This is a genomic window from Sphaerisporangium rhizosphaerae, from assembly GCF_042665155.1.
In the GTDB taxonomy this organism is placed as follows: Bacteria; Actinomycetota; Actinomycetes; order Streptosporangiales; family Streptosporangiaceae; genus Sphaerisporangium; species Sphaerisporangium rhizosphaerae.
Map to the genome: position 1 here is coordinate 1 of NZ_JBHTCG010000024.1, position 110,780 is coordinate 110,780.

A 110,780-nucleotide genomic window follows, 5' to 3' on the forward strand; every position below is an offset into this window, starting at 1 on the left:
CAGCGCGTTGCGCAATGCGATGATCAACCACATCAACGGGGTGGTGGGCCACTACAAGGGCAAGATCTACGCCTGGGACGTGGTCAACGAGGCCTACGCCGACGGCAACTCCGGTGGGCGGCGCAGCAGCAACCTGCAGTCGACCGGCAACGACTGGATCGAGGTGGCGTTCCGCACCGCGCGCGCCGCCGACCCCGCCGCCAAGCTCTGCTACAACGACTACAACATCGACAACTGGACCTGGGCCAAGACCCAAGGCGTCTACAACATGGTCAAGGACTTCAAGGCGCGGGGTGTGCCGATCGACTGTGTGGGGTTGCAGTCGCACTTCAACAGCGGCAGCGCCTACAACTCCAACTACCGCACCACCATCTCCAGCTTCGCCGCCCTCGGCGTGGACGTGCAGATCACCGAGCTGGACGTCCAAGGCGCCTCGGCGACCACCTACGCCGCCATCGTCAACGACTGCCTGGCGGTGTCGCGCTGCGCGGGCATCACCGTGTGGGGCGTGCGCGACCAGGACTCCTGGCGTTCCGGTGACACCCCGCTGCTGTTCAGCGGCAGCAACAAGAAGCCCGCCTACGACGCCGTCCTGAACGCGCTCAACAACGCCACCCCCAACCCCACACCCACGCCGACGCCGACGCCGACGCCGACGCCCACGCCGACTCCGACTCCGACGCCCACCCCCACTCCGACGCCCACGCCGACCCCGACGCCGACCCCGGTGCCGGACGGATGCGTCGCGACGATCACGACGACCAACAGCTGGCCGGGTGGCTTCCAGTCGACGGTGACCGTCCAGGCGGGCAGCGCGGCGCTCAGCGGATGGACCGTGCGGTGGACCTGGCCCGGCGGGCAGAGCATCAGCAGCCTGTGGAGCGGCACCCAGAGCACGTCCGGGTCCAGCGTCACCGTGCGTAACGCCGCCTACAACGGCTCCGTCGCCGCCGGCGCCTCCACGACCTTCGGGTTCACCGCGAACGGTACCGCGGCCACCCCCACCGCCACCTGCACCAGCCCCTGACGGGGGCCGGACAAGATGATGAGGAGAATACAGATGCGTCTGCCCTGGCGAGCGCGATCACCGCGCCCCTCCGCCGCCACGACCGCGGCGCCGCCCCGGCGGGCCGCGCGCCGCGGCCTGATGATCGGCGCCATTCCGGTCCTGCTGGCCGGAGCCGGCCTGGTGGGCACCCAGCCCGCCCAGGCGGCCGTCGCCTGCCGGGTCGACTACACCGTCAGCTCGAACTGGCCGGGCGGCTTCGGCGCCAGCGTCACCATCAACAACCTCGGTGACGCCGTCAACGGCTGGCGGCTGACCTGGTCCTTCGGCGCCGGTCAGAGCATCACCCAGATCTGGAACGCCACCCAGACGCAGTCCGGCTCGTCGGTGACCGCCACCAACGTCTCCTACAACGCCGCCATCCCCTCCGGGGGCAGCGTCAACTTCGGCTTCAACGGCTCGGCGACCGGCAGCAACCCCAACCCCACGTCGTTCTCCCTGAACGGCGTGGAGTGCACCGGCACCCCCGGCACTCCCACGCCGACGCCGACGCCGACGGTCACCCCGACCCCGAACCCGACGCCGACGCCGACTCCCACCCCGACGCCCACGCCGACTCCCACCCCCACGCCGACGCCGACCGGCACGTGCAACCTGCCCTCGTCGTACCGCTGGACGTCGACGGGCGCGCTGGCGCAGCCGAAGTCGGGCTGGGTGTCGCTGAAGGACTTCACCAACGTGGTCTACAACGGCAAGCACCTGGTGTACGCCACCACGCACGACAACGGCTCCAGCTGGGGCTCGATGGGCTTCAGCACGTTCACCAACTGGTCGGACATGGGCTCGGCCACCCAGACCAAGATGAACTCCGGCACCGTGGCGCCCACGCTGTTCTACTTCGCTCCCAAGAACATCTGGGTGCTGACCTACCAGTGGGGCGGCACGGCGTTCTCCTACCGCACCTCCAGCGACCCCACCAACCCCAACGGCTGGTCGGCGCAGCAGACACTGTCCACCGCGAGCATCTCCGGCTCGGGCACCGGGCCGATCGACCAGACGCTCATCGGTGACGGCCAGAACATGTACCTGTTCTTCGCCGGCGACAACGGCAAGATCTACCGCTCCAGCATGCCCATCGGCAACTTCCCGGGCAGCTTCGGCTCCAACTACACCCAGATCATGAGCGACTCGACCAACAACCTGTTCGAGGCGGTCGAGGTCTACAAGCTGCAGAACCAGAACAAGTACCTCATGATCGTCGAGGCGATCGGCTCGCAGGGCCGGTACTTCCGGTCCTTCACCGCCGACAGCCTCAGCGGCTCCTGGACGCCCAACGCCGCCAGCGAGAGCAACCCCTTCGCCGGCAAGGCCAACAGCGGCGCCACCTGGACCAACGACATCAGCCACGGTGACCTGGTCCGCAACAACCCCGACCAGACCAAGACCGTCGACCCCTGCAACCTGCAACTGCTCTACCAAGGCCGCAGCCCCAGCTCCAACGGCGTCGACTACGGCCTGCTGCCCTACCGCCCGGGCCTGCTGACCCTCCAGCGGTAACCACCTGACACCGGTCCGGCCGAGTGCTCTCGGACGCTCACCGCCAAGGCACGCGCCTTGGCGGTGAGCCTCCCCACGGCACGCGATCAGGCCCCGGATGGAACTGGACGGGCGGGCTCGGCGCAGACCGAGCCCGCCTTATCCATGTACGAGCTCAGGGGGTGCGCCGGCATCACCAGAGGCGTCGACCGTCACGTGTCGCCAGACGAACTCACGAAGTCGCCGCCCCGGCACGGCGTCTCACCTCGAGAACCCGCCGGACCTGCTCCAGCGCAGCGTGGAGGACCCGCGTCTGAAGGTGATCTCTTTCCCGCCATCGACCGCCGAGACCTTCTCCCAGCCGTCGAAGCTCCTCGTAAGGTGGTGATCCCACGTGCGCAGGTTCCCCACCCCCACGGCCGCGATGGACTCCATCGGCGGCTCGCCGTCCGAACAGTAGCGGCCGAAGTCCGCCGTGGCCGTGACGGTCTCGCCGAAAGCCCGCAACCGGATCCCCTGGCACGCCTCGGTGGTCGTGCCGTAGATCAGGCTCGGCCTCGTCCACCCGCCGGCCCCCGGGTCGGAGTGCTGCTCATAGAGCCCCTTACCACGCCGGTAGTGCATGGCCACCCGCCGCCCGTCGCCCAGTCCGACCATGGCGTTGTACGGATCTCCAGCGCCACGCCAAGGGATGTCGCTCTTCCGTAGCTCGTACGAATAGCCCCTCACGGGAGTGGCGGCCGACCGAGAGGCCGATGGGGCAGGCCGAGAGGCTGATGGGGCAGGCCGAGAGGCTGATGGGGCCGACCGAGATGTCGATGGCGCCGGCTGGGATGCCGATGGGGCAGGCCCCGTCCGCGTGCTCGTCGACCCTTGACCTCCGCACGCCGCCACCATCGCCAACAGCAGCATTCCGGCCGACGCCGGCGGACGCTTCATGCGCACACCTCGCTTTCTCGACGCTCACCCGCGCTGTCACCCGGCGCGACCTCAACGGCTTCGTACCATCCTTTCCGATCGACCACGTCCGCGGAGACCGGAGGGTTCGATCGAAAGGCCGCTACGCGGCCGCGGCGCACGGCGGCCGGGGCCAGATCCGCCAGGCGTACCGCGAAGGCCAGGAGGACCAGTTGGCCGCTCTGGGGCTGGTCCTCAACGCCGTGGTCCTGTGGAACACCCGCTATTTGGACGCCGCTGTGGCTCGGCTCCGCGCCGAGGGGCACGACATCAGGGACGAGGACGCCGCCCGGCTCTCCCCGCTCAAGGACCGGCACATCAACTTCCTGGGCCGGTACCTCTTCAACATCACCGCCAGCGGCCCAGGCCAGGGACTGCGACCCTTCCGCGATCCGGACGCACCCGAGGACGGTGACTAGGAGGCATAGCCCCGGAATGTGTGGCCAAGTCCTGTTCGCCTACGGGGTGGTGCGGTACGGGGGAGCCAGCCATCACGCTCTCCCCGCCGGGCACGGGTTATCCGGGTCAGCCGGTCGTGATGGCGAAGGGCCCGTTGTTCGCGAAGACGAGCTTGGCGAAGTTCTCGCCGATGCGGCGGTGTCCTTCGGGGCTGGGGTGGATCGCGTCCGGCAGGGGGAACTCGTCGTGGTCGCTCTCGCCGTAGAGGTCGAGTCCGTCGAGGTAGTGGAGGTTGGGGTCTTCGGCGGACCGCTGTTTGACGGTGTCGGCCAGGACGTCGCGGACGATCGTGAGCGTCAGCCGTCCGGCGGCGGTCTCGGCCGGATCACCGGTGGCCTTGAACTTCAGGGTTCCACTGGAGAGGTCCGGCATCAGAGGTCCGGGGGTGTTCTCGTGGGTCGGACACAGGATGGGGGAGACCAGGAGCAAGGGGGTTGTGGGGTGGCCCTCGCGGATGGTGTCGAGGAAGCCGTGGATGGCGGGGGTGAAGGCGCGCAGGCGCATGGCGTCGCTGTTGACGACGTTGATGCCGAGCTTGAGGCTGATCAGGTCTGCGGGGGTGTCGCGCATCGCGCGGGCGGTGAACGGGTCGACCAGTGCGCTGCCGCCGAATCCGAGGTTGATCAGCTCCACATCGCCTGCGGAGGCGGCCAGGGCGGGCCAGATGGTGCTGGGGAAGACGGCGTTGGATCCGTGGCTGATGGAGCTGCCGTGGTGCAGCCACACCCGCTGCCCCTTGTCCGGGGCGGGCTCGACGGGGGCGTCGGTGCGCAGGGCGATGACCTCGGTGATCTCCGCGTGCGGGAGCCAGATCTCGATGTCTTTCTCGCCGGTGGGGAGGTCGGTGAAGTGGGCGGTGCCGGTGGGGCCCGGGGTGAATTCCGCAGTCTGGGTCTGCATGTCAGTGATGGTGCGCAGGTTCCCGCCGTCCACGGTGGCCTGGGCGGTGAGGCGGCCGTCGACCAGGAGGTCGTAGATGCCGTCCGGCAGGGGCGGGAAGCCCCGGTAGACGCGTTTGGTGGGCAGGGTCTCCAGGCGGATGGTGGTGGCGCTGGTACGGAAGGCCAGCCGGACACCGGAGGGCTGGGCCTCGGCCACGGCCAGCAGGTCGTCGGGGATCTGGCGGCGCGCCCAGGCAGGCAGCCGGTGCGGCAGCAGGCCGTGGGCAGTCTCTTCCACGTCGAGGTGCCCGCGCAGGTAGTCGGCGGTGATGGGGGTGGTGATCAGGTTCTGTTCGGTGCTCATTGCCTCAAACTTTTGATTCTGGGGTGGGGCGGCCGGTCAGGGGGTGGACCGGCTCCCCAATGCGGTGTCGAGGCAGTCCAAGGTCCAGGCCCAGGACTGCTGAGCGGCGACGTCCGTGTGGTCGAAAGCGCCGGCCGCCTCCAGGGAGGCATAGCCGTGGAAGACGCTGCCCAGCATGCGGACCGCGTGCGTCTGGTCCGGCTCAGCCAGGTCGTAGCCGCGCAGGATCGCCCGTGTCATCTGTGCATGCCGGACGCCGGCGCTGGCCGCGGCAGTCCGCGGGTCGAGCCGGTACCGCGCTGCTTCGTACCGGCCGGGGTGCGCCCGGGCGTAGTCCCGGTAGGCGTTCGCGAAGGCTGTCAGGGCGTCCTTGCCCGCGCGCCCGGCCACGGCGTCGGCGACCCGGTCGGCGAGTTCCTCCAGTGCGAACAGCGTGATCCGGGTCTTGAGCTCGCGGGAGTTCTTCACATGCGCGTACAGGCTCGCCGGCTTCACGTCGAAACGCCGGGCGAGCGCGGACAGGGTCACCTGGTCGAAACCGGCCTCATCGGCGAGTTCCGCACCAGCGAGCGCCAGCCGCTCCGGGCTCAGTCCTGCCCGAACCACAACCATCACCTACTCTCAGTACGTCTATGTCCAGTATGCATCTACCTACAACCTATAGGCAAACGCTGTACTCATTAAGGTTTGGCGACTCTATCGATGAGGGCGAGCGAGACGGCAGGTCTGCGAAGCCGCACGAGCACCCCCACCTTGATTCGCACAAACGGCCCTTTGCCCGAGCAAGATCAAAAGTGACGGCCCGGCGACCGCGAAGCGCCGTTCCGGTTCGCAGAACTCGTTCTCACTCAAAGACGGGTTCGGGGCCCTTCTGAGAATGGTTGTGACGGCATCCGGGGCATGACGGCCCCTCAAGAAGCCTCCCTGAGCGACGCGGACGACGTCGAGCGCCACCCTGCCCACGCTGCCGGGCCGAACCTGGCTCGCCGGTTCTACCTCAGGAGCTTCCTCGTGGTGCCGATCTCCGCCGACTGGCTGGTGATGATGGAGTCGGCCATCCGCCTGGCCGGTTCACAGATGCCGGCCCAGATGACGTCACCGAACTCGATCTCACGCATGGGACGCTCCGATGGTGGCCAGGATCAGGTTGGGGTCGGTAGCGGTGATGTAGGCGGCGTTGAGCACGTAGAGGGTCCGGCCGCGTACCGCCACCGAGGTGGGGTTCTGGAGTCCGGCGGTGAGAAGGGTGACGGTACGGCCGTCGGTGCCGATGCGCACCACCTTGTTCGGGGCGTTGAGGGCCGCGATGACCTGGTCGTCCTCGCCACCGGTGAAGGCGATGTCATCGATGCCGGCCAGGCCGGTGGCCTTGACCTGGACGGGTCCGGGGCGCCCCTGCCTGATCGGGATTCGGAGCAGGGTGCCCTGGTCGAGATTCGTGGCCCAGATCGCGCCGTGCCGTACCTTGATCCCGTTGGCGCCGAGGAATCCGGCCGCGGCGAGTTCCGGTGCCGACGACCAGATCCGGGCGGAGCCGCCGTGCAGGGGGACCGTGACGATGGAGCCGAGGACCGAGTCGGTCAGGTAGAAGGTCTTCGCCGGTTCGTCATAGGCCAGGCCGTTGGGCAGGCCGTTGGCCGGCAGCGCGGCGATGCGCTGCGGTTGCCGGCCGGGACGCAACCGGTAAAGGCCGGTGGTCGCGGGGTCGCCGCTGGCGTACAGGAAATAGAGCGTGCCGTCGGCGGTGCGGACGATGCCGGTGGTCAGGGGGAACCCGAGGGCGGGTGCGCCGCCGTCGGCCGGGGCGGGGAGGGTGGCCAGGATCCGGATCGTGCCTTCCGGGCTGATCGCGGCGACCTGACGGGCGGCGGCGAAGGTGACATAGGCCGTGCCGTCCGGGGCAAGGGCGATGTTCTCCGGCTGCTGGCCCTTCGCCAGATCGAAGTGCACCGCTATCCGGGACGTCGCGGCGCTCGACGGCGATGCGGTCATCAAGCCGATGCCGGCGGCGAGCGCGAGGGCGAGCAATCTCGTGCGCATAACTGGTCCTGTCTCCTTGAGGCGTGCGGCATCAGGCGCTCCGGTAGGAGCGCCTGGGGAACGTGCGAGGTCAGCTGGTGATTCGGGTGCGCCGGGACGCCTGCCCGGTCAGCACGCTGTGGACGAGCAGCGTCATCGCCGCGTGCGAGGGCGAGCCGGGTTCGGTCGTGGCGACGACCACCGCCTGGTCATCGGTGGTCCGCAGGGTCTGCTGGGTCACGCGCATGGTGCCCACCAGCGGGTGCCGCATCTCGTAGACCGCGTCAGCGCCGGTCTTGACGCGGTGATCGGCCCACATGGTGGCGAACTCCTGGCTCTTGACGGTCAGCTCTCCGACCAGTGCGGTCAGCAGCGGATCGTCCGGATGGCGGCCGGAGGCCGTGCGCAGGGTCGCCACGACGCCCCTGGCCTTCGCGGGCCAGTCGGCGTACAGGTCGCGAGTGTGCTCGTCCAGGAACACCAGGCGGGCCATGTTGGGCCGCCGCCCGGGTGTGTCCGGGGCCTCCCCGGCCAGATGACCGGCGTACAGGGCGTGGCCCGGCGTGTTCCACTCCAGCACGTCACCGCGCCGGCCGAGCACCAGCACGGGCACGTCACCGAGCACTGCGACCAGTTGACGAGTCGCGGGACTGACCCGCTCGGGCGCGGTACGACGTACGGCGCTTCGGCGGCGGCCCCCGGCGGCCAGTTCATGCAGGTGCCGGCGTTCCGCCTCGTCCAGGCGCAGGGCCCGGGCCAGCGCATCGAGCACGTCGGGCGAGGCGTTGAGCGCCTGGCCCTGCTCCAGCCGTGAGTAGTACGACGCGCTCACACCGGCCAGCAGCGCCAGCTCCTCCCGGCGCAGCCCGGGGACCCGGCGGCGGTCACCGTAGGTGGCCACCCCCACGTCCTCGGGTCGCAGCTGAGAGCGCCGTGTCTGGAGGAACTCCCCCAGCTGTCGTCTGCTGTTCATGGCTCACAGTATTCGCGCCCGGTTCGCGAGTCGGCCACACTCTGCCAGGGATAGGCACGGCCTCGCCCTGGCCGGACTGCGGACCGAAAATCAAAAAGGCCACTTGCGATGATCGCAAGTGGCCTTTGAGCTGGGTCGGGGTGGCGGGATTTGAACCCACGGCCTCTTCGTCCCGAACGAAGCGCGCTGCCAAGCTGCGCTACACCCCGGTGCACGAGCGGGTTGTTCGTGCTCGCATGAGTCTAGCGGACTTTGGCACTAGGTGCGTCATCCAGATCCGGCCGAGCGGGCAGGGGGTTTGGAAGATCAGGAGTGGCCGGGGCGGCGGGGGACGAGGGTGAGCAGGGTGGCCTCGGGGGGGCAGGCGAAGCGGACCGGGGCGTAGGGGGAGGTGCCGAGGCCGGCGGAGACGTGGAGCCAGGCCGAGTCGTGGCGGTGCAGGCCCTTCACCCGGGCGCGGTCGATGCCGCAGTTGGTCACCAGGGCGCCGTAGAAGGGGATGCAGAGCTGGCCGCCGTGGGTGTGGCCCGCCAGCAGGAGCTGGTAGCCGTCGGCGGCGAAGCGGGACATGTTGGCGGGATCGGGGGAGTGCATCACGCCGAGGCGGAGGTCGGCGTCCGCGGGGGCCTGGCCGGCGATCTCGTCGTACCGGTCGCGGTTGATGTGGGAGTCGTGGATGCCGCCCACGTGCACGTCGAGGTCGCCGACCTTGACCCGCGCCGTGGTGTTGTTCATGTCGAGCCAGCCCGCGGCGGTCATGCCCGCGCCGAGCTCGGGCCACGGGAGGTTGGGGACGGACTGCTTGGGGCCCTTGGAGGAGCTCCAGAGGTAGCGGGCGGGGTTCTTGGGCCGGGGGGCGTACAGGTCGTTGGACCCGTAGACGAACAGGCCTGGGCGCGACAGCAGGGGCTCGACGGCGCTCAGGTAGGCGGGGACGGCGTCGGGGTGGGCGAGGGTGTCGCCGGTGTTCACCACGAGGTCGGGGTTGAGCGCGTCCAGGGACCTGACCCAGTTGATCAGGCGGGTGCGCCCTGGGGTGAGGTGCAGGTCGGAGATCTGGAGGATGCGTACCGGCCGCTGGCCGGGGGCGAGCACCGGCACGTCGAAACGGCGGAGCCGAAACCAGTTTCGCTCGATCACCGAGGCGTAGCCGAGCCCGGCGACGCCGAGACCGAGCAGGGACAGGGGTACCGCGGCAGCTTTCCTCACCCCTCAATGATGCCCGAGCCCGGTCCCTGGTGCTCGCCGATGTCCGAGTGCGGACCGTGGGGGCCCGTGCTGGGCGAGGCTTGACGGGGGAGCGGGGAAATGGCGGTGATCGTGGTGCGGGGACACGGCAAGATGGTGCTCATGAGTGCTTTGAAGGACAAGCTGAAGGCCGACCTCACGACGTCGATGAAGGCCCGTGACGAGGTGCGGACCCGGACGCTGCGCATGGCCCTCGCCGCCGTCAGCACCGAGGAGGTCGCGGGCAGGTCGGCGCGCGAGCTCAGCGACGACGAAGTGGTGAAGGTCCTGGTCAGGGAGGCCAAGAAGCGCCGGGAGGCCGCGGAGGCGTTCGCGGGCGCCGGCCGGGCCGAGCAGGCGCGGGCGGAGCAGGACGAGCACGCCGTGCTCGAGGAGTACCTCCCGGCGCAGTTGAGCGACGAGGAGCTCGACCGGCTCGTCCAGGAGGCCATCGCCGAGAGCGGGGCCGAGGGTCCGAAGGCCATGGGGCAGGTCATGAAGGTCCTCAACCCGAAGGTCGCCGGCCGCGCCGAAGGCGGCCGGGTGGCGCAGGCGGTCCGCGCCCGGCTGGCCTCCTGAGTGAGATCCGAGATGAGGAGCGCCCTCCGCCGGTGACCCGGGGAGGGCGCTTCGAGGGATCGCCGGCGGCTCAGTTGCCGGGCAGCACGGGGGTGACGGGGGTGATGTCGGCCCCGCGGTTGCCGCCGCCGCGCTTGCCCTTGCCGCGGTTGTTGTCCGGACCGCCCAGGTTCGGGTCCGGCTTGTGGTCGTCGGGCACCGGGTAGCCGGTGCCGTTGTTCTCGATCGGGTCCTTCGGAGGCTTGGGCGCGCAGCCGCCGCTGCAGCCGCCGAAGCGGCTCATGTCCGGCGGGGTGAAGGACGAGGGCGCGATGTCGGACAGGGCGTCGAGCATCGTGGCCTTCCAGATCTGGCCCGAGATGGTGGCGCCGAACACCTCGCTGTAGTAGCGCCCGCCGATGGTGATGCTGCGCAGCGGGTGGGTGTAGGAGCCGCGCGGGTCGCCCAGGCTGACCGCGCCGGCGAGGTCGGGGGTGTATCCGGCGAACCAGGCCGTCATCTCGCCGTCGGTGGTGCCGGTCTTGCCGGCCGCGTCCCGGCCGATGCCGCCGACGCCGCGCATCGTGCCCTTGGTGAACACGCCGGACAGGATGCCGGAGACCGCGTCGGCGACCTTCTCGTCGATGGCCTGCTTGCACGAGGGCTTGAAGTCGGTGGTCTTGCCGGTGCGGTCGGTGATCGAGGTGATCGCCATCGGCTCGCAGTACTTGCCCCGGGCGCCGAGCGCGGCGTAGGCGCTGGCCACGGTGACGGGGTCCATCTCGTTGACGCCGAGGGTGAAGGTCTCGACCTCCTGGAGCTTGCCGCCGTCGGAGCGCTTGATGCCGAGGTCCTTGGCGGTCTTGACCACGTCGCAGAGGCCGACCTTCTTCTCCAGGGCGAGGAAGAAGGTGTTGACCGACCCCCAGGTGCCGGTCTGGAGCGTCTTGAAGCCGCCGCCGCCCTCGGCGTTGTGCGCGACGTGGCTCGGGTCGCCGACGTTCTCGCCCTTGCAGTTCTTGAAGTCGCTGTAGCCGTTGGCCTGGAAGCTGCTGCCGGAGTTGATGCCGTCGTGGAACTTCATGCCCTCTTTGAGCGCCGTGGTGAGGGTGAAGACCTTGAAGGTGGAACCGGCCTGGAAGCCGGTGCCGCCGCCGTGCGCGGCGTCGGCGACCAGGTTGTAGGTGGACTGGTTCTTCTTCTTGCTCCGGCCGTACTTGCGGCTGGCGGCCATGGTCTTGATCTCACCGGTGCCCGGCTCGACCAGCGCCTCGGCGGCGACGGGCTTGTCGGAGGCGAAGACCCACTTCTTGATGGCCTTGTCGGCGGCCTTCTGCATCTTGGTGTCGAGCGTGGTCTTGATGGTCAGGCCGCCGCGGTTGAGGAACTCCTCGCGGGCCTTCTGGGTCTTGCCGAACTGCGGGTCGTTGCGGATCTCGTTCTGCACGTACATGCAGAAGTACGGGTACTTGCTCTCTTCGCAGCCGCCCGGGATGTCCTTGTCCTTGAAGACGAGCTTCTTGGCCTTGGCCTCCGTCGCCTGCTCGGCCGTGATCTTCTTCAGCTCGAGCATGCGGTCCAGGACGGTGTTGCGGCGGGCCAGCAGGGCCGCCTTGTGCTGCTTGCCGAGGTTCGGGTCGGTGGCGTTGGGGTTCTGCACCGCTCCGGCGAGCGTGGCGGCCTCTTCGAGGTTCAGCTTGGAGGCGGGCTTGTCGAAGAACCGCTTGGCCGCGGCCTGGATGCCGTACGCGCTGGCGCCGAAATAGGCGATGTTGAGGTAGCGCTCGAGGATCTCGTCCTTGGTGTACTTCTTCTCGATGCCCATGGCGTAGCGCAGCTCGTTGAGCTTGCGCGAGACCGTCGGCGCGATGGCCGCCAGCTGTTCTTCCTTGGTTTCCGCCTTGTTCAGCAGCACCTGCTTGACGTACTGCTGGGTGATCGAGGAGCCGCCCTGGGAGACGCCGCCCGACTGGAAGTTCTTCATCATCGCGCGGGCGAAGCCCTCCAGGTCGAGGGCGCCGTGCTCGTAGAAGCGGAAGTCCTCGATGGAGATGATCGCCTGCCGCATGACCGGGGCCACCTTGTCCAGCGGCACCGATTCGCGGTTCTGGTAGTAGAACTGTGCGATCAGTTTGCCCTTGGAGTCCTTGATCTCCGTCTTCTCCGGGAGATCGGGCTCCTTGAGGTCTTCGGGCTTGAGATTGAGCACGTCGGAGGCGCTCTTGACCCCTATGCCGGCCCCGCCGACGGTGGGCAGCGCGACGGCCGCGGCGAGCACGCCCGCGGCGACGGCGGCCGCGATGAGCCGCACCAGGTTCGCTACTACGGATCCCAGACCCTTGCGTTGAGCTCGCACGAGACCAAGGGTATGTCGAACCACTGACTCAATAGGTACCCAAAGTCCATTTCGCATTGACTCGGGCGCTACCCGGCGAGGGGAGGACTAGTCATTCCCGGCCACATGGCCTGACATGACCATGCGGGAAATTGACCCGCCCGGGGTCTGTCGGTCCCAACGTCTGGTTGCGTACGTTCTCCTCTGCGGCAACTGAATAAGGAGGCTCGACGCCCGCGCCCGTCGGCCGCCAAGTGACGACTGACCACCTATAGGGGAGTGGGGTCGAAATGTGGATCACGGATTGGACCTCCCGTGCCGCCTGTCGAGGTGCGGATCCTGACGCGTTGTTCGTGCAGGGTGCCGCCCAGAACAGGGCGAAACTCATCTGCCGAGGGTGCCCGGTCCGTACGGAGTGCCTCGCGGACGCACTGGACAACCGCATCGAGTTCGGGGTCTGGGGCGGGATGACCGAGCGAGAGCGGCGTGCGTTGCTGAGGCGCCGGCCGGATGTCACCTCATGGCGTGACCTCCTGGAGGTCGCGAAGGAAGAGTACGAGCGGACCAACGAGTTGATCGCCGGCTGAGTTCAGGGGCCGGGGCGGTCGCCCCGGGCCCACCAAGGCGCCGGGGGGCTGGTCACGGCCCCCCTCAGTCATCTCATCGGGGGCGATCGAAGCGTCGTCCGGACGGTCGTGGAGCACGCCGCCGGACGACATCAGGAGGCGAGGAGTTCGCCGATCTCGCGCAGGCCCGCGAGGTCGTGCACGTCCTCCGGCATCGCGAGCACTTCGGCGATCGGCACCGTGGGGTGGGCCGACGCGAAGTGCTCCTGCTCCCGGTGCTCCCGCGCGGCGAGCTGCATGCGTCCGGCGTGAAGCCGCAACACGGCGGCCGTCAGTTCATGCTCGCCGCGCGACTCCAGGTCCTCGGCGGCCGCGGTGCTCCGTGCGGCCGACAGGGACGGCGCCGATGAGCGGTGCACCCGGTTGATCACCAGACCTGCCAGGGGCATGCTCTCTTCGGCCAGCCGCTCCACGAAGTACGAGGCCTCCCGCATCGCGTCCCGCTCGGGCGCGGCCACGACGAGGAACGCGGTGCCGGGAGCCTGGAGCAGACGGTAGGTCTGCTCCGCCCGCTGCCGGAACCCGCCGAAGACGGCGTCGAGGGCGGCGACGAAGGTCTGGATGTCCTTGAGGAACTGCGCCCCCAAGATCTTGGTCATCGCGCCCGCCACCAGGCCGAACCCCGCGTTGAGCAGCTTGAACGCGCTCCTGCCCCCTGCCTTGGCCGGGGCCATGAGGATCCTGATGAGCCGCCCGTCGAGGAAGCGGCCGAGCCGCTCCGGCGCGTCCAGGAAGTCCAGTGCCGACCGGGACGGCGGCGTGTCGACGATGATCAGATCCCATTCGTCCGACCGGCGGAGCTGGCCGAGCTTCTCCATCGCCATGTACTCCTGCGTGCCGGAGAAGCTGGACGACAGAGACTGGTAGAAGGGGTTGGTCAGGATCTGCCGGGCGCGCTCGGGGTCGGCGTGCGCCTCGATGATCTCGTCGAACGTCCGCTTCATGTCGAGCATCATCGCGTGCAGTTCGCCGGGGCCCTCGACCCCGGCGACCGGGCGCGGGGTGTTGTCCAGCTCGGTGAGCCCCATCGACTGCGCCAGCCGGCGCGCCGGGTCGACGGTCAGCACGACGACGCGCCGGCCTCGTTCGGCGGCCCGCAGCCCGAGGGCCGCGGCCGTGGTGGTCTTGCCCACGCCGCCCGAGCCGCAGCACACGACGATGCGCGTGTGCGGATCGTCCAGGACGGCGTCCATGTGCAGGACCGGCGAGGTGTGGCGCGGCGCGTCCCCGGGATGGCCGGTGGCGGCCGCGGTGGAGGCGGTCATGTGAGGGTCCCCCCTGGGCGAGAGTTCACAGGTGCGCAGGCCTTCGCCGAGGTGCCCGGAGAGGGTTTCACGCCGCTCCCTGGGAGCACAGCGCCTCGGCCAGCTCGTACAGGCCCGCGAGGTCGGCGCCCTCGGGCAGGAGCGGCAGCTCGTATTGCGGGGTCCTGGCCAGGGCCAGGGACTCCCGTTCGCGGCGTTCGAGGGCGGTGCGCCGCGCGTGCTCGGTCACCTCGGCGGCCAGCGCCTCGGCGATCTCGGACGCGCCGGCGGCGCCCTCGGCCAGCCCGGCGGCCTTGAGCCCGAGGGCCAGCTCGCCGGGATCGACGCCTCCGTCGGCCGCGGCGTCGAGGGTCGCCTCGGGCAGCAGCTCGGGCCGGACCATGTTGACGAAGACGCCGCCGACGGGGAGCTCGGCCTCGTGCAGGCTCTCGATGCCGTCCAGCGTCTCCTGGACCGGCATCTCCTCCAGCAGGGTGACGAAGTGGACGGCCGTCTCGGGCGAGGCGACGACCCCGCGGACCAGGTCGGCGTGGTTCTTCACCGGGCCGATGCGCGCGAGCCCCGCCACCTCGCTGGTCACGTTCAGGAAGCGGGTGATGCGCCCGGTGGGCGGCGCGTCCATGACGACGGCGTCGTACACGCGCCTGCCGGCCCTGTCGCGGCGGCGCACGGCCTCGCTGGTCTTGCCGGTGACGAGCACGTCGCGCAGCCCGGGGGCGATGGTCGTCGCGAAGTCGACCAGCCCGATCTTGCTGAGTGCCTTGCCGGCCCTGCGCATCCCGTAGAACATCTCGACGTACTCGAGCATGGCCTCTTCGGGGTCGATGGCCAGGGCGTACACGTCACCGCCGCCCGGGGCCACGGCGATCTTGCGTTCTTCGTACGGCAGGGGCGGGATGTCGAAGACCTGGGCGATGCCCTGGCGTCCCTCGACCTCGACCAGCAGCACCTTCCTGCCGCCCGCCGCCAGGGCGAGGGCCAGCGCGGCGGCCACGGTGGTCTTGCCCGTGCCGCCCTTGCCGGTGACGACGTGCAGTCGTACGCCGTCCCAATCGGTGTCGCGAGCGCTCACCCTCCGAAGGCTACCCAACGGTCACTTTTCGATTCGCCGTCCGCCCTCTTCAGGGCGCACCTGGGACGCAGGTCACACTGCCGCGCGGCCGGTCGTCCACAGGGGCGGCCGTCCGCGGCGGAGTTGTCCACAACCGTGGCGGCCGGGCCGCCTGGACTGGTCCGGCCCGTCTACAGTGCCACCATGAAGCGCTACGAATATGCGACGGTCCCTCTGCTGACCCATGCCACCAAGCAGATCCTCGACAACTGGGGGCAGGACGGCTGGGAGCTCGTCACCGTCATCCCGGGTCCCAACCCGGAGCAGCTTGTCGCCTATATGAAGCGGGAGAAGGCGTGAGCACGCCCGAGGAGCGTCTGAAGGAGCTCGGGCTCACCCTGCCCGAGGTCGTCAAGCCGCTGGCCGCGTACGTGCCCGCCGTCCGCACGGGCGACTATGTGTACGTCTCGGGGCAGATCCCGCTGGAGGACGGCAAGCTGGGCGCCACGGGCAAGGTCGGCGCCGAGGTGACGCTCGAGGAGGCCAAGCGGCAGGCGAGGGTGTGCGCGCTCAACGGCATCGCGGCCGCGGCGCAGGCCGCGGGCGGGTTGGGGAACATCGTGCGCATCGTCAAGGTCGTCGGCTTCGTGGCGAGCGCCCCCGGCTTCACCGACCAGCCCAAGGTCGTCAACGGGGCCAGTGAGCTGTTCGGCGAGGTCTTCGGCGACGCGGGCGTCCACGCGCGCAGCGCCGTCGGCGTCGCCGCTCTCCCGCTGGACGTCCCGGTCGAGGTGGAGCTCATCGCCGAAGTCCGATAGCCCGTGTCACCATGGTCCGGCCGAGTTCCGTTCGGTTGGACCATGGAGCCGGCCGCGTACCACGGAGGTGGCATGAACGGCATCCCGCTCCCTGGAGCGCTCGGCGAGCGCGCCCGTGCGATCCTGTCCGGGCGGCTCGCCCCGGTGCCCGCCAGGGACGCCGCCACCGTCGTCCTCCTCCGCCCCGGCGGCCCGCCCGCCGGTGGTTCGTCTGCGGCTGCTTCGTTGGGCAGTGGTTCGTCCTTGGCCGGTTCGCCTGCTGCCGGTTCGCCTGCTGCCGGTTCGTCCGGCGGTGGTTCGCGGCTCGATGACGAGGTGGGCGGTCCGGGCGGGGCGGGTTCGGCCGGTGGGGTCGAGGTCTACATGCTGCGGCGGGCGGCGAGCATGGCGTTCGCGGCGGGGGCGTACGTCTTCCCCGGTGGGTCGGTGGATCCGCGTGACGCCGACCAGGCCGTGGCCTGGGCCGGTCCGGCGCCCGAGACATGGGGCCGGCTGCTCGGCGCCGACACCACGACCGCGCGGGGCCTGGTCTGCGCGGCCGTGCGCGAGACCTTCGAGGAGTCCGGGGTGCTGCTGGCCGGGCCCAGCCCCGACACGGTGGTCGCCGACACCACCGGCGACGACTGGGAGGCCGACCGCGAGGCGCTGATCGATCGGCGCCTGTCGCTCGCGGAGTTCCTGAACAAGCGGAGCCTGGTCCTGCGCGCCGATCTGCTGCGGCCCTGGGCCCACTGGATCACGCCGGACGTCGAGCACAAGAGGTTCGACACCCGCTTCTTCGTGGCCGCGATGCCGCCCGGCCAGCGCACCCGCGACGTGGGCGGCGAGGCCGACGAGGTGGCATGGCTGCGCCCGGCCGGGGCGATCGAGCGGGCCAGGAACGGCGAGATCCTGCTGATGCCGCCGACCTTCCGCACGTTGACCGAGATGTCCGACTACGCCGAGGTGGAGGCCGTCCTGGCCTGCGAGCGTGAGATCGTGACCTTCCAGCCGCGGGCCGCCGAGGTGGACGGCGAGATGTGGCTGGTCATACCGGATGAGGATTATCGTTTGCCATGAGCGGTCTCCCAATCCCCGTGGACGGGCTGGACGGGGCCGGCACGGCGCGGGCCACCAACGTCCTGGCGCCCAACGCCTCTCCCATGACGCTCGACGGCACCAACACCTGGGTCATCGCCGAGCCGGGCGCGTCCGGCGCCCTGGTCGTGGACCCAGGCCCCGACGACGAGGCGCACCTGCGGCGGGTGGCCGGTCACCTCGCCGGGCGGCGGGTCGAGGCCATCCTGCTCACGCACGGCCACGAGGACCACAGCGGCGGCGCCCGCCGGTTCGCCGAGATGGTGGGCGCGCGGGTCCGCGCGCTCGATCCCCGGCACGTTCTGGGGGACGAGGGGCTCGGTGACGGCGACGTCGTCACGGCCGGAGATCTGGAACTGCGGGTGATCGGCACGCCGGGCCACTCGTTCGACTCCCTGTGCTTCTGGCTGCCCGCCGACGCGGCCATGCTGACCGGCGACACCGTCCTCGGCCGCGGCACCACCGTGATCGCCCCTGACGGCGACCTTGGCGACTACCTGCGCAGCCTCGACCGCCTGCGGGCCGGCGCCGAGATCGTGGCGGCACGGGCGCTGCTGCCCGGCCACGGGCCGCTGCTCCCCGAGCCGGTCACCGCCCTGGACGGCTACATCGCCCACCGGCGTGAGCGCCTGGACCAGATCCGGCGGGCGCGCCGCGAGGGCGCCCGGACACCGGAGGAGATCGTGCGGGTCGTCTACGCGGAGGTCCCCGAGAGCCTGTGGCCGGCGGCCGAGATGTCGGTGCGCGCGCAACTGTCGTACCTGGAAGCGCTGGACCCCCAGTAGCCGATCGCCTGGTCCGCCTGTGTCACCCGGCCCTCTGCGTCGCCCGGTCCGGCTGTGTCTCCGGTTCGTCCGGTCTCCGTCGCGATGGCCTGGAGCCGCCCGGTCCGTCCGTCGCCGATCAAGCCTGACGACCACCCGAGGGTGGCCGGGGCTGCCGCTGGTGCCGGGTGAGGTGGGGTGGGCGTCTTTGCGGTTACCTCGAGCGGGCCTGGAGGCGGTCGGCGTCCATGATGACGACGGCCTTGGCCTCGATGCGGAGCCAGCCGCGCTGCGCGAAGTCGGCCAGGGCCTTGTTCACGGTCTCGCGGGAGGCGCCCACGTACTGCGCCAGCTCCTCCTGGGTGAGGTCGTGGTGGACCCGCAGGCCATCCTCGGTGCGCTGGCCGAACCGCTCGGCGAGGTCGAGCAGCGCCTTGCCGACGCGGCCGGGCACGTCGGTGAACACCAGGTCGGCCATCACGTCGTTGGTGCGGCGCAGCCGCTGGGCGAGGGCGCGGAGCAGGTGCAGGGCGACCTCGGGCCGTCCGGTGAGCCAGGGGCGCAGGTCGTCGTGCCCTAACCCGGCCAGCCGGACGTCGGTCAGGGCGATGGCGCTCGCCGTGCGGGGCCGGGGGTCGAACAGCGAGAGTTCGCCGAACATCTCGCTCGGGCCGAGCACGCTGAGCAGGTTCTCGCGGCCGTCGGGCGCGGTGCGGATCAGTTTGATCTTTCCGTCCAGCACCACGTAGAGCCGGTCACCCGTTTCGCCCTCGCTGAAGAGGGTCTGCCCCTTGTGAAGCTCGACCTCGGAGATGCCCGTGCGGAGCGCGGCGGCGCTCTCGCGGTCGAGCGCGGCGAACAAAGGGGCCTTACCCAGCACGTCGTCGGTATTCACGGTGCCCTCCTCGTCCAGTGGCCGCGCCACCACGACAGCGCGCCACATTTGGGGATCGCGCTCGCTGCTAGACATTGTGACGTACTGCATCAAGGGGGTCGCATGGAGCCCGTCCGCGTAGGCTGACGTGGTGCCCCGCAAAGTGACCTCCGCCGGGGAGTCCCGGCTCGCCCTGGTACGCCGAGCCCGACGGATGACTCGAATCCTGGCGGAAACCTATCCCGACGCCCACTGCGAACTCGACTTCGGCAACCCGCTCGAGCTGCTGGTCGCGACGATCCTCTCAGCGCAGTGTACGGACAAACGGGTCAATATGGTTACTCCAGTACTCTTTGCCAAATACAGGTCCGCAGCCGACTATGCCGGTGCCGACCGGGCCGAGCTCGAAGAGATCATCCGGTCGACCGGGTTCTTCCGCGCCAAGGCCAACAGCATCCTCGGCATGGCCCAGGCCGTCTGCGACCGCTACGGCGGCGAGGTGCCCGGCAAGCTGAAGGACCTGGTCACACTGCCCGGAGTCGGCAGGAAGACCGCCAACGTGGTCCTCGGCAACGCCTTCGACGTGCCCGGCATCACGGTCGACACCCACTTCCAGCGCCTCACCCGGCGCTTCCAGTGGACCACCGAGACCGACCCGGTGAAGATCGAGCACGCGGTCGGCGAGCTGATCCCCAAAAGCCAGTGGACCGACATGTCGCACTATCTGATCTGGCACGGGCGCCGCATCTGCCACGCCCGCAAGCCCGCGTGCGGCGTGTGCCCGCTGGCGAGCCTCTGCCCGTCCTTCGGCGAGGGCCCCACCGATCCGGAGCAGGCGGCCAAGCTCGTCCGCCCCGGCCCGTTCTCCTAGGCCCGGTTCCGAGGTTTCGCACGGGAAGCGGGAAGCTGCCGCATGCGGCCGATGTTGCTCCCCGCAAGGAGGTATGGCATGACTGCTCCCGTGCCCGGCTGGTTGAACGATCTCGCGGCGAACGCCGTCCACCATCCCGTTCCCGCGGCGTTGCGCCCGCCGGCCGTCGGAGGGCGTGCCGCGGCCGTCCTGCTGTTGTTCGGGGAGTCGGCGCTCGGCCCCGACGTCCTGCTGATCCAGCGCAGCGCGAAAGGGCGCAACCACGCCGGCCAGCCCGCGTTCCCCGGCGGGGGCGTGGACCCGGGCGACGGCGGCCCGGTCGGCGCGGCGCTGCGCGAGGCGCAGGAGGAGACCGGTCTGGAACCCGGCGGCGTGCAGGTGGTCGGCACGCTTCCCGAGCTCTACGTCTGGCGGAGCGACAACAGGGTCACCCCCGTGCTCGGCTGGTGGCACACGCCCTGCGCCGTCCACGCGGCCTCCCCCGACGAGGTCGACGCCGTGGCACGCGTGCCCATCGCCGAACTGGTCGACCCGGGCAACCGGCTGCGGCTGCGCCTTCCCGGCGGCTTCGCGGGGCCCGCGTTCAAGGTGCGCGGAATGCTGGTGTGGGGGTTCACGGCGGGCATCCTGAACGACCTGCTGGCCGCCACCGGGTTCGAGCGCCCCTGGGACGGCGGCCGCGTCGAGGAACTGCCCCCCGAGATGCTCCGCCTCGCCCGCCGCTAGGCCGGCCTCTGCGGGCCGTCCCCGCGGAAGCGGCGACGATCACGGCAGGATGGCGACGGTCACGGCAGGATGAGGCCCAGCGCCGCCCAGTCGGCGACGTCCTCGTCGGGGTCGGTGGCGAGCCGGCGGAGCGCCGCGAGCCCAGCCGGGTCCGGCGGACGGCCGACGACGTGCGACAACGCGTACGCCGCGCCGTAGCGGACGGTCGCGTCCTGATGCGTGGACAACTCGATGACCGACGGAAGGGCTCGTCCGTCCCGCAGGTGCCCGAACGCGATCAGCAGGGCGTGGAGCACGCGGACGTCGTCGTCCGAGGCGGCCAGGTAACGCAGGACCGACAGCGTCTTGTCGACGAAGGGCCGCAGCGGAGTGCCCAACTCGCCCAGGATGTCCACGCCCAGCACGCGCTCGACGCGGGAATCGCTCGCACACAGCCTCCGGGCCTCGGTGAAGGTCTCCAGATCGCCACGGGCGTGCAGCGCGTCCACGGCCTTCCATCTGCGGGGGCCGTCAGGGTCGTCGTCCTCCAAAGCGAGGGCGATCAGCTCATCGACGCCGAGTTTCGCCAGCTCCGGAGACACGCCCGCGTCCGCGCGCATCCAGCGGAGGTTGCGGACCCAGGATTGCGGCCTGCCGCCGGGCACGGTGGCGCCCGTGGCGGGGCGCCCGTCCGCTCGCCCGTCGTTCGACCCCCCGATCGATACCATGCCGCAACGATATCGAGCCAACGAGTGCACGGCTCGTGGCCGCGCTGGATACCGTTGAGGCGTGAGCGGCGATCTCCTCGATTTCATCCTGATTGTTCTCGTGATCGCCTTTGCCGTGTCCGGCTATCGGCAGGGGTTCATCATCGGGGCTTTCAGCTTCCTCGGCTTCGTCGGCGGGGGTGTCCTCGGGGTGTTGATCGCGCCGCCGATCGCGCACGCCGTCGTGAGCGCCTCCACCGAGCAGGCCCTGCTCGCCATAGTGATCGTCTTTCTCGGCGCGGTGATCGGCCAGTTCGCCTCCTCGACGATCGGCGCGGTCGTCCGCAGCCACGTCACCTGGGAGCCCGCCCGCACCGTGGACGCGCTCGGCGGCACCTTCACCAGCGCGCTGTCGGTCCTGATCATCGCCTGGCTGATCGGCTCGCTGCTCTCGGTCGCGCCCTTTCCGTGGCTCAACCAGCAGACCAACGGCTCGCTGCTCCTGCGGACCGTCGACGCGGCGATGCCCGAGAAGGCCAAGGAGTGGCAGCTCTCCTTCAAGGAGTTCGTCGACAACTCCGAGTTCCCGCAGGTGTTCAACGCCATCGGCGGCGGCACGTTCGTCGATGTGCCGCCGCCGGACGCCAGCGTGGTGCGCGGCCCGCAGCTCCAGCGGGCCCGCCGGGCGATCGTCAAGGTGCAGGGGACGGCTCCCGCCTGCCGCAAGCTCATCGAGGGCACCGGCTTCGTCTTCGCCCCGCACCGCATCATGACCAACGCGCACGTGGTCGCCGGTGTCACCCAGGAGCTGCGGGTCACCGACGAGAACCGCGTCAGGCACGACGCCCAGGTCGTCCTGTACAACCCCGACCGGGACATCGCCATCTTGTACGTCCCCGACCTGGACGTCCCGCCGCTGAAGTTCGACTTCACCGCCGAGGGCCAGGACGACGCGATCATCGCCGGTTTTCCGAAGGGCAAGGGCTTCACGACCCGGCCGGCCCGCATCCGCGTCAAGCAGAACGCGAAGGCCTCCGACATCTACTCGCGCAAGACGGTCACCCGCGAGGTGTACGCCATCCGGGGGCTGGTGCAGCCGGGCAACTCCGGCGGTCCGCTGCTCACCCCGACCGGCCAGGTCTACGGCGTGATCTTCGCGGCGGCGACCGACCAGCCGGACACCGGGTACGCGCTGACCGCCGCCGAGGTGCGTCCCGACGCCGACGAGGGCAGCGCCTCGGTGGCCCGCGTCGACACCCAGGACTGCGACTGACCTTCCCGGCGCGAGGCCGGGCGATCTGTCAGGACCGGCCGGCGGGAGAGGCTCTGAAGGCGTCCGCGACCTGGGCGATGGCCTCGGCCGCAGGGGTCGCCGGATGCTCGGTGAGCTCGCGGGCGGCGCGCACCGCCGCGGTGAGGTCGACAGGACGGCGGTGCGTGGCGGCGGTCCCGGCGTCGTACCGGGTTAGCCGGTCGGCGCCGCGGTCGAGCAGCGTGGCCGCGCCCCGGGTGTTGCCCCGCTGGAGGTGGGTCAGACCGACGCAGATCTGGGCCAGCCCCTGCCACAGCTCGCGCTCGTCCTGCGGACCGGTCTTCCAGCGCGCCTCCAGCACCTCGTGGGCGTGGAACGGGCGCTCCTCCACCAGGTAGGCGAGGGCGTCGGCGACGGCCCGTCCGGCGTCCGGAGCGTAGTCGTCAGGGACGCGTTCCACGCCCGGCGCGCCCTTGGGGAGCGGGCGGCCCAGCGCGTCACGCGGCCGGGCGTTGCGCGGCCGTCCCGCCGGATCCCGGTCCCGTCCCGCCGCGTCCGCGTCGCGGTCGGCCGGAGTCGTCTCTCGCACGTCCGCGTCCGCGTCCGCGTCTGTGTCCGTGTGGGCGTGCGGGCCCGTGTGGTGGTCGTTCTGTCCCGTCTGGTGGCCGGTCACCGTCCATCCCTCCTGGGTTTATGACCCCAGAGTACGAAATATCGTCATCTGTCGGGTTCGGGGTCCCCCAGCCAGCCCAGCAGCTCGGCGTCGAACTGCTCAGGACGCTCCTCGTGCGGGAAATGTCCCACGCCCTCCAGCAGCCGCCAGCGGTACGGCGCGGCGACGTACCGGCTCGACCCCTGCGCGGCGCGCGGCGGCATGCAGGTGTCGGACGCGCCATGGAGCTGCAGCGTCGGCATCTCCAGCTCGGTGCGCATGAGCTTGCGATAACGCATGCCGTCCGGCCGCAGCTGGGAGCGGACGAACCAGCGGTGGTACTCAAGGGCGCAGTGGGCCACCGTGGGGATGCTGAAGGCGTCGCGGTAGGTCGCCGTGACCTCCTCCTGCAACCCGCCGGGACCCGACCACGCGTCGAGCAGCCGCCCCACCTGCGCGGCGCCGTGCTTGGTCAGCCGCCGCTCCGGAAGCAAGGGAAGCTGGTACCCCAGAAGGTGCCTGCCGGCCTTCGGCCGCCCGAACGGGTTGCCGAGGATGGCCTGCCGCAGCCGCAGCGGGTGCGGGGCGGACACGGTGACCAGACGGTGCACGACCTTCGGGTCGGTCGCGCCCATGGTCCACGCCACCAGGCCGCCCCAGTCGTGGCCGACGACCACGGCGCACGTCTCGCCGAGCGCGCGGATCAGCCCGGCCATGCTCCCGGCGAGCGAGGGCAGGTCGTACCCCCGGGGCGGCTTGTCGCTGGCGCCGTACCCCCGCAGGTCCACCGCGACGGCCCGGTACCCGGCCCCGGCCAGGGACTCCAGCTGGTGCCGCCAGGTCCACCAGAACTGCGGGAAGCCGTGCAGCAACAGCACCAGCGGCCCCTCGCCGGCCTCCACGACGTGGAACATGCCGTTGCCCGCGTGGACGGAACGATGGGTCCAGGGCCCGGGGATGCGGGCCAGCGACTCGTCGGGACGTGCGCTCATGGCCGGACTCACAGGTTCGGGCTCGTGCGCCCGGCGTCGAGGTCGCCGGCGGCCGGGCCGTCCGAGGACCCGGTGGACGTCCCCGCAGGGCCGCCGGACGCCGCGGCCGACGAGCCGGCCAGCGGCACGCGGTGGTGGCCCACCTCGCCCGCCGTCGGGCCACGGTACGGCTCGGGCACCGGTCGGGAAGGGGAGGCGAGCGGGACGGCGGGCTCGTCCCCGTCGGGCCTGGCGACGTCCTTGAGGCCCTTCAGGCTCCGCGCGGTGCGTTTCATGCCGGTGAGGCCCTTGAGCCTGCGGTAGCCGACGAAGGCGAGCAGCAGCGCCACGACGAGGTAGAACACCGTCACGATCGTGAACGCCAGCCACTGCATCATCCCGAGCTGCACCAGCCCGTAGGCGATCGCGAACGAGGCGAGGATCAGGCACAGATGCAGCATGAAGGCGGCCACACCGAACAGCCCGGCCGCCGTGCCGACCCGTTTGGCGTCGAACTTGAGCTCGGCCTTCGCCAGCTCGATCTCCGAGCGGACCAGGGTCGAAATGTGGTGGCTCGCCTGGGCGACGAGAGCGCCGAGCGATTCCTCCTCGGGCGGAGCGGCCATGTCTGCTCTCCTATCGGATGTTGCGGTCACATTCATCCTGCGTGATGTTCATCGTCCCGCCTCGCCGTCCGATTCGCCGCATCGGACTCGCCCGTGTTCGCCGCATCGGACTCGCCTGTGCGCGAACCCCCGCGGTATCGAACATGCCGGGTACTTCCCCGATCAGGAGAACGCATGACCTCGCGGGCACCGCGACCCGGCCCACCGTGGGCCTGATCCAGTGGCCTTCAGGCCCCGGAACGCCGCGGGTGGCGGCCCGGCGGCCTTCCGGCCTGGAACGCCGCGGGTGCGGACCGGCGGTCTGCGCGACCGGATCGATCCGCACCCTTCAGGCGATCATCCGTGGACGATGGGCGTTCCGTGGACTTCGGACCGCCGATCAGTCCTCGCTCGACGTGGACGGCAGCTTCTCGGAGATCAGCTTCATCACCGAGCTGTCGGCCAGGGTGGTGACGTCGCCGATGCTGCGGTTCTCCGCCACGTCGCGGAGCAGGCGGCGCATGATCTTGCCGGACCGGGTCTTGGGAAGCTCGGGGACCACCATGATCTGACGCGGCTTGGCGATCGGCCCGAGCGCCTTGGCCACGTGGTCGCGCAGTTCCTTGGCGATGTCGGCGCTTTCCTCCGCGCTGCCGCGCAGGATGACGAACGCCACGATGGCCTGGCCGGTGATCGGGTCCGTGGCGCCCACGACCGCCGCCTCGGCCACCTTGGGGTGGGACACCAGCGCCGACTCCACCTCGGTGGTGGAGATGTTGTGACCGGACACCAGCATGACGTCGTCGACCCGGCCGAGCAGCCACAGGTCGCCGTCCTCGTCGCGCTTGGCGCCGTCCCCGGGGAAGTACATCCCCTCGAAGCGGGACCAGTAGGTGTCGACGTAGCGCTTCTCGTCACCCCAGATGCCGCGGAGCATCGACGGCCACGGCTCGCGGATCACCAGGAACCCGCCCCCGCCGTCCGGCACCGACTGGGCCTGGTCGTCCACGACGTCGGCCACCACGCCCGGCAGCGGGCGCATGGCGGCGCCGGGCTTGCCGGAGGTCACACCGGGCAGCGGGCTGATCATGATGGCGCCGGTCTCGGTCTGCCACCAGGTGTCCACGACGGGGCAGCGGTCGCCGCCGATGTGCTCGCGGTACCAGACGTAGGCCTCGGGGTTGATCGGCTCGCCGACGGACCCCAGGACGCGCAGGGACGACATGTCGTACTTGGCGGGGATGTCGTCGCCCCACTTCATGAACGTGCGGATCGCGGTGGGCGCGGTGTAGAGGATCGTCACGCCGTACTTCTGCACGATCTCCCAGAAACGGCCCCTGTGCGGAGTGTCGGGGGTGCCCTCGTAGATCACGCTGGTCGCGCCGTTGGCGAGCGGGCCGTACACGATGTAGGAGTGTCCGGTCACCCAGCCGATGTCCGCCGTGCACCAGTAGATGTCGGACTCGGGCTTCAGGTCGAACACCGCGTGGTGGGTCCAGGCCGTCTGCGTGAGATAGCCGCCCGTGGTGTGCAGGATGCCCTTCGGCTTCCCGGTCGTGCCGCTGGTGTAAAGGATGTACAGAGGGTCCTCGGCGTCGTGCTGCGCCGGCTCGTGCTCGTCGCTCTGGCGGTCGACGATGTCATGCCACCAGATGTCCTTGTCGGTCACCTGGACGTCCTGGCCCGTCCGGCGCACGACGAGCACGTGCTCGATGCCCGGGCACTCGGCGACGGCCTCGTCCACGGTGGGCTTGAGCGCGCTCGGCGCCCCGCGACGGTAGCCGCCGTCGGCGGTGATGACCAGCTTGGCGTCGGCGTCCTGGATGCGCCCGCTGAGCGCCGTGGCCGAGAAGCCACCGAAGACCACCGAGTGGACCGCGCCGATGCGCGCGCACGCGAGCATCGCGATCGGCAGCTCGGGGATCATCGGCATGTAGATCGCGACGCGGTCGCCCTTGCCCACGCCCAGCTCGGTCAGGGCGTTGGCCGCCTTGCTCACCTCGCGCAGCAGGTCGGCGTAGGTCAGCGTGCGCGTGTCGCCGTCCGGCTCGCCCTCCCAGTGGTAGGCGACCTTGTCACCGCGGCCGGCCTCGACGTGCCGGTCGACGCAGTTGTAGGCGACGTTCAGCGTGCCGCCCAGGAACCACTTGGCGAAGGGAGGATTCCACTCGAGGGTCGTCTCCCAGCGCCGCCCCCAACTCAGCCGGTCGGCCGCCCGCTCCCAGAAGCCGAGACGGTCGTTCGCCGCCTCGTCGTAGGCGTCGGCCGTCACGTTCGCAGACGAGGCGAGGTCCGCCGGCGGCGCGAAGCGCCGGCTCTCGTGCAGCAGGTTCGACAGAGTCTCCTGGGTCTCGCGACCAGGGGTTTCCGGGGCCACAACGTACTCCTTCACATGGCCTGGCTCGATTGGGCTGGGTCCCACTTCACCAGTCCCGAGGTGGCGGGACAAGGGGGGACGGACCGGCGAAGCCCGTCGGCGGTCACCTCCACCGTGGTTCACAACGGGCTTTACATGCGGTCACAAAAGCTGCGGATTCGTTGTGGAAATGATATCCAACAATAAAAGCGGAGAGCACAGAAGGCCCATTCGCGGCATGCTCGTTGAACGGTGTGAACCACGCGCCGAACGGCACCCCCATTCGCCGGCGGCGCGCACCGGGGGCGCCATTGACGACGCCGTGAACCTCCGCCCGCTCCGCCGGGCGCGACCTGAACTCCCCTTGACCCGCCGTTGACCTTCACCGCCGTACGCCCGCATCGTACTCGCCGGTAGGGTCGGGAGGCGTGAGCGACCCACTGGCTGTCATCGCCGGGCTGCCCGGCGTCCCGGACGCCGTCCAGAGCGCCCGGTCGGCCGTCGACCGGCTGTACGGGCACCGCGTGCTGCGCCGCCGCGGCCCCGAGGTGTCCGCGGAGTCCGCCCTGCGCGGCGCGCGCGCCTCCGCCGCGCTCGAAGGCGCCGACGTCGCGCTGGAGACGCTGCGGTCGGGCGAGGCCGAGTCCCTCGTCGCGGCAGGGGCGCTGCGCGCGTCCGCCGAGATCGGACGCCTGGGCGCCACCTGGAGAACGGCGCCGCGACAGGTCCTCGCCCGTCTCCACGCGCTGGCCGCCGTCGGCATCATCCCGGACCCGCTGCTCGGCCGCCCGCGGACGGACGCCTCCTCCGGCACCCGGTCGGCGACCGATCCCGGCGCGCACCGCGACGAGCAGGCTGCCGGCCGCACTCACCCTGACGCCGCCGGCGTGGTCGTCCCGGGTCCCGGCGCCGATGCCGGTGACGCCGCTGACGTGGACCGTCCGGGCTCGGCCACGGACGTCCTCGGTATCGGCCCGGCTCCCGGCGCCGCGGCCGCGGCCGCGCGTCTCACCTCGCTGGTCACGTTGATCACGACGCCGACCAGGGCTCCGGCGCTGGTGCTGGCCGCTGTCGTGCACGCCGAGCTGGCCGCGGTCCGGCCCTTCGGGACTGCGGACGGCCTGGTGGCGCGTGCGGCCGAGCGGCTCACGCTCGTGGAGTTCGGGCTGGACCCCAAGTCGCTGGTGGCGGTCGAGGTCGGGCACCACGACCTCGCGGACGCGTACGCCGAGAGCCTGCGGGGCTACCTCAAGGGCACCGGCGAGGGCGTGGCGGCCTGGGTGCGGCACTGTGCCGCCGCCGTGGAGGTCGGCGCCCGCGAGGCCACGGCCATCTGCGAGGCCCTGCAACGAGGCTGAGTTTCACCGGTGTCGCATCGCCTCGCCCGAGCCGTGATGAGGTCAGGCGCACCGGATCCAGATCACCGGACGGGCTCCGCCGCGCGGCCCGCCGGACGCGGATCTCGAGACGCGGATCGCCGGGCCTGGGATCGTGGGCCTGGGACGGCCTGCTGGAGATCGCCGCGACCACCGCGAGATCCTACGAGAATCGACGAGGTTGAACGAAAAAATCTTCCTCGTCTGGCCGAACCGGTGAAATCCTTGCGCTGAAACGAACAAGACGGGCGAGGTTTTACGGTCGGTACGGCGAGGGGGATACGGCTCCGGACAGAAGCGAACGGCGCCCCTGGTCTGGGACGCCGCCGCCAGTGCGCCACACCGGGTTACCAAGCGTGCACCTCAAATCGTCGTAGCGGGTCAAGCCCGTCTCGACGCGCCTCCCGCGGCTGGTCGCGCGTGGGTACCCGGTGGTCGCACTCGAACACTCAGTCCGTGCAACCTTTCTACGTCGGATCCCGCCTGATGGGAACCCCTTGGAGCAAGACCTTTACCGACCTTCGCTTGTCCGGGCGCCGAACCGGCGCGCCTCCGAGCATGCCGCGAACGGGGCTCGCCGCGCCGTCCCGAAGATCCTGACAGCCGGATGTGAAGACCTTTCGATCACCGCCCGTGATCGGTCTCTCTCGGGACGTTTTCCGCATACTTGTAGTAGCCGATCCGCTACGGCGGAAAAAAACTCGCGGAAATCAGAGATTGCTCCTCGACGGAACTTGAGTTCATCGGGCACCATACGTTGGTGTCCACATGACTGTGGCGTTGGTTCCTGGGTAAGATTTTTGCAGCCCCTTGCCACGCTGTGGTCGGCGATGAAGGCTTTCTTCTAAAACGGGACCGGCTCTACCCCCCCGGAGCCGGACCGGTTGGCGACCCCCGCTCTCCCCCCCCGGCGGGGGTCGCCCTTTTCTCCCCCATCCCTGCCGCCGCGCAGAGCTTCCCCCGGGCGACCCGGCTCCCTCTTTCGCCACCGCGTACCCCCGCCTCCACCGCCTCAGGACGGCAGGAGCACCTACCGGTGCCCGCCGGCCCGCACCGACAGCGCGAGGTGGCCAGGCCGGCGGTGGGCGAGGCACGTGTCCACGGGAGAAGGATCAGCGAGCAACTCGAAGCGGCTGCACGGGACGCCCTGCGACGAACGCCATGCGAGCCGCTGACAGGAGCGGTGAGGGCATCCGGCGGCGTCCAGCGCTGCAATGGCTCCACGCGATGGCGATGCTGGGATGCCCATCGGGGGGCCACGGCGGCCGGGGCCGCCGGCCTCGGCTTCTTCCGTCCCGTCTCGCTCGCAGGCCAGAGGGTTATCCACAGAACGCCGTTCGCTCCCATGAGCGATGTGGCCGGTCCTGGAAGGTGGTGGCCTCGGACGACAGGGAGGCCACCCCATGCCCCGCCCATTGGTGATCACCGAAGATCAAGATCTGCTGGACGATCTCCTGCGGGTCGCGGCCGCCGCCGGTGTGGAGATCGACGTCGCGCACGCCCCGACGCATGCCCGGCCTTACTGGCAGCGCGCCCCGCTCGTCGTCGTGGGCGCGGACGCGGCCGACGCCCTGGCCGCGACCGGGCCACCGCAGCGGCAGGGCGTGCTGCTCGTGACCAGGGCGTGCGACGATTCCGCCGTCTGGCGACGATGCGTGGCCGTGGGCGCCAAGGCGGTTCTGGAACTGCCGCAGGCCGAGCGGCGACTGGTGGACGAGTTCGCCGAGGCGTCAGAGCCGGTGATCAGGGCAGGTGAGACGGTCTGCGTCATCGGCGGCAGCGGCGGCGCCGGCGCCAGCGTGCTGGCGGCTTCCCTGGCCCTCACCGGAGCGCGACGTGGCATGCGCACGCTCCTCGTGGACGCCGACCCGCTCGGCGGCGGCATCGACGTCATCCTCGGCCAAGAGCACGCCATCGGCGCACGATGGCCCGACATCGTCGAGCGTGAGGGCAGGGTGAGCTTCACGGCCCTGCAAGCCGCCCTGCCGACGATGGGCGAGCTCACCGTGCTGTCGTGGCATCGCGGGGAGTCCCCACCCATCCCCGCGGAGGCCATGCGGGCCGTCCTCGAGGCCGCGCACAGAGGGTGCGATCTCATCGTCGTCGACCTCCCGCGACATGTCGGGCCAGCGGCGGGCGAGGCGCTCTCGCGAGCGGGGTCCACCCTGCTGCTCGTGCCCGCGGACGTGCGAGGCGTGCTTTCCGCCTCTCAACTCCTGATCGAGATCAGCCGGCACACCTCGGACATCGGCGTCGTGGCGCGCGACGGCGTCCTGCTCCCCGAGGTGATCACCCGCTCCCTCGGCGTGTCCTGTGTCGGGGTCCTCGAAGACCAGCGCGGCCTCGCCGACGTCCTCAACCGCGGCGATGCCCCACCCCTCGGCGACCGCACCCCTCTCGGCCGCTTCTGCGCCGACTTCCTCACCACCCTGGAGCCCCGATGACCCCTCACCCCACCCCGTCCACTGGCCCCACCGCGTCCAACGGCCCCACCGGCGCCACTGGCTCTACTGGCCCCAAGGGATCCATTCGCCCCACCGGGTCCATTCGCCCCACCCCGTCCATATCTCGCCCCATCCCGTCCACTCCTCAGCCACCCACACCCGTCACGCCCTCCCTGACCGCGGACACCCGCCGATGAATCGTCTGGTGGTGTCCCCTGACCTGGTAGAGGCCGTCCGGGTGCGTCTCGCCCGCACGGGCGCCCAGCCCTCGGCCGCCCAGGTGGCCGCCGCGCTCCGAGCCGAGCACGCGGTGCTGGGGGACGCCGAGGTCCTCGAGGTCGCCCGTGCTCTGAGGGCCGATCTCATCGGCGCCGGGCCGCTCGAGCCCTTGCTGGCCGAGCCGGAGGTCACCGATGTGCTGGTCAACGGCGCTCGTAACGTCTGGATCGACGCCGGTGACGGCCTGCGGCGCACCTCGGTCGTCTTCCCCGGCGACGACGAGGTGCGCAGGCTCGCCCAGAGGCTGGCCGCAGCCGCGGGCAGGCGCCTGGACGACGCCTGCCCCTACGTCGACGCCCGTCTGCCGGGCGGCGTACGCCTGCACGCGATCCTGCCGCCGGTGGCCTCCGACGGCACGTGCCTGTCCCTCCGGCTCCCGCCCCGCAGGTCCTTCACTTTGGAAGAACTGGTTGCAGGCCCTGGGGCCGCGGCGGTGCGCGCGATCGTGGTCTCCCGGCTGGCCTTCCTCGTGACGGGTGGAACCGGTACTGGAAAAACCACACTTTTGTCCGGAATGCTTTCCCTGGCTCATCCTGGCGAGCGGTTGATCCTGGTCGAGGACTCCTCGGAGCTGCGGCCGATCCACCCGCATGTCGTCCGGCTGGAGACCAGGCCGGCCAACCTGGAAGGGGCCGGCGGCGTAGGCCTCCGCGACCTGGTCCGGCAGGCCCTTCGCATGCGCCCGGACCGCTTGGTCGTAGGAGAGGTGCGCGGCGCTGAGGTCGTCGACCTCCTTGCCGCGCTCAACACCGGCCACGACGGTGGTTGTGGAACTCTGCATGCGAACAACCCCGCCGATGTGCCCGCCAGGCTGGAAGCGCTCGCCTGTGCCGCCGGGCTTTCGAGGGAGGCCGTCCACAGCCAGATCGCCGCGGCCCTCGACGCCGTGATCCACCTCGTCCGCGACGCCGGTGGCGGGCGCCGCAGAGTCGCCGAGATATGCCTCATGGAACGCGAGTCATCGGGCCTCGTCCGCGTCGTCCCCGCCCTCACGTTCCCCGCCAACGGTCCACCTCAACACGGCCCGGCGCTGCCCACCCTCCTCGCCCGCGCTCCTCATATCCTCCAATGACCCCATTCTCCCGCCACACCGCCGAGGCCCGAGCCCTTCTGGGCGGCGAGCAGGAGGAGATGTTCGATGCTCGTGGTCGCCGTCGTTCTGATCGCTGTGGCAGTGGGGGTCTGGACGAGCCCTGACGCCGCGACCGTTCGGCTGCTCGCCTTGACGCGTCCCCGAGACCAGGCGCGATGGGCGAGCATCGCCCGATTGTCGCGTGTCGCCCTCCGGCGAAGTCCCGCACGACAGGCCGCCGCATGGAGAAGGTCCTCCATCGAACTGAGCCAGGCTCTGGTCGCCGAGCTGGCGACGGGGCGGCCGCCGGGAGACGCGCTGGCGCGGGCGGTGTCCTGTCTCGTCCTGCCCGATCCCACCGCCCTTCGTCCTGTCATCGCCATAGCCCGCGACGGTGGTGACGTGGCCTCGGCTCTCGAGCGAGCCGCTCCTGATCACGGTGGAGAAGGTCTGGTGCGCCTCGCGGCCTGCTGGCGCGTCAGCCAGACATCGGGCGCGGGGTTGGCCGCTCTCGTGGAAAGGGTGGGCTGCTCTCTGCGGGAGGCCGAGGCTCACCGTTCTGAGGTCTCGGCCCAACTGGCCGGGCCCCGTTCCACCGCTCGGCTGCTCGCGGGGCTTCCCTTGCTCGGAATCCTGCTCGCGGCCGGGCTGGGGCTGCGTCCGCTGGACTTCTTGCTCGGCGGCCCGGCCGGCGCGGCATGTCTCGGCGCCGGTGGGCTGCTGGACGTCGCGGGCCTGTGGTGGATGAACCGGCTCGTCTCCCACGCCCAGGAGCGGGGCACATGACCGCGAACCAGACAGACGCGTGTCCACGCGACGATCGTGCGACTAATGATGATCACTGGAAGAGGACGGTTCATGCAGGGCCGTCTGTGCAGGTAGGGCCCTACTTAGTGCGGTGACCACATACGTTCACCGGGTGCGGCTCGCCACCCCGGGCCGCACCTGGTGCGGTGACCGCGTACGTTCCCCGGGCGCGGCTCTCTCCCCCGGCCACGTGCCGCAGTGATCGGCGCCGGGTCGGCGGGTCGTGGTACGGCGATGCCGGCGCCTGCTACGGCGCTCGAGCCGGTGAACGTTCGTGGACAGCGCGCTACCGGCTGACATCGCGCATCTGCGTTCAGTAACTGGTCCGACGCACTGGTTCGACGACGTCTACGCACCCCGAGCGGGATGGTGAGCTCCAGCACACACCAGCACCGCTCCGACGACACCCGTGCCTTTGAACCAGCTCAAGGCGATGAACCAGGCGGGACTGTTCCGTGAGATGAGTGCCCGCCCTGCCCGTCCGGTCCCACAACAGGAAGGCTCGGAGGACTCATGAGCATCTTGATCGCTACCGGCCTCGTCGGGCTCTCCACGTGGCTCTGGTTGACTCCGTGGGATCCGGGCGAGCGTCTGGCCAAGATCCCCATGTTCCGCATGCGGCTCGACGCGGAGGCACGCCCTGACGGCATCAACGGCGTGTCGGGCGTCTTCGCCTCTGGTGGTGCTTCCGGGCTGAGGGGGCGGTTCGCCAGATACGGCTTCGGCGCGTACACGTTCCGGAAGGCGCTGCCGCCGATCTTGGTCGCGAGCGGAGGCATCGCGCTCGTCGGTGGCGTGCCCGGAGTGGTGTGCGGAGTTGGTGCGGGTGTGCTGACGCTGGTGATCGGTCACCGCGCGGAACCCCGCGAGGCACGTCGGCGCCGGGCGCGGATCACCGCCGATCTTCCGTTCGCGGTCGATCTCATGGTGGCCTGTCTGCGGGCGGGCCGGCCGGTGAGCGCCGCGGTGCAGACGGCCGCGAACGCGATCGGTGGCCCGCTCGGCGAGCGCCTGGCATGGGTGAACGGCCAGCTGCGGCTTGGTGCCCGCCCTGAGGATGCCTGGTCGGCGCTGGAGAAGGACCGGCCACTGGCGGCGATGGCGCGTGGCATGGTCCGCGCGGCCCTCAGCGGGGCGCCGGTGGCCGATGTGCTGTCCAGACTCGCGGATGACGCGCGGCAGGACGCCCGGGCCGCCTCCTCCGCTGCGGCTCGACGGGTGGGCGTTCAGGCGGTCGCGCCTCTCGGACTGTGTTTCCTGCCGGCGTTCGTGCTCGTGGGAGTGATCCCAGTGGTCGCGGGTCTGGCAGGCCAGGTCTTCGGTCGCTGACCGCCGCTGACCGCCGCTGACCGGTCGATGAGCGGCCGTTGCGCGCCGACGATCGGCGGCCGACGACCGGCGGGCGGCGGGCGACGATCGAGATCAGACCCGTGACATCGGCGCAGCCCGCCGACGTCACGAGGACATCGGGATGACCCGCCGATCGGGCGCCTGGCATTGGCCAACTTATCCACAGGCTTGGCGCGGGGTCGGCGGGTTGTCCACAGAATGACGTTCGGCTCAGAAGTGGCCCCCTCCGCTCGGCGAAGCTGTCCTCGCTGGTCAAGGTCCGGGTGGTCACCCACACGGCGACGATGACGACTTAAGGGGAGGTCCGATGCGCAGGTGGATCCGTCGACGGGGGCGGCACGCGCTCAAGGTCATTCGGGACGGAAAGGGGGCAGGGCTGCTTCACCGCTTCCAGCGGCTGCGGGTGCGCGTTCAGACCTCCGCGAGCACGCGCGTCAATCTGGCCCGCATGCGTGCGCAGGCAGGGATGTCCACCGCGGAGTACGCGGTGGGCACGATCGCCGCCTGTGCCTTCGCGGGCCTCCTGTTCAAAATCGTGAGCAGTCCCGAGGTGCGGAAGATGCTGTCCGACATCATCAGCCGGGCCCTCAGACTCGCGGGATGAACCGGTGACCCACGTGGACGTGGCGGAACCGGGGCGGACGCGGAGGCGGCGGTCACGGTGGAGGCGGTGGACACGACGTCCGGGTTTCCCGCGGTCTGAGTCCGAGTCGGGGTCGGTCACGGCGGAGACGGCCGTCGCGCTCCCGTCGCTGGCCCTGGTGCTGGGAGCGGCTCTTTGGGCCATCGCCGCGGTCGGTGCTCGACTCGAATGTGTCGATGCGGCACGGGCCGGCGCCCGGGCGGCCGCCCGCGGCGAGGCGCTGGAGATCGTTCGGCGATTCGCCGGTCATGCGGCCCCTCCGGGTGCGGTCGTCTCCATCACCCGCGACGCGGAACTGAGCCGGGTGACCGTTTCCGCCACCATCCGCCCGGGCTGGGCCGTCGGAATGCCGCCGGTCCACGTGGCCGCCACCGCGACCTCCGCCACCGAGGGGGGAGTCGACGACTTGATCATGGAAGCACGACGGGCGCCCACCGGTGTTGAGCCTGAGTGACGGCACCCCGCCGACGCCCTGAGAACAGCAGAGATCCCCCGGAACCGCCGAAGCACTCCGCCTGCCCATGACACCAGGCCACCGCCTCACGCCCCCGAACAAGCACCGGCTCATGACAGCAGGCCGAGACATGTTCCGGCGGTCGAGGAGCCGATGGAGGGGCCGTCGATGGGGGGACGGGCTGTTGGGGGCGGGTGGAGTCACCGAGGGAGGCTCTGGCTCGTGGCGGCTGGCCGGGGTCTGTTCCGGCGGTCGAGGAGCCGAGGGGGGCCGTCGATGGGGGGTGACGGGCTGTTGGAGGCGGGTGGAATCACCGAAGGAGGCGCTCTGGCTCATGGCGTCAGGTCGAGATCTGCTGAGGCGGGTCGAGGGGCTGATGAGGCGGGTCGAGGGGCTGATGAGGGGAGGCGTCGATGCGAGGGATGGGCCGTGGGGGCAGGTCGAAACGTCGATGAGGGTGGGAGTCCATGGTGAGGGCGTGGTCGGTCGTTGAGGTGGGGCGACGGGTGGGGAGCGATCGGGGGGCGGGCACTGTTTGGGTCGTCGCGCTCATGACGTTGATCTGGTTCACCGCGGGGGCGTTGGTGCTGGTAGGGGTCGCGCGCACAGCCCGGCACCATGCTCAGTCGGCCGCCGATCTCAGCGCCCTGGCCGCGGCGCGCCAAGCGATGGCATCGCCGGAGACGGCGTGTCGGCACGCGCGCGATCTCGCCTCGGCCAACGATGCTTCGATCACGAAATGCCATGTTGAGGGAGCCGTGGTCATCGTGCGGGTCGAGGTCCCATTGCGGCTCCCATGGTTCGGCGATCGCCACGCCTCCGCCGAAGCGCGCGCGGGTCCCAGGTGACCACTTGTACGAAGATCCGCGTCCGTGGCCAGCCTCACAGCGGGGGTCATCGGTGGGACCGGAGAGCGAGTAGGTGAACTCCGTCAGGTGGGTGGTGAGGAGTCGGTGGCTTCTGTCGGGTGGGTGGTGAGGGCTGGTGGCTTCGGTCGGGTGGGTGGTGAGGAGCTTGCGTCTCGCGTTCGGGCGGTGGTGGCCGCGCCGGTGAACTGCGTCAGGTGGGGAGTTGGTGGCTTTCGTCGGGTGGGGGGCCAGGCTGGTGAATTTCGTCAGGTCAGGGGGTGGTGGGTTTGGTCAGGAGGGTGGTGAGGAGGTGGATGGCGCCTTGTTTGTCGAGGGGGTCGTTGCCGTTGCCGCATTTGGGGGACTGGATGCAGGAGGGGCATCCGCGTTCGCACTCGCAGGAGGCGATGGCCTCGCGGGTGGCCGTGAGCCAGTCGAGGGCGCGGGCGTGGCCGCGCTCGGCGAAGCCGGCTCCGCCCTCATGGCCGTCGTAGACGAAGACCGTGAGGAGGCCGGTGTCGGGGTGCAGTTCGGTGGAGACGCCGCCGATGTCCCAGCGGTCGCAGGTGGCGAACAGCGGAAGCAGGCCGATGGAGGCGTGCTCGGCCGCGTGCGCCGCGCCGCCGAGGTCGAGGCCCTCGGCGAGCAGCGGTGCCACGGCGGCGTCCGGGAGGGTCCACCACACGGCGCGGGTGCGCAGGGTGCGGGGCGGCAGGTCGAGGGGTTCCTCGCCGAGCACCTCGCCGGTCTTGACGCGGCGCTTGAGGAAGGACACGACCTGCCGGGTGACCTCCACCGTCCCGAAGTGCAGCTCGCCCGGCCCGAAGGCGTGCGACCGCAGGGAGTCCAGCACGGAGATGTCGGTGACGTCCCGGGCGAAAGTGGAGTAGTCAGGGTCGGACGCCGACACCAGGGCGACGCCCGCGTCCAGGTCGAGTTCCTCCACGAGGTAGGTGTCGCCCTGGTGGATGTGCACGGCGCCGGTGTGGACGGCGGTGTGGGCGGACGGCTCGTCGACGGTGCCGAGCAGCCGCCCCGTGGAGGACTCAACGACCTCGATCGGCGGCCCGCCGGAGCCCCGGATGTCGGCCAGGTTGGCGGCGCGCTCGCGGCGTGTCCAGAACCAGCCCTGGGGGCGGCGCCGGAGCATCCCGCGCTGGACGAGGTCGTCGAGCACCTCTTCCGTGGAGGGGCCGAACACCGGCAGGTCCGCCTCGGTCAGCGGGATCTCGGCCGCCGCCGCGCACAGGTGCGGGCCCAGGACGTAGGGGTTGTCCGGGTCGAGCACGATGGCCTCGACCGGCCGGCCGAACAGGGCCTGCGGATGGTGGACGAGGTAGGTGTCCAGCGGGTCGTCGCGCGCGATCAGCACGGCGAGGGCGTCCTGGCCGTCGCGGCCCGCGCGTCCGGCCTGCTGCCACAGGGAGGCGCGCGTGCCGGGCCATCCCGCGATGAGGACGGCGTCCAGTCCGGACACATCGATGCCCAGTTCCAGGGCGTTGGTCGTCGCCAGGCCGGTGATCTGGCCGGAGCGCAGCGCCCGTTCCAGGGCGCGCCTGTCCTCGGCGAGGTACCCGGCGCGATAGGCCGCCACCTTGGCGGGCAGCTCGGGCGAGATCTCCTCGAGGTTCTCCCGGGCGATCAGCGAGATCGTCTCGGCGGCGCGCCGCGACCGGACGAAAGCGAGGGTGCGCACGTCGTCGATGACCAGATCGGTGAGCAGGTCGGCGGCCTCGGCCGTCACCGTGCGCCGGACGGGGGCGCCTCCCTCGCCCCGCAGATCCGTCAGAGGCGGCTCCCACAGGGCGAAGGTCGTGGAACCCCGGGGAGAGGCGTCCGTGGTCACCTCGGCCATCTCAAGGCCCGTCAGGCGCATCGCGGCGGCGGCGGGGTCGCTGACCGTGGCGGAGACCAGCATGAATACCGGATGGGAGCCGTACTTTCCGCATATCCGGCGGAGGCGGCGCAAGATCTGGGCCACATGTGATCCGAAGACACCCCGGTACCCATGGCACTCGTCCACGACGACCAGCTTCAGCCGGCGCCAGAACGACGACCAGGCCGAGTGGTGGGGCAGCATCGACCGGTGGAGCATGTCGGGGTTGGTCAGCACGTAGTTCGCATGCTTGCGCACCCATTGACGCTCGTCGGGCGGAGTGTCCCCGTCGTAGGTGGCGGCGCGCACCTGGGCGAGCTTCAGATCGCGCACCGAACGCAACTGGTCGGCGGCCAGTGCCTTGGTCGGCGTCAGGTACAGGACCGAGCCCCCGGACAGGATCTCGGACACGGCCGGCACCAGGTAGGCCAAAGATTTTCCCGACGCGGTGCCTGTCGCGATGATCACGTTTTGGCCACGATGTACCAGCTCAGCGGCGGTGGCCTGGTGCTCCCAGAGACCCTCGACGCCGAGATTTCGCAGACGGCTGACAAGCAGCTCGTCGACCCAGGAAGGCCAGGTCGCCTTACCTGCCTGACGTGCGGCGACGTACTCTACGTGTGTGATGCGTTCACGGCGCGCGGGTACGCCGAGCAGACGAGCAAGGATCGGGTCCGCTCGCCGTGAGGGTGATGTAGTCGGAGTCACTGGTTTCCAGTTTGGCATCTTGGGGGAGAGTCGCCCGGAGTCGTGATTTCGTATAGACACGAAGGCGGGGCGTGGTTGAATGCCGCGCGTCAGGGTATTGCGCGCTGGGACTTGGGGTCCCAGCATGTCAGACCCCTCGTCGTGGACTCAGCAGGCAAGGCGCTGGAGGATCTGTGGATCTGAAGTTGGACCACCACACTGAAGACCGACTCACCATCGTGGAAGTCGAGGGTGAGATCGATGTCTATACCGCGCCGAGGCTGCGTGAGCTGCTGATCGACCTGGTCAACAAGGGCAACTTCCACCTTCTCGTCAACATGGAGAAGGTGGACTTCCTGGACTCCACGGGGCTCGGTGTCCTGGTCGGCGGGCTCAAGCGCGTTCGGGCGCACGACGGCTCCCTGGAGCTCGTCTGCACGCAGGAGCGCATCCTGAAGATCTTCCGGATCACCGGCCTGACCAAGGTCTTCGGGATTTACGCCTCGGTCGAAGAGGCCAAGGAAGCTCACGGCCGAGACAAGTAGTCATGGCCACCGTCGAGCTGACGTTCAGTGCTCTTCCGGCTCACGTGCGCACCGCGCGGCTGGTCGCAACGGCCATCGCGCGGCGCACCGGGGTCGCGGAGGACCTGCTGGACGAGGTGCGGCTCGCTGTGGGTGAGGCCTGCTCACGGGCAGTGGAGGCACACCGCGTCCACTGCCCGGGCGAGCCCATCCGCATCGAGTTGTGCGACGACTCAGGGCGCTTCGAGGTCACCGTCACCGACTCGGCACCGAGCGACGATCTCGAACAGGCGTACAAGGACGAGGACGAGTTGCCGACGGCCGTCAACGGCACCGAGTTGGCCAGCCTGCTCCCCGCCGACACGCTGATGTCCGGGTTCGGCATCGCCGTCATCGCCGCGCTGGCCGATGACGTCGAGGTGTATCCGAGTGCCAAGGGGCTGCGGATCAGGATGAGCTGGCCCGCCACCGCCGCAGGGTTCGCCACCGCCTGAGAGTGGCCACGGGGGCTGTCTTCCAGCGGGGCCACGGGGTCGTCTTCTCGGTTGTTCCATCTCGTCGGGGTGACCCGGATCGGCTTGGTCGATCGCGCTCGCCCCGGCCAGGCATGGTCCGGCCCACCGCCCGGGATCCGTCGATCCTGAGTGCAAGGATCGCGCCGGTCGGTTCCCGGTCGTGCGGCGCGAGCCTGGCCGGCGCCGTCCCGACGCGTGGTCGCGCCGCGGGCGCCGGCCGCGCGCTGCCGACCTGGCCGTCCTGACCCTGCTCACCTCCGTACAGGCGCCCTCTGCCCGGGCATCCTGGCAGAGCGGCGCCCCGCCACCGAGGTCGTCGTGCCGCGCCGGTCGTCGTGCCGCGCCGGTCGTCGTGCCGCGCCGGTCGTCGTGCCGCGCCGGTCGTCGTGCCGCGCCGGTCGTCGTGCCGCGCCGCGACGGGCTGTCGCATGAGCGCGAGCCCTGCGACGCGCCGCTGGTCAGAACCCTGCTGTGTCGTGGCCGGGCCGCTGTGGGATGGACGGCCGGGCGTCAGGGGAGCGGCGTCTTGAGGCCGGCAGAGGAGGACTGCCGACATCTTCGCGTGATCCGTCCTCGTGCCGTCAGCATCCGGCCGTCCTGGTGAGGGCCGAGGGCCGCTGAAGGCCGGGGTGGAGGCGGTGCCGGTGGAGGGGTGTTCATGGTGGTGCCGGTGAGGGGGGTGGGGCGTCGCCGCACGTCAGCGCGGGTTTACGGACATAATAATTAGGCAATGAACGTCTGTCCGTAACCCGGCCGTCGATCGATCTGACACCCGGAAAACCGCGTTGTTACTGGGCAAAGCCCCGCACCTTACTGGACTGGGCCCTAATTGGCTGGTGGAAGAGGCTTCATATCTGGCCTGTGCCTGCGTAGACTCCCGGCACCGGCCAAGGTTTTGTCCCCGCAGATCAACGTCGCCCTGCGGGAAGGTCTGCGGACGTTACCGGAAGCGGCACTGCCAATCCAGCTCGGATGCGCGCCGCCCCCCGACTGACTCGCAGCGCGGTCTGGGCATGGACCTACCCGTCTGGCCGAGGAGGACGGATGTCTAGGCTCAATCTCGCCGCTGACGACGCCGCAGCGGTATCTCTTAGCGGTTCCCACCTCACAATCGTGATCGTGGTGGCCGCCGTGGCGCTGCTGGCGCTCGCCGTAGCGGGCGGTCTCGTCCGCGAGGTGCTCGCCGCAGGTCAAGGCACAGAGCGAATGCAGAACATCGCGCGAGCGGTCCAGGAAGGCGCCGCCGCGTATCTAACGCGACAGTTCAGAACGCTTGCACTTTTTGTGGTGCTCATCCCGTTCCTGCTGCTTCTCCTGCCCTCGGAGTCGACCAGCGTCGCCATCGGACGCTCCGTCTTCTTCGTGGTCGGTGCGGCATTCTCCGCCTTGACCGGCTTCATGGGCATGTGGCTGGCTGTGCGGGGCAATGTCCGTGTGGCGGCCGCCGCCCGCGAGGCGGGTGAGAAGCCCGCGATGCGCATCGCGTTCCGTACCGGTGGCGTGGCCGGCATGTTCACCGTCGGGCTCGGCCTGCTGGGCGCCGCGATCGTCGTGTTCATCTACAAGGGCGACGCTCCGAGCGTGCTCGAGGGCTTCGGGTTCGGCGCGGCGCTCCTTGCGATGTTCATGCGTGTCGGCGGCGGCATCTTCACCAAGGCGGCCGACGTGGGCGCCGACCTGGTCGGCAAGGTCGAGCAGGGCATCCCCGAGGACGACCCGCGCAACGCCGCCACGATCGCCGACAACGTGGGCGACAACGTCGGCGACTGCGCCGGCATGGCGGCCGACCTGTTCGAGTCCTACGCGGTCATGCTGGTCGCGAGCCTCATCCTGGGCAAGGCGGCCTTCGGCACCGAGGGCCTGGTCTTCCCGCTCATCGTCCCGATGATCGGCGTGCTGACCGCGATCATCGGCATCTTCACCACCGCGCCCCGCAGCGGCGACCGCAACGGCATGGCGGCCATCAACCGCGGCTTCTTCATCTCGGCGGCGATCTCGGCCGTCCTGGTGGCCGTGGCCGCCTACCTCTACCTGCCCGGCTCGTTCTCCCAGCTCACCGACGTCAGCCCGGCGATCGCCGGGCTCAGCTCCGACCCGCGGCTGATCGCCATCGGCGCCGTCCTCATCGGCCTGGTGCTCGCCAGCGCCATCCAGGTGCTCACCGGCTACTTCACCGAGACCAACCGCCGCCCGGTCAAGGAGATCGGCGAGAGCTCGCTCACCGGCCCGGCCACCGTCATCCTGTCCGGCATCTCCGTCGGCCTGGAGTCGGCGGTCTACTCGGCGCTGCTCATCGGCGGCGCGGTGTACGGGGCGTTCCTGCTGGGCTTCGGCAACGTGACCGTGGCGCTGTTCGCGGTGGCCCTGGCCGGCACCGGTCTGCTCACCACCGTCGGCGTCATCGTGTCCATGGACACCTTCGGCCCGGTCTCCGACAACGCTCAGGGCATCGCCGAGATGTCCGGCGACGTCGAGGGCGAGGGCGCCCGCATCCTCACCTCCCTCGACGCGGTGGGCAACACCACCAAGGCGATCACCAAGGGCATCGCGATCGCGACGGCCGTGCTCGCGGCGACCGCGCTGTTCGGCTCGTTCCGCACCGCCGTCGAAAGCCAGCTCGCCGCGGCGAGCGCGGGGGTGAAGGACGCGCTGGGCTCCTTCAGCTCCTTCAGCCTCAGCGTGGACTCGCCGAACGTGCTCGTCGGTCTCATCATCGGCGCCGCGGTCGTGTTCCTGTTCTCCGGCCTGGCGATCAGCGCCGTGGGCCGCGCGGCGGGACGGGTCGTGTTCGAGGTGCGCGAGCAGTTCCGCACCAAGCCGGGCATCATGACCGGTGAAGAGCTGCCCGACTACGGCCGCGTCGTGGACATCTGCACCCGCGACTCGCTGCGCGAGCTGGCCACGCCGGGCCTGCTGGCCGTCATGACGCCGATCGCGGTCGGCTTCGCCTTCGGGTACGCGCCCCTCGGCGCCTACCTCGCGGGCGCGATCGCTGCGGGCACGCTGATGGCGGTCTTCCTGGCCAACTCGGGCGGCGCCTGGGACAACGCCAAGAAGCTCGTCGAGGACGGCCACCACGGCGGCAAGGGGTCGCAGGCCCACGAGGCCACCATCATCGGCGACACCGTCGGCGACCCGTTCAAGGACACCGCCGGTCCGGCGATCAACCCGCTGATCAAGGTCATGAACCTCGTGGCCCTGCTCATCGCCCCGGCCGTCGTGACCTACGCGGACAACGCCGTCGTGCGCGTCGGCGTCACGCTGGTCGCGGTCGTGATCGTCGTCGGCGCGATCGTCGTCTCCAAGCGGCGTTCGACGAGCATCGCCCCCACGGGCGGCACCCCGGCCGAGAAGGTCGAGACCGAGAAGGTGTCGAGCTGACGACCAACGGCATCTAGTGCCGCACGGCGCGGCGCCGGCCTGAACGGCCGGCGCCCGCGAGCGGCCAGAGGTGAAAGTGCGGCTACCGTCCGAGGAGGGCGGTAGCCGTACGCGTGTAATGGGATAGTTGGGGGAGTGAACACGCTCATCGTGCTGAGACATGCCAAGGCCGCGCACGTGCCCGGGCTGGCCGACCGCGAGCGTCCCCTCACCGATCGCGGCGAGCGGGACGCCGAGCGGGCCGGTGAGACGCTCAGGCGGCTCGGGCTGAGTCCTGAGCTGGTGCTGTGCTCGCCGTCGATCCGCACCAGGCGCACCGCCGAGCTGGCGCTGGCCGGCCTCGCCTCGGAGGCCCCCGTCCACGTCGAGACCGAGATCTACGAGGCGTATCCGGACGAACTGCTGGAGCTGATCGGCCGTACGGACGGCGAGGTGTCCACCCTGCTGCTGGTGGGCCACAACCCGGGGGTTCACGAGCTGGTCCTGAACCTCTCGCTGACGCACGACGACGAGGGGTTCCCGCCGGGAGCGTTCGCGGTGCTGGAAACCGGCCCCTGGGCCGACCTGGGGCCCGGAGACGGCCGCGTGGTCGGCCGCTGGACCCCCAAGGGGCACTGAACGCCGCCGGCACGCCGTCCGCTCGAAGCCGGAGGCCGCCGAAGGCCCGCGAGGTGCCATGGGTGTGAGGCCGGGGACGGCCGCGGCAGGACGCCGATGGGCGTGAGGCCGGGACGGCCGCGGCGGGGTGCCGAAGGCCCGCGAGCCGGGGCCGGGTCCGTCAGGTGGTGGGGGGAGCGGTGAGGCCGTCTTCGGCGTCGGCGGCCTCCACCTCCTCGCGGGAGATGCCGAGCAGGTACAAGATCGCGTCCAGGTACGGGACGTTCACCGCCGCGTCGGCGGCCTGCCGCAGGACCGGCTTGGCGTTGAACGCGATGCCCAGCCCCGCGGCCGCGATCATGTCGAGGTCGTTGGCGCCGTCGCCGATGGCCACGGTCTGGCTGATCGGGATGCGCGCCTGCTGGGCGAACCGCTCGAGGGCCCGCGCCTTGCCGGGACGGTCGACGATCTCGCCGATGACCCGCCCGGTGAGCTTGCCGTCCACGACCTCCAGGGTGTTGGCCGCGGAGTAGTCGATGCCCAGCTCGGTGACCAGCGAGTCGGTGATCTGGGTGAAGCCGCCGCTGACGATCGCGAAGCGGTAGTCCAGCCGCTTCAGGGTGCGCACGAGGGTGCGGGCGCCGGGGGTGAGGACGACCTCCTCGCGGACCCGTTCGAAGACCTCCTCCGGCAGGCCCTCCAGGAGGGCGACGCGTTCGCGCAGTGAGGCGGCGAAGTCCAGCTCACCTCGCATGGCCGCCGTGGTGATCTTCTCGACCTCGTCCATGCACCCGGCGTGCGCGGCCAGCAGTTCGATGACCTCGCCCTGGATGAGCGTGGAGTCGACGTCCATGACGATCAACCGCTTGGCCCTGCGGTGCAGGCCGGAGCGCTGCACCGCGACGTCGACCTGCTGCAGCACGGCCTCGGCGGTCAGCGCGGTGCGCAACGCGTCGGGGTCGGCCCCCGAGATCGCCAGCTCGATGCAGGTGACCGGCAGGTGCGCGAGCCGTTCGATGCGGTCGATGTTGGCGCCGGCGGCGGCGATGCGGCCCGCGATGCCCGCCAGGGCCGCCGGCTGCAGCGGGTTGCCCAGGACGGTGACGTGGAGGCGCCCGCGGCGGCGCTTCTCCTTCAGGTCGGTGCCGGTCGTGAGCTCGACCTCCATGCCGAGGTCTTCGGCGACGCGCTCGACGGCGGCCCACATGGCGCCCAGGGTGCCGCCGGTGCCGGTCGGCGGGCCGCCCGCGTAGGCGACCAGGACGCCCAGCACCAGCCGGCCGCGGATCACGACCTGCTCGACGTCGGCGACGGTGACGGGGAAGGAGGCCAGCACGGTGAACAACCGGGAGGTCACTCCGGGTCGGTCGGGGCCGGTCAGCGTGATCAAAAGCGTGCGCTGCTTCATCGCGGACAACGCTACCGACCGCTCAGAGTGCGCGTGCAAGCGGTTCACCATACGGACGGCAGATGGCCATGTCCCCATGTCTTCATGGGTGTGCACAGGAGGAGGCATGCCCATGACCGAGGTGCTCGCCAGTCAGGTCCGTGGCGGAAGCGTCGACGAACCCCTCGTCCGGTCCGATGCGCGGCCCAGTGCCGGGCCGGAGAAATCTCTCGTCCACCCCGGCGCGGCGCCGCAAGGCCCGCGCGCCGGTCAGGAGCAGCCGCTCCTCCACCCGCGTCCCGACCCGGGCTCACAGCAGGCGAGCCCGGGGGCGCACCTGGAGGGTTCGAGTCCCAGGACACACCTGGAGGCGGCGAGCCCCCGTACGCGCCTGGAGGCGGCGAGCTCCCGTGCCCGGCTCGAGGCCGGGCGGATCGTCACGGAGGCCCCGCCCCGGCCGGGGCTCGGCCAGGGGACGCTGACCGACGCGCGCGGTCGCTACACCGTCGAACTGGCCAAGGACGCCGCCGACATGCGGGCGGCGCAGCGGCTGCGCTACGAGGTGTTCGCCGAGGAGATGGGCGCCCACCTCGACTCGCCGATCTCCGGCCTGGACGTGGACCGTCTGGACGCCTACTGCGACCACCTGCTGGTGCGCTCGGGCGACACGGTGGTCGGCACCTACCGCATGCTCGCGCCAGGACGGTCCGACCGGCTGTACTCCGAGGGGGAGTTCGACCTGTCGGCGCTGGCCGGCATCCGTGGTGGCATGGTCGAGGTGGGGCGCACCTGCGTCCACCCCGACCACCGCGGCGGAACGGTGATCGGCCTCATGTGGGCCGGCATCGCCCGGTACATGGTCGCCGGCGGCTACACGTGGCTGGGCGGCTGCTGTTCGGTGCCGCTGGACGACGGGGGCAGGGCGGCCGCGGGGGTGCTGGACGGCATCGGCCTCGGCCCTGAGCGGTACCGCGTGACGCCGCACGACCCCTGGACGGGCGAGGGAGTGGCCAGGCCCGACCGGTTCGTGGTGCCGCCGCTGCTGCGCGGCTATCTGCGGCTCGGGGCGTGGATCTGCGGGATGCCGGCCCACGATCCGATGTTCGGGACGGCCGACTTCTTCGTCCTGCTCTCGCTGTCCAACGTGGACACCCGCTACCTGCGGCACTTCCTCGGAGTGGCGGAATGAGCGGCGGCTGGCTGCCCGTGGCCCCGTGCACGGTGGATTCGTGCGTCGCGGCCCCGGCGGAGCTCGCCGGGCCGCTGCGGCGCGTGGCGCGCCTGGTGGGGGCGGTCGTGGTCGTGCTGGCCGGCCTTCCCTGCACGTGGGCCGCCCGCGCGCTCGGCGGGTCGCGGGCGGACGCGCTGGCGATGGCCTGGTCCCGTACCTTCCTGCGTGTCCTCGGGCTGCGGCTGGAGGTACGTCAGGGGTTCACCGTGCTGGGCGGCGCGGCGGCGCCGGTGCGGGTGGTGGAGGAGGAGCCTGAGAGTGCGGGGGCGCTGCTCGTCGCCAACCACGTCTCCTGGCTGGACCCGCTCGTGGTGGCGGCGACGACCCCGTGCCTGGCGCTGGCCAAGAGCGAGATCGCGGCGTGGCCGTTGATCCGCTCGCTCGTGGCAGGGTCGGGTGCGATCTTCATCCACAGGGAGCGCCTGTCGACGTTGCCGGGAACCGTGCGGGCGATCGCGGACGCACTGCGCGCCGGCCGGTCCGTCGTGGCCTTCCCCGAGGGCACCACCTGGTGCGGCAGGGGCGGGGGGCCGTTCCGCCGCGCGGTCTTCCAGGCGGCGATCGACGCGGGCGCGCCGGTGCGGCCGATCACGCTGCGGTTCCGCGACCGCGCCGGTCATCTGGCGACCGGGCCGTCGTTCGTCGGCGAGGACACCTTGCTGGCCTCGTTGGTCAGGGTGGTGTCGGCCAAGGGGCTCGTCGTCGAGGTGACGAGGTTCCCGCTCATCCCGCACACGAGCGGGGTCGACAGACGCGCCCTGGCCGGCCTGGCCCATGCCACCGTGCTGGGCGACCACCTCCGCCACGACGAACACCTGGCCGTCGCCGCGTAGCCGTATCCGGTCGCACCGCGCCGCGTCGCGCGCCGCGGTACGGCGCCGTGGCGCTCGTGGACGGGCACGCGGGCCGCGCCGCGCCGGGTCGGCGACCCGGCGCGGGCGGTGCGGGGGATCAGCCGACCTTGGTGGTGGCCTTCTTGGTGAAGTACCAGCTCTTGACGCCGATACGGTCGAGCTCGGCCCGGCTCAGGTCCTCGGCGCCGGTCGGGACGTCGAAGGAGTTGACGCCCAGCTTCGCGGTCACGTTGCCCTTGACGCTCTTCTTCAGCTTGACCTCGATGGTCAGCCAGTCGTGGTCGCCCTTCTCCAGCTCGTAGGGCGACCAGCACCAGAAGCCGTCGGGGTAGAAGTCGCACTCGGTGCCCTTGGGGCCGTCGAAGTACACCGTTCCAGTGCGGCCCTTGGGGAGGGTGCCGCCGAGGAAGTAGGCGTCGGCCACCCAGGGGCCCTTGTTGACCGCCTTGATGGAGTAGACGATCGTCCCGCCGCGCTTGATCTTCTTGGGGCCCTTCACCGTGACGGCGAAGGAGGAGTACGGCTCGGCGGCGCTGGTGCGCGCGGAGGTGTGGGCCGTGACGCCCGAGGCCGTGGTGGCGGACGCGGGGGCGGCGGAGGCCGGGGTGGCGGCGAGCAGCAGGGCGCCCGCGAGCGGGGCGGTCGCGAGCGCGGTCGCGATTTTGCCGAGGGGGTGGCGCATGCACGTCTCCAGAGTCGGGAGAGGACGGGGACGCGCGGCTCCGCGGGACGGGCGCGCGGTCCCCGATGGACACGCGAACCGTCCCTGCGGGCATGCAGGGCATCCCCGCACGCGAAGGTGGGGATCAGGTCCCCCTGGACGGGAGGCCATCCCGTCGCGGAGCGGAGAGCACGGGTTCGCGGATAGATCAGTGGTTCTATCTTGATCGATTGCCGCGTTCCACTTATATCCGTCTTATTTCGATATGGTCACAAAGGGTGCCATTCACGTAGCTGGGCGCTCTGCGCTGTCCGCCGATGCGGTGACGGGAAACCCCTGGTATCGCACACAGGAACACCCGGTTTTGAGCACGAGAACATCGGTGCGGGGTGAGGAACGGCCGGCCGGACGAGGCGGAGACACCGGCACGCGGGTAGGTGACCTCCTGAGCCGCGACACCGGTTCGGCGCCGGAGGAGGCCGAGGCGCATGCCGTCATGGGCATGCGCCTCCTGCGGGGCCAGAGCGATCTCGCGCGTCACCTCAGGGGAACCGGCGCGGCGTGATCATGTGGAGATCGCCGAACTCATGCCACAGATAACCCTCGCGCAGTGCCTCCTCGTACGACCGGGCGAGCAGATCCTCCCCGGCGATGGCCGACAGCATCAGCAGGTGACTGGATCTCGGTTCGTGCAGGCCGGTGATCAGGCCGTCCACCGCCCGCACCCCCGTGGCGGGCGTGACGATGTGCGAGGTCCACCCCTCGGCCGGCCGCACCCCGCCACCCCCCGCGGCCGCCGTCTCGAGTGCTCGCACCACGGTGGTGCCCACCGCGATGACGCGTCCCTCGGCCTGGCCGACCAGGCGGGCGGTCGAGGCCGGGACGGCGAAGCGCTCGGGGTAGGGCGGCTCGTCCTTCTCCGGCGAGGCGACGCCGGTGTGCAGGGTGATGGGAGCGATGACGACGCCCCGGCCGACCAGGGCGGTGACCAGCTCGTGGCTGAACGGCCGCCCGGCGCTCGGCATCTCGGCGCTGCCGGGGCGCACCCCGAAGACCGTCTGGTAGTCCGACAGCGGCCAGTCGTGCCCGACGTAGGAGTAGCGGATCGGCACGCCGTGCGCCCCCAGGTAGGCGGGCACGTCGCGGTCCAGCGTCGCCCGCCACAGCCGGGGCGTCTCGCGCTCCAGCAGGCGAAGCGTGGCGCCGCCGGGCAGCGGCAGCCACTCGCCCGGCTCGCCGCCCCCGTACGGGGCGGTCGTGCCCCGTGTACGGCGCCGCAGTTCCACCAGCCACGAGCCGTCCTCGCGCTCGGTGGAGAAGTGGACGGCCAGCCGGTCGAGCGGCACGGCCGCGGGCAGCGTCGCGGAGTCGTTGACCACCAGCACGTCACCGGGGTCGAGCAGGCGGGGCAGGTCGGTGAAAGCGTGATGGGTGATCGCCCCACCGCCGTTCTCGCCCACCGTACGTGTGATCGCTCCGCCGCCGTTCCCGCCGGTCGTACGGGTGGACGATCCGCCGTCCTTCTCACTGACCATGAGGCGGACGGCATCGCGGGCCAGTCCCCGGGCCTCCGGCGGCTCGTGCGCCTCGCGCACCGGAGGGAGGTCGAAGGCGATCACCGGATCACCCGTCCGCTGCCCGGCCGCCGCTTGACCAGATCGACCAGGAACGGCGCGACGGCGGCCGGGTCGGCCGCCTGCGCGGCCTCCTCCTCGCCGAGGGCGTCCGCGAGCATGCGCGTGCGCATCTCGCCGGGGTCCACCCACCAGACGGCGATGTCCGGTTCCTCGACGGCGAGCACGCTGGACAGGTGGTCCAGCGCCGCCTTGCTCAGGCCGTACCCGCCCCACCCCTCGTAGGCGCCCACCGCCGCGTCGGAGGAGATGTTGACCACCGCGCCCCTGCGCTCGCGCAGCCCCCGCAAGGTGGCCTGGATCAGGGCGAGGGGCGCCACCACGTTGGCGGCCAAGGCGTCGGCGAGCGCGTCCAGAGGGTAGGCGGCCAGCGGGGGCAGCGGGACGGCCCCGAGTGTGCTCGCGTTGTTGACCAGCAGGTCCAGGCCGCCCAGCTCGTGCGCCGCCTCCGCCAGGCGGGCCCGGTGGGCGGGGTCGGTCACGTCGCCCGCGAGCGCGGTGGCGCCGGTCTCCCGGGCGGCCTCGGCGAGGTCGGCGGCGCCGCGGGCGGTGATGACCAGGCGCCACCCCTCGGCGGCCAGGGCGCGGGTCAGGGCCAGTCCGAGCCCCCGCGAGGCTCCGGTGACCAGAGCGGTGCGCGCGCCGGCGCCATCAGCGAGGTCGCCGGGGGCGGAAGCGGGGGCGGGGCCGGGGACGGGGACGGGAGGGGAGACGCGGAGGGCCGGAGCGGAGGTGGCGGTGGTGGTGGAGGGTGGGGGCGCTGGGGTTCGGGGGTCGTCTGCCATGGGGGCGACGTTAGGAAGCGGAGGGCGCGGCGGGCATCGGCCCGGGGACCGGTCCGCGCGCGGGCACATCGGCCTAGGACCATCGACCGAGCCGCGCGGCCCCCGCGTCCCCTTACAGTGTGGGCGTGACGACGGAACCGGTCATTTCCGGCGGCGGCGCAGGTGGCGAGCGGCGCGACGCCGTGCTGCAGGCCGTCAGCTCGGCCGTGCTCGCCGTCACACGGCACCTGTCGGTGCGCGAGGTGCTCCAGGTGATCGTGCGCTCCGCCCGTGAGCTGTTGAACGCCCGGTACGCCGCGCTCGGCGTGCCCGACGACGACGGTTCGTTCGCCGAGTTCGTCGCCGAGGGCGTCAGCGACAAGCAGTGGGAGGCCATCGGCCCGCTGCCGCGCCAGCACGGCATGCTGGCCGCGATGCTCCGCGAGGCCGAGCCGGTGCGCCTGCCCGACATCCGCGAGGATCCCCGGTTCGAGTGGTGGCCGAGCGCCCACCCGGTGCTCAAGGACTTCATCGGGGTGCCGATCCGCGACGGCGACCAGGTGCTCGGCATCATCTTCCTGTCCAACAAGCGCGCGCCGGGCGGGTTCGACCGGCAGGACGAGGAACTGCTCGCGCTCTTCGCCGCGCACGCGGCGATCGCGCTCACCAACGCCCGCCTGTACGAGCGGGGCCGTGAGCTGACGGTGGTGGAGGAGCGCACCCGCATGGCGCACGAGCTGCACGACGCCGTGACCCAGAAGTTGTTCTCGCTGCGGCTCACCGCCCAGGCCGCGGCCTCGCTGGTCAGGGCCGATCCCGAGCGGGCGGCGGCCGAGCTGGACCGGGTGCAGCGGCTGGCCGGGGAGGCGCTCGCGGAGCTGCGCGCGGTGATCGTCGAGCTGCGGCCGGCCGATCTGGACCGCCACGGGCTGGCCGAGACGTTGCGCAAGCACGTGGCCGTGCTCGACCGGCTCCATCCGGTGCGGGTCGCCTTCGCCGCCGACGCGCTCGGCGACCTGCCGCCCGAGACCGAGGTGGCCGTGCTGCGCGTCGCCCAGGAGGCGCTGCACAACGCCCTCCGGCACGCGGAGGCCTCCCAGGTCGAGGTACGCCTGGAGTCCGACGGAACGCGCGTCAGGCTGGCCGTCAGGGACGACGGGCGTGGTCTGCCGGTCGGTTCGCCCCCCTCCCGGGGCCTTGGGCTGGCGTCGATGCGCGACCGGGCCGAGGCGGCCGGGGGGACGCTGACGCTGGAATCACACCCGGACGCCGGCACGACCGTCCGGCTGGAGCTGCCCACGTGAGCCGGTTCCCCTGCCGGCTTGGAGGTGCCCACGTGAGCCGGTACGACCGTCCGGCCGCGGCCGTTCGGGTAGGCCGGGACGGGGCGGGAGGACGGCGGTGATCCGCGTGCTCGTCGCCGACGACCATCCCGTCGTGCGCCAGGGCCTGCGCACCTTCCTCGACCTGCAGGAGGATCTGGAGGTCGTCGGGGAGGCCGCGGACGGAGCCGAGGCGGTGGCCATGGCCGGGGCGCTCACCCCCGACGTGGTGCTGCTCGACCTGAGGATGCCCGTGCTGGACGGGCTGGGCGCGCTGCGCGAGATGGCCGCCCTCGGACTCGGGGCACGGGTGATCGTGCTGACGTCGGTGAGCGACGGGCAGGACGTGGCGCCCGCGATGCGGTCGGGCGCCGCGGGATTCCTCTACAAGGACGTCGAGCCGGCGGCCCTCGCGCAGGCCGTCCGCTCGGTGCACGGCGGCCAGGTGGTGCTGGCGCCCGAGGCGGCCGAGGCCGTCCTCTCCCAGCCCCCGGGCGGCAAGGACCACGGCTCCGCCGCCGGGACGGTCGCGGTGCTGACCGACCGGGAACGGGAGGTGCTCGCGCTGATCGCGTCCGGCCGGTCCAACAGGGAGATCGCCCGGCATCTCGTCGTGGCCGAGAAGACCGTCAAGACCCATGTCTCGAACGTCCTCATGAAGCTCGGCGTGCAGGATCGCACGCAGGCGGCGCTCTACGCCGTGCGTCATGGCCTGGCGTGAGCGTCACCGACGTGCGAGATCGCACTCAGGCCGCTCCACGCCGCGCGTCATGGCCTGGCTTGGGCGTCCCTCTCGTGCCGGGCCTCGACGATGGCGTTGTGGGCGGCCACGCGGGCACGGCGCACGGCGCGGTCGAGGTCGCGCAGGGCCTGTCCGCGGACGGTGACCTGGCCGGCGGTGAGCCCGCGCTCGTCGGCGAGGCGCAGCACCGAGGCCAGCCGCGCCGTGAGCGCGGCCACCCGGTGGGCGCGGGCCGGGTATCCGGGGGCGAGGCCGTCGTCGGCGCCCCCGATCGACGGCTGGCCCCTGCCGGGCCCGTCGACCCCCGACAACGCGTCGGTCGCCGAGCGCATGGCGGAGGTGAGGGCGTGCTCGGCCTCGGCCAGGCCGGGGACGTCCGGCGGGGTGGCCTCGGCCTCCATGGCGGTCCACAGGACGCCGGAGTAGGAGGAGCCGCGGCGGTCGGGCGAGGGGACCAGGCCGAGGCAGCGGTCGCGCAGCACGGCGGTGGCGGCCTGCCCGGCCTCGACGGCGGCCATGGTGAAGGGGAGCGGCCCTGTGAGGCCGAGGGGGTCGCCCGCGACGGGCAGCGACAGGCGCAGGGCGCTGACGCCCTCCGCGCGCAGGTCGGCGAGGAACCGGCGAAGGGGGATCTCGGTCACCACGCCGGAGACGACCTGCGGTCCCGCGGCGCGCTCGAGCCGGTCGACGGCCTCGTCCAGACCGACATGTCCGGCAAGCCAGGCGTTGCCCCATGCGACCAAGGTGGCGGAGATCGGTGAATCGGGGTGCACCGATCCACGATATGCGCTGATGCTGCAATAGGTTTGGTCCGGAGGGACACTGGGCGGGGCGACCCGCCCGGTGAAGCCGGGGCGGTCCCGATCGAGGGGGCGCTCCGGACGATCATGTCAGGAGGTATCCGGGATGGGTGGTCAGGTGCTTCGGCTCCAGGACGTCGCCGTCCGCAGAGATGGCGCGGCCCTGCTGCGGGGCATCGACTGGACCGTCGAGGAGGACGAGCGCTGGGTGGTCATCGGCCCGAACGGCGCGGGGAAGACGACCCTGCTTCAGGTCGCGGCTTCCCTCCTCTATCCGAGCGAGGGGTCGGTCGAGATCCTGGGCGAGCGGCTGGGGCAGACCGACGTCTTCGACCTGCGCCCGCGCATCGGCCTGGCCAGCGCGGCCCTCGCCGAGCGGGTGCCCGGGGACGAGAAGGTCATCGACCTGGTGCTCACCGCGTCCTACGCCATTCTCGGGCGGTGGAACGAGGAGTACGACTCCGGTGACGTCACCCGCGCCGTCGAGCTCATCGACCAGCTCGGGTGCGCCCATCTGATCAGGAGGAAGTTCGGCACGCTGTCGGAGGGCGAGCGCAAGCGCGTGCAGATCGCCCGTGCCCTCATGCCCGACCCCGAGTTGCTGCTGCTCGACGAGCCCGCCGCCGGCCTCGACCTCGGCGGCCGGGAGGACCTCGTGCGCCGGCTGTCGGCGCTGGCCTACGACGCCACCGCCCCGACGATGGTGCTGGTCACCCACCACGTCGAGGAGGTGCCGAGCGGGTTCACCCACGTCCTGCTGCTGCGGCACGGCTCGGTGGTGGCCCAGGGGCCCATCGAGTACGTCATGACCGCCGACAACCTCTCCCGCACCTTCGGCGTGCCGCTGAGCCTCGAGCGCAGCGTGGACGGCCGCTGGTACGCCCGCGCCCTCCCGGGGTGACGGCGAAGCGGCACACGACGGGCCCTCCTTGGGCGATCGGCGAAGCGGCACACGGCGGGCCCTACCGGAGTGATCGACGAAGCGGCACAGAGCGGGCCCTTCCGGGCTGAGCGGCGGAAGCGGCGTACGACGGGCGATTTGTGATTGATACCGACCGCTCCGCGCGGTTCACGACCGCGTAAAGGGAAAACCAAATAGCATTCCGGCCGGGGCTCATCGGTTTCTTCGGGTCGGAGTTGGCTCATGACACAGCTCGTCGTCGCCATGATCGTGGTAGCCATCGCGGGGTTCGCGTTGTACCGCACCATCCGCATCGTCCCCCAGGCGCAGGCGTTCATCATCGAGCGGCTGGGGCGCTACCACCGCACCCTCACTCCGGGCCTGAACATCGTCGTGCCGTTCATCGACGGGGTGAAGACCATGGTGGACCTGCGGGAACAGGTGGTCTCCTTCCCCCCGCAGCCGGTGATCACCTCTGACAACCTCGTGGTGTCGATCGACACCGTCATCTACTTCCAGGTGACCGACCCCAAAGCCGCGACCTACGAGATCGCCAACTTCCTCACCGGCGTCGAGCAGCTCACCGTCACCACCCTGCGCAACGTCGTCGGCGGCATGGACCTCGAGCGCACGCTGACCTCCCGTGAGGAGATCAACTCCGAGCTGCGCGGGGTGCTGGACGAGGCCACCGGCAAGTGGGGCATCCGGGTGAACCGCGTGGAGCTCAAGGCCATCGACCCGCCCGCGTCCATCCAGGACTCGATGGAGAAGCAGATGCGGGCCGACCGCGACAAGCGCGCCTCCATCCTGTCCGCCGAGGGCCAGAAGCAGTCGGCGATCCTGACGGCCGAGGGCGAGCGCCAGGCCGCGGTGCTCAAGGCGCGCGGCGAGGCGGAGGCCGCCGTGCTGCGCGCCCAGGCCGACGCCGAGGCCCAGGCCATGCGGGCCAAGGGCCAGGCGGACGCGATCGCCATGGTGTTCCGCGCCATCCACGAGGGCAATCCCGACCAGCGGCTGCTCGCCTACCAGTACCTCCAGACGCTGCCCGAGATCGCCAAGGGCGACGCGAACAAGGTGTGGATCGTGCCGTCCGAGATGGGCAAGGCTCTGGAGGGCCTGGGCAACCTGTTCGGCCCGGGCAGGGAGGCTCCGGCCGCCAACCGGAACTCGGCCCCCGAGCCCCACTGACCTCGCCGCCCGAGCCCCACTGACCGTCCTCGGCCCGAACCCCACTGACCTCGCCGGTTCAGGCGCGCCGACCTCGCCGGCCCTAGCCGCACTGACCGGCGTCGGCCCGCTCCACGCCGGTGACGCGGCGCTCCGTCCGGGGCGGGCGGTGAGCGGCACGGCGCAGGGTGGGTACGGTTGCCGCCTAACATCGGGCGCAGCCGTACGAAAGGTGGGGTCTTGACTCCGTGGGAGGTCGTCGCGGTCCTGCTGGCCGGGGTCGCGGCGGGAGGCATCAACGCCGTCGTCGGGTCGGGTTCGCTGATCACCTTCCCGACGCTGCTGGCGCTGGGCTATCCGCCGATCGTCGCGAACGTGTCCAACAACGTCGGGCTGGTGGCCGGCGGCGTGACCGGCGTGCTCGGCTACCGGGACGAGCTCAGGGGGCAGCGGCAGCGGCTCCTGCGGCTCGGCGCGGCCTCGGTGCTCGGCTCGCTCGCCGGGGCGCTGCTGCTGCTCCAGTTGCCCGCCAGGGCCTTCCAGGTGATCGTCCCCGTGCTCATCGCACTGGCCTGCGTGCTCGTCGTGGTCCAGCCCAGGCTCAACGCCTGGCTGTCCCAGCGGCAGGGGACCCCGCACCCGCACGGAGGGCCGTGGCTGTGGCTGGGGGTGTTCGGCGCCGGCGTCTACGGCGGGTACTTCGGCGCCGCGCAGGGGGTGGTGCTGATCGGGCTGCTCGGCATCTTCCTGGAGGAGCACCTGCAACGGGTCAACGCGGCCAAGAACATGCTGTCGCTGCTGGTCAACTCCACGGCGGCCGTCGTGTTCGTTCTCATCGCCCCGGTCGACTGGTGGGCGGTGCTGCTGGTGTCGCTGGGCTCCATGCTCGGCGGTTTCCTCGGGGCCAGGGTCGGCCGCCGGCTGCCCGCCCGGGTGCTGCGCGCGGTGATCGTCTGCGTCGGGATCGTCGCGATTATCAAACTGGTGTACGGGTAGCCATTGCCATAAGTGGGTATTTACCTGGTCATGAAGGGTGACCGGGTCGAAATCGTCATAGACGCGGGAGGCAATCCGCGTACCTACGAGATCGTGGCGACGAAGGCCGGCAGGCGCGTCGACGTCGCCACCCGCAGAGGGCTCGTGGAGGTCAGCGAGGTGACCAGGAGCGGCACCCCGGTGCGCACCGCCCGCTTCATGGCCAGCCGCATCCTCGCCCTCGTCGAGCACCCGGCCGCCGACGGCGAGAAGGACTGAGCCGGCCGCGCCGGCTCGCGCGCCTCAGGTCAGCTCGCGCGGGCGCACCTGGACGACGCCGTCGCCCCGCACGTTGACCTCGAACGACGGCTGGGGCGCGGTCGCCGGGCCGTGTACGACCCCGCCGTCCTCCAGCCGGAACGTGCTGCCGTGCCACGGGCACACGACGCAGGGCTCGTCGCCGTCCATGACCAGCCGTCCCTGGTGGAGCGGCCCGGCGAGGTGCGAGCAGCGGTCGGCCAGGACCGTGACGTTGGTCCCGTGGCGCAGCACGAACAACTGGATGTAACCCAGACGGCGTGACACGGGGCGCCCGTCGGGCAGGTCCCACAGCCGGCACAGGTCGTGCCAGCCCAGCGGCACCAGGTGGGTGGTCTGCTCGGCGTGGCTCGGGCCGGCCGCCATGCGGTAGGCCAGGTGCCCGCCGAGGTTGCCGCCGATGCCCGCGGCGCCGAGGCCGGCGAAGGCGAGCGCCCGCGCGGTGCGGTGCCGGCCCGACAGCCGCAGGATCAGCGACCCCGAGTACAGGCCGATGGCGGCCATGTTGACCAGCACGTGGACCAGGCCGACCCGCTGCTGCTCCAGGTGCAGCACCGACCAGTCGGTCAGCCCCGCGGCGGCGGCGGGGACCGCGGCGGCCAGGCCCGTGGCCAGCACGGCCTGCGAGGCGCGGGGGTCCACGTCGATGACGTCGAGCACCGCCGTGGCGGTGAAGCACCCCAGGCTGACGGTGGCCAGCGGAGGGTGGAGAGGATGGCCGGTGGGCACGCCGTGCAGGACGTCCCGCGCCGCGCTTCCCAGCGGCAGTCTGCGCCTGATCAGCTTGGCCAGCGGGACGACGACGCGATCGAGGGCCCGCATGTGCTCGATGCGATCGGTGACCCCCACCGGCAGGGACATCCGCGCCAGCCCCAGGGATCGCCGGAGCGTCCGGCCTCGCGAGTTGATGGACTTCGAAGTTTCCTCCACTTTCGCCCCCTCTCGCCCTTAGGGGGGACCTACCCCCCTTGAGCCGTGGAGAACACCGCGGAGGCGGCTACGCGCGGCCGGGGGCCAGGTGGCCCCGGGCGGCCGACAGTTCGATGATCTCTGTGGCGTAGTCGCCGAGGGCCGGCGAGCCCTCGCGGATGATCTCGACCTTCTCCATCACCTGGTCCACCGTGACGCCGTGGCGCACCCAGCTTCCGCCCTCGTTGTGGTGGTTGGCCATCATCGGGGCGAGCCGGTCGAGCGCCTTGGCGAAGCGCGCCTCCGGCGTGCTCCGGGCCTCGAACTCCTCCCACAGCGCGCGAAGGGTGGCGGTCTGGTCGGCCGGCAGCAACCCGAAGATGCGGTCGGCGGCGGCGCGCTCGGCCTTCTCCTGCACCTCGACCGCCGTCAGGTCGTAGATGAAGGTGTCGCCGGCGTCGATCTCGACGATGTCGTGCACGAGCAGCATGGCGGTGACCCGGCCGAGGTCGGCGCCGGGCGGCGCGTACTCGCCGAAGACCATGGCCAGCATTCCGAGGTACCACGAGTGCTCGGCGTCGTTCTCCCTGCGGGAGCCGTCCATCAAGGTGTTGCGGCGGAGCACGCGCTTCAGTTTGTCGATTTCCACGGCGAAACCGACCTGGGCCAGCAGACGTTCCTTATCGGGCACGGTGGTCACGCGCCACAGCCTATTACCGGGAGCGCCCCGATTCGGCCCGACCCGCGCCGCGCGCCGCGGCTCAGGCGGGCTCCAGCGTGACCGGCACCCCGTTGAACACCGCGTTCCCCGACAGCGGGTCGATGATCGACTCGTCGGTCAGGGTGTTGGCGCTCACGCCGGCGTTCTTGGCCGCGACCAGCTGCGAGGTTCCCGCGTGGCCCCAGCCGTGCGGCAGGCTCACCACCCCGCGCATGATCGTGTCGGTCGGCTCGAGCGGCACGGTGAGCTCGCCCGCCGCCGAGCGGACCACCGCCTGCCCCGACAGGCCCAGCTCGGCGGCGTCGTCCGGGTTGATCTGCAGGGTGCAGCGGTTGGTGCCGCCGACCAGCGGGGCGAGGTTGTGCATCCAGCTGTTGTTGGAGCGCAGGTGCCGCCGGCCGATGAGCACGAAACCCTCCGCCGGCCGGCCGAGCGCCTCGCGCAGCCGCGGGACGTCGGCCAGGATCGCCGGCGGGGCCAGCTCGACCGCGCCGGAGGCGGTGGCGAGGACGCCGGGCAGGCGCGGCGCCAGCGGCCCGAGGTCGATGCCGTGCGGGTGCCGCAGCAGCAGTTCCAGCGACAGGCCGGGCTCCCGCTCCCCGCCGCCTGCTTCGATCACGCCCCGCGCACCGTCCTCCTCGCCGTCGCCGAACGGCTCGCGCCCGCCCCAGTCGCCGTAGGGGCCCAGGCGCAGCATCGCGTCCAGGCGCAGCTCGGCGCCGGTGCCGCCGGTGAGCATGGCGCGCAGCTCGGCGGGGTCACGGCCCTCGACGGGCGAGCCCGCGGCCTCCACCGCCCTGCGGAGCGTCTGGTCCAGGATGAGCTCGTCCAGCGCCGCGGGGTCGGCGTCCGAGCCCTGGCCCGCGGCGATCATGGCGAGCCGGGCGAGGATCTCCGCCTCGGAGGGCCGTCCCGGCTCAAGGGGCAGCACCGGCGGGGAGTAGCGCGCGTAGCCGCGCACGGCGAAGTTCAGCAGCAGGAAGTCGTAGTGCCCCGACTGCATGACCCGCGGCGGCGGCAGGATGACGTGCGCGTGGCGGGTCGTCTCGTTGAGGTAGGGGTCGACGCTGACCATGAAGTCCAGGCCGGCCAGCGCCCGGTCGAGCCGCGCCCCGTTCGGCGCCGACAGCACCGGGTTGCCCGCCACCGTGACCAGGGCGCGCACGCGGCCCTCGCCGGGCGTGTCGATCTCGTCGGCCAGCGTCGCCACCGGCAGCTCGCCGTTGGCCTCGGGCAGGCCCCGCACGCGGCTGTGCCAGCGGCCGGTCGCGTACGGCCGGCGGCGGCGCGGCCCCTCGGTCGCCGGGCGGGGGAACATGGCGCCCCCGGGCCGGTCGAGGTTGCCGGTCAGCGCGTTCACCGCGTCCACCAGCCACTGGGCGAGCGTGCCGAACTCGACGGTGCACGTGCCGATGCGCCCGTACACGGCGGCGGCCGGCGCGGCGGCGAGCTCGCGCGCCAGCCGGACGATCACCTCCGCCGGCACGCCGCACGCGGTGGCGCACGCCTCGGGGGTGAAGGGCGCCATCGCGGCCTCGAACTCGGCGAGCCCGTTCACCGGGACGCCGACCTGCGCCAGGCCCTCGGCGAAGAGGGTGTGCGCGATGCCGGCCAGCAGGAACGCGTCGGCGCCCGGGCGGACGAAGACGTGCTCGTCGGCGAGCGCGGCGGTGCGGGTGCGGCGCGGGTCGACGACCACCAGCCGGCCGCCGCGCCGGCGCAGGGCCTTGAGCCGGCCGGGGAAGTCGGGCGCGGTGCACAGCGAGCCGTTGGACTCCAGCGGGTTGGCGCCCAGCATGAGCAGGTATCCGGTGCGGTCCAGATCGGGTACGGGCACCGTCATCGGGTCGCCGAACATCAGCCCGGCGGAGACGTGCTTGGGCATCTGGTCGGCCGTGCTGGCCGAGTAGACCTGCCGGGTGCCGACGGCGCGGATCAGCGGGGCGGCGTACAGCGCCCCGGCCATGGTGTGGGCGTTGGGGTTGCCGAGGTAGACGGCCCGGGCGGGCCCGGGGACGGCGGCCAGGCCCTGCTCGACGGCCGCGAACGCCTCCTGCCAGCTCGCCTCGCGCCACTCCGTGCCCGTGCGGATCAGCGGCCGGGTGAGGCGGTCGGGGTCCTCGTCCAGCCGGCCGAGGCTCGCGCCCTTCGGGCAGATGAAGCCCTTGCTGAAGGGGTCGGCGTGGTCGCCGCGCACCCCCGTCACGCGCTCGTCGTCGTCCAGTCCGATGGTGAGGCCGCACACGGCCTCGCACAGTGGGCAGGTGCGGTGTGCGGTGCGCACGATGGGCCTCCTGGGTTCGAGGGCTGAACCCATCATTGCCGTCCTCCGCCGCCGGGGGAAGGTCAGACGCCGCTCCGTGCGAGGCAGTCCGGACAGGCGCCCCAGTAGATGACGTCGGCCTCGTCGACGCGGAAGCCCGCGGCGTCGACGGGGTCCAGGCACGGGGCCTCGCCGGTGGCGCAGTCCACGTCGGTCACCGTGCCGCACATGCGGCAGACGAGGTGGTGGTGGTTGTCGCCGACCCTCGCCTCGTAGCGCGCGGGGCTGCCCATGGGCTCGATCTTGTGCAGCAGCCCGGCGCCGTGGAGGGCGTGGAGTCCGTCGTAGATCGCCTGGAGGGAGACGTGGCCGACGCGCGCGCGCACCCGGCGGTAGATGGCGTCCACGTCGAGGTGGTCGCCCTCCCTGACGGTGTGCAGGATCGCGATGCGGGCCGCCGTCACCCGGAGCCCCGCATCGTGTAGCCGCTCGACATCCCCCACGACCTGCACCTTAAGCGGTAAACCTGAATCATTCAAGTAAAGGGACCTTCCCACTAAGGCGATTTTCGATCGGCCACCCGGGGGGCGGTGTCCAGATCTGGGCGGAGGTGGCATGCTCTTGGAACGATGAGAACCGAGCCCATACACGGCACCCTGTCCGGTTTGCCAGAGATCTCCCCGCGGCGGGCGCGTGTCCGCCGTGCCGCCGCGCTGACCATGGCCGTGGCGATCGCGGCGGTGCCGGTCATGGCATGCTCGGCCGCCGAGTCGTCCTCACCGCCGTCCAAGAGCACGGACGGCGCCTCATCCGCGCCCGGCGAAGCGACGGGCGACGCCACCGGGAAGCCGCAGGCCGGCGCCCGTCGGCGGCCGTTCACCATCTCCTTCGGCGGCGACGTCCACTTCGAGGGCATGCTCCGCAACCGCCTGGCCGACCCCGGCACCGCCCTCGGCCCCATCGCGTCGGTCCTGCGCCGCGCCGACCTGGCGATGGTCAACCTGGAGACCGCCATCACCCAGGGCGGCACCCCGGCGCCGGGCAAGCAGTACACCTTCCGGGCCCCCGCGACGGCGCTCACCGCGCTCAAGGCCGCGGGCGTCGACGTGGCGTCCATGGCCAACAACCACGGCATGGACTACATGGAGGGCGGGCTGCGCGACTCCCTGGCCGCCATCCGCCGCGCCCGCTTCCCGATCGTCGGCATCGGCAAGAACGCCGCCGAGGCCTACCGGCCGTTCCGCAAGGTCGTGAACGGCAACCGGGTGGCGATCATCGGCGCGACCCAGGTGCTCGACAGCCAGTTCGTCCAGGCGTGGACGGCGACCCCCACCAAGGGCGGCCTGGCCTCGGCCAAGGACGAGGCCAGGCTCATCCAGGCCGTCCGGCAGGCGCGCCGCACATCCGACACCGTCATCGTGCACCTGCACTGGGGGACCGAGCTGCAGAAGTGCCCGAACCAGGCGCAGCTCGCGCTGGCCCCCAAGCTGATCGCCGCCGGCGCCGACGTCATCGTGGGCGGCCACGCGCACATCCTGCTCGGCAGCGGCTACATGCAGGGACGTTACGTCAACTACGGGATGGGCAACTTCGTCTTCTACAACTCCGGCCCGCAGACGGGAACGACCGGGGTGCTGACCCTCACCATCAACGGGCGCAAGGTGCTCAAGGACGGGTGGACGCCGGCGCGGATCAGCGGGGGCGTCCCCGTCCCGCTGACCGGGGCCGCGCGCACCCAGGCCGTCGCCGGATGGAAGTCCCTGCGAGGGTGCGCGGGGCTGGGCGCCACGCCGTGATCCGCCGCGCCGCCCCCGGCCGATCTATATTCGGATGGACGGTCCGATGACGGTGCAGGGGGTGGGCGTATGCGGTTCCCCATCGGGACGCGACCGGCGGCCGTGCGCGAGCTGCGGCGCGCCCGGGCCGAGGGACGCGGGGCCTTCGACGGCCGGCTCGTGGTCGTGACCGGCGCCGGGAGCGGCATCGGCCGGGCCACCGCCCGCGCCTTCGCCGCCCACGGGGCGCAGGTCGTCTGCGCGGACATCGACCTCGCGGCCGTCCGCCGCACGGCGCTGGAGATCGGCCCGCCCGCCCACCCCTGGCGGGTGGACGTCGCCAGCGGCGAGGACATGGAGCGTTTCGCCTCGGCCGTGCGGGAGGAGCACGGCACGCCGGACATCGTGGTGAACAACGCGGGCATCGCCGTCGCCGGGTCCTTCCTGGACCACGAGGTGGCCGACTGGCGGCGCACCATCGACGTCAACCTGTGGGGCGTGGTCCACGGGTGCCGGCTGTTCGGCCGTCAGATGGTCGAGCGCGGACGCGGCGGCCACATCGTCAACGTCGCCTCGCTCGCCGCCTTCGCCCCCTCGCGCCTGCTGCCCGCCTACTCGACCTCCAAGGCGGCGGTGAAGATGCTGAGCGACTGCCTGCGCGCCGAGCTGGCCGGGAGGGGCATCGGCGTGAGCGTGATCTGCCCGGGGTTCACCTCCACGGCGATCGCCGCCAACGCGACCTACCGCGGCGGAGACCGCGCGTTCAGCGAACGGGCGCTGCTGCGGCGCGGCTACCCGCCGGAGCGGGTGGCGGCCCACATCCTGCGCGCCGTCCACCGCAACACGGCCGTGGTCCCGGTGAACGCCGAAGGCAAGATCGGTTATGCCATGTCGCGCATCTCCCCGGGCTTGATGCGGGGAATCGCCCGCCTTATGAATTCCGATTTGGGACGTCTGGCCGGGAAGGACTGACCGCGGCCCCTGAAAGGGGCAAGATGAAACGGTGTCAGCCCCGCCCAGCGACCGCTGCTCCCACGACGACCAGGCGCCGCTGCGCCGAAGACCCTCCCAGCGCCGCAGCGCGCGACGCGTCGAGCGCATGCTCGACGCCTGCGCCGAGTTGCTCGACGAGATCGGCTACGAGGCGCTGTCCACCACCCGCATCGCCGACCGGGCCGATGTGGCCATCGGTTCGATCTACCAGTTCTTCCCCGACAAGCGGGCGATCACCCAGGCGCTGACCCAGCGCAATGTGGAGCTCTTCATCGCCCGGGTCGGCCGGCGCTTCATGACCGAGGACTACACCGGCTGGTGGCACGCGGTGGACGCCATCATCGACGAGTACGTCGACATGAACAGGACCGTTCCTGGCTTCCGCTCCCTGCGCTTCGGCGACGCGGTGGACCTCAACCTTCTCGACTCGGTGTCGGAGAACAACACCGTGATCGCCGGCCGGCTGCGGGGCCTGCTGCTCGCGGAGTTCGGCATGGCCGACAGCGAGGAGCTCGACCTGTGGCTGACCGTCGCGGTGGAGTCGGTGGGCGCGGTCCTCGCGCTGGCCTTCCGCCGCGACCCCGACGGCTGGCCCCCGCTCGTCGAGGAGGCCAAGCGGCTGATCCGCGGCTACCTGTCCACCCAGTTGCGCGCGCACGGCGACGTCCCGGCCGGCCACGAGGGCTCGGCCGCCCGCTAACGGGCCACCGTGCCGGTCCGGCCGGGGGAGGCGGGGGCGCGCGAGGAGGACGTGGCGCCCGCGTCGCCGCTCTCGGCGTCGCACGGCGAGGAGAGCCTGCGGATCAGGTTGCGGGCGGCCTGCACCTCGGCGCGCGTGCGCACCAGTTCCTGGCGTTGCTGGTCGGCGGTCTCGAGGCGGGCGGTGGCGTACCCGAGGGTTCCGGGGACGACGGCGGCGCACAGGGCCGCGCAGGCGAGCGCGAAGGTGGTCTGCCAGGACGGGTCCATCGCAGCTCCTTCGAAAGAGCGGGTGACGTTCCAGGCGTGGCGAATATGCCCTCTCGCTCGCATGACACACGCACAGTAGTCAAACATGCGCAAATCAGGACGTAAGTAATGCCTGCCGTTGTCCACGCACGGTCGAGCGGCGCTCGGTAATCTCGTCTTGTGGCACATGTGACGCGTGAGCAGCTTGATCGACTTCTCGAGCAGGCACTCCTCGACGACGATCACGGGGCTCTGGCGGGGAGGCTCGACGATCTGGCGCGCGGATACGCGTCGGGAGAGGTGTCCCGTGCCGCGATCCTCGTGCTCGCCGCCGAGGAGTGGCGGCAGGCCGGCCAGCCGGCCAGGGCGCTCGAATGCTTCCAGCGGGCGCTGGACGACGGCGGCGAGGTGGGCGTCGACCCCAGGGCCGGCATCGCCGACACCCTGTTCGAGCTCGACCGTCCCGACGAGGCCCGCGAGCTGGTCGACTCCATCAAGGCCGGCGGGCAGGTCGACCCGAGCACCGCGCTCAACGTCGCCGAGACCCTGCTGGCCTACGGCGACCCGCGCGCCGCCCACGAGTGGGCGACCGACGGCATCCTGGCCGGTGAGGGCCCTGCGGGCATCCGCGACGCGCTCCTTCGCACCCGCTATCGCATCCGCGTCGATCTCGGCCTGCCCGAGGACGACCTCGACGCCCTGCTCGACGTCTCCCGCTGACCGTCTCCGCCTGAGCGTCCCTCCGCTGACCGTCCCCGCTGACCGTCTCCGGCCAGGCCGCGGCGTGAAGGCCGCGCGGGCCGTGACTCCCAGGCGCCACGGCCCGCGCGGTGCGGGCAGATCCCTCAGGTACGGCTCGCCGGTGAGCGCGCCGCCCGCCGCACGGGGGCGTCTTCGGGCGGCGCGAGCCGGCGTCCGGGTCAGCCGGCGCGCGGCTCGTCGATCGTCGTGTCGACGGTGAGCGTCCTGCCGAGCTCGACGTCCAGCCCGTGCGAGCTGTGCGCGGACACCCGGGCGGGAAGGAGCGCCGGCTCGACGGGCATGAGCGGCTCAGGGGCGGTGGGCTCGTCGGAGGCGTACCCGCCGCGGCGCATGGGCAGGTCGCCCGGCCGCGGCAGCCCCGGAACCGACGCCGCCCACCCGCGGATGGCCCGGTACACCAGCGCGCTCCTGCCGAAGGGGGACCAGCCGGTGGCGCGGGCGATCGCGGGCAGGTCGTGCAGGCCGATCACCGCGGCGGTGCGGGACGGCAGGCCCCGGCTGCGGCCGATGTGCTCGAAGCCGATGATCAGGTCGTCCCTGTCGTGCCGGGCGGCGAGGGAGGAGACGGCCGCCTGCGGCACGGCCACGGCGTCCACGGCCTCGCAGGCTGCGGACGTGGCGCCCTGCGAGCGCAGGACGGCCACGGCGCTCTCCTCGCAGGACGTGGCGGCCGAGGCGCTGCCCGTCCCCAGCAGGCCCGCGCCCGCCGCGACCGCGGCCACCGCGAGGATCCCCCGGATACTGATCGAACTGAGCATGAAGACTCCCTGACTACCTTTTCGTGCTTGGACGAGCACTTAACGTAGCCAGGGAGTCCCCCGCCGGGCGGGTCGTTGACCCGATGCTGGTGGATTCCTTACCGAGACGCCCGCACGGTCAGGGTGTCGCCGGCGGCGTCCAGATCGACGATCACCTCGTCCCCGTCGTGGATCTCGCCGGACAGCAGGCTCTTGGCCAGCTTGTCGCCGATCGCCGACTGGACCAGCCGCCGCAGCGGCCGGGCGCCGTACAGCGGGTCGTACCCGGTGAGCGCCAGCCAGTCGCGGGCGGCCGGGGTGACGGTCAGCGTCAGCAGGCGGTCCGACAGGCGGCGCGCCAGCCGGGCGACCTGCAGGTCGACGATCTGCGACAGCTCCTCCGAGCCGAGCGCGTCGAACAGGATCACATCGTCCAGCCGGTTGAGGAACTCCGGCTTGAACGAGCCCCGCACCGCCGCCATGACCTTGTCGCGCTTGGCCTCGGCTTCGAGCGCCGGGTCGACCAGGTACTGCGAGCCGATGTTGGAGGTCAGGATCAGGATCGTGTTGCGGAAGTCGACCGTGCGTCCCTGGCCGTCGGTCAGCCGCCCGTCGTCGAGCACCTGGAGCAGGATGTCGAAGACCTCGGGGTGGGCCTTCTCGATCTCGTCCAGCAGCACCACCGTGTACGGCCGCCGCCGCACGGCCTCGGTGAGCTGGCCGCCCTCCTCGTAGCCGACGTACCCGGGCGGGGCGCCGACCAGGCGGGCGACGCTGTGCTTCTCGCCGTACTCGCTCATGTCGATGCGGGTCATGGCGCGCTCGTCGTCGAACAGGAACTCCGCCAGCGCCTTGGCCAGCTCGGTCTTGCCCACGCCGGTCGGGCCCAGGAACAGGAAAGACCCGGTCGGCCGGTCGGGGTCGGCGACCCCGGCCCGCGCCCGGCGCACGGCGTCCGACACCGCCTGCACGGCCTCACGCTGGCCGACGAGCCTGCGCCCGAGCTCCTCCTCCATGCGCAGCAGCTTGGCGGTCTCGCCCTCCAGCAGGCGCCCGGCGGGGATGCCGGTCCAGGAGGAGATCACCTGCGCGATGTCGTCGGCGCCGACCTCCTCCTTGACCATCGCGTCCTCGGGCTGGGCCAGCGCGCCGGCCTCCTCGACCTCCTTCTCCAGGCGCGGCACGTCGCCGTACATCAGCCGGGAGGCCGCCTCGAAGTCGCCGTCGCGCTGGGCGCGCTCGGCGGCCGAGCGGGCCTCGTCGAGCTGCTTCTTCAGCTCGCCGACCCGGTTGAGCCCGGCCTTCTCCTTCTGCCAGCGCACGACCAGGGCGTCGAGCTCCTCCTGGCGGTCGCCGAGCTCCTTGTGCAGCTTGTCCAGGCGCTGGGCGCTCGCCTCGTCGGTCTCCTTGGCGAGGGCCAGCTCCTCCATCTTCAGCCGGTCGACGGCGCGCTGAAGCTCGTCGATCTCCACCGGGCGCGAGTCGATCTCCATGCGCAGGCGGCTGGCGGCCTCGTCGACCAGGTCGATCGCCTTGTCGGGCAGGAAGCGGGCGGTGATGTAGCGGTCGGAGAGCGTGGCCGCGGCCACCAGGGCGCCGTCGGAGATCTGCACCTTGTGGTGGGCCTCGTAGCGGCCCTTGAGCCCGCGCAGGATCGCGATGGTGTCCTCGACCGACGGCTCGCCGACGAAGATCTGCTGGAAACGGCGCTCCAGCGCCGGGTCCTTCTCGATGCGCTCGCGGTACTCGTCCAGGGTGGTCGCGCCGATCATGCGCAGCTCGCCCCTGGCCAGCATGGGCTTGAGCATGTTGCCGGCGTCCATCGCGCCCTCGGCCGCGCCCGCGCCGACCATCGTGTGCAGCTCGTCGATGAAGGTGACGACCTGGCCGTCGCTCTCCTTGATCTCGGTGAGGACGGCCTTGAGCCGCTCCTCGAACTCGCCGCGGAACTTGGCGCCCGCCACCATCGCGCCGAGGTCCAGGGACACCAGGCGCTTGCCGCGCAGGCTCTCGGGGACGTCTCCGGCGACGATGCGCTGCGCCAGCCCGTCCACGACGGCGGTCTTGCCGACGCCGGGCTCGCCGATGAGCACCGGGTTGTTCTTGGTGCGGCGGCTGAGCACCTGCACGACGCGGCGGATCTCGTTGTCCCGGCCGATCACCGGGTCGAGCTTGCCCGCGCGGGCCAGCTCGGTGAGGTCGACGCCGTACTTCTCCAGCGCGCGGTAGGTGTCCTCGGGGCTCTCGCTGGTGACCCGGGCGTGCCCGCGGACCTTCTCGAAGGCCTCCAGCAGGGCGTTCGGCGTGGCGCCCTGCGCCTTGAGCAGCTCGGCGACGCGCCCGCCGTCGGCGGCCAGGCCGACCAGCAGGTGCTCGGTCGACACGTACTCGTCCTCGAGCTGCTTGGCACGGGCCGCGGCCGTGTTCAGCGCCACCAGGAGCTGGCGGGAGGACGACGGCGCGCTCACCGTCGAGCCCTGGGCCTTCGGGATCTGCTCCAGCTGCCGCTCGGCCTCGGTGCGCAGCCGCTTCCAGTCGGCCCCGACGGCCTCCAGCAGGTGGACGGCCGTGCCGTCGGTCTGGGAGAGCAGGGCGGTGAACAGATGGGCCGGAGCGACCTCCGGGTGGCCTTCGGCGGCGGCCCGCCGGACGGCGGCCGACAGGGCGTCCTGGCTCTTACGCGTGAGCTTGTAGTCCATGCCTACCTTGCCTTTCTCGCATGGCGGATCGCCCGGCGCTCGCCGGCCGCGGCGGTGCTGCCTCGCTCCGCGCGGTGCTGCGTCGCTCCGCTATAGGTGCGCCACCGTCCAGGGCGCCGATGTGGCGCGGTGCCCGTGGGGTGGAGGAGATGTCGTCGCGCGGCCCGGGAGGGTGCTCTCACCGGGACCGCCGCGGCCGTGCGCTCTCCCGCTCACGCGGGAGGAAGCTGGTACTGGATCAGGGCGCGGATCATCGCCATCTCGCTCCTGAGACGGCCGAGCTCCTCGCGCATGCGGAGGTTCTCGGTCTCCAGGGCGAGGATGCGCTTGATGCCCGCGAGGTTGATGCCCTCCTCCTGGGACAGCCGCTGCACCTCGCGGAGCATCACGATGTCCCGGGTGGAGTACAGGCGGCCCCGCCCCGCCGTCCGGCCGGGACTGACCAGGCCGAGACGGTCGTACTGCCGGAGCGTCTGCGGGTGCAGCCCGGAAAGCTGAGCGGCCACCGAGATGACGTACACCGGAGTGTCGTCGGACAGGTCGAAGTAGTTGGCGTCCATCGGCGTCGCCTCCTTTCGGGGCTACTCGGTTCTCGCCTGTCTGAGCAGCTCGGCGCGGGGGTCCACGCCGTCGGAGACCGCGCGGAACTCCTCCAGCGCGTTTCTCTCCTTGTCGTCGAGGCGCTGGGGCACCACCACCTCGACAGTGGCCAGCAGATCACCCTTGGTGCCGTCCTTGCGGGTGACACCCCGGCCGCGCACGCGGAACGTGCGGCCGTTCGGGGTGCCCTCGGGGATGCGCAGGGTCACCGGCATGCCCTGGAGCACCGGCACCTTGATCTCGGCGCCGAGCGCCGCCTCGGCGAACGTCACCGGGACGGTGATGGTCAGGTTGTCGCCCGACCGGCCGAAGATGGCGTGCGGTTTCACGTGAATCTGGACGTAAAGATCGCCGGCCGGGCCGCCGTTCTCGCCGGGCGCGCCCTTGCCCTTGAGGCGGATGCGCTGGCCGTCGGCCACCCCGGCGGGGATGCGCGCCTGGAGGGTGCGGGTGCTCTTGCCGCGGCCGCTGCCCTCGCACACGGGGCAGGGGTCGTCGACCAGCAGGCCGCGGCCCTTGCAGTCGCGGCACGGCTCGGAGAAGGCGAAGTTGCCGAGGTTGCGGCTGGCGGCGCCGGTGCCCTCACAGGTCGGGCAGACCCGCGGGGTCGTGCCGGCCTTGGCGCCGGTGCCGGTGCAGGCCGGGCACGCCGAGGAGCTGGTGAGCCGCAGGGCCACCGTGGTGCCGTCCACCGACTCCATGAACGACAGGGTGACCTCGGACTCGATGTCCTGCCCGCGGCGGGGACGGCTCGTGGTGGTGGTGGAGGTGCGCCCGCCACGGTTGAACAGACCGCCGAACAGGTCGCCGATGCGCTCACCCGTGCCGCCGCCCTGCGCCGTGCCTCCGAAGAGGTCGCCGAACTCGAACGGGAACCCGCCGCCGCCGCGGGGGGCGCCGCCCCCCGCGTATCCGCCGAGACCGGACCCGAACAGCGTGCGCGCCTCGTCGTACTCCTTGCGGCGCTTGCTGTCGGACAGGACGTCGTAGGCCTCCGAGACCTGCTTGAACTTGGCCTCGGTCTCGGTGTTGCCCTGGTTGGCGTCCGGGTGGTACTTCCTGGCCAGTCTCCGGTACGCCTTCTTGATCTCTTCGGCGGTGGCGGTCTTCGACACACCAAGGACGGCGTAGTAGTCCTTCTCCAGGTAGTCCTTGGTGCTCATCTATCGCTTCCTTCGTGACCCAAAGGGATGATCGCTCAATTGTCCTCGGACTCGGCCGCCGCCGCGCCCGCTCCGTCCGTTTCGGAGGAGGTGCGCTCGGAGGACTCGGGCTCCTCCGGCTCGGCGACGGCCACCCTCGCCGGGCGCAGGACGCGCTCGCCGATGCGGTAGCCGGGCTGGAGGATCTCCACGCAGGTCGGCTCGGTGACCTCGGCCGAGTAGCTGTGCAGGAGCGCCTCGTGCACGGTCGGGTCGAACGGGTCGCCCTTGACGCCGTAGGTCGAGAGCCCGAGCTTGCCGACGGCGCTCTCGAGCGCCTCGCTCACCTTGGCGAAGCCGCCGGTGAGCTCGCCGTGGTCGCGGGCCCTGCCGATGTCGTCGAGCACGGGCAGCATCTCGGTGAGCACGCTGGCCACCGCCTGCTCGCGGACCGTCACCCGGTCGCGCTCGACGCGCTTGCGGTAGTTGGAGTACTCGGCCTGGAGCCGCTGGAGGTCGGCCGTGCGCTCGGCGAGCTGCGCGGCCGCGCCCGCGTCCTGCGGGGCCGCCGCCTCGGGCGAGGCGGGGGAGGGCGTGTCGGCCGCCTTCCCCGCCCCCTGGCGCACCTCCCCCGTCTCGGGGTCGATGCGCCGGTTGTCGCGGATCACCAGGCCTTCGTGCTCGCTCCCAGAGTTCGGGGACGTCACGCGGCACCGCCCTCCCGCTTCGGCTCGTCGTCGACGATCTCGGCCTCGACGACGTCGTCGTCGGCCTTGGCGCCGCCGTCGGCGGCACCGGTGGCGCCGGCCCCGGGGGCCCCGCCCTCGGCGCCCTGCGACTGGGCGTAGATCGCCGACCCCATCTTCTGGCTGACGGTGGCGAGCTTCTCTGCGGCGGCGCGGATGGCGGCGGAGTCGCTGCCCTCCAGCGTCTTCTTCAGTTCGCTCAGCGCCTCCTCGACCTCGGTCTTGACCTCGGCCGGGACCTTCTCGTCGTTCTCGCGCAGGAACTTCTCGGTCTGGTAGGCCAGGCCGTCGGCGTTGTTGCGCGTCTCGGCGTCCTCGCGGCGCTTCTTGTCCTCCTCGGCGTAGGACTCGGCCTCGCGCATCATGCGCTCGATGTCGTCCTTCGGCAGCGCCGAGCCGCCGGTGATCGTCATCGACTGCTCCTTGCCGGTGCCGAGGTCCTTGGCGGAGACGTTGACGATGCCGTTGGCGTCGATGTCGAAGGTGACCTCGATCTGCGGGATGCCGCGCGGCGCCGGGGCGATGCCGGTCAGCTCGAAGGTGGCCAGCTTCTTGTTGTAGGCCGCGATCTCGCGCTCACCCTGGAAGACCTGGATCTGCACCGACGGCTGGTTGTCCTCGGCCGTGGTGAAGACCTCCGACCGCTTGGTCGGGATCGTGGTGTTCCGCTCGATGATCTTGGTGAAGATGCCGCCCTTGGTCTCGATGCCCAGGCTCAGCGGGGTCACGTCCAGCAGCAGGACGTCCTTGACCTCGCCCTTGAGCACGCCGGCCTGGAGGGCGGCGCCGATGGCGACGACCTCGTCGGGGTTGACGCCCTTGTTGGGCTCCTTGCCGCCGGTGAGCTCCTTGACCAGGTCGCTGACGGCGGGCATGCGGGTGGAGCCGCCGACGAGCACCACGTGGGCGATGTCGGAGACCTTGATGCCGGCGTCCTTGATGACCTGGTGGAACGGGCCCTTGCAGCGCTCGAGGAGGTCGGCGGTGATGCGCTGGAACTCCGAGCGGGTGAGCTTCTCCTCCAGGTGGAGGGGGCCCTCGGCCGAGGCGGTGATGTAGGGCAGGTTGATCGAGGTCTCGGTCTGCGACGACAGCTCGATCTTGGCCTTCTCGGCGGCCTCGCGCAGGCGCTGGAGCGCCATCTTGTCCTTGGACAGGTCGACGCCGTGGGCGTTCTTGAAGCGGGTCACCAACTCGTCGACGACGCGCTGGTCCCAGTCGTCGCCGCCCAGGTGGTTGTCACCGCTGGTCGCCTTGACCTCGACGAAGCCGTGGCCGTCCTCCTGGCCGACGTCGAGCAGGGACACGTCGAAGGTGCCGCCGCCGAGGTCGAAGACCAGGATGGTCTGGTCCTTGTCCTTGTCGAGCCCGTACGCCAGAGCGGCGGAGGTGGGCTCGTTGATGATGCGCAGGACGTTGAGGCCCGCGATCGTGCCGGCCTCCTTGGTGGCCTGCCGCTGCGAGTCGTTGAAGTACGCGGGAACGGTGATCACCGCGTCGGTGATCTTCTCGCCGAGGTAGGCCTCGGCGTCGGTCTTGAGCTTCTGCAGGACGAAGGCGCTGATCTGCTGCGGGGAGAACTTCTTGCCGTCGATCTCGACGGACCAGTCGGAGCCCATCTCACGCTTGACCGAGCGGATGGTCCGGTCGACGTTGGTGACGGCTTGCCGCTTTGCCACCTCGCCGACGAGGACCTCTCCGTTCTTGGCGAAGGCCACGACCGACGGAGTCGTGCGCGAGCCCTGCGCGTTGGCGATGACGGTGGGCTCACCGCCCTCGAGGATCGAGACGACGGAGTTGGTCGTCCCAAGGTCGATACCTACCGCACGTGCCATGAGTACGTCCTTGTAGTCAAAGTTGAGTCCGTATGACTCAATCGTAATCCCGCTCGACCCTTTGTCAAGCGAGTTGAGTCTGCTGGGCTCAACCCTACGCGCCCCCTCACCTATTCCGCGCACACGGGGGCTCAGGAACGCGGACTTCTCGGACACGCTCCGGCCCGTCCCCGCCTTTTCCGGGTCTGCTGGGGAGTGATCAGCCCTTGGCGCCGTCGACGATCTCGCGGTGGCCGAGGGGCTTCTTCAGCTTGACGGTCGTGGATTTCTGGACCGCGATCTCGATGCACGCCGTGTTCTCGGCGCCGCGCGCCTGACCCTCGTACAGGGTGATCGTCACGCGCTTCGCCGTCTCGCGCACGCCGACCCGGTCGAGCACCGAGCAGGGCTCCACGCCCGACCACCAGATCACGGTGAGCCGGCGTCCGTCCCGGGAGGGGCGCACCTTCTCCCAGCGGACCTTGCGCGGGTGCACCGTCGGGCCCTTGGGGCGCGTAGGGGAGGGCCCGGCCGCCGGGGCGGCCGGCGTGGTCACCTGCGCCGTGCCGGCCGGCGCCGACACGGCGTCGTCGGGGGACCCGCTCGCGCCGGTCGTGGGCGCCGGCGCGCCGCCGCACGCCGCCGCCAGGAACAGCCCCGCCGCCGCCAATGTGGTCCTCATCGTCCGCATACCCCTTCGACGTACTGGATCTCCCCGCGGTTCGGGCCGCGCATGCCCCCGTCTCGACGCGCACGTCGAGGCGGGACGCGAAAGGACCCCCGGCCTGGGTGGCCGGGGGTCCTTCCGTTGGGGGGCTTCTGTGGTGCCTGCGGGTCAGCGCTCGCCGGGGGCCCAGTCGTCGTCGGCCGAGGTCGGCGCGGACCGCAGGGTCGTGGCCGCCGCCGGCGGGACCGGGTCGGGGAACGGCGCGCAGTGCGCGTCGGGGCCGGGCAGGCTCGCCGGCAGCGTGCCGTCGGTCAGGTACGCCTTCCAGATGTCGTCGATGCAGGCGTTGCCCCGGCCGGTGAGGCCGTGGTTGCCGCCGCCGTCCATGACGACCAGGCGCGAGGACGGGAAGCGCTTGTGCATCTCGACGCCGCCCTGGTACGGGGTGGCGGCGTCCTTGGTGTCCTGGAAGAACAGGGCGTTCTTGATGGCGCGGCCGTCGATGCGCGCCGGGTGGCCGCCGCGCACGGGCCACGACTGGCACTGCGCGTTGTACCAGGCGTTGCCCCAGGTCAGGAACGGAGCGGTGCGGTAGGACTCCCACCAGTCGCGGTGCCAGGTGCCCCAGTCGCGCGGCCAGCGGGCGTCGCTGCACTCCACGGCCGAGTAGACCGCGAAGCCGTTGTCGTCGCCGCTGCTGTCGCCGTAGGTGCCGTACGCCGCCACCAGCGGGGCGGTGTCACCGGCCACGTACTTGGACAGGGCGTTGGCCAGCAGCGGCCAGCGGCTCTTGAGGTAGCCGCCCGCGAGGTAGGTGTCGTCGAGCTCGTCCGGGCCGACCCTGCCCTCGGCGGGGGTGGCCTTGAGCTTGGCGCGGGTGGCGTAGAACGCCTTCTCCACGTCGGCGCCGTTCGTGCCGAGGTGGTAGGTGGCGTCGTACTTGGCGATCCAGGCGAAGAAGTCCTTGGCGCGGGCCTCGAAGGCGTGGTTCTGGTCGATGTTGGCGTCGTACCAGACCCGCTCGGGGTTGACGATGCTGTCCAGCACCAGGCGGCGCACCTTGGACGGGAACAGGGTGGCGTAGGTGGCGCCCAGGTAGGTGCCGTAGGAGTAGCCGACGTAGCTGATCTGCTTCTGGCCGAGGGCCTTGCGGATCTCGTCCATGTCCTTGGCGGCGTCCACCGTGGTCATGTGCCTCAGCAGCTCGCCGTGGGCGGCGTCACAGGCCTTGGAGTAGCCCTGCATCCGCTTCACCCACGCGGCCTCCTCGGCGAAGGTGGAGGGGATGTAGTCGGGGCGCACCGGGTCGAAGAAGTGCGGGTCGCAGCTCAGCGCCGGCTCGCTGGCGCCGACGCCGCGCGGGTCGAAGCCGATCAGGTCGTACTGCGCGGCCAGGGCGGCGCCGAGGCGGGTCTGCATCACGACGGGGTAAGCCCGGCCGCTGCCGCCGGGACCGCCGGGGTTGAACAGGATCGCGCCCTGGTAGTGGGCGGTGTCGGTCGCCTTCTTGCGGGTGACGGCGATCTTGACGGTCCTGCTCCACGGGCGGGAGTAGTCGAGCGGCACGGCGACCGTGGCGCACTCGATGCCTTCGGGCAGGTCCGCGCACTGTGCCCACTGGGGGGCGGGAGTCGTGTGGTCGGGCGCCTGCTGCGTCCCGGCCGTCGCGGGAGACGCGATCAGCGCTCCGCTCAGACCCAGGCCGGCTGTGGCCAGCGCTATGAGGATCTTCTTCAACGATCTACCCCTTCGACGCCGGCGGCTCCATCGTTGGAACCGACTTATGGCACCTTCGGGTAGATCATGCGTATAAAACGGTTATAAGACGACGGCTGTTTTCAGTTGGTTGTCAAACCGCAACATGCGGTCGCCTCCGGTGATCGGCGCCTGAACCGCCGTAGGGTGGGGAGGTCTTCCCCCATCAGCCGTCCAGTCGTCGTGCCGGGAAGGGTGCCGATGGTTTTGCGCCAGGTTCTGCTTGCTGCCTCGGGCAGCGACCGCGTGGAGAGCGTCGTCAGGAACGCCGGGGTCGTCCGGGCGCTGACAGGCCGCTACGTGGCCGGGGACGGCCCCGAGGACGCCGCCTCGGTGGCGGCGGGGCTGGTCGCCGACGGCCTGCTGGTGACGCTGGACCATCTGGACGGGCGGGCGCGCGACTCCGGACGGGCCGCCCGCGCGGTCGAAGACCGGCTCACCCTGCTCGACGCGCTCGCCCGCCGCGGCGTCGCCAAGGGCGCCGACCTGTCGCTGCGGCTGTCGTCCCTCGGGCTCGGCCTCGACGACGACCTGGCACGCCGCAACGCCTCACGGGTCTGCCAGGCCGCCCTCGACGTGGGCGCCACGGTGACGGTCGAGGCCGAGGAGCCGGCGATGGCGGAGGCCGCGCTGCGCGTCCACGCGGCGCTGTTCGACGAGCACCCCGCCACCGGCGTCACCGTCCTGGCCTCCCTGCGCCGCGCCGAGGAGCACTGCCGCGGGCTCGCCGCCGGCCGCGTCCGGCTTCGCCGGGGTCACGCCGACGGCCCCGTCGCCGTCACCCACCGCGACGCCGCCGCCGTCGACCGCTCGTACGTGCGCTGCCTGAAGGCCCTCATGGCCGGCGAGGGCCGGCCGGTGGTCGCCACCCACGACCGGCGGCTCATCGAGGTCGCCTCGGCGCTCGCCGTGCTGAACGAGCGCGAGGGCGTCGAGTACGAGATGTCCTACGGCGTGCGGCCGGCCGAGCAGGCGCGGCTCGCCGCCCTCGGCACCCGCGTGCGCGTGCGCGTCCCCTACGGCGCCGACTGGTACCCGCACCTGGCCCGCCATCTGGCCCGCCGCCCGGCGAACCTCGCCCTGCTGGCCCGGTCCCTGGGACGGCGGCGACCGCGCGGGAGTCGGTAGGCTTCGAGCGTTCCCCGACTCCTACACGAGGTGCGCTGAGATGATCGCGATTCTCGGAACCGGCAAGATGGGCGAAGCCCTGCTGTCAGGGCTGCTGCGCGCCGGCGTCAAGCGGGACGAGATCGTGGCGACCGCCCGGCGCGAGGAGCGCGCCCAGGCGTTGCGCGAGCGCCACGGCGTGCGGGTCGTGTCCAACAGCGAGGCCGCCAAGATCGGCGAGACGCTGATCCTGGCGGTCAAGCCGCAGGACATGGCGGCCCTGCTCACCGAGATCGCCCCGCACGTCCCGGCCGGCAAGCTCGTGGTCACGGTGGCGGCCGGCATCACGACCTCCTTCGTCGAGTCGCGCCTCGGCGACGAGGTCCCGGTCGTGCGCGTGATGTCCAACACCCCGGTGCTGGTCGACGAGGCCATGAGCGTCATCTCGGCCGGCGCCCACGCCGCCGAGACGCACCTGCGGCACGCCGAGGACCTGCTGTCGCCGGTCGGCAAGGTGCTGCGCATCCCCGAGTCGCAGCAGGACGCCGCGACCGCGCTGTCCGGCAGCGGCCCGGCCTACTTCTTCTACCTGGTCGAGGCCATGGTGGACGCCGGCATCCTGCTCGGCATGCCCCGGGCGGCGGCGCTGGACATGGTCACCCAGTCGATCGTCGGCGCGGCCATCATGCTGCGCGACTCCGGAGAGCACCCGGTGATCCTGCGCGAGGCGGTCACCTCGCCCGGCGGCACCACCATCGCGGCCATCGCCGAACTCGAGCGCCACAGCGTCCGGGCGGCCTTCCTGGCGGCCATCGAGGCCGCCCGCGACCGCAGCCGCCAGCTCGCGGCCGGCTGACCCCGTCGCGGGCGCCGGGCGCCTCGCGCGCCCCGCCGCCCGCGCGGGCCGGTCGTCCCGGGCCGGTCCTTTTCGGTTCGGCCGCTCACACGCCGGCCGCTCACACGCCGGTCGCTCCGGCCCGGTCCTCTCCGGGGAGAGGTTCCCGGGTCAGTCGTTCTCGGGGACCAGCCGGAGGAACTCCTCGAAGGAGATGCGGCCGTCGCCGTCGGCGTCGGCCTCCCGCTCCAGCGCGCCCAGCGCCTCGGCGGGCAGGTGCGGGAAGTGCTGGAGGTACTCGGCGTCGGTGATGAACCCGTCGCCGTCGCTGTCGATGGACGCGAACCGCTCTTTGAGCCGGGCCCACCGGGGGTCCGCGGGTGTCGCCGTCAAGAGATCTGCCTCCGGGGCGAGAAGTTACCTGGTACGGCGAACACCCTAGTTCCGACATTCCGCCAATACGACTATGGACCACCCGCAAACCGTCGTGAGGCCCCATGGCGGGGGGCGGCGTAACCGTTAGGAAAGTTTGCTAATAGAGTGCCCGTGGCCGGTGGAAGGGGCGGCGGGCATGGGGGCACGATGACGGCGGCTGTGGACGGACGGCCCGCCGGGCCCGCGGTGTGGACGCGCGATTTCCGGCTGTTCTTCACCGCGAGGTCGGTCTCGATGCTGGGCACGGCCATGGTGCCGGTCGCGATGGCGCTCGGCGTCCTGCGGGCCGGGTACGGGGCGAGCGGCATCGGCTACACGCTGGCCGCCTCGACGGTGCCGATGGCCGCGCTGGTGCTGTTCGGCGGGGTCTTCGCCGACCGCTTCACCCCGCGCCGCATGATGGTCGGCGCCGACCTCGCGCGCCTTGTGTCCCAGACCGTCACGGCGGTGCTCTTCCTCACCGGCACCCCCGCGTTGTGGCAGCTCATGGCCATCTCGGCGGTCAACGGCATCGCCGCCGCCATGTTCCAGCCGGGACTGGCGAGCCTGGTGCCGCGCATCGCCAGGGACGTCCAGCGCGCGGTGGCCACCCAGCGCACCTCCGAGTCGCTCATGCTCCTCATCGGCCCCTCGGTCGCCGGCCTGCTGGTCGCCTTCGCGGAGGTCGGCGTGGTCTTCCTGATCGACGCCGCCGGCTTCGGCGTCAGCGCGCTCTGCCTGGCCCTGCTGCGGCTGCGCGGGGCTCCCCCCGCGGCCCGGGAGGGGACGGTCTTCGGCAACCTCAAGGAGGGATGGCGGGAGTTCCGCTCCCGCACATGGATGTGGGGGGTGATCCTCGTCTGGGCGGTGATGGGCATCGCGGTCTTCGGGCCGGTGACCCCGCTCGGCGCCCTTCTCGTGAGCCAGGCCTACGACGCCACCGGCTTCGGCTTCGTCACCTCCGCCTACGGCGCCGGCACCATCATGGGCGGCGTCATAGCCATGCGCCTCAAACCCGCCCGGCCGCTGGCCGCCGGCGCGACGGCGCTGTTCCTGCTCGCCCTCCAGCCCCTGTCGATCACGCTCGGTCTCCCGCTGCCGGTGATGGCCGCCTGCCACCTCCTCGCAGGCACGGGGTCGGCCTTCTGGGGCGTCATGTGGATGACCAGCGTCCAGACGCAGGTGGCGCCGGAGGTGCTGAACCGCGTCCACGCCTACGAGGTGGCCGGCTCGGTCATGGCGATCCCGGTCGGCCAGGCCCTCAGCGGGCCGGCGGCCTCGGTGCTCGGCGCGGGCCAGGTGCTCACGATCTCCTCGGTCGTCGCCGCCTGCGGGTGCGTCCTGCTGCTGTCGGTGCCGGCGATCCGGCGCCTGCGCCGCGTCCCCGAAACCGCCTGAGCGGCTCCCGCAGACCCGTCTGAGCGGCTCCCGCAGACCCGCTTGAGCGGCTCCCGCAGACCCGCTTGAGCGGCTCCTCAGACCGCCTGAGCGGCCCGGGCCCGCCGGGTGCGGTTCCGGTCCTGCGTGAGCGGCAGCGGGGGCGCCTCGGCGGTACTCGGGCCCGCATGGCCGGTCCCGGGCCCGCCGATACCGCCCGTCCCGGTCGGCGCGGGGGCCCAAGCCGGGCCGGGGATCTCCCTCCTACGATGGGCCGGGTGACGATCCGTCGCGGTATCCCCCCGCTTCTCATCGGTCTCACCCTGCTCGTGTCGGCCTGCACCCAGGACGAGACGCCCAAGGCGCAGATCGGCGAGGTCCGGCGCGCCCCCGTCAGCGAGGTCGTCGAGGCCCCCGGCACCGTCGGCGCCCGCGCCACGGCCATCCTGCGATCCCCGGCGGCCGGCACGGTCGCGAAGCTGTACGTCCGCGACGGCGACACGGTGGACAAGGGGGAGATCCTCGCCCGCATCAGCTCCCCGCAGGCGAAGGACCAGCTCGACCAGGCGCGCCGCGCCGAACGGCAGGCGTCCAGGCCGGTGCGGCTCGGCGGCGCGGCGCCGGCCCCGAGCATCCGGCTCGCCGGTCCGAACCTCACCGCCCCCCTCGACCGCGAGGTGGCGCGCGGGTTCGCCAGAGCCCGCGCCGCGGCCGGGAAGATCCAGGACAGGCGGGTGCGCGCGCAGCTCCTGGCCGCCGTCGCCGCCGCCGAGACCCAGCATCGCGCCCAGCGCGCGGCGCTCGACCAGATCACCCAGAGCCTCACCCGGTCGGTCAACCAGACGCTCTCCCAGGTCAGCGGCCAGATCGGCACGGGGCTCGGCGGGCTCGCCGCGTCGATGTCCTCGCTCCAAGCGGCGTCCAGGAGCCAGGCGAGGGCCGCGGTGAAGGTGGCGGGCGCGACGGTGAAGGGCCTGACGATCAAGGCGCCCTTCGACGGGGTGGTCACGCTGGGCGGGCCGTCCGGCGGCGGCGCCTCCGGCCTCGGCTCCCTGCTCGGCCAACTCCCGGCGGGCCTGTCCGGCCAGGCCGGAGCCGCCGTGCGCGCGTCCGGCGGCGGCGCGGCGGCCGCGGGCTCCGCGGGCGCGATCGCCGCCGGGGTGCCGGTCGCGGCGGGCGACGCCATCGCCACCGTGACCGACGTCTCGCGGCTGACGCTGTCCGCCGACGTGGACGAGACCGACGTGCTCCTGATCACCCGCGGCGTGAAGGCGGAAGCCGAACTGGACGCCGTCTCCGGGGCCACCTACCGGGCGAAGGTCGCAGGCGTGGGCGTGACGCCCAAGGAGGGCACCACCGGCGGGGTGAGCTACCCCGTGCGGCTCACCCTCGGCGAGGGCGTCTACGACGACGGCGGGCAGGCGCCACCCCCCAAACCGGGCATGAGCGCCGTCGTCCGGCTGACCGTGCGCGAGTCGCCCGACGCGGTGGCGGTGCCCGCGGCGAGCGTCGTCACCAGCGGCAGGGACACCGTGGTGTGGGTCGTGCGCGCCGACGGCACGGCGGAGCGCAGGGTGGTCAAGCTGGGCGCCCAGGGCGACGCCCTGGTCGAGGTGGCCCGGGGCCTGACGCCGGGGGAGCGGGTCGTCGTCAAGGGCGCCGACACCGTGCGGCAGGACCAGAAGCTCACATGACGGCCGCGGGCCGGCCGCGGCCGGAGGACCGGCGGGCGCGGGACGCCGCGACGCCGGCCCTCGCCTTCGAGGCCGTCGACCTCACCCGCTCCTACAAGCTGGAGGGGGTGTCGGCGGACGCGCTGCGCGGGGTGAGCCTGCGCATCGACCACGGCGAGTTCGTCGCCATCGTCGGCCCGTCCGGATCGGGCAAGTCGACGCTCATGCACCTGCTCGGCTGCCTGGACCGGCCCACCTCGGGCAGGTTGCGGGTGGACGGGGTGGAGGTGTCCACGCTGGACGACACCGGCCTCGCCGAGCTGCGCAACCAGGCCGTGGGCTTCGTGTTCCAGTCCTTCCACCTGCTCGGGCGCACCTCCGCGCTGGAGAACGTGGCCCTGCCCCTGGTGTACCGGGGGGTGGGCCGGGCCGAGCGCAGGGAGCGGGCCAGGCGGGCGTTGTCGGCCGTGGGGCTCGCGCACCGCCTGGACCATCGGCCCTCCCAGATGTCCGGCGGCGAGCAGCAGCGGGTGGCCATCGCCCGCGCCCTCGTGGGCGATCCCAAGGTGGTGCTGGCGGACGAGCCGACCGGGAACCTCGACTCCCGCAACGGCCGGGAGGTGATGGGCATCCTGGCCGACCTGAACTCCGAGCGGGGGGTGGCGGTGGTGCTGGTCACCCACGAGCGCGAGGTGGCCGACCTCGCCCGCCGCCGCGTCCACGTCCGCGACGGCGTCATCGAACGCGACGAACGGGACGCCCCGGCGGCGCCGCCCGGGCGCGCCGACCGGGACGGGGGGCCGGCTCGCCCTGAGGGCCCGGTTCGCGGGGGCGGCCCGGCCGCCGGGGACGGGCCGGTCCGGGGTGATCGGCCGTGAGGAGCGCCGAGGCGCTGCGCATGGCGCTGGAGGCGCTGCGGGTCAACCGGCTGCGCAGCGCGCTGACGATGTTCGGCGTCGTCATCGGCGTGTCGGCCGTGGTGATCCTGGTCGCCATCGGCACCGGCGCCAAGGAGGCGGTCGAGGGGGAGATCGCCGGGCTCGGCAGCAACATCATCCTCGTCGTGCCCGGCCAGGTGGGGCTCGGCGCGGCCCCCACCCAGAGCCGCCTGGACCTCGCCGACGTCGCCTACGTCCGCCGCGTGGTCGGCGACCCCGGCAAGGTCACCGTCGCGGTCAACTCCGGGGAGTCGGTGCGCGTGGGCCGCACCGAGGTCTTCGCCACCATCACCGGCACCGACGAGAACCTGCCGAACATCTTCGAACGCCCGCTGCGCCGGGGCAGGTACCTCAGCGGGACCGACGTGGACACCCGGCGGCGCGTCGCGGTGCTCGGCTCGGAGGTCGGGGCCAAGCTGTTCGGGGACCTCGACCCGATCGGCCGGCAGGTCACCATCGCCGGCGTGCGCTTCCGCGTCATCGGGCTGTACGAGCCGGTGGGCGCGACCTTCGGCGTGGCGCGGGACCAGGAGGTGCACGTCCCGGTCACCACGGCGCAGCGCCTGATCGGCCTGTCGCGGATCAACGGCATCGCGGTCGGGGCCTCCGGCCCGGACGAGATCGAGCCGCTGCGGCAGCGCGTCCTGCGCGGGCTTGAGGGCCGCTACCCGGGCGAGCGGTTCAGCGCGGTCACCCAGACGCAGCTCCTCGGCACCATCGGCAGCGTGCTCGGCATGCTGACCGGCGTCCTGGCCGCCATCGCCGGCATCTCGCTGCTGGTGGGCGGGGTCGGCGTCTCCAACATCATGCTGGTGAGCGTGCGGGAGCGCACGCGCGAGATCGGCCTGCGCAAGGCGCTCGGCGCCCGGCAGCGCGACGTGCTCGGGCAGTTCCTCATCGAGGCGGTGCTGCTCACCACGATCGGCGGCGTCATCGGCATCCTGATCGGCGTGGGCGGCTCCCTGCTGATCCAGGCGGTCTCGCCGGTGCCGGCCGCGATCACCTGGTGGTCGGTGGCGCTGGCGTTCGGGGTCTCGGCGGGCGTCGGGGTCTTCTTCGGCGTCGCGCCCGCCCGCCGCGCGGCGCGGCTCGACCCGGTCATCGCCCTGCGCGCCGAATGAACCGATCCCTCGTGCGGTACGGTCGTTTCATGGGGTGGCGCGGAGAGCTGGTGATCGAATGAGCCGGTCCGTGCGGGTCGTCTGGGACGACAAGCTGATCTCCTACGACTTCGGGCCCGGGCATCCCCTGGCGCCGATCCGCGTCGAGCTGACGATGGCGCTGGCGCGCGACCTCGGGGTGCTGGACAAGGTCGAGATGGTGGGCTGCGCGCCGGCGACCGACGACGAGCTCGCCCTGGTGCACCGGCGCGACTACATCGAGGCGGTCAAGCGCGTCTCGGCGACCGGGCTGCCCGATCTGTCCTGCGGCCTCGGCACGGTCGACAACCCGGCCTTCGCCGGCGTGCACGAGGCGTCCGCGCTGATCACCGGCGCCTCCATCGAGGCGTGCCGGGCGGTGTGGACGGGAGCGGCCGAGCACGCGCTGAACATCGCCGGCGGGCTCCACCACGCGATGCCGGGCGCGGCCAGCGGCTTCTGCGTCTACAACGACCCGGCGGCGGGCATCGCCTGGATGCTGGAGCAGGGCGCGCGCCGCGTCGCCTACGTCGATGTGGACGTCCACCACGGCGACGGCGTCCAGGCGATCTTCTACGACGATCCGCGGGTGCTGACGATCAGCCTGCACGAGAGCCCGCGCACGCTGTTCCCCGGCACCGGCTTCCCCAGCGAGACCGGCGTCGACGGGACGGCCGTCAACCTCGCGCTCCCGGCCGGGTGCGGCGACGCGGGGTGGCTGCGCGCCTTCCACGCGGTCGTCCCGCCGCTGCTGCGCGAGTTCCAGCCCGACGTGCTGTTCAGCCAGCAGGGGTGCGACGGCCACGCGCTGGACCCGCTGGCTCATTTCATGCTCAGCCTGGACTGCCAGCGGCAGGCGTACGCCGCGCTGCACGCTCTGGCGCACGAGACGGCGGGCGGCCGGTGGGTGGCCACCGGCGGCGGAGGGTACGAGCTGGTCCAGGTGGTGCCGCGCGCGTGGAGCCACCTGATCGCCGAGGCGGCCGGGGAGCCGGTCGACCCGCAGACGGTCACTCCTGAGAGCTGGCGCGAGTACGTCGCGCTGCGCACGGGCGAGGTGCCGCCGCTGCACATGACCGACGGCCGCCGGCCCGACTACCACGACTTCTCGGCGGGGTACGACCCGGCGGACCCGGTGGACCGCGCGATCATGGCGACGCGCAAGGCCGTCTTCCCCCTCCACGGCCTCGATCCGATGCCCTGAGCGCGCCCGGTGGCCCGCCCGCGGAGCCGCAGGCGCAGACTAGGCAGAAGGGGCCGTGCCCACTCTCCCCGCCACCGGCTCCCGAAGAAAACGGAATTTCGTCATTTGTCAGATGGTTACGATCGTGTGGGACCTGTCGATCGAGCGCTCCTGGCGATCCGCGCGGTGATCCGTCGTTCCACGGGGTGACCCAGCGCCGTGGTCCTGCCTGGTCGAGCCGCCGGCGTGACGCCGTGGACGCCGGCCGGCCGCTGAGCGCACGGAGATGATCATGCAGACCGCGAGCCCACCCACAAGGAGTGAGCTGACCCAGCACCTGGTGGACACGAAGATCGCCGGGAACATCGCGACCAGCCGGGAGAACAACCTCGACCACTACCGCTCCCTCGCCCTCGGTGACCCGTACTACATGTTCGGCCTCACTTTCGACAACGAGTGGACCTACCGGGACGTGCTCGCGCTCATGGCCAAGTCCGCCGGCGTGATCGACGATCCCGAGCACCGGGCGGGCCAGGACACCATCGACCCCGAGCGCACCATCGACGCCCTCGAAGGGATGGCCGCGCGCATCGCGGCCGCGCTGCGCAAGCCCGACCCGCGCATCATCATCGCCACCGGCCACCCCACCGGGATCATGACGATCCACCTCGCCCTCGCGCGCTTCGCCGCCGCGCGCGGCGCGACCCTGCTCACCCCGGCGGAGGGCCTGATGATCTCCAGCGGCGGCCTGGGCCGCAAGCGCCGCGTCATGTACTTCGACGAGGTGGCCGTGCTGGCAGACGGGGGCGCGCTGGTGCACTCCCACGACCCGGCGCCGATGCAGGCGATGCTCGCCCGGCTCGACGGGGAGCGGCCCGATCTGGTGATCGCCGACCACGGGTGGGCGGGCGCGGCCGGCGAGGCGGGGGTCGAGACGGTCGGATTCGCCGACAGCAACGACCCCGGGCTGTTCGTCGGCGAGGCCGAGGGCAAGATCGCCGTCACCGTGCCGCTGGACGACAATGTGTTCCCCCGGCACTACGCTCCGTTGACCTCGTATCTGATCGCACGGGTCGAGAGTGACCTGTGAGGCGATCGGCACCTATTCCGGTCTGTCCCTAACTTCCGTTTCGCGCGTGTATTGGGTCTGGCGCGTCGACCGTTTGCCAACTTTTTTGTGATCCCAAGCGACTCTAATGGGACACGGTTGGACCGAGTGACAGATCGAGATCAGGGCTCGGCCTGGCTGCTGGCCAGCGACTTCTCCCGTTCTGGTGGCAGGAGTCTCCGATCACTGATGGAATAGGGGGTTTGCGCGATCGGAGTCGCGTTCTACGCTGACAGCAGTACACGTGCGTGAGCAATGGCACCAGTGGGGATAACCCGGAAACACGTGCGGAAGAGGCGTCCGATGGGTGCAGGCGAAAGACCTCTCAGCGAGGTGAAGTTCCTGACGGTGGCAGAGGTCGCCACCGTCATGCGGGTGTCCAAGATGACGGTGTACCGGCTGGTTCACTCAGGCGAGTTACCGGCCATCCGGGTCGGGCGATCCTTCAGGGTGCCCGAGCAGGCGGTGCACGACTACCTCAGGGATGCGTTCATCGAAGCGGGTTGAATGGATCAGTGATGACATCACCGGTCGTTCGCCGAACTCGCTGATGTCGAACGCGGGGTCCGCGATGACGCGGACCTGACCGGAAGCGGGGTGGGCGGCCGGCCGCCCGCGTCGTCCGGTCGCCGGTCATTGACGTCCGGCGGCCACGCGGGTTCCCCCCAGGGAGCGATCGACCGCGAATCGCCGGTAGGCTGTTGGATCGGTGTGCGCCTTGGCGAGGCGCCGTCCCGTGGTTCAGGTGTGCCGTGCCTACGGCGCGTCCGGGCCGCGGGTGGTGTGCGACCCCGCCGTCTCGCGCGCATTGATGTTGACCAACCTACCTTCACCTGGGGGTCCCGTGGGCTCTGTGATCAAGAAGCGTCGTAAGCGCATGGCGAAGAAGAAGCACCGCAAGCTTCTCAAGAAGACCCGCATCCAGCGGCGTAACAAGAAGTAGTAGCGCGGACCGACAACGCAGAGCGGCGGGCCGGGCGGGCCGATCTCACCATCGCCATCCCGGTGAGCCCGAGCCGAGCGCGACCACGAGCGAGTGATTCTGCGAGGCGGCGATGACACACACCGTGCTCGTCACGGGAGTCTCCCGGCACATCGGTGCCCGGGTGGCGAGCGTCCTCGCTGCCGACCCGGACATCGACCGGGTCATCGGAGTGGACACCGCGCCGCCGTCCTCGAAATCGCTGGGCGGCGGCGGCGTCGAGCTGGGCCGCACCGAGTTCGTCCGGGTTGATCTGCGCAGCCCGGACATCGCGCGTGTCATCGCGGCCGCGGACATCGACACCGTCGTGCACATGAGCCTGGTGAGCGCCCCGTCGGGCGCCGCCGGCCGCTCGTCGATGAAAGAGCACAACGTCATCGGCACCATGCAGCTGCTCGGCGCGTGCCAGCGGTCGGCGACGGTGCGGAAGGTCGTGGTGCGCTCGACCACGGCCGTCTACGGCTCGTCCCCGCACGACCCGGCGGTGTTCACCGAGGACACCGAACCGGTCGACGCCCCGATCCGCGGCTACGCCAAGGACGCCACCGAGGTGGAGTCCTACGTGCGCGGATTCGCCAGGCGGCGGCCCGACGTCTCGGTCTCGACGCTGCGCTTCGCCAACTTCATGGGCCCCGGCGTCGACTCGCCGCTGACCCGCTACTTCGAGCTGCCCGTGTTGCCGACGGTGTTCGGCTTCGACCCGCGCCTGCAGTTCGTCCACGAGGACGACGGCGTCGAGGTGCTGCGGCGCATGGCCCTGGAAGACCACCCCGGCACCTACAACGTCGCCGGTGACGGCATCATGCTCCTGTCACAGTGCGTGCGCAGGAGTGGCCGCCCGGCCCTGCCGGTGCTCTCCACCGCCTTCCGCGTCCTCGGCGACCTGGCGCGCGGCGCCGGGCGCGTCGAGTTCTCCCCCGAACAGCTCGGCCTGATGAGCTACGGGCGCGCCGTGGACGCCGGCCGGCTCGCCGCCGAGCTCGACTGGCGGCCCAAGTTCTCCACCGCGTCGGCGTTCGACGACTTCCTCCACTCGCGTGGCTTGTTTGGCGGTATGCCACTCACTGTGATCGACTGGCTGTCGACAGTGCTGGGTGGGGGTGCGCGACGGTGAAGAAGACAGAGATGCCGCATGACTTTCGTGATGAGGAGCCCGGAACAGCCCGGGTCATCCCCATCACCGCGGCGCGGCGCCGGGCCACCGACGGCGGCGCGGGTGCCGTCGAGGACCGCCTGGCCGCCCTGCTGGACTTCCTGCGCCGGCGCGTCGCCGGGGAGTACGAGGTCGACGAGTTCGGGTTCGATCCCGAACTGAACGACAAGGTGCTCCTTGAGCTGATCCGCCCGCTCTACCGCCACTGGTTCCGCGTCGAGACCACCGGCCTGGCCAACGTGCCCGGCGAGTCGGGCGCGCTCGTGGTCGCCAACCACTCGGGCACCGTCCCCGTCGACGCGCTGATGCTCCAGGTCGCGCTGCACGACGAGCACCCCGCGCACCGCGCGCTGCGCCTGCTCGGCGCCGATCTGGTCTACCAGCTCCCCGTCCTCGGCCACCTGTCCCGCAAGTCCGGCCACACGCTCGCCTGCCCGGAGGACGCCGACCGGCTCATGCGCAAGGGCGAGCTGGTCGGGGTGTTCCCCGAAGGCTTCAAGGGCGTCGGCAAGCCGTTCTCCGAGCGGTACAAGCTCCAGCGTTTCGGGCGCGGCGGCTTCGTGGCCTCGGCGATCCGCGCCCAGGTGCCGATCATCCCGTGCGCCATCGTCGGCGCCGAGGAGATCTACCCCAAGATCGGCGACTTCCGTTCGCTCGCCCGGCTGCTCGGCCTGCCCTACATCCCGATCACGCCGCTGTTCCCCTGGCTCGGGCCGCTGGGGCTGGTGCCCCTGCCGTCCAAGTGGATGATCCAGTTCGGCGAGCCGGTGCGCACCGACGAGTACGACCCGGAGGAGGCCGAGGACCCGATGCTGGTCTTCAACCTCACCGACCAGGTCCGCGAGCTCATCCAGCAGCAACTCAACCACCTACGCCTCCAACGAGGCCACGCCTTCCCTCCGTTCTTCTAGACGGTCCCCCGGCTGGATCGGGGCAGTCCACGGTGAGGTGTTCAACTGCCGAGATTCTTCGGACCGTAAGCATCGCGTAGTCATATGGTCACGGTGTGCTGACGACCTATCAGGAGATCCGCGATCGGATCTACACGCTGACCCGCGACCTTGGTATGCGTGTCGATCGGGCCGAGACGACACCGCTGTTTCGCCTACTCTTGCTCTACGACGACCGTCAGGTCGTCGTGGCTCGCGCGAGCGTGCCGGTGAGGGGCATCACCTCGCGCGCGCTGAACGACCTGCAGGCCGATCTTGAGCATGTCTCCGGAAAGGGCTGGTTGCTTTGACCTCGACCGTCCGCCGGGTGACCTTCCGCGTCAGCCGGGAACGCGCCCTCGATCTTGATGGCGAAGTCTGGTACGCCGGTCCCGTCGATGCCCCGATTCGATCGGGGGTGTCCGCCGAGACTCTCGCGGAGCTGCGAGACGCCGTCGAGGCGATCAAGCACTTCGTCCTGGGCCTCGCCGAGGAGGTCGCCGTCATCGTGGAGTACGTGTACGACCTTCCTGGCGTCTCTCCGGAGGTCTGGCGGGCGCACCGGGAGTTGAGAGACCGGCTGTGCGAGGCAGGGCTGTCGGAGGACGACCGAGCCGAGTTGCTGCTGTCCGCCTGAACCGTCCCTTCGCCGAGCGCTGGAACGCTCAGGTGCGGGCTGCTTGGTGGTGGCCGAGGTCAGGGGGTGGGTGGGTAGTCGGTGGAGGTGGTGAGGGGGGCCCACTCGCGGGCTTCGGCGGTTCGTTCGTCGGCGGAGCGCAGGGCGGAGGTCAGGGCGTCGGAGCCGAGCAGCAGGCGTCGCGGCGGCTCCTCGGCCTCGACGACCGCGATGATCGCCTGGGCCGCACGGGCGGGGTCGCCCGGCTCGCTGCCGCTGTAGCGGGCGCGCATGCGCAGCCACTCGCCGATGGTCTGGTCGTAGTCCTCGCCGACGGGGGCCTGCGCGGTGGCCGCGCCGGCGTTCCAGTTCGTGCGGAAGCCGCCGGGCTCGACGATGGTCACCTTGACGCCGAGGGGCGCCACCTCGTTGGCCAGCACCTCCGAGAAGCCCTCGACGCCGAACTTGGCCGTCTGGTAGGCGCTGAGGCCGGGGCTGCCGCCCACGCGTCCGCCGATGGAGGAGATCTGGACGATGTGGCCGGAGCGCCGGCGTCGCATGAACGGCAGCACGGCCCTGGTCACGTTGACGACTCCGAACAGGTTGACCTCGATCTGGGCGCGGAACTCCTCCTCGGGGAACTCCTCGATGGCGGCGCTGGTGGCGTAGCCGGCGTTGTTGACCACGACGTCCGGCGAGCCGAACCGCTCGGCGGCCGCCTCCACCACGGCCCGGACGGCGGCGGGGTCGGTGACGTCCAGCGCGACGGGAAGCAGGCGTCCGTCGTGCCGCCGCGCGAGGTCGCCGAGCGCCTCGGGGGCGCGCGAGGTCGCCACCACCTGGTCGCCGTGCGCGAGCACGGCCTCGACCAGGTCGCGGCCGATGCCGCTGGAACCGCCGGTGACCAGCCAGGTCCTCATGATCCGTTCTCCTTCTGACGTGGGGCGACGCGTCGTCGCTTCGCCAACTGACACACTAACGTGACATTAAGGCCACTTTATGCCCCATCGATGAGTCGGAGAGAATGTGATGTGCCACACACGGGTAGAGTGGCGGAGTCATGAGAGCTGATGCCGCGCGCAACCTTTCCGCGGTCCTGCGCACCGGCGCCCGCCTGCTGGCCGAGGACCCCTCGACCAGCATGGGCACGATCGCCGCCGAGGCCGGGGTCGACCGGCGCACCGTCTACCGGCGCTTCCCCACCCGTGAGGCCCTGCTCGCCGCCGTCTTCCAGGCCAAGCTCGACTCCGCGGAGCGCGTGCTGGACGAGGCCCGGCTGGTGGAGGCCCCGGTGGCGGTGGCGCTGCACCGCTACGTGGAGGGCATCGTCCCGATGAGCCGCGAGTGGCCGGTGGACGTGCGCAAGATGATGCGCGCCGACCCGGCCGCGAGCGTCCGCAGACAGGCGCAGAGCGCGCGGCTCGACAGGTTCGTCCAGCGGGCGGCCGACGAGGGGCTGCTGCGCGGGGACGTGCCGGTCGCCTGGGCCCGCGCCACCCTGGACGACCTCGTCGACGCCGCCGCCCACCGGTTCCCCGAGCTGGAGCCGCCCCGAGCCGCCGATTTGGTCGTGGACACCCTGCTCAACGGCCTCGGCCGGCGATAGGACGGCCGCGGCGTCGAAAGCCGGCGGTGCGGGGGTCCCAAGCCGGCGTGCGGGGATCGAGGGCCGGCGGTCGCAGGGGCCGGACCCGAGGGCCGGGCGGCGTCGCCGAGGTCAGACCTTGCGCCAGCCGGGGGTCCAGACGCCGTTCTCGACGGTGTAGTCGCCGAACAGGGCGGGGGCCTCCTTGGCCATCAGCTCGCCGACCTTGCCGAAGATCAGCCGGATCTCCTCCTCGGCCCCCGCCGCCGTGCGGTTCTCGATGACGTGCCGCAGGGTGCGCACGTTGGCGGTCCACACCATGCCGGTGGCCAGGCCCTCGGGCGCGAAGCGCCGCATGAAGGAGGTCTTGGCCTTCTTCTCGCCGAAAGGCACGCCCTGCTCGTCCAGCCCGAAGTGGCCGGCCATCCAGTGCTGGAACTCCTCCATCCGCCCGAGCAGCTCGCTCGCCCGTTCCATCAGCTCCGGATCGGCGAGGGCCCACTGGGGGAACCAGAACGGCAGGTCGTCCAGCCGCACGAAGCGCAGCGACTCCTGCGAGACCGCCGTTCCGGCCCGGTGGCGGACCAGTTCGTGCGTGGCCACCCGGCTGACGTCGTGCAGAACGAACGAGAAGCTCACGTGCTCCAGCACCGAGCCATGGGCGCTGGCCAGGATGTTGCGGAGGTAGTCCTCCTGGTCGGTGCGGATGCGGGTGACGTTGGGGTTCAGCCCCGGCTCCCATGAGCGGTAGCAGATGCGCCCGGCGAACTCGGCGAGGTTCTGCGCGTCGTCCAGATCGCCGCGGTCGACCCTCTCGAGCCAGTTGTCCCCGCCCACCTCGGCGAGATAGCCGGCGACCTCGTCGTAGTCCAGCCGGGGGCGGGCGATGAGACGGACCTCGGGCTCAACGTGACGCAAGGTGATCCTCCGCGGCGACTTTCCGGGAAACGGCCGCCACGAGTCTGCCATGCCCGCTCCATGCCCGCCCATGCCCGCTCGGCGCGCCGCCCACGGACGGTCGGCTCAGGCGGAGCGGTAGTGCTTCCTGAGGGCGATGGCGGCGGCGACGCCGCCCGCCACGGCGCCCGCGCCCGCCGCGATGGGGAGCCCGATCATGGTGGCTCTGCGGCCGGTGCGGAAGTCCTTGACCGCCCACTCGTTCTTCCTGGCCTGCTCAAGCAGCAGGCTGTCGGGGTTCACCGCGATCGGGTGGCCGACGAGCCGGAGGAGGGGCAGGTCGTTGGCGGAGTCGCTGTAGGCGGTGCAGCGCGACAGGTCGAGGCCCTCGCGGCGGGCCAGCGCCTTGACCGCCTCGGCCTTGGCGGGGCCGTGCAGCAGGTCGCCCACGAGGCGGCCGGTGTAGACGCCGTTCTCGGTCTCGGCGACCGTGCCGAGCGCGCCGGTCAGCCCGAGGCGCTGGGCGATCACGCGGGACAGCTCGACGGGGGTGGCGGTCACCAGCCAGACGCGCTGGCCGTTGTCCAGGTGGCTCTGCGCGAGCGCGCGGGTGCCTGCCCAGATGCGGTCGGCCATGACCTCGTCGTAGATCTCCTCGCCGAGGCGCACGACGTCGTCCACCTTGAGGCCGACGACGAACGCCAGGGCGGTCTCCTTGGCCCGGGCGATGTGCTCGGGGTTCTCGTTGCCGCGGACCCGGAACAGGGCCTGGCCGAGCGCGAACATCACCAGGTCCTTGGTGGTGAACAGCCCGCGGGAGGCGAGCCCGCGGGCGAAGTGGTAGATCGAGGCGCCGCGCATCATCGTGTTGTCGACGTCGAAGAAGGCCGCGGCGGTGGGGTCGGGCTCGGCGACCGGCGACGACACCGCCGCCGCCGCGGCGACCTCCCCGGCTATCTCGGCCTCGGTGTGCCGTCGCAGTAACCGCCTCATAGCACCTCAGCTTAACGGGGAGAAGGGGGTGGAGTCGGTGTACGTGGCGTTAGCGTGGCGTGACCGTTCGGGCACGCGGCGGCGTACGGAAGCGCCTGCCGCACCGGCCTTCGCGTGGGTGCACAGGGCCCGTCAGGGGGTCATGTCCTCGATCATGTCGAGGTAGGCGCTGGCCTTCATGCGGTCGTCGCCGCCGAGCTGGGGGATCATCGGCTCGACGACGTCGCGCTGTTCCTTGGTGAAGCGCTTGAGCGCGGGAGCGTGCGTCCCCTGCCGCTTGACGTGCCCGAGCGCCGACAGCGCCGACCGGGTGGTGGAGGTCATCTCGTCCAGGGTGGGCCCGATGAGCCGCTCACGCCGGGAGTCGGGGTAGCCGAGCAGCGCGGCGGCCTCGGTGGCGCGGGAGTGGGCGGCCGTCAGCTCGCGCTGGGCGCGTTCGATGTCGTCGGTGGTGAGGCTCAGCACGGTCGCCTCGGCGGCCCGCTTGATCGGGTAGAGGTTGTCGCCGGGCACCGAGGCGTAGGTCTGGACCCCGGTGACCACCATCACGGCGGTCAGGGCGACGATCAGCGCGCCCGGCCGCAGCCGGACGAGGAGCGGGGGGCGGCGACGGCGCCGCCCGGTGTCCGGCTCGAGATCGGGGCCGGTGACCTGGGCGGCCAGGATCTCCTCGCGGAGCCGGGCGCGGAAGTCGGGGCTCGGGCCGTGGGCGGGCTCGGCGCCCATCGCGCGGAGCCGGGCCGCGAAATGGGGTTGAGGGCGCCGACGGCTGCCGGCGGACGAACGCCTGTGCGGCCACCGCGTAGGCCCCCACTTGCCCATGAAAGCTCCCTGCCGCGCCCACTACGATGATCCATAGGTGCTACATGCCCAACGATGCGGGGAGCCATCAGGTTACGGCCGCCCCGCCGGCCGGAGATCCCTCGCGAGGGTCACCCTAGATCAATTGAGATCGTCCGGAAGAGCCCTGGCGAGCGCGCGGACCGCGCGGAACTGCAGGGCCTTGATCGCGCCGCTCTTCTTGCCCATGATCAGCGCCGTCTCGGCCAGCGACATGCCGTGCAGGAAGCGCAGGACCACGCACTCCTGCTGTTCGGGGTTGAGGTCGCGGACGGCCCGCAGGACGCTCTCGCTGACCATGGTCGCCACCACCGCGTTCTCCGGGATGTGCGGCCCGTCCATGGGGGTGTCCAGCACCTCGGCGGTGGACACCTCCATGCGGTAGCGGCCGGACTTGAAATGGTCGGCCACTAGGTTCCTGGCGATGGTCACCAGCCACGCGCCGAAGTCCCTGCCCTGCCAGGTGAAGTCGGCGATGCGCCGCAGGGCCCGCAGGAACGTCTCGCTGGTGATGTCCTCCGCCAGCGCGTGGCCGCCCACCCGGAAGTAGACATAGCGATAGACGAGATCGACGTAGCGGTCGTACAGCGCCGCGAAGGCGTCCGCGTCGCCGGTCTTGGCGCGCAGGACGATCCTGCGCAGTTCGTCGGCGTCCGGGGAGGGACGTTCGCGCTGCTCGGCGGCGGCGCGGGTGGGGTTCACTGTGTCGGCCGATCCTGGTGGGGAAAGCCCGGCGACCGACCATGAGTTCGACATCCGGTATCCCTGGGGAGCAAAGGGAAGGGCGCGTGCGTGCTCGAACACTCTAGAAATCATCGGGAAATTACACAATCCACTTTGCCTCAGTAACTACCACGCGTAACAGGAGTGCTGTGGCACTTCGGACACCGGCTACCGGTTTGGAGGTAATGTCCGGCAGAGTTGGGGCCATCATGGAAGCCGTCGTTGCCGTCACCGCCTTCGCGGGTGCGCTGTTCGCCGCCATCACCACTGGCATCCTGGTCGGACGTCTCAGGGACGACCGGAGCGGCTGGCTCATCGCCTGGACCGTCACCACCTCGGCGCTCTGCCTGGCCCTGGGTGCCGTCGCCATCGGGCACCTGATGAGGTTCGGGCCCGTGACCTTCAGGGTCTACCAGATCACCGGGGCGTTCCTCGCGCCGTTCTGGCTGGCCATAGGCATGATCCAGATGCTCGCCGTGAAAGCCCCCGCGAAGTTCGCCGCCTGGCTTCTCGGCATCGCCTTCACGTTGATCACCACGGTCATCCTGATCCTGGACCCGGTGAGCAACCCCGAGAAGTTCACCACGACCCTGCCGCTCGGGGACACCCACTGGACGATCATCCCGACGGCCCTGCTGAACGCCGCCCACGCCATCACCTATCTGATCCTCATCGGCTGCCTGATCCTCGCCGTCCTGCGCTGGCGCGGCGGCGACGACGTGGACGCCGACAACATGCACGCCGGCGTGGTGCTGGCGCCCACGGGCCTCGCCCTGGTGGGCGCCGTGCGCTTCGCGATCCCCGGCGTGTTCGCGGCCCTGGTGACCATCCTCATGGTCGGGGCCGTCTGGTACGCCGTCGCCCGCCCCCTCGCCCCCTACGACGAGGATCGCGACGGCCCTGACGACGACTGGGACGACGCGCGTCCCGCCGCGCGCCGCCGGCCCGCCGAGCCCGAGGCCCCCTACGAGTCGTCGGGGCCGCTGCCGGCGACTCCGGCGATGTCGCCGCCGCGCCGCTCCGGGCTCGGCGACCTGGTGGCCGAGTACCGCGCCAACGACCCGGGCGACGTCGACTACGCGGCCCGCATGCAGCCCTCCGGCGGCTTCGGCGGGGCGGGAGGCCAGGGCGGGCCCGGCGGCCAGGGCGGCTATGGCGGTCCGATGACCGGCGAGTTCATCAACCCCGACGCCCCGGGCGGCGCTCCGGGGCAGGGCGCGCCGGGGCTCGCGGGCCCGTACGGCTCGCCCATGCCGGGAGCGCCGGGCCGCCCGGCGGGCGGCCATCAGGGGCCGGGGGCCGGCGACCCGGCCGGGCAGCACGGGCGGGGGCCCTTCGACCCCGCCGCCGGCCTCGCCGGGCCGAACGGCTCGCACCGCGCCCCCGGGCCGGACGCCGCGATGCCGGCCACCGGCATGCTGTTCAACAGCAACGAGATCAACCAGACCCTCGGCCGGCCGGACATCCCCGTCGCCGGCGGACGCCGGGGCGAGTCGCCGCTGCCCTCGGGCCCGTCCGTACGGCCCTCGCCGAGCATCTATGGCCTGCTCACCGTGTTCACGCTGATCGACGGGTCGGGTGAGGCGTTCGACCGGCTGGCGGAGGAGACCGTCGAGGCCGTGCAGCGCAGCGAGCCCGACACGCTGATCTTCGTCTGCCACGCGGTCAAGTCGGCCCCGCTGCAGCGCATCGTGTACGAGCTCTACCGGGACGAGGTGGCCTTCAGCGAGCACCAGCGCCAGGCGCACATGGAGCGCTTCGCCCGCGAGCGGGTGGCCCATGTGCTGGCCGCCAACGTCATCGAGCTCAACGTCAACGCCGCCAAGGTCGTCCCCCTGCCGACCGCCTTCAGGGTCTAGCCGGGGCGGGGGAGGCGGCGTCAGGCGGACAGGGCGGCGCGCAGCCTCGCTTCGTCGACGCGCCAGAAGTCGTGCTGGACGCCGTCGATGAGGGTGACCGGGATCATCTCCCAGTAGGCGGCCTGGTCATCCTCGGAGGCGGTGATGTCGCGCTCCTCCCAGGCGACCCCGAGCTCCGCCGCGACCTTCTCGATGACGGCCCTGGCGTCGTCGCACAGGTGGCAGCCGGGTTTGCCCAGCAGGGTGATCGTGTGGTCGCGCGGAGGCATGGACCCAGCCTAACGGCACCCCCTCTGTGCGACCGATCACAGTGGCGGGGCCGGATCGGGGACCGCCACCCCTACCTGCGACAGTTGGGACCCGAGAGGAGGCGCTCGCACTTTGTGCATAGCTTCACAAAGGTACTAACCTGGATGCCTGCGCCCTTCTCCTCGACATCCGTCGCAACGCGAGCGCGGCCGGGGCGCACCGGCCGCCCGTCCCCTGGAGCTCCGGTCAAGTGACCCGCCGCCCGTCCCACGCGCGCGAACGTGGCATCCCCGATGCGACCGTCGCGCGGCTGCCGCTCTACCTGCGCGCGTTGAACGGACTCGCGGAACGGGGTACGGCCACCGTAAGCTCGGAAGACCTGGCCGTCGCCGCAGGGGTGAACTCCGCCAAGCTCCGCAAGGACCTGTCGCACCTGGGGTCCTACGGGACGCGCGGCGTCGGCTACGACGTCCAATACCTGATCTACCAGATCTCCCGCGAGCTGGGCCTGACGCAGGACTGGGCCGTGGCCATCGTCGGGGTCGGCAACCTCGGCCGCGCGCTCGCCGCCTATGGGGGGTTCGTCTCCCGGGGGTTCCGGGTGGCCGCGCTGTTCGACGCCGACTCGGCCGTGGTCGGCGAGCAGCTCGTGGGGATGGCCGTGCAGCACATAGACGAGCTGGAAAGCGTGATCGACAAGCGGGGGGTGTCCATCGTGGTCATCGCGACGCCCGCGGCGGCCGCCCAGCAGGTGGCCGACCGGGTCATCGCCGCCGGGATCACGAGTATCTTGAACTTCGCCCCCGTCGTGCTCACCGTGCCTGACGGAGTCGATGTCCGCAAGGTCGACCTCTCGACCGAACTGCAGATTCTTGCGTTCCATGAGCAGCGCAAAGCGGATCGTGAAACAGGGAGCCCCATGATGGCCGAGGACTGGGCCGAGGCGATGGACGCATGAGCCTTCTCGCGGTAGGTCTCAGCCACCGGACGGCGCCGGTAGCGCTGCTCGAACGCGTCTCGGCGTCCGGGGACGCCTTAGTGAAGCTGCTGCACGACATCGCCCGCGACGAGCACGTGTCCGAGGTGATGATCGTCTCCACCTGCAACCGGGTCGAGGTGTACGCCGAGGTCGACCGCTTCCACGGCGGCGTCACCGCGGTCACCGGCATGCTCGGCGCGCACTCCGGCGTCCCCCAGGAGCAGCTCACCCGCCACCTGTACGTCCACTACGAGGACAGGGTGGTCGAGCACCTGTTCACGGTGGCCTGCGGCCTCGACTCCATGGTCGTCGGCGAGGGGCAGATCCTCGGCCAGGTGCGCCAGTCGCTGCGCCTGGCCCAGGAGCAGGGCACCGCGGGCACCATCCTGAACGAGCTGGCCCAGCAGGCGCTGCGCGTCGGCAAGCGCGCCCACACCGAGACCGGCATCGACCGCGCGGGCGCGTCGCTGGTCGGCGTGGGCCTCACTCTGGCCGAGCGGGTCCTCGGCCCCCTCCAGGGCAGGCGGGCGCTGGTGGTGGGCGCGGGCTCGATGAGCGCGCTGTCCACGGCGACCCTCGGCCGGGCCGGCGTGACCGACATCGTGGTGGCCAACCGCACCTTCGAGCGGGCCGCGCGCCTGGCGCAGAGCGTCGGCGGCCGTGCGGTCGAGCTGTCGGAGGTCGAGCGCGAGCTCGCCGCCGCCGACCTGGTCATTTCATGCACCGGAGCAGGTAGCGTTGTCATCGACACCGAAATGGTGGCGCGGGTTCCGCGCGGCAAGCCGCTGTTCCTGCTCGACCTCGCGCTTCCACACGACGTGGACCTCGGCGTCCGCACCGTTCCCGGCGTCACGCTGGTCGATCTCGAGTCCATGCAGCAGGCCGGGCTCGGCGACCAGGCCGACGGCGGCGACGGCGTCTCCGAGGGCGTCGCCGCGGTCCGGGCGATCGTGGCGGCCGAGGTGTGCGCCTACCTGCGCGCCGAGCGCGCGGCCAAGGTCACCCCGACGGTGGTGGCCCTGCGGTCCAAGGCCGCCGACGTCGTGGAGGCCGAGCTCGGACGCCTGGTCACCCGGGTGCCCGAGATGGACGAGCGGGTGCGCGGCGAGATCGCGCAGACCGTCCGCAGGGTCGTGGACAAACTGCTCCACGAGCCGACGGTGCGTGTCAAGCGGTTGGCCGCGTCCCCGGCGGGTGATCATTATGCCGAGGCGCTGCGCGAGCTGTTCGACCTGAACCCGAAGGTGCCGGAGGCGGTGACGAGGGCCGACGTGGCCGAGGTGGAGACCGTCGAGACCGGGGTCACCGGTCACGCAGGCGAGGAGGACGCATGAGCGGCGAGGCACTGAAGCTCGGCGTCCTGCGCCTGGGCACCCGCAGGAGCCTGATGGCCACGACCCAGTCGGGGCAGGTGGCCGACCGGCTCACCGCGCTGACCGGCCACACCGTCGAGCTGGTCGGCGTCACGACCTTCGGCGACGTCACCAAGACCCAGCTCGCGCAGCTCGGCGGCACCGGCGTGTTCGTCAGCGCCCTGCGCGACAAGCTCATCGCGGGCGACATCGACTTCGCGGTCCACTCCCTCAAGGATCTTCCGACCAAGCCCGACCCGCGCGTGGTCATCGCGGCCATCCCGCCCAGGGACGACCCGCGCGACGCGCTCGTCGGCCCGGCCGCGCTCGCCGACCTTCCGCCCGGCGCCCGCGTGGGCACCGGCTCCCCGCGCCGGGTGGCCCAGCTCCGCCTGCTGCGCCCGGACCTCGACTACGTCCCGATCCGCGGCAACGCCGACACCCGCATCGGCAAGGTCACCTCCGGTGAGCTCAGCGCCGTCGTGCTGGCCGCCGCCGGGCTCGGGCGCATCGGCCGCCAGGCCGAGATCTCCCAGCTTTTCGACGTCGACGAGATGCTTCCCGCGCCGGGCCAGGGGGCCCTCGCGGTGGAGTGCCGCGCCGACGACGCCGCCCTCGTCGAGCTGCTCGCCGTCCTGGACGACCCGCGCACCCGCGCGGCCGTCACCGCCGAGCGCGCCCTGCTGGCCACCCTGGAGGGCGGCTGTCACGCGCCCGTAGGTGCGTACGCGGCCGATGACGGGCACATTCTCAACCTGACCGCCACCGTGGTCGCCATCGATGGCGCCCGGTCGGTGCGCAAGTCCACCGCCGGTGATCCCTCGGCGGCCATGGAGCTCGGTCGCGACCTCGCGGCCGCCATGATCGCAGAGGGTGCCGGCACGTTGATGGGGGAGCGGACCCATTGAGCTCCGGAAGCCAGACCAGCAAGACCACCGAGCCCGGCACCGCGGAGGCCACGGGGGCGCCGCGGGCCACGGGCGGCCGTGACGGCGACGCCCGGGGTCGCGCCGGTTTCGTGGCGTTCGTGGGCGCCGGGCCGGGGGACGAGAACCTCCTGACCCTGCGCGGCGCCGACCTGCTGTCGCGGGCCGACGTCGTCGTGCTCGACAAGGAGGCCTACGGCGGCCTGCTGCGCCACTGCCGCGACGACGTCAAGGTCGTTGACGTCTCCGACGACATGGGCGCGGTGTCGCTCAAGGCCGTGCAGGAGGCCAAGGCCGGGTACAACGTCGTGCGGCTGTGCGCCGGCGACCCCGGCTTCTTCTCCTCGGTGTCGGAGGAGGTCGCGGCGTGCGCCAAGGCCGACGTCGAGTTCGAGATCGTGCCGGGCGTGCCGCCCGCGACGGCCGTGCTGACCTACGCGGGCATCGCCCCCGCCGTGGCGGTGCCGGAGTTCCGCGTCGTGGACGCCGCGCGGGTCGACGACTGGTCGGTCCACGCCGCCGCCCCAGGCACCGTGGTGATCTACAACGGCATCGGCGAGGCGGTCCCGATCGCCAAGGCGCTGATGGCAGCGGGCAGGCCCGACGGCACGCCGGTCGCGGTCACCCAGAGCGGCACCACCACCGAGCAGTACACCGTGGTCTCCTCGCTCGGCCGGCTCGCCGCCGACCTCAAGCACGCCGGCATCGCCGAGCCCGCGATCATCGTCGTCGGCGACGCCGTCGCCACCCGTGACCGGCTGTCGTGGTTCGAGAACAAGCCGCTGTTCGGCTGGCGGGTCCTGGTGCCGCGCACCAAGGAGCAGTCCGCCGGGCTGTCGGAGCAGCTCCGCTCGTACGGCGCGGTGCCCGAGGAGGTGCCGACGATCTCCGTGGAGCCGCCGCGCACCCCGCAGCAGATGGACCGCGCCATCAAGGGCCTGGTCACCGGCCGCTACGAGTGGGTCGCCTTCACCTCGGCCAACGCCGTCAAGGCGATCAGGGAGAAGTTCGAGGAGTACGGCCTGGACGCGCGGGCGTTCGCCGGGCTCAAGGTCGCGGCGGTCGGCGAGGCGACCTCCAGGGCGCTGGTGGAGTTCGGCGTCAAGCCCGACCTGGTTCCGGTGGGCGAGCACTCCTCCGAGGGGCTGCTCGCCGAGTGGCCCCCGTACGACTCGATGCTCGACCCGATCAACCGCGTGCTGCTGCCGCGCGCCGACATCGCGACCGAGACGCTCATCGCCGGGCTCACCGAGCTGGGCTGGGAGTGCGACGACGTCACGGCCTACCGCACCGTCCGGGCGGCCCCGCCGCCCGCGCCGATCCGCGAGGCGATCAAGGGCGGCGGCTTCGACGCCGTGCTGTTCACCTCCTCCAGCACCGTGCGCAACCTGGTCGGCATCGCCGGCAAGCCGCACAACGTGACGGTCATCGCGGTCATCGGGCCGCAGACCGCCAAGACCGCCGAGGAGTTCGGCCTGCGCGTGGACATCATGGCCGACAATCCTTCGGCTTCGGCACTGGCGGCCGCCCTGGCCGAGTACGGTGCCAAGCAGCGCCAGGCGGCCCTCGCCGCCGGCGACGTTCCCCGGCGGCCCTCGCAGACCCGGAGGGGCGCCCGCCGGAGGGCCAAGTGACCGGCGGCCTGGCCGGGCCGCCGACGTAGCCGAGATCCCCAGGTCGACGCGTGCGCGCGGGTCCCCGAGACCGGCCTGGTGAGTGGGAGATGAGATGACCGACGCGCAGTTCCCCGTCGCGCGGCCCCGCAGGCTGCGCAGCGGCCCGGCGATGCGGCGCATGGTGGCGGGCACCCGGCTGCACCCGGCCGAGCTGGTGCTGCCGATGTTCGTCAAGGAGGGCGTCACCGAGCCGCAGCCGGTCTCGTCGATGCCGGGCGTGGTCCAGCACACCCGCGACTCGCTGCGCAAGGCCGCGCACGAGGCCGCGGAGGCAGGCGTGGGCGGCCTCATCCTGTTCGGCATCCCCGAGGTCAAGGACGCCCGCGGCTCGGCCGGCGACGACCCGGACGGCGTCGTCCAGAAGGCCGTGGCCGACCTGCGCGCCGACCTCGGCGACGCCGTCGTGGTGATGACCGACACCTGCCTGGACGAGTTCACCGACCACGGGCACTGCGGCGTGCTGACCGCCGCGGGCGAGGTCGACAACGACGCGACCCTGGAGCGCTACGCCTCGGTGGCCGTGGCCCAGGCCAGGGCCGGCTCGCAGGTCATCGCGCCGAGCGGCATGATGGACGGCCAGGTGGGCGCCATCCGCGCCGCGCTGGACGCCGACGGCTTCTCGGGGCTGCCGATCCTCGCCTACTCGGCCAAGTACGCCTCGGGCTTCTACGGGCCGTTCAGGGAGGCCGCCGAGTGCGCTCCGCAGTTCGGCGACCGCAACGCCTACCAGCAGGACCCGGCGGGGCCGGTGGGCGAGGCGCTGCGCGAGGTGCGCCTGGACCTCGCCGAGGGCGCCGACGCCGTCATGGTCAAGCCCGCGCTGGCCTACCTGGACATTCTGCGCCAGGTGCGCGACAGCGTGGAGGTGCCCGTCGCCGCCTACCAGGTGAGCGGCGAGTACGCCATGGTGGAGGCCGCGGCGGCCAACGGCTGGATCGACCGCGACCGCATCATCATGGAGTCGCTGATCGCCATCCGGCGCGCCGGTGCGGACATGATCCTCACCTATTGGGCTACCGAAGTGGCCAGGAGACTATCCTGACGGGCCATTTTCCGGGGGTCGGCTCACCTTGGGCGGCCGCCATCGTGCATCATCGGTGAAAGGCAGGGGTGGGGGAGGAACACGATGGTGGGGGTACCGCTGGCGGCTCGCCGGGCGAAAAGGCGAGCGCGATCTCATGCGAAGGCACACGCGATCACCTCGGTGCTCGAGTACGCCGAGATGGGCTGGGCGAGCTGTATGGGCGCCCACCCGCTACGCGAGGGCGCGCGCGCCTGCTCGTGTGACCGGGTCGGCTGTCCCGACCCGGGCGTCCACCCGATCTCCCCGGCCTGGAAGATGATGGCCACCACCGACGCCGCGCTGCTCACCCGATGGTGGGAGCAGAACCCCGAGGCGAACGTGATCCTCCCCACCGGCAGGGTGTTCGACGTCTTCGACGTGCCGGCCACGGCGGGCCAGAGCGCCCTCGCCGCCATGGACGCCGCGAACTTCACCACGGGCCCGGTCGCCGCCAACGGCGACCGGGTCCTTTTCTATGTGGCCACGCGCGGCGCCCCCGAGGACGAGGACGAGTGGTGGTCCTGCCATCTCGACCACACCCCCGAGACGATCGAGGACACCCCGGGCCTGCGCTGGCACTGCCGCGACAGCTACGTCCTGGCCCCGCCGTCGTCGCTGGCCGACGGCTCGCACGCCCGCTGGCTGCGCCCGCCCGACGGCCGGCCTCTGCCCGACCCGCTCCACGTCCTCGACCGGCTGGCCGACGCCGCCGAGTGACCCTCGCCGCGAGCGGCCCCCGCCGGCGTCCACGGGGCTCGCCGAGGGCCGGCGCCGCCGGGGACTAACCTGGACGCGTGAGCCGTACGAAGATCTCAGAGGACCTGTTCGAGCGCGCCCGTGCCGTCGTGCCCGGCGGCGTCAACTCCCCGGTGCGCGCCTTCGGCGCCGTCGGCGGCACGCCCCGGTTCATGGAGTCCGGCGAGGGCCCGTACATCGTGGACGCCGACGGCAACCGCTATGTCGACCTGGTGTGCTCCTGGGGCCCGATGATCCTCGGCCACCGGCACCCCGCCGTGGTCGAGGCCCTCGCGCAGGCCCTCACGCGCGGCACGTCCTTCGGCACCGCGACGCGCGGCGAGGTGGAGCTGGCCGAGGAGATCGTCTCCCGGGTCGCGCCGGTCGAGAAGGTCCGCCTGGTCAGCTCCGGCACCGAGGCCACCATGTCGGCGGTGCGGCTGGCGCGCGGGTTCACCGGGCGCTCGCGCGTGGTGAAGTTCGCCGGGTGCTACCACGGCCACGTCGACGCGCTGCTCGCCGCCGCGGGGTCGGGGGTGGTGACCTTCGGCCTGCCCGACACTCCGGGCGTCACGGGCTCCTCCGCCGCCGACACCATCGTCCTGCCCTACAACTCGCCCGAGGCGGTGCGCGAGGCGTTCGCCGCGTACGGCGGCGAGATCGCCTGTGTGATCACCGAGGCGTGCCCGGCGAACATGGGCGTGGTGCCGCCCGCCCCGGGGTTCAACGAGCTGCTCCGCGAGCTGTGCACGGCGAACGGCGCCCTGCTCATCGTGGACGAGGTGCTCACCGGCTTCCGGGTCACCGACGCCGGCTGGTACGGCCTGGCGCCGGTGGAGGCCGACCTGATGACCTTCGGCAAGGTCATGGGCGGCGGTCTGCCGGCGGCGGCGTTCGGCGGGCGCGCCGAGGTCATGAGCCGCCTGGCGCCCGAGGGGCCGGTCTACCAGGCGGGCACCCTGTCGGGTAACCCGCTGGCCTGCGCGGCCGGGCTGGCGACGCTGCGAGCCTGTGACGAGGAGGTCTACGACCGCGTCGACGCGGCCGCCCTGATCGTCGGGCGGGCGGCGTCGGACGCGCTGGCCGCCGCCGGGGTGCCGCACCGGCTCCAGCGGGCGGGCAACCTGTTCTCGGTGTTCTTCACCGATGCCCCGGTCACCGACTTCGACGGGGCGCGCACCCAGGACACCGCCGCCTACCGCGCCTTCTTCCACTCCATGCTCGACCAGGGCGTCTACCTGCCGCCGTCGGCGTACGAGGCGTGGTTCCTGTCCGCCGCCCACGACGAGGAGGCGGTGACCCGGGTGGCCGAGGCGTTGCCCGCCGCGGCCAAGGCGGCCGCGGCAGCCTCCGCGGGCTGACCCGGCGGCGCCTCCGCGGAACGACGCGGCGCGTTCGCGGAATGACCCCGCGCGCGTTCGCGAAGCGCCTGGTCACGCCGGGCGCTCCGTTACGCGGAGAGTCCCGTTACGCGGAGAGTCCCGTTGCGTGGAGCGCCGCGGTTCAGTGTGAGCGCCATTTTCCGGCCGGATGATTTAGCATCGCTTTATGCTCGATCTCCATCGGTTGAAGGCGCTGCACGCGGTGTCGGTGTACGGGTCGGTCGGCGCCGCGGCCGAGGCGTTGATGGTGACGCCTTCGGCCATCTCTCAGCAGATCGCCAAGCTCGAGCGCGAGACCGGGGCCCGGCTCATGGAGCGCAGCGGCCGCGGCGTCAAGCTCACCGACGCCGCCGGGCTGCTCGCCGAGCACGCCGAGCGCATCCTCGCGCTCGTCGAGACCGCCGAGGCCGACTTCGAGGCGCTGCGCGGGGCGGTGGTCGGGCGGCTGGTCATGGCCGCCTTCCCGACGGCCGCCCGCGGGCTGCTCCCCGGGGCGCTCAGCGAGCTCAAGCAGCGCCATCCCGACCTGGACCTGGTGCTCCACGAGCGCGAGCCCGAACGGCAGATCCGCGAGGTGTCGCGCGGCGAGCTCGATCTCGCCATCGTGCAGGACTGGCTGAACCGCCCGATGGCGATCCCCGAGGGCCTGTCGCGGGCCTCGCTGCTCGACGACGTGGCCGACGTGGTGCTCCCGGCCTCCCACCCGCTCGCGGGCCGCCGCGAGATCGACCTGGCCGAGCTGCACGGCGAGCGGTGGATCAGCTCCTCGCCCGGCACGGTCTGCCACGACTGGCTGGTGTTCACCCTGCGCACGGCGTCGCTGGAGCCGGAGTTCTCCTGCATGGCCGACGAGTACCCGACGCAGACGGCGCTGGTGGCGGCCGGCCACGGCTGCGCCATCGTGCCGCGCCTCGGCCGTGACCACGTCCCGGCGCAGGTCGCCATCGTGCCGATCAGGCCCCGTCCCACCCGGCGCATCTACGCCGTGTGGCGCACGGACGCGGCCCGCCGCCCGGCGATCCGCGCGGCCGTGGAGGTGCTGCGGCAGATGGCCCCGCCGCCGGGGCTGGTGCCGGTCTCCGGCGACTCCGGCCAGGCGGCGGGGCCGTCCCCGGCCGAGGCGGGCGGGCTCCACCCGGCTGCCTCCTGACGGCGGGCGCCCCCGCGGCGCCGGGCCACGCCGGGCACGCCGGGCCACGCCGGGTTCGGCTCGGCATGGCGCGTTGAGGCCGGACCAGTAGTCTGGTGTCCGTCATGACTGAAAGCACCGTTGTCCACCTGCTCCGGCACGGAGAGGTGCACAATCCCCAGAACCTGCTCTACGGCAGGCTGCCCGGATACCACCTCTCCGAGAACGGCCGCTCCATGGCCGAGCTGGTGGCCAAGGCCCTCGCGGGCCGCGACATCACCGTGCTCTACAGCTCCCCCCTCGAACGGGCGCAGGAGACCGCGACCCCGATCGCGCAGACCCTCGACCTGCCGATCAGGACCGACGAGCGGCTGATCGAGGCCGACAACCTCTTCCAGGGCCACGTCCTCGGCGGCATGTTCCGCGCGCCGCGCAACCTGCGGCACATGTGGAACCCGGCCCGGCCGTCCTGGGGCGAGCCGTACGTCGAGATCGTCCGGCGCATGCGCGCGGCCATCGACGCCGCCCGCGCCGAGGGCAGGGGCCACGAGGTGGTGATGGTGAGCCACCAGCTCCCGATCTGGGTGATCCGGCTGGCCGCCGAGGGCCGGCGGCTCTGGCACGACCCGCGCCGCCGCCAGTGCGCCCTGGCGAGCCTGACGAGCTTCACCTTCGAGGGCGACCGGCTGGCGAGCGTGGGCTACAGCGAGCCGGCGGCCTCGCTCGTGAAGCCCTCCGGGTCGCTCGGCGCCCCCAAGCGGCGCTAGCCGGACGTCCGCGCGCCCCGTGCCCCGATTTCGAGGGCGTGCGGTGCGCTGGGTAGGGTTTGAAGCTCTACCTCTTGTAGTACAAGGAGACCCTGCTCCGTGTCCACGGTGTCCACCAGGTCCTCGAGGTCGCGTGCCTTCGTCACCGCGCTGCTGGTCGCGGCGGCGCTGGCGGGATGCGCCGGCGGCCAGGGGTCCTCCTCGCAGCCGCAGTCCGGCGACACGCGCTTCGTCGCCGGCGACGGCAGCATGCGCGTGGTGCCCGCCGCCGAGCGGCAGGCGGCCCCGGCCATCGAGGGCCAGACCCTGGACGGCGCCGCGACCGCGCTCGCCGACCACAAGGGCAAGGTCGTCGTGCTCAACTTCTGGGCCTCCTGGTGCGGGCCCTGCCGTGGTGAGGCCCCGGTCCTGAAGGACGTCGCGGCCAAGACCAAGGCTCGCGGCGTGCAGTTCCTCGGGGTGGACTCCAAGGACGACAAGGCGCAGGCGCTGGCCTTCCAGCGCACCCAGCAGCCCGGCTACCCGAGCCTGTACGACCAGCCGGGCAAGGTCGCGCTGGCCTTCCGCGGCATGGTCAACCCGGCGGCGATCCCCTCCACCCTCGTGCTCGACCGGCAGGGCCGGGTCGCCGCGCGGGCGCTGGGAGAGGTCCACTACTCCGATCTGATGAACGTGGTGACCAAGGTCAGCGATGAGAAGTAGCCGCCGCGCCGCCGCGCGCCCCGCCCGGCGGGGTGCGCCGTGAGCGGCTTCACGGGCACGGTCATGGCGGGCTCGCTGCTGCTCGCCCTGCCGGTGGCGCTGGCCGCAGGCCTGGTGTCGTTCCTGTCGCCGTGCGTGCTGCCGCTGGTGCCCGGCTACCTGTCCTACGTCACCGGCATGAGCGGCGACCCCCGGCGGGGGCGCATGGTGGCGGGCAGCGCCCTGTTCGTCCTGGGCTTCTCGCTGGTCTTCGTCGCCGGCGGCGCGCTGTTCGGGGGCCTCGGGTCCCTGCTGCTCGGCAACGCCGGTGTGATCACCCGCGTGCTGGGCGCGCTGACGATCGTGCTGGGCCTCGCCTTCCTCGGCCTGCTGCCGGGCCTGCAGCGGGACGTGCGCATCCATCGCTTCCCCGCCGCGGGCATCGCGGGCGCGCCGCTGCTCGGCGTGGTCTTCGGCCTGGGCTGGACGCCGTGCATCGGCCCCACGCTGTCGGCCGTGCTCACCCTCTCCCTCGACCAGGCCAGCGCGGTGCGCGGCGCCGTGCTCGCCTTCGCCTACGCCCTGGGGCTGGGCCTGCCGTTCGTCCTGGCGGCGCTCGCCTACCGCAAGGCCATCCAGACGTTCACGGCGGTGCGCCGCCACTCGCGGCTGATCACCCGGCTCGGCGGCGCCATGCTCGTCGTCGTCGGCGTGCTGCTGGTGACCGGCCTGTGGGGCCAGGTCATCGCCGGCCTGCAGGGCTGGGTCGGCGGATTCGAGCCGGTGATCTGATGACGACGACCGAACAGATCCAGGCCGAGCCGGCCCGCCCGGCGGGGCTCGGACCGGTGGGCTGGCTGCGCTGGGCCTGGCGGCTGCTCACCTCGATGCGCACCGCCCTCATCCTGCTGTTCCTGTTCGCGCTGGCCTCGGTGCCCGGGTCGATCTACCCGCAGCGGTCCATCAGCCCCGACAAGGTCGCGCAGTACTTCAAGGACAGTCCCGGCGCCGCGGCCTGGCTGGACCGGCTGTGGCTGTTCGACGTGTTCACCTCGCCGTGGTTCGCGGCGACGTACCTGCTGCTGTTCATCTCGCTCGCCGGGTGCGTGATCCCGCGGGCGGCGGCCCACCTGCGTGAGCTGCGGCGCGAACCGCCCGCGGCGCCGCGCAACCTGTCGCGGCTCCCCCAGCACGCCTCGTTCGAGGCCGGCGGCGCCACGGTGGAGTCCCTCGCCCGGACGCTGCGCGCCAGGCGTTTCCGCACCGTCACCGGGCCGGGCTGGGTGGCCGCCGAGAAGGGCTATCTGCGCGAGACCGGCAACCTGCTGTTCCACGCGGCGCTGCTGGTCCTGCTGGTCGCGGTCGGCGCGGGCGGCCTGTACGGCTACCGCGGCAACGTGCTGGTGGTCGAGGGCAACGGCTTCGCCAACACCGTGGCCGCCTACGACCGGTACATCCCCGGCCAGCGGGTCTCGCCGGACTCCCTGGAGCCGTTCTCCTTCACGTTGCGCGACTTCCAGGCGACCTACGTCGGCTCGGGCGAACGCCGCGGCCAGCCGCTGGACTTCTCGGCGCGGCTCGCGGTGTCCGACCGCCCGGGCGCGCCCGAGCGGCCCTACGACCTGCGGGTCAACGAGCCGCTGGAGGTCAACGGCACCCAGACCTACCTGCTCGGGCACGGGTACGCCCCGGTGTTCAAGGTGCTCGACGGCAAGGGGCAGGTGGCCTTCGAGGGGCCGGTGCCGTGCCTGACCGCCGACCAGGTGACCTACACCTCCGAGTGCGTGATCAAGGTGCCGGACGCCCTGCCGCAGCAGCTCGGCTTCCTGGTGCGGTTCCTGCCGACGACCGTCCCGGCGCAGGACGGCTCCTGGGTCTCGGTCTTCCCGGGCGCGGCCAACCCGACGGCCCAGGTGTTCGCCTTCTCCGGCGACCTCGGCATGAATTCCGGGCGCCCGCAGTCGGTGTACCAGCTCGACACCAAGAAGCTCAAGCCTCTGGTCATGGGCCTTTCGACCAAGCCCCTCGCGGTCGGCGGCACCCTGCCGCTGCCCGGCGGCGCCGGCTCGATCCAGCTCACCGGCGTGCGCGAGTGGATCAGCCTGCAGGTCGCCTACGACCCCGGACGGCTCCCGGCGCTGCTGGCGGCGGGGCTGGCCGTGCTGGGGCTGGTGCTCTCGCTCACCGTCCGCCGCCGCCGCGTCTGGGCGCGGGTGGGCGAGGCCGGCGACGAGGCCGCCACCGTGGAGGTCGGCGGGCTGACCCGCACCGAGAGCGGCGACGCCGGGTTCGCCGAGGAGTTCGCCGAGATCGTCACGGCCCTGCGGGGCCCACAGGGCGGTGCGGACGACCCGCCGCACGGCCCGCGGACGGAGCGCCCCGCCCCGCCGCGGGAGGCGGGGGACGGCGCCGCCGCGCCGCCGCAAGAAGCCGAGGCCGGCAAGGCCGCCTCGCCGCAAGGAGTCAAGGATGCCCACTGACGTCAACGCGGGGCTCGCCACGCTCAGCGACCAGCTGATCCTGGCCACCGTCCTGCTGTACGTGTTCGCCATGATCGGCTACGCGCTCGACCTCGGCTTCGGCCGCGGCCGTGGCGCCGGGCGGCCGGTCGCCGCCGGGCGTGGCGCGCAGGCCAAGGTCGCCGTCACGGCCGGCGCCGTCCAGACGCTGGACCGTCCCGCGGACGGCGGCACGGACGCCGCGGACGGTTCGGACGCCTCAAAGGCCCCGGACGGCGGCTCAGGCGACCGGCAGGACCGTCCGGCGGGCGGTGCGCCGCCCGCGTGGGCGGCGCGGGCCGCCACCGTCGCGGTCGCGCTGAGCGGCCTCGGCTGGGTCGCGCACCTCGGCGCCATCATCACCCGCGGCCTGGCCGTCGGCCGCTGGCCGTGGGGCAATATGTACGAGTTCGTGGTGGCGATCTGCTTCGCGGCGGTCACCGCGTTCCTGGTCATGCAGGCGCGCCAGCCGGTGCGCTTCCTCGGCGCGTTCGTCTCGCTCGCCGCGGCGCTCGGACTGGGCTTCGCCGTCCGCTACCTGCACGTGCAGGCCGGCCCGGTGGTGCCCGCCCTGAACTCCTACTGGATCGCCATCCACGTCACCGCGGCGATCTGCGCGAGCGGGCTGTTCATCCTCGCGGGCGTCGCGGGCATCCTGTACCTCACGCGCGGGGACGGCCCCTCGCGGCTGCCCGGCCGGGCCGAGCTCGACCGGGTGGCGCACCGCGCCATCGTGATCGCCTTCCCGATCTGGACGTTCGCGGTCATCGCCGGCGCCCTGTGGGCCGACAAGGCGTGGGGGCGTTACTGGGGCTGGGACCCCAAGGAGGTCTGGTCGTTCATCGCCTGGATCGCCTACGCGGCCTACCTGCACGCCCGGGCCACGGCCGGCTGGCGGGGACGGGCCGCGGTGATCATCCAGCTCGTCGCGTTCGGTTGCCTGCTGTTCAATCTGGTGGGCGTGAACATCTTCCTGTCGGGTCTGCACTCCTACGCGCAGGTGCCCTGACCGGCTGAGCCCGCCTGGCCCCTGAGCCTCCCCTGACCGCCTCGCGGCCCCCTAGGGGGCGCTCTCCCGTGCCGGAAACCGCCGGCACGGGAGCTCTGCGGTCGTCTCTCGAAGGGCCCGCGGGGCGGGTGTCAGTCGTCGTCTCGGCGGAGGCGACGGTCGAGGTCGCGGAGGAAGTCGGGGTCGTCGTCGGGGCCACGGGGCGCGGAGGGGCGAGGGCCGGGACGGCCGGTGCGCTGCCGCTGGACGGCCTGCTGGCTCAGTGGTCGGCCGAGGAGCAGCCACAACACACCGCCCAGGTCGACCAGCAGGACGACGATGAGAACCCACAGGAGCTTGGGCAGGTTCCGCACGTCGCCCTCCGGCGTGGTGATCACGTCGAAGAGGCAGTAGAGCCAGAAGGCTAACAGCGCCAGGCCAAGAAGCACGCTAGGCATGTCCGCAGGGTATGCCATCCCACGGGAGATCGTGTCCAGCTCGGGTTCACGCGGCCGTCGATCGATCGCCGTCGGACATTACTGGTGACTCCCGCGCGGCCCCGACGTACGGTGGACCGTGACCACGCTTCGCGGGATGGGAGAGGTGTGCCGATGCTCGCGTTGGCCCGGGCGCCCTGGGCGCGGCTTTGACGGCGTTCCCGGGCGACAAGGGACGCCATCGCCGGGGCCCGCGCTGGCGGCAGCGGGGGTCCTACGCCTTCCGCGGTGAGGCTCCCCGTGAGGGGGCCGCCGAGTCCGCCGACGCCGACCGCGCCGACTCCGCGCGCGAGGGACGCTCCGACCGCCGCGAGGGCGGGCGGGCCGAGTCCTTCCGCGAGGGGCGCGGCGACTCCGCCGGCGGGCGCAGGGCCGGGCGCCGCGAGAGCAGGGGCGACTCCTTCTGGGCGGGGGACCGCCCGCCCGTCGACGCCGCGGGGGCCGTCACCGCCCCGGTC

Annotated in this window: 108 protein-coding genes, 1 tRNA gene and 1 pseudogene (1 of these 110 running past the window's edge); 66 read left to right on the plus strand and 44 right to left on the minus strand. The window is 71.7% G+C overall.

Features of this window, described 5'->3' with window-relative positions:
* The coding region (locus ACFQSB_RS28050; RefSeq protein ID WP_380829905.1) for an endo-1,4-beta-xylanase at nucleotides 1-1,027 on the plus strand (1,027 nt) is incomplete at its 5' end.
* Between the two features lie 33 nt (nucleotides 1,028-1,060).
* Entirely contained in the window at nucleotides 1,061-2,563 is a 1,503-nt protein-coding gene (locus ACFQSB_RS28055; protein WP_380829906.1) for a non-reducing end alpha-L-arabinofuranosidase family hydrolase, read from the plus strand.
* Nucleotides 2,564-2,803: 240 nt separating this feature from the next.
* On the opposite strand, the gene ACFQSB_RS28060 is transcribed toward ACFQSB_RS28055, so the two are convergent.
* Nucleotides 2,804-3,199: a hypothetical protein gene (locus ACFQSB_RS28060; protein ID WP_380829907.1), complete on the minus strand. Its 396-nt coding sequence runs from the start codon at nucleotides 3,197-3,199 to the stop codon at nucleotides 2,804-2,806.
* A 392-nt stretch (nucleotides 3,200-3,591) separates the two neighbouring features.
* On the opposite strand from ACFQSB_RS28060, the pseudogene ACFQSB_RS28065 reads away from it, so the two are divergent.
* Nucleotides 3,592-3,918, plus strand: a pseudogene (locus ACFQSB_RS28065) (Tn3 family transposase); the annotation flags it as partial.
* Between the two features lie 106 nt (nucleotides 3,919-4,024).
* Here ACFQSB_RS28065 and ACFQSB_RS28070 read toward each other — a convergent pair.
* The 7 genes from ACFQSB_RS28070 to ACFQSB_RS28100 all read right to left on the minus strand — a co-directional run bounded on the left by ACFQSB_RS28070 (nucleotide 4,025) and on the right by ACFQSB_RS28100 (nucleotide 9,404).
* On the minus strand, nucleotides 4,025-5,203 hold the full coding sequence (locus tag ACFQSB_RS28070; protein WP_380829908.1) for a GDSL-type esterase/lipase family protein: 1,179 nt from the start codon (nucleotides 5,201-5,203) through the stop codon (nucleotides 4,025-4,027).
* A 36-nt stretch (nucleotides 5,204-5,239) separates the two neighbouring features.
* A complete protein-coding gene (locus tag ACFQSB_RS28075; RefSeq protein WP_380829998.1) occupies nucleotides 5,240-5,809 on the minus strand; it encodes a TetR/AcrR family transcriptional regulator in 570 nt (189 codons plus the stop codon).
* A gap of 386 nt (nucleotides 5,810-6,195) precedes the next feature.
* Complete coding sequence (locus ACFQSB_RS28080) at nucleotides 6,196-6,321, minus strand: hypothetical protein (RefSeq protein WP_380829909.1); 126 nt, start codon at nucleotides 6,319-6,321, stop codon at nucleotides 6,196-6,198.
* Nucleotides 6,314-7,243 carry an SMP-30/gluconolactonase/LRE family protein gene (locus ACFQSB_RS28085; protein ID WP_380829910.1) on the minus strand — a complete coding sequence of 310 codons (930 nt, stop codon included), beginning with the start codon at nucleotides 7,241-7,243 and terminating at the stop codon, nucleotides 6,314-6,316. The genes ACFQSB_RS28080 and ACFQSB_RS28085 overlap by 8 nt, the downstream gene beginning before the upstream one ends.
* 70 nt (nucleotides 7,244-7,313) lie before the next feature.
* A complete protein-coding gene (locus ACFQSB_RS28090) occupies nucleotides 7,314-8,195 on the minus strand; it encodes a helix-turn-helix domain-containing protein (RefSeq protein WP_380829912.1) in 882 nt (293 codons plus the stop codon).
* Between the two features lie 135 nt (nucleotides 8,196-8,330).
* Nucleotides 8,331-8,404, minus strand: a tRNA-Pro gene (locus ACFQSB_RS28095).
* Nucleotides 8,405-8,501: 97 nt separating this feature from the next.
* Entirely contained in the window at nucleotides 8,502-9,404 is a 903-nt protein-coding gene (locus ACFQSB_RS28100; protein ID WP_380829913.1) for a metallophosphoesterase, read from the minus strand.
* A gap of 141 nt (nucleotides 9,405-9,545) precedes the next feature.
* Between ACFQSB_RS28100 and ACFQSB_RS28105 the strand changes: the two genes are divergently transcribed.
* A complete protein-coding gene (locus tag ACFQSB_RS28105; protein WP_380829999.1) occupies nucleotides 9,546-10,001 on the plus strand; it encodes a GatB/YqeY domain-containing protein in 456 nt (151 codons plus the stop codon).
* A 70-nt stretch (nucleotides 10,002-10,071) separates the two neighbouring features.
* Here ACFQSB_RS28105 and ACFQSB_RS28110 read toward each other — a convergent pair whose 3' ends face one another.
* Entirely contained in the window at nucleotides 10,072-12,336 is a 2,265-nt protein-coding gene (locus ACFQSB_RS28110) for a transglycosylase domain-containing protein (protein WP_380829915.1), read from the minus strand.
* A gap of 269 nt (nucleotides 12,337-12,605) precedes the next feature.
* Between ACFQSB_RS28110 and ACFQSB_RS28115 the strand changes: the two genes are divergently transcribed.
* Complete coding sequence (locus ACFQSB_RS28115; RefSeq protein ID WP_114029663.1) at nucleotides 12,606-12,902, plus strand: WhiB family transcriptional regulator; 297 nt, start codon at nucleotides 12,606-12,608, stop codon at nucleotides 12,900-12,902.
* A 131-nt stretch (nucleotides 12,903-13,033) separates the two neighbouring features.
* On the opposite strand, the gene ACFQSB_RS28120 is transcribed toward ACFQSB_RS28115, so the two are convergent.
* A complete protein-coding gene (locus ACFQSB_RS28120) occupies nucleotides 13,034-14,134 on the minus strand; it encodes an ArsA family ATPase (RefSeq protein WP_380830000.1) in 1,101 nt (366 codons plus the stop codon).
* A gap of 139 nt (nucleotides 14,135-14,273) precedes the next feature.
* On the minus strand, nucleotides 14,274-15,278 hold the full coding sequence (locus tag ACFQSB_RS28125) for an ArsA-related P-loop ATPase (protein WP_380829916.1): 1,005 nt from the start codon (nucleotides 15,276-15,278) through the stop codon (nucleotides 14,274-14,276).
* 183 nt (nucleotides 15,279-15,461) lie between these two features.
* On the opposite strand from ACFQSB_RS28125, the gene ACFQSB_RS28130 reads away from it, so the two are divergent.
* From ACFQSB_RS28130 to ACFQSB_RS28145, 4 genes are all read left to right on the plus strand, one after another.
* A complete protein-coding gene (locus ACFQSB_RS28130; RefSeq protein WP_248962398.1) occupies nucleotides 15,462-15,617 on the plus strand; it encodes a DUF4177 domain-containing protein in 156 nt (51 codons plus the stop codon).
* On the plus strand, nucleotides 15,614-16,075 hold the full coding sequence (locus ACFQSB_RS28135; protein WP_354837647.1) for a RidA family protein: 462 nt from the start codon (nucleotides 15,614-15,616) through the stop codon (nucleotides 16,073-16,075). The genes ACFQSB_RS28130 and ACFQSB_RS28135 overlap by 4 nt, the downstream gene beginning before the upstream one ends.
* 72 nt (nucleotides 16,076-16,147) lie before the next feature.
* Nucleotides 16,148-17,134 (plus strand): NUDIX hydrolase, encoded by a 987-nt coding sequence (locus ACFQSB_RS28140; protein ID WP_380829917.1) that lies wholly within the window; start codon nucleotides 16,148-16,150, stop codon nucleotides 17,132-17,134.
* A complete protein-coding gene (locus tag ACFQSB_RS28145) occupies nucleotides 17,131-17,937 on the plus strand; it encodes an MBL fold metallo-hydrolase (protein WP_380829918.1) in 807 nt (268 codons plus the stop codon). Before ACFQSB_RS28140 ends, ACFQSB_RS28145 begins: the two co-directional genes overlap by 4 nt.
* Before the next feature lie 193 nt (nucleotides 17,938-18,130).
* Here ACFQSB_RS28145 and ACFQSB_RS28150 read toward each other — a convergent pair whose 3' ends face one another.
* The gene (locus ACFQSB_RS28150; RefSeq protein ID WP_354923040.1) at nucleotides 18,131-18,811 is read right to left on the minus strand and encodes a Crp/Fnr family transcriptional regulator; all 681 of its coding nucleotides are present in this window, start codon (nucleotides 18,809-18,811) and stop codon (nucleotides 18,131-18,133) included.
* Nucleotides 18,812-19,004: 193 nt separating this feature from the next.
* Here ACFQSB_RS28150 and nth point away from each other — a divergent pair, with 193 nt between their 5' ends.
* Together nth and ACFQSB_RS28160 are read left to right on the plus strand one after the other, a co-directional pair.
* Entirely contained in the window at nucleotides 19,005-19,661 is a 657-nt protein-coding gene (gene nth / locus ACFQSB_RS28155) for an endonuclease III (protein WP_354837655.1), read from the plus strand.
* Nucleotides 19,662-19,739: 78 nt separating this feature from the next.
* Nucleotides 19,740-20,387: an NUDIX hydrolase gene (locus tag ACFQSB_RS28160; protein ID WP_354837657.1), complete on the plus strand. Its 648-nt coding sequence runs from the start codon at nucleotides 19,740-19,742 to the stop codon at nucleotides 20,385-20,387.
* A 59-nt stretch (nucleotides 20,388-20,446) separates the two neighbouring features.
* Here the strand turns inward: ACFQSB_RS28160 and ACFQSB_RS28165 are convergent, their stop codons facing one another.
* Nucleotides 20,447-21,094 (minus strand): HEAT repeat domain-containing protein, encoded by a 648-nt coding sequence (locus ACFQSB_RS28165; protein WP_380829920.1) that lies wholly within the window; start codon nucleotides 21,092-21,094, stop codon nucleotides 20,447-20,449.
* Nucleotides 21,095-21,155: 61 nt separating this feature from the next.
* Here ACFQSB_RS28165 and ACFQSB_RS28170 point away from each other — a divergent pair, with 61 nt between their 5' ends.
* Nucleotides 21,156-22,346, plus strand: a complete 1,191-nt coding sequence (locus ACFQSB_RS28170; RefSeq protein ID WP_380829922.1) for a MarP family serine protease — start codon at nucleotides 21,156-21,158, stop codon at nucleotides 22,344-22,346.
* A 28-nt stretch (nucleotides 22,347-22,374) separates the two neighbouring features.
* On the opposite strand, the gene ACFQSB_RS28175 is transcribed toward ACFQSB_RS28170, so the two are convergent.
* From ACFQSB_RS28175 to acs, 4 genes are all read right to left on the minus strand, one after another.
* Nucleotides 22,375-22,998, minus strand: a complete 624-nt coding sequence (locus ACFQSB_RS28175) for a DUF309 domain-containing protein (RefSeq protein ID WP_380829924.1) — start codon at nucleotides 22,996-22,998, stop codon at nucleotides 22,375-22,377.
* 44 nt (nucleotides 22,999-23,042) lie between these two features.
* On the minus strand, nucleotides 23,043-23,969 hold the full coding sequence (locus tag ACFQSB_RS28180) for an alpha/beta fold hydrolase (RefSeq protein ID WP_380829925.1): 927 nt from the start codon (nucleotides 23,967-23,969) through the stop codon (nucleotides 23,043-23,045).
* An 8-nt stretch (nucleotides 23,970-23,977) separates the two neighbouring features.
* Entirely contained in the window at nucleotides 23,978-24,574 is a 597-nt protein-coding gene (locus ACFQSB_RS28185) for a phage holin family protein (RefSeq protein WP_380829926.1), read from the minus strand.
* A gap of 379 nt (nucleotides 24,575-24,953) precedes the next feature.
* On the minus strand, nucleotides 24,954-26,930 hold the full coding sequence (gene acs / locus ACFQSB_RS28190) for an acetate--CoA ligase (RefSeq protein ID WP_354837669.1): 1,977 nt from the start codon (nucleotides 26,928-26,930) through the stop codon (nucleotides 24,954-24,956).
* 407 nt (nucleotides 26,931-27,337) lie between these two features.
* Here acs and ACFQSB_RS28195 point away from each other — a divergent pair, with 407 nt between their 5' ends.
* The 8 genes from ACFQSB_RS28195 to ACFQSB_RS28230 all read left to right on the plus strand — a co-directional run bounded on the left by ACFQSB_RS28195 (nucleotide 27,338) and on the right by ACFQSB_RS28230 (nucleotide 36,182).
* Nucleotides 27,338-28,267, plus strand: a complete 930-nt coding sequence (locus ACFQSB_RS28195) for a Fic family protein (RefSeq protein WP_380829927.1) — start codon at nucleotides 27,338-27,340, stop codon at nucleotides 28,265-28,267.
* 1,421 nt (nucleotides 28,268-29,688) lie between these two features.
* The gene (gene ssd, locus ACFQSB_RS28200; RefSeq protein WP_380829929.1) at nucleotides 29,689-30,729 is read left to right on the plus strand and encodes a septum site-determining protein Ssd; all 1,041 of its coding nucleotides are present in this window, start codon (nucleotides 29,689-29,691) and stop codon (nucleotides 30,727-30,729) included.
* Nucleotides 30,730-30,922: 193 nt separating this feature from the next.
* Nucleotides 30,923-32,080 carry a TadA family conjugal transfer-associated ATPase gene (locus ACFQSB_RS28205; RefSeq protein WP_380829931.1) on the plus strand — a complete coding sequence of 386 codons (1,158 nt, stop codon included), beginning with the start codon at nucleotides 30,923-30,925 and terminating at the stop codon, nucleotides 32,078-32,080.
* 66 nt (nucleotides 32,081-32,146) lie between these two features.
* The gene (locus ACFQSB_RS28210; RefSeq protein ID WP_380829933.1) at nucleotides 32,147-32,866 is read left to right on the plus strand and encodes a type II secretion system F family protein; all 720 of its coding nucleotides are present in this window, start codon (nucleotides 32,147-32,149) and stop codon (nucleotides 32,864-32,866) included.
* Nucleotides 32,867-33,400: 534 nt separating this feature from the next.
* Nucleotides 33,401-34,216 carry a type II secretion system F family protein gene (locus ACFQSB_RS28215; RefSeq protein WP_380829934.1) on the plus strand — a complete coding sequence of 272 codons (816 nt, stop codon included), beginning with the start codon at nucleotides 33,401-33,403 and terminating at the stop codon, nucleotides 34,214-34,216.
* Nucleotides 34,217-34,544: 328 nt separating this feature from the next.
* Nucleotides 34,545-34,841, plus strand: a complete 297-nt coding sequence (locus ACFQSB_RS28220) for a DUF4244 domain-containing protein (RefSeq protein WP_380829935.1) — start codon at nucleotides 34,545-34,547, stop codon at nucleotides 34,839-34,841.
* 19 nt (nucleotides 34,842-34,860) lie between these two features.
* Entirely contained in the window at nucleotides 34,861-35,334 is a 474-nt protein-coding gene (locus tag ACFQSB_RS28225; protein WP_380830001.1) for a TadE family type IV pilus minor pilin, read from the plus strand.
* A gap of 467 nt (nucleotides 35,335-35,801) precedes the next feature.
* Nucleotides 35,802-36,182 carry an Rv3654c family TadE-like protein gene (locus tag ACFQSB_RS28230; protein WP_380829936.1) on the plus strand — a complete coding sequence of 127 codons (381 nt, stop codon included), beginning with the start codon at nucleotides 35,802-35,804 and terminating at the stop codon, nucleotides 36,180-36,182.
* Nucleotides 36,183-36,453: 271 nt separating this feature from the next.
* Here ACFQSB_RS28230 and ACFQSB_RS28235 read toward each other — a convergent pair whose 3' ends face one another.
* Entirely contained in the window at nucleotides 36,454-38,784 is a 2,331-nt protein-coding gene (locus ACFQSB_RS28235; protein WP_380829937.1) for a DEAD/DEAH box helicase, read from the minus strand.
* A 155-nt stretch (nucleotides 38,785-38,939) separates the two neighbouring features.
* Here ACFQSB_RS28235 and ACFQSB_RS28240 point away from each other — a divergent pair, with 155 nt between their 5' ends.
* The 4 genes from ACFQSB_RS28240 to ACFQSB_RS28255 all read left to right on the plus strand — a co-directional run bounded on the left by ACFQSB_RS28240 (nucleotide 38,940) and on the right by ACFQSB_RS28255 (nucleotide 43,783).
* Complete coding sequence (locus ACFQSB_RS28240) at nucleotides 38,940-39,290, plus strand: STAS domain-containing protein (protein ID WP_114029683.1); 351 nt, start codon at nucleotides 38,940-38,942, stop codon at nucleotides 39,288-39,290.
* A 2-nt stretch (nucleotides 39,291-39,292) separates the two neighbouring features.
* On the plus strand, nucleotides 39,293-39,763 hold the full coding sequence (locus ACFQSB_RS28245; protein WP_354837686.1) for an ATP-binding protein: 471 nt from the start codon (nucleotides 39,293-39,295) through the stop codon (nucleotides 39,761-39,763).
* Between the two features lie 1,065 nt (nucleotides 39,764-40,828).
* On the plus strand, nucleotides 40,829-43,165 hold the full coding sequence (locus tag ACFQSB_RS28250) for a sodium-translocating pyrophosphatase (RefSeq protein ID WP_380829939.1): 2,337 nt from the start codon (nucleotides 40,829-40,831) through the stop codon (nucleotides 43,163-43,165).
* 135 nt (nucleotides 43,166-43,300) lie between these two features.
* Nucleotides 43,301-43,783 carry a SixA phosphatase family protein gene (locus ACFQSB_RS28255; protein WP_354923084.1) on the plus strand — a complete coding sequence of 161 codons (483 nt, stop codon included), beginning with the start codon at nucleotides 43,301-43,303 and terminating at the stop codon, nucleotides 43,781-43,783.
* A gap of 160 nt (nucleotides 43,784-43,943) precedes the next feature.
* Here the strand turns inward: ACFQSB_RS28255 and serB are convergent, their stop codons facing one another.
* Nucleotides 43,944-45,170 carry a phosphoserine phosphatase SerB gene (gene serB, locus ACFQSB_RS28260; protein WP_380829940.1) on the minus strand — a complete coding sequence of 409 codons (1,227 nt, stop codon included), beginning with the start codon at nucleotides 45,168-45,170 and terminating at the stop codon, nucleotides 43,944-43,946.
* 106 nt (nucleotides 45,171-45,276) lie between these two features.
* On the opposite strand from serB, the gene ACFQSB_RS28265 reads away from it, so the two are divergent.
* Complete coding sequence (locus tag ACFQSB_RS28265) at nucleotides 45,277-46,338, plus strand: GNAT family N-acetyltransferase (protein ID WP_380829941.1); 1,062 nt, start codon at nucleotides 45,277-45,279, stop codon at nucleotides 46,336-46,338.
* Entirely contained in the window at nucleotides 46,335-47,213 is an 879-nt protein-coding gene (locus ACFQSB_RS28270) for a lysophospholipid acyltransferase family protein (RefSeq protein WP_380829943.1), read from the plus strand. Before ACFQSB_RS28265 ends, ACFQSB_RS28270 begins: the two co-directional genes overlap by 4 nt.
* A gap of 118 nt (nucleotides 47,214-47,331) precedes the next feature.
* Here ACFQSB_RS28270 and ACFQSB_RS28275 read toward each other — a convergent pair whose 3' ends face one another.
* The 3 genes from ACFQSB_RS28275 to ACFQSB_RS28285 all read right to left on the minus strand — a co-directional run bounded on the left by ACFQSB_RS28275 (nucleotide 47,332) and on the right by ACFQSB_RS28285 (nucleotide 50,314).
* The gene (locus ACFQSB_RS28275) at nucleotides 47,332-47,916 is read right to left on the minus strand and encodes a hypothetical protein (RefSeq protein ID WP_380829944.1); all 585 of its coding nucleotides are present in this window, start codon (nucleotides 47,914-47,916) and stop codon (nucleotides 47,332-47,334) included.
* 521 nt (nucleotides 47,917-48,437) lie between these two features.
* Nucleotides 48,438-49,514: an S-adenosylmethionine:tRNA ribosyltransferase-isomerase gene (locus ACFQSB_RS28280; RefSeq protein WP_380829945.1), complete on the minus strand. Its 1,077-nt coding sequence runs from the start codon at nucleotides 49,512-49,514 to the stop codon at nucleotides 48,438-48,440.
* Nucleotides 49,511-50,314: an SDR family NAD(P)-dependent oxidoreductase gene (locus ACFQSB_RS28285; RefSeq protein ID WP_380829946.1), complete on the minus strand. Its 804-nt coding sequence runs from the start codon at nucleotides 50,312-50,314 to the stop codon at nucleotides 49,511-49,513. The genes ACFQSB_RS28280 and ACFQSB_RS28285 overlap by 4 nt, the downstream gene beginning before the upstream one ends.
* A 125-nt stretch (nucleotides 50,315-50,439) precedes the next feature.
* Here ACFQSB_RS28285 and ACFQSB_RS28290 point away from each other — a divergent pair, with 125 nt between their 5' ends.
* Nucleotides 50,440-51,597, plus strand: a complete 1,158-nt coding sequence (locus ACFQSB_RS28290; RefSeq protein ID WP_380829947.1) for a GAF domain-containing sensor histidine kinase — start codon at nucleotides 50,440-50,442, stop codon at nucleotides 51,595-51,597.
* A 97-nt stretch (nucleotides 51,598-51,694) separates the two neighbouring features.
* On the plus strand, nucleotides 51,695-52,336 hold the full coding sequence (locus ACFQSB_RS28295) for a response regulator (protein WP_380829948.1): 642 nt from the start codon (nucleotides 51,695-51,697) through the stop codon (nucleotides 52,334-52,336).
* Nucleotides 52,337-52,383: 47 nt separating this feature from the next.
* Here the strand turns inward: ACFQSB_RS28295 and ACFQSB_RS28300 are convergent, their stop codons facing one another.
* Entirely contained in the window at nucleotides 52,384-53,130 is a 747-nt protein-coding gene (locus ACFQSB_RS28300) for a hypothetical protein (protein ID WP_380829950.1), read from the minus strand.
* Between the two features lie 133 nt (nucleotides 53,131-53,263).
* Between ACFQSB_RS28300 and ACFQSB_RS28305 the strand changes: the two genes are divergently transcribed.
* From ACFQSB_RS28305 to ACFQSB_RS28320, 4 genes are all read left to right on the plus strand, one after another.
* Nucleotides 53,264-54,058, plus strand: coding sequence for an ABC transporter ATP-binding protein (locus tag ACFQSB_RS28305; RefSeq protein ID WP_380829951.1), 795 nt, complete (start codon nucleotides 53,264-53,266; stop codon nucleotides 54,056-54,058).
* Nucleotides 54,059-54,301: 243 nt separating this feature from the next.
* Nucleotides 54,302-55,246, plus strand: a complete 945-nt coding sequence (locus ACFQSB_RS28310; protein ID WP_380829952.1) for an SPFH domain-containing protein — start codon at nucleotides 54,302-54,304, stop codon at nucleotides 55,244-55,246.
* 219 nt (nucleotides 55,247-55,465) lie between these two features.
* A complete protein-coding gene (locus tag ACFQSB_RS28315) occupies nucleotides 55,466-56,221 on the plus strand; it encodes a sulfite exporter TauE/SafE family protein (protein WP_380829953.1) in 756 nt (251 codons plus the stop codon).
* Nucleotides 56,222-56,251: 30 nt separating this feature from the next.
* Nucleotides 56,252-56,479 (plus strand): hypothetical protein, encoded by a 228-nt coding sequence (locus ACFQSB_RS28320; RefSeq protein ID WP_354837715.1) that lies wholly within the window; start codon nucleotides 56,252-56,254, stop codon nucleotides 56,477-56,479.
* Between the two features lie 24 nt (nucleotides 56,480-56,503).
* Here ACFQSB_RS28320 and ACFQSB_RS28325 read toward each other — a convergent pair whose 3' ends face one another.
* The 4 genes from ACFQSB_RS28325 to ACFQSB_RS28340 all read right to left on the minus strand — a co-directional run bounded on the left by ACFQSB_RS28325 (nucleotide 56,504) and on the right by ACFQSB_RS28340 (nucleotide 60,914).
* The gene (locus ACFQSB_RS28325; RefSeq protein WP_354923114.1) at nucleotides 56,504-57,448 is read right to left on the minus strand and encodes a Rieske (2Fe-2S) protein; all 945 of its coding nucleotides are present in this window, start codon (nucleotides 57,446-57,448) and stop codon (nucleotides 56,504-56,506) included.
* A gap of 67 nt (nucleotides 57,449-57,515) precedes the next feature.
* Nucleotides 57,516-58,127, minus strand: coding sequence for an HD domain-containing protein (locus tag ACFQSB_RS28330; protein WP_354837719.1), 612 nt, complete (start codon nucleotides 58,125-58,127; stop codon nucleotides 57,516-57,518).
* Nucleotides 58,128-58,188: 61 nt separating this feature from the next.
* Entirely contained in the window at nucleotides 58,189-60,432 is a 2,244-nt protein-coding gene (locus ACFQSB_RS28335; protein WP_380829954.1) for a molybdopterin-dependent oxidoreductase, read from the minus strand.
* A 62-nt stretch (nucleotides 60,433-60,494) separates the two neighbouring features.
* On the minus strand, nucleotides 60,495-60,914 hold the full coding sequence (locus ACFQSB_RS28340) for a Fur family transcriptional regulator (protein ID WP_354837723.1): 420 nt from the start codon (nucleotides 60,912-60,914) through the stop codon (nucleotides 60,495-60,497).
* A 216-nt stretch (nucleotides 60,915-61,130) separates the two neighbouring features.
* Between ACFQSB_RS28340 and ACFQSB_RS28345 the strand changes: the two genes are divergently transcribed.
* The 3 genes from ACFQSB_RS28345 (at nucleotide 61,131) to ACFQSB_RS28355 (ending at nucleotide 63,879) form a co-directional block, all read left to right on the plus strand.
* Nucleotides 61,131-62,207, plus strand: coding sequence for a CapA family protein (locus ACFQSB_RS28345; protein WP_380830002.1), 1,077 nt, complete (start codon nucleotides 61,131-61,133; stop codon nucleotides 62,205-62,207).
* A gap of 69 nt (nucleotides 62,208-62,276) precedes the next feature.
* Entirely contained in the window at nucleotides 62,277-63,158 is an 882-nt protein-coding gene (locus tag ACFQSB_RS28350; RefSeq protein WP_354837725.1) for an SDR family NAD(P)-dependent oxidoreductase, read from the plus strand.
* Between the two features lie 31 nt (nucleotides 63,159-63,189).
* Nucleotides 63,190-63,879 carry a TetR family transcriptional regulator gene (locus ACFQSB_RS28355; protein ID WP_380829955.1) on the plus strand — a complete coding sequence of 230 codons (690 nt, stop codon included), beginning with the start codon at nucleotides 63,190-63,192 and terminating at the stop codon, nucleotides 63,877-63,879.
* Here the strand turns inward: ACFQSB_RS28355 and ACFQSB_RS28360 are convergent.
* Nucleotides 63,876-64,148: a hypothetical protein gene (locus ACFQSB_RS28360; RefSeq protein ID WP_380829956.1), complete on the minus strand. Its 273-nt coding sequence runs from the start codon at nucleotides 64,146-64,148 to the stop codon at nucleotides 63,876-63,878. The two genes, ACFQSB_RS28355 and ACFQSB_RS28360, sit on opposite strands and share 4 nt — an antisense overlap.
* 159 nt (nucleotides 64,149-64,307) lie before the next feature.
* On the opposite strand from ACFQSB_RS28360, the gene ACFQSB_RS28365 reads away from it, so the two are divergent.
* Nucleotides 64,308-64,847 (plus strand): tetratricopeptide repeat protein, encoded by a 540-nt coding sequence (locus ACFQSB_RS28365; RefSeq protein WP_354837731.1) that lies wholly within the window; start codon nucleotides 64,308-64,310, stop codon nucleotides 64,845-64,847.
* Between the two features lie 200 nt (nucleotides 64,848-65,047).
* Here ACFQSB_RS28365 and ACFQSB_RS28370 read toward each other — a convergent pair whose 3' ends face one another.
* From ACFQSB_RS28370 to ACFQSB_RS28405, 8 genes are all read right to left on the minus strand, one after another.
* Nucleotides 65,048-65,647, minus strand: a complete 600-nt coding sequence (locus tag ACFQSB_RS28370; RefSeq protein WP_380829957.1) for a hypothetical protein — start codon at nucleotides 65,645-65,647, stop codon at nucleotides 65,048-65,050.
* Between the two features lie 98 nt (nucleotides 65,648-65,745).
* Complete coding sequence (gene clpB, locus ACFQSB_RS28375) at nucleotides 65,746-68,325, minus strand: ATP-dependent chaperone ClpB (RefSeq protein ID WP_380829958.1); 2,580 nt, start codon at nucleotides 68,323-68,325, stop codon at nucleotides 65,746-65,748.
* Between the two features lie 212 nt (nucleotides 68,326-68,537).
* On the minus strand, nucleotides 68,538-68,885 hold the full coding sequence (locus ACFQSB_RS28380; RefSeq protein ID WP_354837737.1) for a heat shock protein transcriptional repressor HspR: 348 nt from the start codon (nucleotides 68,883-68,885) through the stop codon (nucleotides 68,538-68,540).
* Nucleotides 68,886-68,906: 21 nt separating this feature from the next.
* Complete coding sequence (gene dnaJ / locus ACFQSB_RS28385; protein ID WP_354837739.1) at nucleotides 68,907-70,088, minus strand: molecular chaperone DnaJ; 1,182 nt, start codon at nucleotides 70,086-70,088, stop codon at nucleotides 68,907-68,909.
* A 35-nt stretch (nucleotides 70,089-70,123) separates the two neighbouring features.
* Complete coding sequence (gene grpE, locus ACFQSB_RS28390; protein WP_380829959.1) at nucleotides 70,124-70,774, minus strand: nucleotide exchange factor GrpE; 651 nt, start codon at nucleotides 70,772-70,774, stop codon at nucleotides 70,124-70,126.
* Nucleotides 70,771-72,648 carry a molecular chaperone DnaK gene (gene dnaK, locus ACFQSB_RS28395; protein WP_354837743.1) on the minus strand — a complete coding sequence of 626 codons (1,878 nt, stop codon included), beginning with the start codon at nucleotides 72,646-72,648 and terminating at the stop codon, nucleotides 70,771-70,773. Before dnaK ends, grpE begins: the two co-directional genes overlap by 4 nt.
* Before the next feature lie 199 nt (nucleotides 72,649-72,847).
* Nucleotides 72,848-73,309 carry a hypothetical protein gene (locus ACFQSB_RS28400; RefSeq protein WP_380829960.1) on the minus strand — a complete coding sequence of 154 codons (462 nt, stop codon included), beginning with the start codon at nucleotides 73,307-73,309 and terminating at the stop codon, nucleotides 72,848-72,850.
* A gap of 153 nt (nucleotides 73,310-73,462) precedes the next feature.
* A complete protein-coding gene (locus ACFQSB_RS28405) occupies nucleotides 73,463-75,031 on the minus strand; it encodes an alpha/beta hydrolase (protein WP_354837747.1) in 1,569 nt (522 codons plus the stop codon).
* A 219-nt stretch (nucleotides 75,032-75,250) separates the two neighbouring features.
* On the opposite strand from ACFQSB_RS28405, the gene ACFQSB_RS28410 reads away from it, so the two are divergent.
* Together ACFQSB_RS28410 and proC are read left to right on the plus strand one after the other, a co-directional pair.
* Nucleotides 75,251-76,177: a proline dehydrogenase family protein gene (locus ACFQSB_RS28410; protein ID WP_380829961.1), complete on the plus strand. Its 927-nt coding sequence runs from the start codon at nucleotides 75,251-75,253 to the stop codon at nucleotides 76,175-76,177.
* 40 nt (nucleotides 76,178-76,217) lie between these two features.
* Entirely contained in the window at nucleotides 76,218-77,012 is a 795-nt protein-coding gene (gene proC / locus ACFQSB_RS28415) for a pyrroline-5-carboxylate reductase (RefSeq protein ID WP_354837751.1), read from the plus strand.
* Between the two features lie 150 nt (nucleotides 77,013-77,162).
* Here the strand turns inward: proC and ACFQSB_RS28420 are convergent, their stop codons facing one another.
* Nucleotides 77,163-77,384: an EF-hand domain-containing protein gene (locus ACFQSB_RS28420; RefSeq protein WP_354923147.1), complete on the minus strand. Its 222-nt coding sequence runs from the start codon at nucleotides 77,382-77,384 to the stop codon at nucleotides 77,163-77,165.
* 189 nt (nucleotides 77,385-77,573) lie between these two features.
* On the opposite strand from ACFQSB_RS28420, the gene ACFQSB_RS28425 reads away from it, so the two are divergent.
* From ACFQSB_RS28425 to ACFQSB_RS28480, 12 genes are all read left to right on the plus strand, one after another.
* Nucleotides 77,574-78,803, plus strand: a complete 1,230-nt coding sequence (locus ACFQSB_RS28425) for an MFS transporter (RefSeq protein ID WP_380829962.1) — start codon at nucleotides 77,574-77,576, stop codon at nucleotides 78,801-78,803.
* A 257-nt stretch (nucleotides 78,804-79,060) separates the two neighbouring features.
* Nucleotides 79,061-80,476, plus strand: a complete 1,416-nt coding sequence (locus tag ACFQSB_RS28430; RefSeq protein WP_380829963.1) for an efflux RND transporter periplasmic adaptor subunit — start codon at nucleotides 79,061-79,063, stop codon at nucleotides 80,474-80,476.
* Complete coding sequence (locus tag ACFQSB_RS28435; protein ID WP_380829965.1) at nucleotides 80,473-81,333, plus strand: ABC transporter ATP-binding protein; 861 nt, start codon at nucleotides 80,473-80,475, stop codon at nucleotides 81,331-81,333. The genes ACFQSB_RS28430 and ACFQSB_RS28435 overlap by 4 nt, the downstream gene beginning before the upstream one ends.
* Nucleotides 81,330-82,514, plus strand: coding sequence for an ABC transporter permease (locus ACFQSB_RS28440; RefSeq protein ID WP_354837762.1), 1,185 nt, complete (start codon nucleotides 81,330-81,332; stop codon nucleotides 82,512-82,514). The genes ACFQSB_RS28435 and ACFQSB_RS28440 overlap by 4 nt, the downstream gene beginning before the upstream one ends.
* 58 nt (nucleotides 82,515-82,572) lie before the next feature.
* Entirely contained in the window at nucleotides 82,573-83,736 is a 1,164-nt protein-coding gene (locus tag ACFQSB_RS28445; RefSeq protein WP_380829967.1) for an acetoin utilization protein AcuC, read from the plus strand.
* Nucleotides 83,737-84,007: 271 nt separating this feature from the next.
* On the plus strand, nucleotides 84,008-84,805 hold the full coding sequence (locus ACFQSB_RS28450; protein ID WP_380829968.1) for a phosphatase: 798 nt from the start codon (nucleotides 84,008-84,010) through the stop codon (nucleotides 84,803-84,805).
* A 321-nt stretch (nucleotides 84,806-85,126) separates the two neighbouring features.
* The gene (locus ACFQSB_RS28455; protein WP_030456159.1) at nucleotides 85,127-85,330 is read left to right on the plus strand and encodes a helix-turn-helix domain-containing protein; all 204 of its coding nucleotides are present in this window, start codon (nucleotides 85,127-85,129) and stop codon (nucleotides 85,328-85,330) included.
* A gap of 337 nt (nucleotides 85,331-85,667) precedes the next feature.
* A complete protein-coding gene (locus tag ACFQSB_RS28460) occupies nucleotides 85,668-85,766 on the plus strand; it encodes a 30S ribosomal protein bS22 (protein WP_018654693.1) in 99 nt (32 codons plus the stop codon).
* Between the two features lie 112 nt (nucleotides 85,767-85,878).
* Nucleotides 85,879-86,919 carry an NAD-dependent epimerase/dehydratase family protein gene (locus ACFQSB_RS28465; RefSeq protein WP_354837773.1) on the plus strand — a complete coding sequence of 347 codons (1,041 nt, stop codon included), beginning with the start codon at nucleotides 85,879-85,881 and terminating at the stop codon, nucleotides 86,917-86,919.
* An 11-nt stretch (nucleotides 86,920-86,930) separates the two neighbouring features.
* Entirely contained in the window at nucleotides 86,931-87,869 is a 939-nt protein-coding gene (locus tag ACFQSB_RS28470; protein ID WP_380829969.1) for a lysophospholipid acyltransferase family protein, read from the plus strand.
* A gap of 95 nt (nucleotides 87,870-87,964) precedes the next feature.
* Entirely contained in the window at nucleotides 87,965-88,198 is a 234-nt protein-coding gene (locus ACFQSB_RS28475; protein ID WP_380829970.1) for a hypothetical protein, read from the plus strand.
* The gene (locus tag ACFQSB_RS28480; protein WP_380829971.1) at nucleotides 88,195-88,524 is read left to right on the plus strand and encodes a hypothetical protein; all 330 of its coding nucleotides are present in this window, start codon (nucleotides 88,195-88,197) and stop codon (nucleotides 88,522-88,524) included. Before ACFQSB_RS28475 ends, ACFQSB_RS28480 begins: the two co-directional genes overlap by 4 nt.
* Nucleotides 88,525-88,583: 59 nt before the next feature.
* On the opposite strand, the gene ACFQSB_RS28485 is transcribed toward ACFQSB_RS28480, so the two are convergent.
* Nucleotides 88,584-89,423: an oxidoreductase gene (locus tag ACFQSB_RS28485; RefSeq protein WP_380829972.1), complete on the minus strand. Its 840-nt coding sequence runs from the start codon at nucleotides 89,421-89,423 to the stop codon at nucleotides 88,584-88,586.
* Between the two features lie 140 nt (nucleotides 89,424-89,563).
* Here ACFQSB_RS28485 and ACFQSB_RS28490 point away from each other — a divergent pair, with 140 nt between their 5' ends.
* Nucleotides 89,564-90,109, plus strand: coding sequence for a TetR/AcrR family transcriptional regulator (locus ACFQSB_RS28490; RefSeq protein WP_380829973.1), 546 nt, complete (start codon nucleotides 89,564-89,566; stop codon nucleotides 90,107-90,109).
* A gap of 111 nt (nucleotides 90,110-90,220) precedes the next feature.
* Here the strand turns inward: ACFQSB_RS28490 and thyX are convergent, their stop codons facing one another.
* The 4 genes from thyX to ACFQSB_RS28510 all read right to left on the minus strand — a co-directional run bounded on the left by thyX (nucleotide 90,221) and on the right by ACFQSB_RS28510 (nucleotide 93,520).
* On the minus strand, nucleotides 90,221-91,006 hold the full coding sequence (gene thyX / locus ACFQSB_RS28495) for an FAD-dependent thymidylate synthase (RefSeq protein WP_354923176.1): 786 nt from the start codon (nucleotides 91,004-91,006) through the stop codon (nucleotides 90,221-90,223).
* A gap of 105 nt (nucleotides 91,007-91,111) precedes the next feature.
* Nucleotides 91,112-91,978 carry an HAD family hydrolase gene (locus ACFQSB_RS28500; protein ID WP_380829974.1) on the minus strand — a complete coding sequence of 289 codons (867 nt, stop codon included), beginning with the start codon at nucleotides 91,976-91,978 and terminating at the stop codon, nucleotides 91,112-91,114.
* A 132-nt stretch (nucleotides 91,979-92,110) separates the two neighbouring features.
* Entirely contained in the window at nucleotides 92,111-92,704 is a 594-nt protein-coding gene (locus tag ACFQSB_RS28505; protein ID WP_354837787.1) for a DUF5667 domain-containing protein, read from the minus strand.
* 216 nt (nucleotides 92,705-92,920) lie between these two features.
* Nucleotides 92,921-93,520 (minus strand): sigma-70 family RNA polymerase sigma factor, encoded by a 600-nt coding sequence (locus tag ACFQSB_RS28510; protein WP_354837789.1) that lies wholly within the window; start codon nucleotides 93,518-93,520, stop codon nucleotides 92,921-92,923.
* 230 nt (nucleotides 93,521-93,750) lie between these two features.
* On the opposite strand from ACFQSB_RS28510, the gene ACFQSB_RS28515 reads away from it, so the two are divergent.
* Nucleotides 93,751-95,400, plus strand: coding sequence for an antibiotic biosynthesis monooxygenase (locus ACFQSB_RS28515; protein ID WP_380829975.1), 1,650 nt, complete (start codon nucleotides 93,751-93,753; stop codon nucleotides 95,398-95,400).
* A gap of 20 nt (nucleotides 95,401-95,420) precedes the next feature.
* Here ACFQSB_RS28515 and ACFQSB_RS28520 read toward each other — a convergent pair whose 3' ends face one another.
* Entirely contained in the window at nucleotides 95,421-95,669 is a 249-nt protein-coding gene (locus ACFQSB_RS28520; RefSeq protein WP_354837793.1) for a glutaredoxin family protein, read from the minus strand.
* 230 nt (nucleotides 95,670-95,899) lie between these two features.
* Between ACFQSB_RS28520 and ACFQSB_RS28525 the strand changes: the two genes are divergently transcribed.
* From ACFQSB_RS28525 to ccsB, 13 genes are all read left to right on the plus strand, one after another.
* Entirely contained in the window at nucleotides 95,900-96,607 is a 708-nt protein-coding gene (locus ACFQSB_RS28525; RefSeq protein WP_354837795.1) for a redox-sensing transcriptional repressor Rex, read from the plus strand.
* Nucleotides 96,604-97,962 carry a glutamyl-tRNA reductase gene (locus tag ACFQSB_RS28530; protein WP_380829976.1) on the plus strand — a complete coding sequence of 453 codons (1,359 nt, stop codon included), beginning with the start codon at nucleotides 96,604-96,606 and terminating at the stop codon, nucleotides 97,960-97,962. Before ACFQSB_RS28525 ends, ACFQSB_RS28530 begins: the two co-directional genes overlap by 4 nt.
* A complete protein-coding gene (hemC, locus tag ACFQSB_RS28535) occupies nucleotides 97,959-98,888 on the plus strand; it encodes a hydroxymethylbilane synthase (protein ID WP_380829977.1) in 930 nt (309 codons plus the stop codon). Before ACFQSB_RS28530 ends, hemC begins: the two co-directional genes overlap by 4 nt.
* 119 nt (nucleotides 98,889-99,007) lie before the next feature.
* Entirely contained in the window at nucleotides 99,008-100,540 is a 1,533-nt protein-coding gene (locus ACFQSB_RS28540) for a bifunctional uroporphyrinogen-III C-methyltransferase/uroporphyrinogen-III synthase (protein WP_354923332.1), read from the plus strand.
* A 94-nt stretch (nucleotides 100,541-100,634) separates the two neighbouring features.
* Complete coding sequence (gene hemB / locus ACFQSB_RS28545) at nucleotides 100,635-101,624, plus strand: porphobilinogen synthase (protein WP_380829979.1); 990 nt, start codon at nucleotides 100,635-100,637, stop codon at nucleotides 101,622-101,624.
* A gap of 84 nt (nucleotides 101,625-101,708) precedes the next feature.
* Nucleotides 101,709-102,362 carry a bifunctional DNA primase/polymerase gene (locus ACFQSB_RS28550; RefSeq protein ID WP_354837803.1) on the plus strand — a complete coding sequence of 218 codons (654 nt, stop codon included), beginning with the start codon at nucleotides 101,709-101,711 and terminating at the stop codon, nucleotides 102,360-102,362.
* Nucleotides 102,363-102,439: 77 nt separating this feature from the next.
* Nucleotides 102,440-103,741, plus strand: a complete 1,302-nt coding sequence (gene hemL, locus ACFQSB_RS28555; RefSeq protein ID WP_380829980.1) for a glutamate-1-semialdehyde 2,1-aminomutase — start codon at nucleotides 102,440-102,442, stop codon at nucleotides 103,739-103,741.
* A 187-nt stretch (nucleotides 103,742-103,928) separates the two neighbouring features.
* Nucleotides 103,929-104,912 carry a LysR family transcriptional regulator gene (locus ACFQSB_RS28560; protein ID WP_380829981.1) on the plus strand — a complete coding sequence of 328 codons (984 nt, stop codon included), beginning with the start codon at nucleotides 103,929-103,931 and terminating at the stop codon, nucleotides 104,910-104,912.
* Nucleotides 104,913-105,016: 104 nt separating this feature from the next.
* Nucleotides 105,017-105,658: a histidine phosphatase family protein gene (locus tag ACFQSB_RS28565; RefSeq protein ID WP_380829982.1), complete on the plus strand. Its 642-nt coding sequence runs from the start codon at nucleotides 105,017-105,019 to the stop codon at nucleotides 105,656-105,658.
* Nucleotides 105,659-105,757: 99 nt separating this feature from the next.
* Nucleotides 105,758-106,360 (plus strand): TlpA family protein disulfide reductase, encoded by a 603-nt coding sequence (locus ACFQSB_RS28570; RefSeq protein WP_380829983.1) that lies wholly within the window; start codon nucleotides 105,758-105,760, stop codon nucleotides 106,358-106,360.
* Between the two features lie 63 nt (nucleotides 106,361-106,423).
* On the plus strand, nucleotides 106,424-107,131 hold the full coding sequence (locus ACFQSB_RS28575; protein WP_354923335.1) for a cytochrome c biogenesis CcdA family protein: 708 nt from the start codon (nucleotides 106,424-106,426) through the stop codon (nucleotides 107,129-107,131).
* Nucleotides 107,131-108,819 (plus strand): cytochrome c biogenesis protein ResB, encoded by a 1,689-nt coding sequence (gene resB / locus ACFQSB_RS28580; RefSeq protein ID WP_380829984.1) that lies wholly within the window; start codon nucleotides 107,131-107,133, stop codon nucleotides 108,817-108,819. The genes ACFQSB_RS28575 and resB overlap by 1 nt, the downstream gene beginning before the upstream one ends.
* Complete coding sequence (ccsB, locus tag ACFQSB_RS28585) at nucleotides 108,809-109,846, plus strand: c-type cytochrome biogenesis protein CcsB (protein ID WP_380829985.1); 1,038 nt, start codon at nucleotides 108,809-108,811, stop codon at nucleotides 109,844-109,846. Before resB ends, ccsB begins: the two co-directional genes overlap by 11 nt.
* A 131-nt stretch (nucleotides 109,847-109,977) precedes the next feature.
* Here the strand turns inward: ccsB and ACFQSB_RS28590 are convergent, their stop codons facing one another.
* Nucleotides 109,978-110,283 (minus strand): PLDc N-terminal domain-containing protein, encoded by a 306-nt coding sequence (locus tag ACFQSB_RS28590; protein WP_354837816.1) that lies wholly within the window; start codon nucleotides 110,281-110,283, stop codon nucleotides 109,978-109,980.
* A 188-nt stretch (nucleotides 110,284-110,471) separates the two neighbouring features.
* Here ACFQSB_RS28590 and ACFQSB_RS28595 point away from each other — a divergent pair, with 188 nt between their 5' ends.
* Nucleotides 110,472-110,780, plus strand: the 5' portion of a protein-coding gene (locus ACFQSB_RS28595; protein WP_354837818.1) for a hypothetical protein. 690 nt of this gene lie beyond the right edge of the window; the window shows 309 of its 999 coding nt (coding positions 1-309); its start codon is at nucleotides 110,472-110,474; its stop codon lies beyond the right edge, outside the window.

What these genes read in the sequence shown, in the direction of transcription:
- ACFQSB_RS28560 (WP_380829981.1), top strand. Translation starts at nt 103,929, where the DNA reads ATGCTCGATCTCCATCGGTTGAAGGCGCTGCACGCGGTGTCGGTGTAC.
- ACFQSB_RS28120 (WP_380830000.1), bottom strand. Translation starts at nt 14,134, where the DNA reads ATGGACGCCGTCCTGGACGATCCGCACACGCGCATCGTCGTGTGCTGC.
- ssd (WP_380829929.1), top strand. Translation starts at nt 29,689, where the DNA reads ATGCCCCGCCCATTGGTGATCACCGAAGATCAAGATCTGCTGGACGAT.
- ACFQSB_RS28105 (WP_380829999.1), top strand. Translation starts at nt 9,546, where the DNA reads ATGAGTGCTTTGAAGGACAAGCTGAAGGCCGACCTCACGACGTCGATG.
- ACFQSB_RS28055 (WP_380829906.1), top strand. Translation starts at nt 1,061, where the DNA reads ATGCGTCTGCCCTGGCGAGCGCGATCACCGCGCCCCTCCGCCGCCACG.
- ACFQSB_RS28085 (WP_380829910.1), bottom strand. Translation starts at nt 7,243, where the DNA reads ATGCGCACGAGATTGCTCGCCCTCGCGCTCGCCGCCGGCATCGGCTTG.
- ACFQSB_RS28080 (WP_380829909.1), bottom strand. Translation starts at nt 6,321, where the DNA reads ATGCGTGAGATCGAGTTCGGTGACGTCATCTGGGCCGGCATCTGTGAA.
- ACFQSB_RS28070 (WP_380829908.1), bottom strand. Translation starts at nt 5,203, where the DNA reads ATGAGCACCGAACAGAACCTGATCACCACCCCCATCACCGCCGACTAC.
- ACFQSB_RS28305 (WP_380829951.1), top strand. Translation starts at nt 53,264, where the DNA reads ATGGGTGGTCAGGTGCTTCGGCTCCAGGACGTCGCCGTCCGCAGAGAT.
- ACFQSB_RS28185 (WP_380829926.1), bottom strand. Translation starts at nt 24,574, where the DNA reads ATGGCCGCTCCGCCCGAGGAGGAATCGCTCGGCGCTCTCGTCGCCCAG.
- dnaK (WP_354837743.1), bottom strand. Translation starts at nt 72,648, where the DNA reads ATGGCACGTGCGGTAGGTATCGACCTTGGGACGACCAACTCCGTCGTC.
- ACFQSB_RS28270 (WP_380829943.1), top strand. Translation starts at nt 46,335, where the DNA reads ATGAGCGGCGGCTGGCTGCCCGTGGCCCCGTGCACGGTGGATTCGTGC.
- ACFQSB_RS28215 (WP_380829934.1), top strand. Translation starts at nt 33,401, where the DNA reads ATGAGCATCTTGATCGCTACCGGCCTCGTCGGGCTCTCCACGTGGCTC.
- ACFQSB_RS28485 (WP_380829972.1), bottom strand. Translation starts at nt 89,423, where the DNA reads ATGAGGACCTGGCTGGTCACCGGCGGTTCCAGCGGCATCGGCCGCGAC.
- ACFQSB_RS28205 (WP_380829931.1), top strand. Translation starts at nt 30,923, where the DNA reads ATGAATCGTCTGGTGGTGTCCCCTGACCTGGTAGAGGCCGTCCGGGTG.
- ACFQSB_RS28515 (WP_380829975.1), top strand. Translation starts at nt 93,751, where the DNA reads ATGGAAGCCGTCGTTGCCGTCACCGCCTTCGCGGGTGCGCTGTTCGCC.
- ACFQSB_RS28425 (WP_380829962.1), top strand. Translation starts at nt 77,574, where the DNA reads ATGACGGCGGCTGTGGACGGACGGCCCGCCGGGCCCGCGGTGTGGACG.
- ACFQSB_RS28320 (WP_354837715.1), top strand. Translation starts at nt 56,252, where the DNA reads ATGAAGGGTGACCGGGTCGAAATCGTCATAGACGCGGGAGGCAATCCG.
- ACFQSB_RS28345 (WP_380830002.1), top strand. Translation starts at nt 61,131, where the DNA reads ATGGCCGTGGCGATCGCGGCGGTGCCGGTCATGGCATGCTCGGCCGCC.
- ACFQSB_RS28285 (WP_380829946.1), bottom strand. Translation starts at nt 50,314, where the DNA reads ATGGCAGACGACCCCCGAACCCCAGCGCCCCCACCCTCCACCACCACC.
- ACFQSB_RS28250 (WP_380829939.1), top strand. Translation starts at nt 40,829, where the DNA reads ATGTCTAGGCTCAATCTCGCCGCTGACGACGCCGCAGCGGTATCTCTT.
- ACFQSB_RS28350 (WP_354837725.1), top strand. Translation starts at nt 62,277, where the DNA reads ATGCGGTTCCCCATCGGGACGCGACCGGCGGCCGTGCGCGAGCTGCGG.
- ACFQSB_RS28360 (WP_380829956.1), bottom strand. Translation starts at nt 64,148, where the DNA reads ATGGACCCGTCCTGGCAGACCACCTTCGCGCTCGCCTGCGCGGCCCTG.
- ACFQSB_RS28165 (WP_380829920.1), bottom strand. Translation starts at nt 21,094, where the DNA reads ATGGTATCGATCGGGGGGTCGAACGACGGGCGAGCGGACGGGCGCCCC.
- hemB (WP_380829979.1), top strand. Translation starts at nt 100,635, where the DNA reads ATGACCGACGCGCAGTTCCCCGTCGCGCGGCCCCGCAGGCTGCGCAGC.
- dnaJ (WP_354837739.1), bottom strand. Translation starts at nt 70,088, where the DNA reads ATGAGCACCAAGGACTACCTGGAGAAGGACTACTACGCCGTCCTTGGT.
- ACFQSB_RS28130 (WP_248962398.1), top strand. Translation starts at nt 15,462, where the DNA reads ATGAAGCGCTACGAATATGCGACGGTCCCTCTGCTGACCCATGCCACC.
- ACFQSB_RS28500 (WP_380829974.1), bottom strand. Translation starts at nt 91,978, where the DNA reads ATGAGGCGGTTACTGCGACGGCACACCGAGGCCGAGATAGCCGGGGAG.
- ACFQSB_RS28590 (WP_354837816.1), bottom strand. Translation starts at nt 110,283, where the DNA reads ATGCCTAGCGTGCTTCTTGGCCTGGCGCTGTTAGCCTTCTGGCTCTAC.
- serB (WP_380829940.1), bottom strand. Translation starts at nt 45,170, where the DNA reads ATGAAGCAGCGCACGCTTTTGATCACGCTGACCGGCCCCGACCGACCC.
- ACFQSB_RS28490 (WP_380829973.1), top strand. Translation starts at nt 89,564, where the DNA reads ATGAGAGCTGATGCCGCGCGCAACCTTTCCGCGGTCCTGCGCACCGGC.
- ACFQSB_RS28115 (WP_114029663.1), top strand. Translation starts at nt 12,606, where the DNA reads ATGTGGATCACGGATTGGACCTCCCGTGCCGCCTGTCGAGGTGCGGAT.
- ACFQSB_RS28565 (WP_380829982.1), top strand. Translation starts at nt 105,017, where the DNA reads ATGACTGAAAGCACCGTTGTCCACCTGCTCCGGCACGGAGAGGTGCAC.
- ACFQSB_RS28220 (WP_380829935.1), top strand. Translation starts at nt 34,545, where the DNA reads ATGCGCAGGTGGATCCGTCGACGGGGGCGGCACGCGCTCAAGGTCATT.
- ACFQSB_RS28465 (WP_354837773.1), top strand. Translation starts at nt 85,879, where the DNA reads ATGACACACACCGTGCTCGTCACGGGAGTCTCCCGGCACATCGGTGCC.
- resB (WP_380829984.1), top strand. Translation starts at nt 107,131, where the DNA reads ATGACGACGACCGAACAGATCCAGGCCGAGCCGGCCCGCCCGGCGGGG.
- ACFQSB_RS28090 (WP_380829912.1), bottom strand. Translation starts at nt 8,195, where the DNA reads ATGAACAGCAGACGACAGCTGGGGGAGTTCCTCCAGACACGGCGCTCT.
- ACFQSB_RS28370 (WP_380829957.1), bottom strand. Translation starts at nt 65,647, where the DNA reads ATGCTCAGTTCGATCAGTATCCGGGGGATCCTCGCGGTGGCCGCGGTC.
- ACFQSB_RS28530 (WP_380829976.1), top strand. Translation starts at nt 96,604, where the DNA reads ATGAGCCTTCTCGCGGTAGGTCTCAGCCACCGGACGGCGCCGGTAGCG.
- hemC (WP_380829977.1), top strand. Translation starts at nt 97,959, where the DNA reads ATGAGCGGCGAGGCACTGAAGCTCGGCGTCCTGCGCCTGGGCACCCGC.
- ACFQSB_RS28230 (WP_380829936.1), top strand. Translation starts at nt 35,802, where the DNA reads ATGGTGAGGGCGTGGTCGGTCGTTGAGGTGGGGCGACGGGTGGGGAGC.
- ACFQSB_RS28160 (WP_354837657.1), top strand. Translation starts at nt 19,740, where the DNA reads ATGACTGCTCCCGTGCCCGGCTGGTTGAACGATCTCGCGGCGAACGCC.
- ACFQSB_RS28550 (WP_354837803.1), top strand. Translation starts at nt 101,709, where the DNA reads ATGGTGGGGGTACCGCTGGCGGCTCGCCGGGCGAAAAGGCGAGCGCGA.
- ACFQSB_RS28400 (WP_380829960.1), bottom strand. Translation starts at nt 73,309, where the DNA reads ATGAGGACCACATTGGCGGCGGCGGGGCTGTTCCTGGCGGCGGCGTGC.
- ACFQSB_RS28210 (WP_380829933.1), top strand. Translation starts at nt 32,147, where the DNA reads ATGCTCGTGGTCGCCGTCGTTCTGATCGCTGTGGCAGTGGGGGTCTGG.
- ACFQSB_RS28505 (WP_354837787.1), bottom strand. Translation starts at nt 92,704, where the DNA reads ATGGGCGCCGAGCCCGCCCACGGCCCGAGCCCCGACTTCCGCGCCCGG.
- ACFQSB_RS28520 (WP_354837793.1), bottom strand. Translation starts at nt 95,669, where the DNA reads ATGCCTCCGCGCGACCACACGATCACCCTGCTGGGCAAACCCGGCTGC.
- ACFQSB_RS28380 (WP_354837737.1), bottom strand. Translation starts at nt 68,885, where the DNA reads ATGGACGCCAACTACTTCGACCTGTCCGACGACACTCCGGTGTACGTC.
- ACFQSB_RS28140 (WP_380829917.1), top strand. Translation starts at nt 16,148, where the DNA reads ATGAACGGCATCCCGCTCCCTGGAGCGCTCGGCGAGCGCGCCCGTGCG.
- ACFQSB_RS28445 (WP_380829967.1), top strand. Translation starts at nt 82,573, where the DNA reads ATGAGCCGGTCCGTGCGGGTCGTCTGGGACGACAAGCTGATCTCCTAC.
- proC (WP_354837751.1), top strand. Translation starts at nt 76,218, where the DNA reads ATGATCGCGATTCTCGGAACCGGCAAGATGGGCGAAGCCCTGCTGTCA.
- ACFQSB_RS28180 (WP_380829925.1), bottom strand. Translation starts at nt 23,969, where the DNA reads ATGAGCGCACGTCCCGACGAGTCGCTGGCCCGCATCCCCGGGCCCTGG.
- clpB (WP_380829958.1), bottom strand. Translation starts at nt 68,325, where the DNA reads ATGGACTACAAGCTCACGCGTAAGAGCCAGGACGCCCTGTCGGCCGCC.
- ACFQSB_RS28245 (WP_354837686.1), top strand. Translation starts at nt 39,293, where the DNA reads ATGGCCACCGTCGAGCTGACGTTCAGTGCTCTTCCGGCTCACGTGCGC.
- nth (WP_354837655.1), top strand. Translation starts at nt 19,005, where the DNA reads ATGACTCGAATCCTGGCGGAAACCTATCCCGACGCCCACTGCGAACTC.
- ACFQSB_RS28455 (WP_030456159.1), top strand. Translation starts at nt 85,127, where the DNA reads ATGGGTGCAGGCGAAAGACCTCTCAGCGAGGTGAAGTTCCTGACGGTG.
- ACFQSB_RS28235 (WP_380829937.1), bottom strand. Translation starts at nt 38,784, where the DNA reads ATGCCAAACTGGAAACCAGTGACTCCGACTACATCACCCTCACGGCGA.
- ACFQSB_RS28060 (WP_380829907.1), bottom strand. Translation starts at nt 3,199, where the DNA reads ATGGTCGGACTGGGCGACGGGCGGCGGGTGGCCATGCACTACCGGCGT.
- ACFQSB_RS28275 (WP_380829944.1), bottom strand. Translation starts at nt 47,916, where the DNA reads ATGCGCCACCCCCTCGGCAAAATCGCGACCGCGCTCGCGACCGCCCCG.
- ACFQSB_RS28435 (WP_380829965.1), top strand. Translation starts at nt 80,473, where the DNA reads ATGACGGCCGCGGGCCGGCCGCGGCCGGAGGACCGGCGGGCGCGGGAC.
- ACFQSB_RS28145 (WP_380829918.1), top strand. Translation starts at nt 17,131, where the DNA reads ATGAGCGGTCTCCCAATCCCCGTGGACGGGCTGGACGGGGCCGGCACG.
- ACFQSB_RS28410 (WP_380829961.1), top strand. Translation starts at nt 75,251, where the DNA reads ATGGTTTTGCGCCAGGTTCTGCTTGCTGCCTCGGGCAGCGACCGCGTG.
- ACFQSB_RS28450 (WP_380829968.1), top strand. Translation starts at nt 84,008, where the DNA reads ATGCAGACCGCGAGCCCACCCACAAGGAGTGAGCTGACCCAGCACCTG.
- ACFQSB_RS28310 (WP_380829952.1), top strand. Translation starts at nt 54,302, where the DNA reads ATGACACAGCTCGTCGTCGCCATGATCGTGGTAGCCATCGCGGGGTTC.
- ACFQSB_RS28265 (WP_380829941.1), top strand. Translation starts at nt 45,277, where the DNA reads ATGCCCATGACCGAGGTGCTCGCCAGTCAGGTCCGTGGCGGAAGCGTC.
- ACFQSB_RS28470 (WP_380829969.1), top strand. Translation starts at nt 86,931, where the DNA reads ATGCCGCATGACTTTCGTGATGAGGAGCCCGGAACAGCCCGGGTCATC.
- ccsB (WP_380829985.1), top strand. Translation starts at nt 108,809, where the DNA reads ATGCCCACTGACGTCAACGCGGGGCTCGCCACGCTCAGCGACCAGCTG.
- ACFQSB_RS28575 (WP_354923335.1), top strand. Translation starts at nt 106,424, where the DNA reads ATGGCGGGCTCGCTGCTGCTCGCCCTGCCGGTGGCGCTGGCCGCAGGC.